Origin of the sequence: Mucilaginibacter sp. UR6-1, from assembly GCF_020880975.1 — a bacterium.
Classification (GTDB): Bacteria; Bacteroidota; Bacteroidia; order Sphingobacteriales; family Sphingobacteriaceae; genus Mucilaginibacter.
Genome location: NZ_JAJIWP010000002.1, coordinates 115343 through 230685 on the forward strand (window position 1 = coordinate 115343; position 115343 = coordinate 230685).

Here is a 115343-nt window from a genome sequence, read left to right on the forward strand (position 1 = left end):
TCCCTCCCCCGGGAGGGTTAGGGAGGGGTTTGAGTATGTTTACCATAATCAAGCGACAAATTTCTCCCCGTACATGGATCTAAATCACAATAAATTTAACCATCGCGTAATTGCGAACGATAGTAAAGGAATCTCTTTAGGACAGTCGCTCGAAGATTGCTTCGTTCCTCGCAAAGGCGTGGTTATTTAGATTCAGGAGGATTATATCCGCTGCCTTGCCTTGATCTCCAGGTACCTGTTAATGGTGTTTATGGTAAGGTTCTCCGGCGCGGTGAGGATGGATTGGATGCCATGCTTGGCCAGCTCTTTTACGATCAGCTTTTTGTCGTTGGCAAACTTTTCGGCGATGGTTTTTACATAGATGTGTTCTACATCTTCGGCGGGTTGTTCGCCCAGTTTGGTGAGTTCGGTATTCTCAAAAAATACCACTAACAGTAAATGGAATTTGGCTATCCGCTTTAAAAAAGGCAACTGCCGCTGCATGGCAAACACACTCTCATAATTAGTAAAAAATACTACCAAGCTGCGCTGTTTAAGCACACCACGAATGGTGCTGTACAAGGCTTCCATATTGGTTTCAAGGTAGCGGGTTTTCTCCTTGTACAGTACCTCTAAAATGCGGTTTAGCTGTACAGGCCGGCGGTCTGCGGCTATAACTGAGCCTATCTTTTCGGCCACGGTGATCAGGCCTGCTTTATCCTCCTTTTTCAATGCCACGTTTGATAGTGCCAGCGTAGCGTTGATGGCGTAATCGAGCAGGCTCAGGCCATTAAAGGGCATCTTCATGGCGCGCGATTTATCAATCACGCAATACACATGCTGCGATTTTTCGTCGGTAAAGGAATTTACCATAAAGTTGCCGTGGCGTGCGGTAGCTTTCCAGTTTATAGTGCGGTAATCATCGCCGGGTACATAGTTTTTCACCTGTTCAAATTCCAGGCTATGGCCCAGTCGGCGAATTTTTTTTATACCATATTCACTCAGGCGGTTTGATATGGCCATCAGTTCGTAACGGCGCATCTGTAAAAATGAGGGATAAACCGGCAGCGTTTCGGTTTGCTCAAAATTAAAGCGCCGGCTCACCAATGCTAATGGCGAACGGGCAAATACCCTGATAGCGCCAAAAGTGTATTCGCCGCGCTTGGTTGGGCGTAGGGCATACTTTATCTGCTTAGGGCTGCGTGGTGCCAATGTGGTAGCAAACCATACATCCCTCCGCTGAAACTGTGCCGGTATCTCATCAATAATACCTGCCTTTACTGTAAAAGGGTAAATGCTTTCAATGTAAATGCCCAGGTCGTTATCATCACTGTTGCTCAGGCGTTCGGGCGCGTGGCGGCGGGCAAAAATGCCTTTGCTTTTATCGTAGAGCAATGTAATATCCAGCAATATCAATAGCAGGAACAGGCTTAATACCACATCCGGAATGATACCCAGCCAGCTAAATAAAAACCTGAAAATATACAGCACGGCACAAACAGCCAACCCGGCAAACAAGCGGGGGGTAAGAAACAGGTTGGTATAAAACAGGCCGAAGAACTTTTTCACACTGATAAATTATCGGGGCACTTCAATTTTGTGGATAATCTGGCCTATCACGTCGTCAGTTGTCAAGCCTTCCATTTCCTTATCGGGCGTTAGCATAATACGGTGGCGCAGCACGTGGGGTACTACCCATATCACATCATCAGGCGTAACAAAATCGCGTCCGTTAATCGCGGCCAATGCCTTAGCTGCATTAATAATTGCCAGCGATGCCCTTGGCGATGCACCCAGGTACAGCGATTTGTTGTTGCGTGTTTCAAAAACTATGCGGGCCACAAACTCCAGTATCTTCGGTTCAACATGAAAGCCGCGTACCTGCTCACGCAGGGCAACTATCTCCTCTGCCGAAAGTACGGGCTGTATATCACTCAACTGATCGGCACGTTTATGCTGATGCTGCTGCGTAATGATGGCTATCTCCTCCTCAAGGCTTGGGTATTTAACTTCAATCTTAAATAAAAAGCGGTCGAGCTGTGCTTCAGGCAGGCGGTAAGTGCCTTCCTGCTCAATTGGGTTTTGGGTAGCTAAAACCAAAAACGGCTCGTCCATTTTATAGGCTGTGCCATCAATGGTAAGCTGGCGCTCTTCCATCACCTCAAACAAGGCCGATTGTGTTTTGGCCGGGGCGCGGTTTATCTCATCTATCAGGATGATGTTGCCGAAAATGGGGCCGTGCTTAAACTCAAACTCGGATGTTTTGGGATTGAACACCGGCGTGCCCAATATATCCGACGGCATCAAATCGGGGGTAAACTGTATGCGTGAATACGCCGCGTTGATGGCCTTGGCTACCAGCTTGGCAGTAAGCGTTTTGGCAACACCGGGTACACCCTCTATCAGTATATGCCCATCAGCCAGTATGCCGGCTATAATGAGGTCGATACTTTGTTGCTGACCTACAATTATTTTGCCCAGCGTATCCTTTATCTGCCCAACGGCGGTATTAAGCTTGTGCAGGTCGGTACGGTTTTCAAATATTTCTTCTTCCATTTTAATGTCCTGATAAGGTATAAAATTTTTCTATCAATCGGTTCAGTTCAATCAGTTCGGCATCGCTTACATCGGTTTGGTTAAAAATAAAACCAATAAAGTCGGTCATCATACGTATGTAGGCCGCGTCAACCCCCGAGCGTTTAGTGAGGGCCTCTACAAATTCGGGGTCGAGTTTGTTGGTTTTGATGTTGTACTTTTCGCGCAGCGATGTTAAAAAGTAAATTGATTTTTTGTGGGCGATGTCGAGATTATTGCGGCGCTCGTAATACACCTGCCCAACCGTGGTTACAAACTCAACCGTGGCATTGGCCGGTGGTAAAATAACAGGTATAGCACGCTGCCGGCGTTTTACGCCGTAGATCACATAAAAAAGCAAGCCAAAAAGGGCTATGTACCAGGCGGTACGCAAGGCGTCATTATTTAATATAAAACGCATAGGCGAATCGGTACCTGCCATGCCCTGGGTGTAAAACTCATCCCACAAAATAATTTGCGGTTTGCCCAGGTATGACAAGGTCGTTGCTGAATATTGCGCCCCCTGTGTTTTTAACAAGCTGTAATTGCTTAACAGCTTTGGATTGGCCAGCAAGTACAGGTTGCCCTTGCCTGCCTTGTATTTTATAAAGTTAGCCTCGCCTTTATTGTTTTGACCAAGCAATACTGCGCGGGTACTGTCAATATTTTTAAAATAGTTGCTAATGGTGCCCTTATCAATATGGTACTGGCGTTCGTTATCAAGTTCAGGGTTTACAAAACTGATATATTCTGATGGGTCGGCCATGCCGAAAATACTGGCCGCGGTAATATTAAGGCTGTCCTGAAAAACAGTGCCGAATGATTCGGCAGCAATAAATATGTCATTACCACGGCGAACATAAGCCATCATGGCATTATAATCCTCATTAGTAGGGGCAATACTGCCGGTAACTATTACGTAAGCCGACCGTTGATACTTAGTGCGGGTTAACACTTCGAAAGGTGTTTCGCGATGTGTGCTTACATGGCTGCCCGGAAATATATCGTGCAGGCGGTTGTAGGTAATATAGGTGCCAAACGGTTTTTTATGCCGATCGATATATGTTGCTGTCCAGTCGGTTGGTTTGGGTTGATTAAACTGCAATATGGTGTAGCCAATAAGCAGCAGGCCCGCAATAATCAGGTATATTTTAAGGCTCCTCATTACAACTGCTCCCTGAATTTATTGAACAAGCCGTTAATATCATTAAATGCCTGCTCATCAATAGTAAAATTACCGTACCACACGTATTCAAACCGGCGCGTTAATGAGCCAAATGCCTCGCGCTGTGGTTTTTGGGTAAGCTCGTAATAATAGGCTTTATTAGTTTTATCAATTTGCCATTGTATCAGGTTACGGTCGCTGAGTTGTTTAAGGCATTTAAGGTAAAGCAGGCGCACGGCCAGGCGGTAATTGCGGTTGCTGATGGCATCATCCAGTTCATCCTCAAAATCTATCTCGTGTATATTCTCGAGCGATTCGGTATACGGCAACGCGGTTTTTTTGGATCCCTTACGTAAAAACAAGCCCACATCAATGCCAACTGCTTTCAGGATAACATAAATGACGCCGCCAAGTATAAGCCCCAGTATCAGGTATTTTAAGATCACCAAAAATATAGGCGAACGGCCAACTTCTGCGGCCAGCATTTGCAGCAACCAGGCCACCAGTATTTGCCAGAATGATAGTTCTGTGTCGGCATTGGCTTCTGCATACTTAAAGTCATCACTTTGGCTATAGGTGCTGATAGCATCTTCGCTGAATTGCCTTACCTGTACGGCCGAACTATCCCGCGCTATAGCAGCAGGTTGTTTTTTGCCTTTTTCCGCATGGGCGAAAGCAGCAAAAAACAGCAGTAAGCAAGTAAGCCAGTAGGTAAATGCCTTTATCCGCATCTTTAATATTCTTCAGTTGGCAGGTGTGAGGTATCCGGCCCTTTTTCGCCCAGGGTGTTAATACGGTTCAGGATGCCGGTGCCTTCTTTTTGCTCTTCGTAGCTAAAATAGCACAGCGCTGTTGATACGGCCATTACAGAATACGACAAATAGAAAACATTAATTAATAATCCGAATATGAGCAACAGTGGAAACATCACGAAATCCCACTTTAAAAACATTTTTGTTACCATAAGTATGGTTACCGGCATACTTATAATAGCGCCTGCTATAGAAATAATGATACTTACCACTACCACTATACCAAAAGTTATCCACCAGTTGCCCTTAATAAGTTGAAAGCATTTGTTAAACGCGTGGCCAAATGAGCCATTTTCCATAATAATAATAGGTAGCAATAAGCTAAAAACCACACCCAGGTAAATACCCGGTAGCAAGCATAAAAAGCAGCCTGCGATAGTAAGCAAGGTTACCACAAAATATGAGCCTAATGAGCGGAAGAAATAGTATTTAAAATAACCCCACACCTCAAGCAAGGTAGGTTTTTCGTCATCGGTTTTATCTTTATATATAGCTATATAGCTGTAGGTTACAATAAATATGCTCATTATAAAGAAAAAAAAGCACAAGTAAAATAATCCAACACCTACCATTTGGTTAATACCCCTGTTTTGGTAGCCAAATACATTGTTAGGTACATTATTATTCATGCTATCAACCGCATTTTCTATTGCGTCGGCTTGCATGTTGGCATAGGCTACCGTATTAAGCAATATAAAAAAGCCACATATAACCAGCAGCGGCTTCATCAGCGGTTTAAAGTTCTCTTTAATAAAGGTAAAGGTGTCGCTAATGTTTTCACCAAAATCGCGTACACGGCGTAGTTCAAAATGAGGTTTCATCAATATGGGGTTGTAGCAAGTTAAGTTTACGGTTAAGCAGGGCAGGGTACAGTATCACGTACCATATAATAAAGGCAAGTGATGTTGCAAGTATTGCTATGCTGGCTATTGCGGGCATTTCGGTATGGCGGGTAACATAACCCTCTAAAAATGCCGCAGTTAAAAATATGGGTATAATGCCAATAGCTATCTTCATGCCATCGAGCGCGCCGCGTTTTAGCGATACCAGGCGATTATAGGTTTTAGGGAAAAGCAAGCTATTGCCCATTACCAGGCCCGATGCGCCTGAAATTACCAGTGCCGATATCTCCAGCGTGCCGTGTATCCATATTACCAGTACCGATTGCAAGCCTACTCCTTTGCTGAAAAAGTAATACTGGAACGAGCCCAGCATTACGCCGTTAAGCATCAGGTTATAAATAGTACCCACCGAAAAAAGTATACCCAGGGCAAACATGCGCAACTCAACATATATGTTATTGGCTGCTATTGCCGCGAACATTACGCCCGAACTGCCAAATTTGTATACACCAAAAGGGTCGCCTTTGGCAATGTTATCATTGGTCATGTTCACGTAGCTGTTGCCTAAAATAAGGCGCACAAAGGTATCATCGTACATGGCCGACAGCATTCCTATCAAACAAAAAACAATAAAAAAACCGAACGAATACAGCAATTGCCTGCGGTGTTTATAAAAAAGCAGGGGTAGTTCTGTTTTCCAATACGTTACAAAACGGTTGGTTTTCTCCTTTTTGTTACGATAAATTGATTGATGAAAGCCCGATGCCAGTCCGTTAAGGTATTGCGTTGTTTTTGAATTCGGGTAAAAAGTTTTGGCATAGGCCAGGTCGTCGGTGATGCTTATAAAGCTGTCAGCCAGGTGGTCAGGTTCTTTGCTCTTGTTAAGCTCGTACTGTTTCCAGCGTTCTGAATTTTGTTTTATGAACAGGGCCTCACGCATGTTATAAGCTTCAGGGATTTTGGTGTTTAAAATACCGATAAAAAATTAATCTGCAATAAAAACCGTAACAAACTATTATTTTTAGGCCATGCAAACCGTAACCATACATACGTCACAAAATATAGGTATTGATTATGAAATAGCCGGGGTTGGCGATAGGGTACTGGCCCGTATGATTGATTACGGGATATTTATAGCCTTGCTTATAGCCAGCTTACTTGTGGTGCCTAACTTAGGCGGCGGCGATAGCGTAATGTTATGGTACTTTGCAACAATGTACGCCCTGTTTGTATTTTACGACCTTATTTGCGAAGTGTTTTTTAACGGGCAAAGCCTGGGCAAGCGCATTATGAAAATAAGGGTGATCAGCCTTAATGGCAAACGCCCAACCTTTGGGCAATACCTTATACGCTGGTTATTCAGGATTGTTGATTTTGTGATAACCGGTGTAGTTGGTCTGATATGCGCCGCCGTTACCCAAAACGTACAGCGCGTTGGCGACCTGGTTGCCGGTACAACGTTAATACGTACCAAACCCCGTACTACTATTGATAACCTGGTTTATGCCCCTACTGTTGATACCTACGAGCCCGTTTTTAAAGAAGCCGCACTGCTAACCGACAGGGATATTGCGTTGGTAAACGATGTGATACAGGCTTATATGAAAGTGGGTAATGCCGCCTTGGTATATAACATGGCCGAAAAACTAAAAGGCCATTTAGGTATCAGCATACCTGAAACTATGAATGACATGCTTTTCTTACAAACAATAATTAAGGATTACTCACACATGGTATCTCATCAGGCTGATGCTTTGTAACCACCTGTATGCAGGTGCCATAATTTGATGATATAGCTTACCGTAACAATGGTAGCAGCTACAATAAAAACTGTTTTTTTTACCGTATCATTTCTATTGTCGAGCGGGAATTTATGGCTTGCGGCAAAGTATAAAAAAGCCAGAATCAAAGGTATAGATGGAGGATAGAGTTCAAAGCTGCTTTTAAAGTCGCCCTGTAGCAATGCGATAAATGAGCGCTGAAACCCACAGCCAGGGCAATCAAGATTGGTGAGATATTTAAAAGGGCAAGGGAGCAAATGGCCTTTCAGCCAGTTAAATAACTGTTCGCTGAAAGGCCTTGCAATAACATATAATGCCATTAGTATTTTGGCGGTGGGTTATAATTATTCGGATCAAAGTTTGGCGTAACCGGGCCTGCGCCTGCAGGGCCTAAGTATTGATAGTTTCCAAAGCCTAATATCGGGAAGAAAATAAAGCCTAATAGCAATAAGCCGATGGTAAAACCTTCGCTTTGGCCAAAGCTTTTGCTTAAAAGATTAATTGCCCATACCGCAAATACAATATTTACGCAAGGTATCAGAAATAAAACAAGCCACCATATAGGTTTACCTATAATTTCAAGTAATACAATAATATTATAGATGGGAATGATAGCCGCCCACCCGGGTTTACCGGCTTTTGTAAATATCTTCCACATCCCGATGATGTATATTACCCAAAGGATAATAGCCGGAATTGAAAAAAAAGCTGCCAGTAGAGATGCTTCACCTGCACCGATTGAGCTGTCGTAAGGTTCCATGGTGTGATTTTATAAAGATTTAAATTTGAATTATTTACCGCAAGTTAATTGTTTGATGCTCACAAATGAAAATTTTTTGTGCAATTATTTATCAATAACAAATTATTCGTAATTTTCTGCCCTTAAACTACTTGATTAAATACTCAAACCTTAGCACATGAAAAAACTTATACTAAGTTTAATTACGGGTGCGTTATGCCTAAACGCAAGCGCCCAAAAAGCTGTTACCCCTGCTGCAACTTATTTAAGAGCATTCGGCAAAATCGATGTAACTGATCTTGAACTCAAGAGCTGCGAATTTGAGCCCGATGCCAACGCCGAAGTACTTTTTGATAAAGCCGATGTATACTTTGATAATGATTTTAACATTATTACCGAGCGCCACAAACGCATCAAGATATTTAATGTTAACGGTAAAAAAAATGCCGATATCAGGATAGAATACTATGGCGGCAACCGCCTGGAGTATCTTACCGATCTGCAAGCCCAAACCATTAACCTGGAGAGTGGTAAGCCCGAGATCACCAAAATTGATAAAAAGCAGGTATTTACCGAAAAGGTTGATAAAATACGTACAGCACTTGTATTCTCATTCCCTAATGTTAAGCCGGGCTCGGTAGTTGAGTTTAAGTACAGGCTTACAGCAAACTCAATTATTGATTTCCCTGACTGGTATTTTCAGAGCAAGATACCTGTACGATACAGCCAGCTTACAACCAAGGTGCCCGAGTATTTTTACTATAAACCGCAATTGCGTTCAGCCCGAATGTTTACGGTAAACAACAGCACTACCGAGTCGGGTATGTTAGGCACCGGTTCACAATCATTAGGTTATACTATTAATGTTGATGTGCGCGGCATGGCCAATGTACACTCGTTAACCGATGAACCGATGATGCGCTCGGATATTGATAACCTGCAAAGCATCGTATTTACCCTTAATACAGTACGGCCTATAGGTGGTTTTGTTAAAACCGCTGCCGATACCTGGCCAAAAATAGGTGGTGTATTAGCTGATGATGAAGATTTTGGCAAGCAGTTAAAGCGCAAGCTGGTAGGCGAGGAAGCCATCATCAGCAAAGCAAAACAATTTGCTACCGATGATGAAAGAATATGCTATGTATTTAACGAGGTGAAAAAAGCGATGAAGTGGAACAATGTTGATCGTTGGTTTACCACTGATGGCACCGTTAAGGCATGGGAGAAAAAAACAGGTAATTCTGCTGAAGTGAACCTGATATTGTTTCACCTGTTAAAGCAAAGCGGCGTAAAGGCCTATCCAATGGTGGTAAGCACGCGCGATAACGGTCGTGTAAATCCGTTCAGCCCCAATTTGCACCAATTTAACAGGGCGGTAGTATATATACCTGTTGATACAACAAGGCACTACGTGCTTGATGCTACCAACAAATACAACCTGTACAACCATGTGCCCGATAACCTGCTTAACTCATCCGGGTTGTTTATTGATAAGGAGAGCGACATGTACGATGTGGTATTTTTGCAAAACCTTGAGCCGGTGCGCCAATCATACTATGTAAATGTAGAAATAAAGCCTGATGGTAAAATGGTGGGCACCAACCAGGTGAGCAGCTATGGTTACAACAAAATAAGCCGTACCGCCAAGTATAAAACCGATGGCGAAACCAAGTTTATCGAATACCTTAAAAATAAGGATAACAACCTCAGAATATCCTCAATAAAGTTTGAGAACATGGATGTTGATACGTTGCCGTTAGTGCAAAATATCGCGTTTGATCTTGACCTTACCGGGTCCGACGGTAATTTCATCTACTTTAACCCTAACGTGCTTACCATGATGGGTGCCAACCCTTTCATCAGCGAGAACCGTTATACCGATATTGATTTTGGCTACCGCGATAACACCACCTTTACCGGTATGTACAAAATACCTGCGGGTTACAAGGCCGAAACATTGCCTAAAAGTGTGAGCCTTACCTTGCCCGATAATGGCATGGTGTTCAAGCGCATAGTAAATGCCACTAATGAAATGATCTCAGTACGCTTTGTAATTGATCATGTTAAAACCACCTATTTTAAGGAAGACTATGCTGATTTCAGGGAATTCAGCAGGCAGATGTATGAGATGATGAATGAGCAGATCGTGTTAAAGAAATCGTAATAAGCCCATGTTTAAAAAGGTATTCATATTAAGCATGCTGCTTGCGGGCAGCATGCTTACCTTCGGCCAAAAACTATCACCGGAGTTGTATAAGGCCTCAACTATCCCCGATTCGTTAAAAACCGATGCCGATGCCGTAGTGCGTTATAAAACGGAAGAGTGTATTGTAAGCGCGCCAGGCAAAATGGTACATAAGGTCCATTCAGTTGTTACGGTATTGAACGAGAACGCGATAGATGAAACACGTATCATATTGCCGTATGACAAGACATCCTCTATAAATTCCTTTCAAATGATCGTTTACAACGCTGATGGCGGGGTAATCAAAAAGTATAAAAAAAGTGATATGTATGATCACTCGGCAATTGATAACATATCTATCATAACTGATGGGCGCATCAAGGCTATTTCGCACACGGTAGCCTCATACCCGGTTACTATCGAGATGATATTTGAGATGGAAGACAACGGTACCCTGAGCTATGGTAGCTGGTACTTGCAGGAGGCAGAGCGCGCTGTACAATACTCGTCATGCACGTTTATTGTTAATCCTGCGGCCGGTTTGCGTCACATAAGCCGCAATACCGGTATAGCCCCGCAAAAATCAGTTATTAATGGTAATAATGTTTATAGCTGGAGTGTATCAAACCTGAAGGCTTTTAAGGATGAGAAGGGCGTGCCCACATGGCGAGTTGCCCCACGGGTTGATTTTTCGCCGGTTAGCTTTCAGTATGACGATCGCCCCGGTGATATGAGTACCTGGGCAAACTTTGGTAAATGGATACAGGCCCTCAATAATGATGTAAATACCCTGCCGCCTGCACGTGCCGAGGCCTTCAAAAAGATGACAGCCAACCTTAAAACCGACAAGGAAAAGGCAAAGGTTTTATACGAATACCTGCAGCAAAACATGCGCTATGTAAGCATACAACTGGGTATCGGCGGCTTTAAGCCTTTTGCGGCAAGCTTTGTTGACGAAAAAAAATACGGCGATTGCAAGGCGCTTTCAAACTACATGTATGCCATGTTAAAGGCGGTTAATATACCGGCCCACTACGCCCTTATACGTGCGGGAGAGAACGGTGAACCGGCCGATCAGGCATTTAGCCAAAACAGGTTTAATCATGCTATTATTTGTATCCCTTTTAAAAATGATACTACCTGGCTTGAGTGTACCAGCAATACACAGCCCTTTGGTGTTTTAGGCGCGTTTACAGAAAACAGGAATGCGCTGCTGATAACCGAAACCGGCGGCAAGCTGGTAAATACACCAAAAAGCAAGGCTGCTGATAATGTATTTAACAGTAATGTAAGCATTAAGCTTAATGCTGATGGCAGCGCGGTTTCAAGCATTAAGTTGCAAAATACCGGCGAATACCGCGATATGCTGATCGGTATAGCGCAAATGTCGCTTGATGAGCAAAAGGAATATCTGATCCGCTTTTTAAAAATGAAACAGCCTGCGGTGTTTAATATTAAAGTGGTTGAGGATAAAGATGTAGCCAAAGGCCTTGAGCTTGAATTGGAGTACGATAAGTTTAGTGATGTAATAGCCGGTAACCGCCAGTTTTATAAACCTGCCGCCTTTGAACTGTGGACGGGTACCTGCCCGGTTGAAGAAAAGCGCAAAACAGATTTTTATTTCGATCATCCGCTGCAAAAAAACTGCGTAACCACTATCAGTTTGCCAGAGGGTTTCGAGGTGGAGAACATGCCGGCTAATCAAGCCCTGAAATTCGCTTATGGCGATTATACGCTTAATTATGTATACGATGCTGCCAAAAACCAGGTGGTAAGTACGGCAAAATTTAATTTAAATAACCACATTATCCCCGCGGTAAAGTATACCGAAATGCAGCAGTATATGGATGCAGTGGCCAAAGCGCAAAACAAAAAGCTGGTTATTAAGCGCAAGGCTTAACTTTGCGTTAATGATTTTCAGGCTTGATGAACGTTTGCTCTTTCCGGACCCGGCCCTGGCCGAGGAGGATGGTCTGCTGGCCGTTGGCGGCGATCTCTCTGCCGAACGGTTAATGCTGGCCTACCAAAGCGGCATATTCCCATGGTATAGTGATGATACACCCATACTGTGGTACTCGCCGCATGAGCGTTTTGTACTTAACCCGGCAACGGTGGCCGTATCAAAAAGCATGCGGCAGGTACTGCGGTCGGGCAAGTTCAGGGTAACTTTTAACACCGCTTTTGCTGATGTGATACAGGCCTGTTCGCTTATTGACCGCGAAGGGCAGGATGGTACCTGGATAACCGATGATATGACGGAAGCCTACATCCGTTTGCATGAATTGGGTAAAGCACACTCTGTTGAGGTTTGGCAGGGTGATGCCCTGGCTGGCGGTTTGTATGGCGTTGAGGTAGGTAAGGTTTTTTGCGGCGAAAGCATGTTCAGCAAAGCCAGCAATGCCTCAAAAACAGCGCTTATTACCCTCTGCCAAACAGGCAAGTACAGCCTTATTGACTGCCAGGTTTACACCGAACACCTGGAAAGCATGGGCGCGGGCATGATCAGCCGTGATGAATACATGGCGGCACTGCGGCAATAATCTCTTACCTTCGCATTTGTAAATGCAAAGCACCAACATACAAGAGCGTATAATTTTAGGCATCGACCCCGGCACCGCCGTAATGGGCTACGGGCTGGTAAAGCAAACCGGCTCAAAACTCGAGCTAATAAGCCTTGGTGTGGTAAAGATGGGTAACCTTGACGACCATATGCTCAAGCTGCAACGCATCTTCGAAAAAACAGTAGCCCTTATTGATAATTATCACCCCGATTGCCTGGCTATTGAAGCGCCTTTTTATGGCAAAAATATACAGGTAATGCTCAAACTGGGCAGGGCGCAGGGCATGGCCATGGCGGCTGCCTTATCACGCAATGTGGATATCACCGAATATGCTCCGCGTAAAATAAAACAATCCATAACCGGTAACGGTAATGCTACTAAGGAGCAGGTTGCCGGCATGATACAACGCTTGCTTAATTTTACAGAAACACCTGATTTTCTGGATGCTACAGATGGTTTGGCGGTGGCTGTATGTCATGCCTTTCAGCGTAATATTGGCGGTAGCGGCAAGTCGTCGTCAGGTTCAAAAAAATCATATTCAGGTTGGGATACCTTTGTTAAGGATAACACAGGCAGAGTATCAGGCATCGGTAAAAAAAAGCAGTAAGGTGTTTATAACTTACCCCCGATGTTAAAAACTATCGTTACCTCCGTAAATCGTTCGTAGCCTATCTTTGAAAGCACCAAATAGTTCTTTGTATACACTGTAAAGGTTGCCGGTTATTACAGCCGGAATTAAAAGGGAACCATGTTAAATTCATGGGCTGACGTTGCAACTGTGCCGTTTTAGTGAGCAGGTAGTTGTGGGTAGTGAGCGGTGAAAAGTGATTGGTGAGTGATGGTTAGTGGGGGCGCAAACAACTCATCATCAAAAACTCATCACCATTAACCACAAACGGCTTACCAATGACCAATAACTATTGACCACTGACCAGAACGAAGCCAGATACCTGCCTTACAGTATTGACAAAACTTTCACGCATAGGGTTTTGCCAAAAGAAGTAGCCTGCCTGCCCGCGCCCTTGCGCGCCCGCCTGTTGCGCCCTCGTCTTTTGTCAGTTCCTGCTGCAACACATAAAATATATTTAACTGACGAGGCGCTTATGAAACAGGAAAATGATGAAGTATTGCTGAGAGAGAACAAAGACCGCTTTGTGATCCTCCCCATTAATTACCCCCGCATTTGGGAAATGTACAAAAAGCATGAAGCCAGCTTTTGGACGGCCGAGGAGATTGACCTTAGCGACGACCTGAAACATTGGGAAACGCTTAACGCCGGCGAAAAGCATTTCATATCGCACATTTTAGCATTTTTTGCCGCCAGCGATGGTATTGTGAACGAAAACCTGGCCGTAAACTTTATGAGCGAGGTACAGGTACCCGAAGCTCGTTGCTTTTACGGTTTCCAGATCATGATGGAGAACATACACTCCGAAACGTATGCCTTGTTAATAGATACTTATGTAAAGGATCCGGTTGAAAAAGATCGTCTTTTCCATGCCATTGATACCGTACCATGTGTAGGCAAAAAAGCCGAATGGGCGCTTAAATGGATTGAGAACGGCACCTTTGCGCAACGCCTTGTAGCTTTTGCCGCGGTTGAGGGTATCTTCTTTTCGGGTAGCTTTTGTTCACTGTTCTGGCTTAAAAAACGTGGCCTGATGCCGGGTTTAACCTTCAGTAATGAGCTTATATCGCGCGATGAAGGTATGCACTGCGAGTTTGCCTGCTTGCTTTACAGTATGCTTAACAACAAACTGAGCAAAGAAGAAGCAACCAGCATTATTACCGATGCTGTTGAAATAGAAAAAGAGTTTGTAAGCGACGCTTTACCTGTTAACCTGATAGGCATGAACGCCAAGCTGATGAGCCAGTACATTGAGTTTGTGGCCGACAGGTGGTTGCAGGAGCTGGGTTATGATAAGCACTACAATGCTACCAATCCGTTTGATTTTATGGAGATGATAAGCCTGCAGGGTAAAACCAATTTTTTTGAAAAGCGCGTAGGCGACTACCAGAAAAGCGGCGTACTAAACAACGTACTCGAGAGCAAATCGTTCTCGCTGGATGAGGACTTTTAACAGCCCCACCCGGCCTCCCCGAAGGGGAGGAGTTATAATTTACTTCAATTAATAAAAATAATATTCACTTAAATATCTCCCCCTTTGGGGGAGTTGGAGGGGGTTAAATGTTTGTAATAAAAAGAGATGGCCGCAGAGAGTCGGTAAAATTTGATAAGATAACAGCACGTATCGAAAAACTGTGCTATGGGTTTCAACTGGTTGACCCTATTGATGTTGCCAAAAAGGTAATTGAGGGTTTGTATGATGGTGTTACCACGTCGGAGCTGGATAACCTGGCTGCTGAAACTGCCGCGTCATTAACCACCAAGCACCCTGATTATGCTTTGCTGGCATCGCGTATAGCGGTATCAAACCTGCATAAAAACACGGTAAAATCATTCAGCGAAACCATGCGTATGCTGTATGAGTACGTGGATAGCAAGAATGGCAAAAACGCTTCGCTGATTGCGGAGGACGTTTGGGAAGTGATCAAAGACAATGCTGAAGTGTTGGACAGCACTATTATTTACGACCGCGATTTCGGGTTTGATTACTTTGGCTTCAAAACGCTCGAAAAATCATACCTGTTAAAAATTGATGGTAAGATAGTTGAGCGCCCGCAGCACCTGTTTATGCGTGTATCGGTAGGTATCCACAAAAACGATATTGACAGTGTTATCAAAACCTATAACCTGATGAGCGAGCGTTGGTTTACCCACGCTACACCTACATTGTTCAACGCGGGTACACCAAAACCGCAAATGTCGTCATGCTTTTTGCTGACTATGAAGGATGACAGCATTGATGGCATTTACGATACGCTGAAACAAACCGCTAAAATTTCGCAAAGCGCCGGTGGTATCGGTTTGAGCATACACAACGTACGCGCTACAGGTTCATACATCAGCGGTACTAACGGTACCAGCAACGGTATTATCCCGATGCTGAGGGTATTTAATGATACTGCCCGTTATGTTGATCAGGGTGGTGGCAAGCGTAAAGGTGCTTTCGCTATTTACCTTGAGCCTTGGCATGCCGATGTGTTCGAATTCCTGGATCTGCGTAAAAATCACGGTAAGGAAGAAATGCGCGCCCGCGACTTGTTCTATGCCCTTTGGATATCTGACCTGTTCATGAAACGCGTTGAGGCAAATGAGGACTGGAGCCTGTTCTGTCCGCATGAAGCACCGGGTTTGGCGGATTGCTTTGGCGCCGAGTTTGAAGCTTTATACACAAAATACGAAAAAGAAGGCCGTGCCCGCAAAACCATCAAAGCACAGGAGCTTTGGTTCGCCGTGTTAGATTCGCAGGTTGAAACCGGTACACCATACCTGTTGTACAAGGATGCCGCCAACGCCAAATCAAACCAGCAAAACCTGGGTACTATAAAAAGCTCGAACCTGTGTACCGAAATTATGGAATACACCTCGGCTGATGAGGTAGCGGTTTGTAACCTGGCATCGCTGGCGTTACCACGTTACATCAACAACGGCGTGTTTGATCATGATAAATTATATGAGGTTACTTACCAGGTTACCATAAACCTGAACCGCATTATCGACCATAACTATTACCCGGTTGATGAGGCCCGTAACTCAAACCTGCGCCACCGCCCGATAGGTTTAGGTGTACAAGGTTTGGCCGATACCTTTATACAACTGCGTTTGCCGTTTGAAAGCGATGCCGCCAAACAACTGAACAAAGATATATTTGAAACCATCTACTTTGCTTCAATGACGGCTTCAAAGGATCTGGCTATCCAGGATGGTGCTTACGAAACCTTTAAAGGTTCACCGCTATCGCAAGGCAAGTTCCAGTTCGACCTTTGGGGAGTAACTCCGGAGAGCGGCCGTTGGGATTGGGAAAACCTGCGCCTTGATGTAATGAATCATGGTGTGCGTAACTCACTGCTGGTAGCGCCAATGCCTACCGCGTCAACCTCGCAAATTTTGGGTAATAACGAGTGCTTTGAGCCTTATACCTCAAACATCTACACCCGCCGTGTATTAAGTGGTGAATTCATCGTGGTAAACAAATACCTGCTGCGCGACCTGGTTAACCTTGGTTTGTGGAACACCGGCATGAAAGATAAGATCATCAGCGCGAACGGCTCTATCCAGGACATCCCTGAAATACCTGCCGATATTAAGGAACTGTACAAAACCGTATGGGAAATTAAGATGCGCAACATTATTGATATGGCTGCCGACAGGGGTGCTTATGTATGCCAGTCGCAATCGCTTAACCTGTTCATTAACTCGCCAAATGCTTCAAAACTTACTTCAATGCACTTTTACGCATGGAAGAAAGGCCTTAAAACAGGTATGTATTACCTGCGTACACAGGCGGCATCGCAGGCGGTTAAATTTACGGTTGAAAACCAAGGGGGTAAAAACATGGAGCCGGTTATTCCGGATCACGTTGCCCAGGTTGCCGATGAGATACCTGCAGGCCCAAGCTGCTCAATGGAAGAGGGCTGCGTAACCTGCTCGGCATAATCATGATCCTGTAGCTATTAAAGTGTCAGTTTAATAGTTTTACTAAAAAGCGTGGGGCGTTTTGGAATGCGTCCCCGCTTTTTTGTTTAAGGGCATTTTATTTTGCATGACGAGCATCACCCCTAACCGTGCCCGTCATCATGCCCCGCCGCGGCGGTATACAATACATTTGAGGCAACAATCAACTTAAATGTATTATGAAAAATTTACGATTACTATTTGCTGCAATTTTACTCATTACCACATCAACAACCTTTGCCCAGCAAAAAGGAGAGTGGAACATTCGCCTGCGAGGTGTGGGTGTTATCCCGCAGGAAAAAGCGACCATCGGCGTGATCGGCGGCGATGTTGACATCAGTAAAAGCTTTATCCCTGAGCTCGACTTTACTTATTATTTCGCCAATAACTTTTCAGCCGAGCTAATATTGGGTACAACCCGCCATAAAGTAAAAACCACATCATCAAACCTCACCGCTATTGGCGGCCCTGCATCTGCCGATGTTGACCTGGGCAAGGTATGGTTGTTGCCGCCAACGCTTACCTTGCAATACCATGTGCCTACAGGTAGTATAGTAAGGCCATATATTGGCGCGGGTGCCAACTACACCATATTTTATGGCGCCGATGTAGGCTCAACTGTTAAAGGCATCGACTATAAAAACAGCTTTGCCTTTGCCGCGCAAGTCGGTGTGGATATTGACCTGGATAAAAAATGGTTTTTAAATGTGGATGTAAAAAAGATATTTCTATCAACAGATGTTACCGTTGATGCCTCAAACCTTACCCCGGCCAATAACCCGGGCCTGGAGCCGGCGTTGCGCAATATACCTGCCGATGTAAAGATACGCCCATGGTTAATTGGCATAGGTATTGGCTATCGCCTGTAAATATTTGGTTTGTAAAATAAAAAGCGCTGTGCCGGTTAAACGGTGCGGCGCTTTTTGCGTCTGTACCTGTAATAAACTGAATATTTCACCTTTGTCCTTTATCATATAATGATAAACCTTTACCATTTTAAGTTATTTGCTGTTGTATTAATATTGACAGCCTTTTTTTACTGCCCGGCAGCTAAAGCGCAAACCCCAGTTATTGAGTATGAGCCTGACGAAAGTTATGTAGGGTTTAATGAAGGTAAAGGCTGGGCAATAGGCGGGCAGTTTGGGTACGATTTTCCGGCCGGGGCGTTGAGCCAGAATTACAGGGTTACCCCAACCTACGGCATCGGTGTGTATAAAAAAATTGATGATTTTACACTGAACTTTAACATTAACCATCATGCTTACCCGGCAAAAAGTAATGCCATGGGTATGGTTGATAACAGGTTTATTGTTTTAGGCTTTTATTTTGGCGGCGCTTATGATAAGCTGATTACGCCATTCTTTAAATTTTACGGCGGCCTTAACCTTGGCGGCTGGCTTAAACGCTACGAGGATATTTACAATTACGATGACGAATGCGGCTGCGAAATAAATAATGCCAACTTTTATTTTGCCCCCAAAGTAGGCTTTACCTACCTCACAAGCAGCCATATTGGTATAGGTGTTGAGGCCAAATACAATGTATATATAACAGGGTACGATTACCTTACCGATACCAGCGGCGGCAAACTATTCAACTCTGTAGCGGCCACATTAATACTTACCTATCATTTTTAACGTGCACGGGGCCTGGCAGATTTTAGTATTTATTATAGTGCTTTAACTTTTGGTTTATTTATAAATTAATTGGTATTTATTTGTTTGCGGCATTAGGTTATTTATATACTTTTAAGGCAGATAACCTTATCACTTAAAATGAATACCAAATTCTTCCCGCTCGCTTTAAACATTATCAGCGCTATTATTTTAATTTGTTTGTGTTGCGATACAGCCAGCGCCCAGCGGCGCTCAAACCGCGGATTAAACTATGACGGCGACCCTCCCGGCTTTGGCGGTGGTAGTGGTAACGGTGGTGATGAAGGAGGAGAGTGGGGCGTTGCTTTACAGGCCGGTTTTGATTCGCCGCGCGGCGAGTTGGGCGCAAGCTATAAAGGCGCGCCTTTGGTTGGCATCAGCATACTTAAATATTATAAAAGCTTCACTTTTGGCATCACTTTGAGCAGGCATAGCTACAAACCCGCTGTTGATGATATTGGCGTGGAGATAGATATGGGTGATATGGGCTCATATAACCAAATCATAAAACTAACCAGCAACCGTTTCACAGGCTTTTATGCCGGCGCTGCTTATAACATCGGGCTTGCACAAGGATTTAAATGTTATGGCGGTGTAAATTTTGGCGGCATGACCTCAACTTACGGCTTATCAGTTACCGGCACAGAGGGCAATTACTTAGAAAGTTATACCGATAAGTATGCTTATTTTGCACCAAAACTTGGTGTTGAGGCTGCAGTGGGCGGTGGTTTTAGCATTGGTGTTGAAGGAAAATATAATATCTTTATGGTAGGCAGCACAAACTCGCGTACCGGCGGCGATTTCCGGTCAGAAAAATCAGTAGCGGGGGTAGCCACACTTACCTATAGCTTTTAGGGGAGTGTTAAATTGAGGATAGGATATGCATTCAAAACACGAGATAATACGATGCGAACGCTGCAATGCGGCTTTTGAATGCAAGGCCAACTCCTATACCAAATGCCAGTGCAGTACGGTACAACTCACCCTTAACGAAACTCAATACATCAGCGAAAATTACGATGGTTGCCTGTGTGCCCAGTGCCTGCTCGTTATTCAGCAGGAGTACAGGGAGGTGGTTTTGAAGTCTGAAAGTTTTTTAGAAAAGTTGGAAAGACCGTAAGTCGGAAAGTCCGTAAGCAGAAGAAGCTTCTTCCGTACTTTCCGACCAAAATTCTACTTCCAGACTCCCCGTCTTTCGGACTTCCGGACTAATTTACTACCTTCACAGCCTCATATTCAACACTGAAATAATGAAACTATTAGAAGGAAAAGTTGCCCTGGTTACAGGCGCTTCAAAAGGTATAGGTCGTAAAATAGCCGAAAAATTTGCCGAGCATGGCGCTAAAGTGGCTTTCACTTATTTATCATCTGTAGAAAAAGGACAGGCACTTGAGCAGGAATTGCAGGCTTTTGGTACCCAGGTTAAAGGTTACCGCAGCGATGCCTCTAAATTTGATGAAGCCGAAAAGCTGATCAACGATATTGTTGCCGATTTTGGTACTATTGATGTTGTGGTTAACAACGCCGGTATCACCAAAGATGGTTTGCTTATGCGCATGACCGAAGAGCAATGGGACGAGGTGCTTAACGTAAACCTGAAATCAATATTCAACGTAACCAAAGCCGCTTCAAAAATAATGATGAAGAACCGTAAAGGCTCCTTTATTAACATGAGTTCGGTAGTGGGTGTGCAGGGTAATGCCGGTCAGGCCAACTATGCGGCTTCAAAAGCGGGTATTATAGGTTTCTCAAAATCAGTAGCTAAGGAGCTGGGTTCACGCGGTATACGTACCAACGTGGTAGCCCCGGGCTTTATCCGTACCGAAATGACCGACGTGCTCGACCCGAAAGTTGTTGAAGGCTGGACAGCAGGAATCCCGCTTAAACGTGCCGGCGAAACTGAGGATGTGGCCAATGCCTGCGTGTTCCTGGCATCAGATATGGCTGCTTACATTACCGGCCAGGTTATTCCGGTTGATGGCGGTATGTTGTAAACTGCTTTTTTGCATAAACAACCATAAAAAAACAGCATATTTGGTTATCAAGTATGCTGTTTTTGTTTTCAATAACCTGGGGTGATGTTTCGGGCTGGTGGCTGCCGGTATGTGTGCTGGCTGGCTTACTGTATGCCGGGGTATTGTACAGGCAACCGGTAAACATCCATAAAACTTACCGGTATATATTGTTTGCGCTTAGGGCGCTGGCGGTGGCATTTATCGCTTTCCTGCTGCTTTCGCCATTGGTACGGTCGGTGAGCTATAAGCCCGAGAAACCATTGGTATTGGTAATGCAGGATAATTCAAGCTCTGTAAAGCCATCGGGTAAAAATATCTCCGCGTCATTAGGGCAACTAAAGCAGCAGTTGGGTGAGGATTATGATGTGCAGCAGTTTCATTTCGATAGCCGCCTGCATGATAGCCTGGCATCCAACTTTAACGGGCGACAAACAGACATTGCCTCCGCCCTTAAACAACTGAACGACCGCTTTGTGAACCGCAACATCGGCGCGGTGGTGATGGCTTCGGATGGTATATACAACCGTGGTGCCGATCCGCGATATGAAGCACGTAATATTAAGGCAGGTTTTTATACCATTGCCCTGGGTGATACCACACACCGCCGCGATTTGCTCATCAGCAATATCAACTATAATAAAACCGCTTTTTTAGGGAACGATTTTGAGGTGGAGATATTTGCCACCGCCTACCAAAGTAACGGCGAAACCCTACGCCTTAATATTACCGATGATGGCAAGCAGGTATACAGTAAGCCTGTAACAATAAAGGGCAGTACCTTTAGGCAAATGGTGCCGGTTAAACTTAATGCCAATAATAAGGGACTGCATAAGTTTACGGTTAATATTACAGCGCTAAGTAACGAGGTAACCACGGTAAACAATAGCGAAACCTTTTATATAGATGTGTTGGATGCCCGCCAAAAAATATTGCTGGTATATGAAAATGTGCATCCGGATATTGCCGTCATGAAAAATGCTATTGAAGTTAACCGTAATTACGAGGTTAAAACAGTTTTGCTTACCGAACTGACTACGATAAAACCTGCCGATTATAATCTGCTGATATTATTTCAGTTGCCCGCATCGGCACCGGGCATACAACGTTTTGTTGCCAATGCCAACCTGCCGGTTTGGTACATTGTAGGTGCGCAGGCAGATGTAACAGCCTTTAATAACAGCCAAAAGCTGGTAAATATATCAGCAGGGCGCAGTGAAATGCAGGAGGTTTTCGCACAGTCTTATGATGGCTTTTCAGCATTTACATTAAGTGATTCAACACGGCAAAAGATTAGGAAGATGCCGCCGCTGCTGGCACCATTTGGTAATTACGGTGTAACGGCATCCACAGGTATTTTATTTAAGCAGCGAATAGGCAACGTAAGCACTACCTACCCATTGCTGGCATTTGCCGCGCAAGGTGGCAGGCGCATTGCCGTACTTACCGGCGAAGGCCTATGGCGCTGGAAACTGGCTGAGTATGCCGCTTTTGAAAATAACAATGCTATTAACGAGCTGATGAGCCAAAGCGTACAATACCTAACCGCCAATGCCGACAGGCAGCAGTTTAGGGTGTACCCGGCAAAAACTGTTTTTGATGAGGGCGAAGATATACTGATCAACGCCGAACTATATAACGATGCGCTGGAATTAGTGAATACCCCTGATGCCCGCATCAGCATTAAAGACCAAAAAGGACGTAATTTTAGCTTTTTGTTCAGCAGATCGGGGCAGGCTTATACGCTTAATGCGGGTGCATTGCCGGCTGGGGAGCATAGTTACTCGGCCTCGGTAAAGCTGGGAAGCAAAGCATACAGCGCATCGGGTAAATTCACCATAAAGCCAATAGATGCCGAGGCCCGCCAAACCGTAGCCAACCATCAACTACTGCGCGATATAGCCCAACAAAGCGGTGGCGCTATGCTGATGCCAATTGAATTGAGTAAACTGGTTGATCTTATTAAAAAGAACGAGAACGTAAAAACGGTGGTTTATGAAGATAAGCACTACAGCGAACTGGTGGATACAAAGTGGGTATTCGCCATCATACTATTATTAGTATCTGCCGAATGGTTTATCCGCAAACGCGAAGGAGAAATTTAGATAAGCGGTCATCTCTGATTCCCTCCCTCGGGAGGGCAGGGAGGGGTAAACCATCAGGCATCCACCCCAATGTACCCCCTCGCACACAATTCCTCATACAATATTTTAAACCAAAATGTATATTCTTCGGGATGCTCGTCAAGGTCGTGGGCTATCATTTCAGGGGCCATATAAATGTAATCAGCCGCCTCATCAATATTCAAATTCGGCTTACTTGAGTAGGTGCCAATAAATACATGGTCAAATTCATGTTCGTACAGGCCATCACCCAGATCGGCCTGATAGGTAAACGTAAAGGCCTCAGTAAGCAGACAGGTAATGCCCATTTCTTCCATTAAGCGCCTCTCGGCAGCTTGTAAATTACCCTCACCCGGCCTCGGGTGGCTGCAACAGGTGTTTGACCATAAGCCCGCAGAGTGATATTTACCATCAGCACGTTTTTGCAATAGCAGCTCGCCCTTGCCGTTAAACAGTATAACCGAAAACGCGCGGTGAAGTACGCCTTTATAATGCGCCTCCATTTTTTCCATAACACCTGTTTCGTTATCGTTACTGTCAACCAGAATTACATTTTCCATTTCATTTAACATATACGGGAGCTTACAGCGTGCGGATGGTGCGGCTATCAAAATACAAATAATTAACGCAAATGTAGTTCAAACATTTTGTTACGATACTGCTCAACAACTGCTCATGATATTATATAACCGCTAAAACAGGGTAAATCAGTTTAAAAAAACATATCATTTATGTGTGTGGATTGTTATTTAAGTTTCTGATTAATAATAAATTATGTTTATGTGCTGTTTAAATTTTGATTAAAAAACATACACACGGGCAAATACTTTGCAAAATTTGCTATCAACCAATATTTACTTATAAACCATTTCTGCTATGCGTAGTTATTTATTATTGATGTTGTTATTGTGTGCAGGTATATTTTCTGCAGATGCCCAGCAGATCACGTCTCCCGACAAAAATCTCGTGCTCAATTTTGAGCTGAAGGATAATGGCGTGCCTGCATACAGCCTTATTTATAAAAAGAAGGATGTTATTAAAACCAGTAAGTTAGGTATCGAAACTAAAGATGTACCCTCATTTCTGAACGGTTTTACCATTACCGATACTCAAAAAAGCACGTTCGACGAAACGTGGCAACCGGTTTGGGGCGAGCAGAAAAATATTCGCAATAACTATAACGAGTTGGTGGTAACGCTTACCCAGAAAGCAGAGAAGGATCGTTTTATCCGCATCCGTTTCCGTTTGTTTAATGATGGTTTGGGTTTCCGTTATGAGTTCCCGGCGCAAAAAAACCTGAATTACTTTATTATAAAAGAAGAGCATACGCAGTTCGCTTTAGCGGGTGATCATAAAGCATTTTGGCTGCCCGGCGATTTTGATACGCAGGAGTACAGCACCGTAACTTCAAACCTGTCTGAAGTTCGTGGTAAAATGAAAGCCGCCGTTACGCCAAATGTTTCGCAAACCACCTTCTCGCCAACAGGGCTGCAAACTCCGCTGATGATGAAAAGCAAGGACGGTTTGTACATCAACATACATGAGGCCGCGCTGGTTGATTACTCGTGCATGTCGTTAAACTTGGATGACAAGAACTTCGTGCTCGAATCATTTTTGACCCCTGATGCCATTGGCGATAAAGGTTATATGCAGGCGCCAACGCAAACGCCCTGGCGTACCGTTATTGTAAGCGATAAGGCAGGCGATATCCTGATGTCGAAACTTGTATACAATTTGAATGAGCCGACTAAATTTAAAGATGTATCATGGATAAAACCAATAAAATACGTAGGTGTATGGTGGGAAATGATCACCGGCAAAAGCACCTGGGCTTATACCGATCTGGAAAACGTACAACTTGGCGTTACCGATTACAGCAAAACCAAACCTAACGGAAAGCACGGTGCCAATACACAGCACGTTAAGGAATATATTGACTTTGCTGCCAAAAATGGTATCGACGCGGTATTGGTTGAAGGCTGGAACCAGGGCTGGGAAGACTGGTTTGGCAAAACCAAGGATTACGTGTTCGACTTTGTTACCCCATATCCTGATTTTGATGTAAAGGAGCTGCATCGTTATGCCGAATCAAAAGGCGTAAAGATCATTATGCACCACGAAACTTCAGGCTCTGTACGTAACTACGAACGCCATTTGGATACCGCCTACAAATTCATGGTTGAAAATGGTTACAACGCTGTTAAAAGCGGTTATGTTGGGCAGATCATTCCGCGTGGCGAGCACCATTACGGTCAATGGCTGGTTAACCATTACCTGTATGCCATTACTAAGGCTGCCGACTATAAAATTATGGTAAATGCTCACGAGGCTATCAGGCCTACAGGTTTGGCGCGTACTTACCCTAACCTGATCGGTAATGAGGCTGCGCGTGGTACCGAGTATGAATCATTCGGCGGTAACAACCCTGATCATACAACCATTTTACCGTTCACCAGGCTGATAGGTGGCCCGATGGATTATACACCGGGTATTTTTCAAACAAAAATCAACGCGTACAATCCCGATAATAACTCATTTGTACATACCACGCTTACCAAGCAATTGGCGCTGTATGTAACCATGTATAGTCCGCTGCAAATGGCGGCTGATTTGCCCGAAACATATAATAAATTTTATGATGCCTTCCAGTTTATTAAGGATGTGGCGGTTGATTGGGATGAATCATACGTGTTAGAAGCCGAGCCCGGCGACTATATCACCATTGCCCGTAAGGCCAAAGGTAAAAACGAGTGGTTTATAGGCAGCGTGACTGACGAGAACGCCCGTACCGCCGTAGTCAAATTCGACTATCTGCCTAAAGGAAAAACTTACGAAGCCACCATCTATGCCGATGGCAAGGATGCCAGCTATGATAAAAATCCGCAAAGCTATACCATCCGTAAAATAAAGGTAACCTCAAAAACGGTACTTAAACAGGCGGTGGCACCAGGCGGTGGTTTTGCCATCAGTTTAAAATAAAAATTGGTTCTATTAGGTTTATAAAGGTGTCCCCCGTGTGCGTAAGTACCGGGGGATTTTTTTTGAACAGGCCGCAGTAAGCGTTATCTCTTATGTAAAATATAAATATTCATACCTTTACCCGGTATTTCAACTTAATTATATAAGCCGCTTAATTATTTGTTGGTTATGATGCCTGTACTGCGTTGGGTAAAATTATGTGTATTAGTATTGCTGATGCCTGTTATTGGTTTAGCAGCCAATATACGTAGCATTGGGGTGCCTTACGTGCAAAACTATTCTAAAAGCATGTACCAGGCCGGTAACCAAAACTGGGCCGAAACCAAGGATGCCGACGGCGTAATGTATTTTGCCAACTCGGAAGGGTTGCTGGCTTACGACGGGCAAAACTGGCAATTACACCGTATGCCCAACGGCCTTATTGTACGTGCCGTAGCCGCCGATGGTAAGGGAAAGATATATACCGGTGCCTTTGGCGAGATAGGCTATTGGTCAAAAAACACATCGGGCGCGTTTAAGTATACTTCATTGGCGCACCTAATACCGGCAAAATACCGCCTTAACGAGGAGGTTTGGAAAATATATATAGGCGCTAAGGAGGTAATATTTCAGTCATTTGGGGTTATTTATATTTACAGGGATGGTAAGATCAATACTATCAAATCAAACCCCTACTTATTTCTGTTTAGAGCAGGCAGTCGCTTTATTATTGAACAGCTCAACGTTGGCCTTTTTGAGTTAAAGGGTAATAAGCTCGAGTTTATTAAAGGCAGCGAGATACTAAAAACAGGTGTACTTGCCATTTTGCCATACGGCGATGGACGATACCTCATCGGCACATCAAAAAACGGACTGTATTTGTATGATGGCCAAACCATTGTACCCTGGAAAACCCAGGCCGATGAATTTTTGCAACGTTACCAGCTTAATAATGGTGTTGCCATACCCGGTAATTATTTCGCATTTGGCAGTATATTGAATGGCATCATCATAATTGACCGTGCGGGCAATGTAGTGCAACACATCAATAAATCGAGTGGGTTGCAAAATAATACCGTACTTAGTTTGTACCTCGATAACGAGCAAAACCTGTGGGCAGGGCTGGATAATGGTATTGACCGTATCGAGATCATATCGCCCCTGTACTTTTATTTTGATAAGGGCGGCAGGTTTGGTACGGTATACTCCAGCATCATACACAATAATAAAATATACCTGGGTACTAACCAGGGGCTTTATTACAGCGATTGGGTAACTGATCAAAACCGGCTGTTCCAGTCGTTTGATTTTAAGCTGATACCGGGTAGCCAGGGCCAGGTGTGGGATCTGTCGTTGCTTGACGGGCAATTGCTTTGCGGCCACAATGATGGCACCTTTATAGTAACCGGCGCGCAGCTCAGGCAAATATCAACCGAAAATGGTGGCTGGATGGTTAAAAAACTGAATGCTAACCAGTTGATCCAAGGCACTTATACCGGGCTGGCCGTATACAAAAAACTCCCTGACGGTGCCTGGGCTTTTGATTATAAGATTGGCAATTTTGTAGTACCCTCACGCTATGTTGAGCCCGATGGTAAAGGACAAATATGGGTTAGTCACGCCTACAAAGGTATATATAAGGTTAAGTTAAGTGCCGATGGCCGCAGAGCTGCCTCCATAAAATATTACGACGACAAGAATGGCTTGCCCGGAAGCTACAACATCGGCGTTTTTAACCTGGATAACCGTGTGGTGTTTTCAAGCAATAATGGCTTTTACGTTTATGATGATATCAGCGATCATTTTTATAAATATGATCAACTGAATAAAAAGCTGGGCTCGTTCGCGTCTTCCAACAAGGTAATACCGGCCAGCGGCAGCAAGTACTGGTTTATTGACCGGGGCAGGGCAGCCCTTGGCGATCTGTCAGTAACCGGTAACCTTAACCTTGATTCAGCCCGTTTTAGCATACTTAATGGCCGTATGGTAAAGTATTACGAGAATATAAGCCGTATTAATAACAATATCTATCTTATCAGTATTGATGACGGCTTTGCCATATTTAATGATCAGGCAGGTAACATCACCAAGGATGCCACACTGCCAACAGTACTAATAAGGCGGGTAGAGAATTTTACTGATAGGGCACGTGCCATAACCAAATGGGATGATATAGAGATAGCTTACCGCCGAAACAACATTCGCATACGTTATGTGCTGCCTATCTATCATCAGGCTAAAATTGAGTACCAGTATAATTTAAAAGGCTATTCAAAAAACTGGTCGGAGTGGAGCGCGCTTACACAGCGTGAATTTACCGGCCTTTCGCAGGGTAATTATGAGTTTGAGGTACGCGCACGTGTAAATGGCCATGTAACGGGTATCAGTACGCTTAAATTTAGGGTACTGCCGCCCTGGTATCTCACTAAAATTGCCTGGTTAAGCTATGTGCTATTAATAATTGCAGGCTACTATGCCGTTAGATACTATTATCGCTTTAAATTGCAAAAGCATAACAGGCGTTTGCAAAAAAAGTTACAGCGCGAAAAAGAGGAGTTTTTAAAGCGTGAAGAGGAGGCTAACGAGCAGCGTTTATTCAAACTAAAAAATGAACAGTTACAGGCTGATCTCGATCGTAAAAGCCGTGAGCTGGCAAATTCAGCCATGAATATAGTTTATAAGAACGAGCTGTTGCAGCGCATACACGATGAGATAGCCGATCTTAAAGATTCTGCCGGTAAACATCTGCCGCCTGAGCAACTGCGCAAGATACAAAAGGTGGTTGACGAGGGTAAGAATGATGAGCGCGATTGGGTGTTATTTGAAAACAGCTTTAATGAAACCCACGAAAATTTCTTTAAAAAATTAAAATCCCAACATCCCGATCTGGTACCAAATGATTTGAAATTATGCGCATACCTGCGCATGAATATGAACAGTAAAGAGATGGCATCATTATTGAACATTTCATTACGCGGTATAGAGATAAGGCGTTACCGCCTGCGCAAAAAGCTGGGTTTAAACCATGATAAGAACCTTGTAGAGTTCCTGATGGAGCTTTAATTCACTACATCATTACCTCTCATAAACCGATTAAGCTAATATATGTATTAATGACACTGACAACTTTAGTGAGTAGGTGTCAATTTTATTTAAATGATTGAAAATGAATTATTTAAATAAAATAAAAAATGCGTTTGAGAAAGTATTTTGTGCTTGATGTAGTAATGTAGAGTGCAAAAAATTGAAACAATCTCGGGTTGTTATCAGTTTTGCTCTCGAAACAACACAATTATTTATACCTATTTCAATTGACCATTTATGAAGAGACTAATTACTATTTCATTGTGTGGAATACTATGTCTTTGCCTCACTCCGGCACTGGCTCAAAACATTACCGTTAAAGGTACTGTTAAGGATGCCGCTACCGGCGAAACGCTTATAGGCGTTAGCATAGCAGTACAAGGCACACAAACCGGTACGCAAACCGGCCCCGACGGTACATACAGTATCTCAGCTCCGGGCAATGCGCAATTAACCATAAGCTATATTGGATATGCTACACAAACCGTACCAGTTAATAACCAGGCTGCTATAAACGTTGCATTAAAAGCGCAATCAAACGAGTTACAGCAGGTTGTGGTTATTGGTTACGGCACGCAGCGCCGCAGGGATGTAACAGGCGCTGTAGCATCAGTAAAAGGTGAGGATCTTGCAAAGCAACCGGTACAAACCCCAACTCAGGCTTTGCAGGGTAAAGTATCAGGTGTGCAGGTAATCGGTTCGGGGCAACCCAACTCACAACCACAATTACGTATACGTGGTACAGGTTCGGTATTAGGCGGTGCTAATCCGTTGTATGTTGTTGATGGTGTGCTTACAGATGATATCCGTAACATTAATAATAATGATATATTGAGTTTGGATGTGTTGAAAGATGCCTCAGCTGCAATTTATGGTGTGCGTGGTGCCAATGGTGTGGTTATTATTACCACGCGTAAAGGTAAAAAAGGTGCACCTGTTGTAAGGTATGACGCTAATGCCGGTTTCCGCGAGGTATCAAACCTGGTTGAAATGGCAAACCGCGATCAGTATATTTCATACTTGCAGGATGCAAATCCTTCAAAATTACCCTCAGACCAGGCTCCGCTCACTACCCCGGGTACAACCAACTGGTATGACGCAGTATTACGTAAAGGTTTTCAAACCAATCACAACCTTTCGGTTTCGGGAGGATCAGACAATGCTACCTATTTTGTAAGCGGTAATTATTTAAAAGACAACGGTGTTGTTACCACCAATAATTTTGACCGCTTTACACTACGGTCTAATTTGGAGATTAAGCTTGCCGATAACCTGACCACAGGTACACAGCTTTCACTATCGCGCGCAAACGAACGTCCGGCCCCGCTTGGTGATGTGTATAGCAGTGTTTACAGGGCCGCACCAATTATTACACCTATTGATGAAAATGGTAAATATGGCAATACCTCGGCATGGGGTAACGTAGGTAACCCGTTGCTGAACATTAATAAGGTAAACAATCAAACAGTTAACAATCGTTTGCTTGGTAACGCTTACCTTGAATATAAGCCTGTTAAATCATTAACCTTACGTACTGCCTTTAATACCGATGCGTTTTGGAACAAGCAACGTAATTACAATTATAGATATTTAAATGATGCTAATACGTTTAATGTTGCAGGGGGTAATCAGCAAATAATCAACAGCTCGTTACTGGTACAAAATGATCAGTCATTACGTACAGTATGGGATAATACAGCAACCTTTCAAAAGGATTTTGGTAGCCACAGTCTTACCGTGTTGGCCGGCTTTACCCGCGAATATTTAAAAACAGATCTGTTTAGCGGTTCACGTATTGGCGTGCCTGAAAGTGAAGATCTTTGGTACCTTGATCAAGGGAATCCTGAGAGCCAGGCAACTTATATAAATAATGGAAGCAAGTTTACCCGCCAGTCGTTTTTAGGTCGGGTTAATTATAGCTACGCAGGTAAATACTTATTTAGTGCTTCATTCAGGGCTGATGGTAGCTCACGTTTTGTTGATAAATATGGCTACTTCCCGACAGTGGGTGCAGGCTGGATCATTTCACAAGAAAACTTCCTGAAAGATAATAGCCTTATAAGCAATTTAAAGCTTCGTGCAAGCTACGGCCAGTTAGGTAATGATAATATTGACCAGGGCCTTTACATTGTAACCGGTACCCCAAACATTCCATACTTCTTCAATAATACACTTGCACTTGGTACTATTATCCAGGATATTAAAGATCCAAATTTAAAATGGGAGCGGACCAACCAATTAGATATCGGTTTAGAGTATGGTTTATTTAATAATAAACTTACAGGTGAAATTGATTACTATGATAAAAAGGTAAAAGATGCACTTACCCCTGTATCAATTCCGGCTATTTTAGGTGACCCTGATGGTATCTATGTAACCAATGCGGCATCATACCGTAACCGTGGATGGGAGTTTTCGGCCAAATGGACTGATAAAGTAGGCGATTGGAGCTACAGTATAGGTGGTAATATCAATTACAATAAAAACGAAGTTATTGGATTGAACGGCGGCCAGGCGCTTAATGGCGGCGGTGTTGGTGGGCAGGGTGCAATTACACGTACTGATAATGGCCAGCCAATTGCCAGCTATTACGTTTTACAAGCTACCGGTATCTTCCAAAATCAAGCTCAGATTGATGCAGCACCAACGTATAATTTAAACGGCGAAACTAAACGCATAGGCGGCTTAATTTATGCTGATATAAGCGGACCTAATGGTGTACCTGATGGTGTGGTTGATACATATGACCGTGATTTTTCCGGATCGTATCAGCCTAAATTTTATGGTGGTTTTAATGCGTCTGTTAGTTATAAAGCGTGGGATTTAAGTGCTGATTTTTATGGCAATTGGGGTAATAAGATATATAACGGTAAAAAAGGTTTCCGTTACGATCCGAATGATAACATTGAAGCCGGTTATGCCAGCAAACGCTGGACGCCAACTAACGCTTCAAATACCGACCCGATTACTATAACGCAGAACACACCTGCTTCAACTTATTTTATTGAATCAGGGGCGTTTTTAAGGTTAAACAACCTTACCCTTGGTTACACTATTCCAACTGAGGTATTGAAAAAGATAAAGATGTCGCGCATACGTGTATACGCCTCATCACAAAATCTTTTTACTGCAAAACGCTTCAGCGGATTTACTCCCGAAATATTAACAACAGATATTCTGTCATCAGGTATTGAGCTTAACGGTTACCCGGTAACACGTACGTTCACGTTTGGTGTTAATGTTGAATTTTAATCTTGAAATGATAATGAAAACATCATATAAAAATTTAGCCTTTATTGCTTTTACAGCGGCGATGGTTGGTACGGTTTCAAGCTGTAAGGATTATTTGGACGTAGCCCCTCAGGCACAAATTACAGAAGAACAAATTATAAGTGATCCTAATGTTGCAACCAATTTGGTAACAGGTGTTTATAATATATTTTTTGCAGGCGATGCGTTTGGAAACGATGTGCGCGGATTTCAATATGCCGTTTTAGGCGACATTGCATCTGACGACGCTGATAAAGGTAGTTCGCCCAATGATTACGGCGATGCACTGCAGCTTGACAACCTTACCGCTAATGGTAATAACGGTGTAGTAAACAACATCTGGAGAGGTTATTATCAGGCTATTGCCCGTTCAAACCAGGCGCTTGACAAGTTACAAAATGCACAGTTTGATGAAGCGGCTAAAAATAAGCTTATAGGTGAAGTACGTTTTTTGCGCGGCATGTTTTACTTTAATTTAGTTCGTATTTTTGGCGGTGTACCGTTGGTGAATCGCGTACCGGCTGCAAGCGAGGCCAATTCACCGGAGTTCAGTACAAAAGCAACTGCCGAGCAGGTATATGAATTTATAATAAGCGATTTGACTTTTGCCGTAGCGAACTTACCCGATAAAAGCGGTACTGATGTAGGCCGAGCTACTAAAGGTGCTGCACAATCACTGTTAGCAAAAGTTTACCTGTATAACAAGAACTATCAGCAGGCTTATGATCTTAGCCAGGCAGTTATTACCAGTGGCGCTTATGGCTTGTATGCGGATTTTACAACCTTGTTCCGCGAAACAGGTAATAACAGTATCGAGTCAATTTTTGAAATACAAGCAGGTAAAAACACTGCTTGTAATGCTGCTATTGATAGGTTTACAATTACACAAGGCCCGCGTGCCGGTGGCAGATACGGTTGGTCTGACCTTGGTTATGGGTTTAACAATCCATCAGAAAGCCTGATCAATGAATTCGAGGCTAATGACGTTCGCAGAAATGCGACTGTTATATTTATCAGGCCCACTACAGGTAACACATCATCTGGTACAGTGTTGTATGATGGTTTCCGTATACCAAGCCAGGATTCGGTTCAGAATGAGCGCTATAACTATAAAGCGTTTTACAGCCGTTATTCTGAAAGTAACTGTGCTAATTTTGACCGTTTGCCGAAACACGTACAGGTTATACGTTATGCCGAAGTATTATTGATACATGCTGAAGCAGCATTTCAGTTAGGAAATGCGGGAGCCTCACTTACCGATATTAATTTGATACGTGAACGTGCTAAAGTAACACCTCTGACCGCGATAACACTAAATGCTATATGGCATGAACGCCGTATGGAAATGGCTATGGAGCAGGATCGCTTTTTTGACCTTGTACGCCAGGATGCCGTGCAGCCCGGCCGTGCCGCCGCCGCTTTTACAGCACATGGCAAAACATGGAATGCCCGTAACAAGGTATTCCCTATTCCACAAGCGCAAATTGATTTGAGCGGTGGCAACCTAAAACAAAACGAGGGTTATTAATTAACCCGTATCTGATAAATGAAACCATGCCGGTATTATTGCCGGCATGGTTCTCAAATTTCTCATCCGCTTTTACATCTGCCGTAAAAGCATACAACTCTGCATGATGAAGAAAATCCTGTTTCTTTTACTATTGTTAACACCTATTTTTGCATCAGCGCAAAATCAAAAAAAAGCGACTGTAAAATACACAGCCATTAAACCGGTTGGGGTAATAAAAAATTTGAGCGACAGCGCCCTGCTTGATGTGGTGCAGCGCCAAACCTTCCGCTATTTTTGGGATTTCGCGCACCCGGTTAGCGGCATGGCGCTCGAGCGTAGTAACGAGGCTTTTGATTATGGCGGCGAGGTAGTTACCACCGGCGGTACCGGCTTTGGCATTATGGCCATGATCGTAGCGGTTGACCGTAAGTGGATACCCCGCGAGCAGGCGGTTGACCGTATGCTGAACATGGTGAAATTCTTATCGAAGGCTGATGCTTACCACGGCGTTTTTCCGCATTGGCTGAACGGCGCAACCGGTAAAATTATACCATTTGGCCGTAAGGATGATGGCGGTGATTTGGTGGAAACATCATTTCTGTTCCAGGGCTTGCTTACCGCTAAACAATATTATAACGGTACCAGCCAAAAAGAGGAAGAACTGCGCAACCGTATAGGCTGGTTGTGGAGCGAAATTGAATGGGACTTTTACACGCACGAGCGTGATAACCTGTACTGGCATTGGTCGCCAAATAATGGCTGGGCCATGAATTTTCCGATACGTGGTTTTAACGAGTGCCTTATTACCTACGTGCTTGCCGCCAGTGCCGAGCGTTACCCGGTTGATGCTGCCCGCATTTATAACCGTGGTTGGGCGCAAAGCGATTTTTTTAAAAATGGTAAATCGTTCTATGGCATCAAACTGCCTTTGGGTTTTGATTATGGTGGTCCGCTGTTTTTTAGCCATTATTCATTTCTCGGGCTTAATCCAAAAGGGCTGAAAGATCAGTATGCCGACTATTGGGAGCAGAACGTAAATCATACCCGTATCAACTACGCTTACTGTGTTGATAACCCTAAAAAATTTAAAGGCTATGGTGAAAATTGCTGGGGACTGACCGCCAGTGATAACCATGAAGGCTACAATGCTCACTCACCGACTAATGATCTGGGTGTGATCACACCAACAGCGGCGCTATCGGCATTTCCTTACACACCAAAGGAATCAATGAAAGCACTGCGCCATTTTTACTATGACCTGGGTGATAAAATTTGGGGCGAATACGGTTTTGTGGATGCTTTTAATGAGAGCAAGAACTGGTACGCCAAATCATACCTGGCAATTGATCAGGGGCCTATTGTAGTGATGATCGAAAATCATCGCAGTGGCTTATTGTGGAATTTGTTTATGAGCGCCCCTGAAATACAGGGCGGACTTAAAAAGTTAGGTTTCGAAAGTCCGTCTATAAAAAGCAATTAATGAAAAGGGTAATAAATATATTGGGCATTGCCTGTGCGTTGTTACTATTTGCAGGTATCGCTACCGCGCAAAACAGCCAGCGTACATATTGTAACCCTATTAATATTGATTACGGGTATACGCCCATCCCCAACTTTTCAACCGCGGGCCGTCACCGTGCTACAGCCGATCCGGTTATTGTTACTTATAAGGGCGATTACTACCTGTTCAGCACCAACCAATGGGGCTACTGGTGGAGCAGCGACATGAGCAACTGGCATTTTGTGGCGCGCCATTTTTTGCGCCCGGAGCATAAAGTGTATGACGATCTTTGCGCGCCTGCCGTATGGGTGCAGGGCGATACCCTGCTGGTATTTGGTTCAACGTATTCGGATAACTTTCCGATATGGATGAGCACTAATCCTAAAGGTAACGAATGGAAAGAAGCCATCCATAAGTTTGAACCCGGCGGCTGGGACCCTGCATTCTTCAGAGATGATGACGGCAAATTGTACATGTACAATGGCAGCAGCAATGTTTACCCAATATACGGTGCCGAGGTTGACCCGACCACATTTCTTCTGAAAGGCTACCGTAAGGAGATGTACCTGCTGCAACCTTACAAATATGGCTGGCAGCGTTTTGGCGAAAACCTGGATAACATCTTCCTCGATCCCTTTATGGAGGGTGCCTGGATGACCAAGCACAACAAAAAATACTACCTGCAATACGGCGCTCCGGGTACCGAGTTCAGCGGCTATTCGGATGGTGTGATAGTAGGCGAGGGACCTTTAGGGCCATTTAAGCCGCAACCAATGCCGTTTAGCTATAAGCCGGGTGGGTTTGCGCGTGGTGCTGGGCATGGCGCAACTTATCAGGATAAGTGGAATAATTACTGGCATGTGTCAACCATGGTTATCGCCATAAAAAACAACTTTGAACGCCGTATTGGTATATGGCCTGCCGGGTTTGATAAAGATAATGTGATGTACTGCAATACCGCCTTTGGCGATTACCCTACTTATCTGCCTACCGGCGAAACCGATCACCTGAAAAGCCGCTTTACCGGCTGGATGCTGCTTAATTACAACAAACCCGTAACCGTATCATCAACCCTTGGTAATTACTCGGCTAATAACGCGGTTGATGAGGATATAAAAACCTACTGGAGTGCGGCGAGTGCTAAGGCAGGGGAGTGGCTAACTACCGATCTGGGCAATATAAGTACCGTAAACGCGGTGCAAATAAACTATGCCGATCAGGATGCTGAGGTGCTGGGCAAACCATCCGGGCCATTCTATCATCAGTATAAACTGCTTTACTCTGTTGATAACAAAAGCTGGAAAACCCTCATCGACAAAAGCAATAACAAAACCGATGTTCCGCATGATTATGTGGAACTGAGCAAGCCGGTAAAGGCGCGCTACATTAAGCTGGTAAACCAGCACATGCCTACAGGCAAATTTGCCATCAGCGGTTTGCGCGTGTTCGGTAACGGCGGTGGTGCTAAGCCGGATACGGTTAAAGAGTTTATTGTGCTGCGCACCGAAAAGGATAAGCGTGATGCCTGGATCAAATGGCGCCCGGTTGATAATGCCTATGCCTACAATATTTACACTGGTGTAGCGCCCGATAAGCTGTACAACTGTATTATGGTGCACAACGCCAGTCAGTACTTTTTTAAGGCGATGGATAAAGATCTGCCTTATTACTTCCGTATAGAGGCTATTAATGAGAATGGTGTTTCGCAGCCGACTGCGGTTATTAAATCAGAATAGAAAATAAGTTTAACTCAAGTATATATTACAGATTATGAAGTTATCAAAAATAGTCATTGCATCGTGCCTGGTATTAACAGGCTTCGGGGCATCGGCACAAAAGGCCGCCCGCGATGCTAAGATGGATGCCTACATCAATAAACTGATGGCTAAAATGACACTTGACGAGAAGATCGGTCAGTTGAATTTGCCATCAATAGGTTTTGATGTTACCGGGCCGATATTAAGCCAGGGTGTTGAAGGCAAAATAGAGAAAGGCATGGTAGGCGGTGTGTTTAACACCTATACGCCAAATGCCGTGCGCAAATTGCAGGAGCTGGCCATCAAAAAAACGCGCCTTAAAATTCCGTTGCTTTTTGGTTATGATGTGATACACGGGCACCGTACTATTTTCCCGATCCCACTGGGATTATCTGCATCATGGGATATGCCTTTGATACAAAAAACTGCCCGTGCCGCTGCCGATGAGGCTACTGCCGATGGTTTGAACTGGGTATTCTCGCCAATGGTTGATATAGCGCGCGACCCGCGCTGGGGCCGCGTGGCCGAAGGTGGGGGTGAAGATACCTGGCTGGGTTCGCAAATTGCAAGGGCGATGGTTAAAGGTTACCAGGGCGAAAAAAATGACCTGCGCCGTGAGGATGCTGTATTGGCCTGCGTAAAACACTTTGCGCTGTATGGCGCTGCCGAAGCTGGTCGTGATTATAACACAGTTGATATGAGCATGCGAAAAATGACCGAAACTTACCTTCCGGCTTACAAAGCCGCTGTTGACGCGGGTGTGGCCACGGTAATGAGTTCCTTTAATGAAATAAACGGTGTGCCTGCCGCAGCCAACCATTGGCTGCTTACCGACTTGCTGCGTAACCAATGGGGTTTTAAAGGCATGGTAGCCACCGACTATACCGCCATTATGGAACTTAAAAACCATGGTATGGGCGATGATGCACAGGTGGCCAAACTGGCGCTTGTTGCCGGTAATGATATGGATATGGTGAGCGATCTGTTTATTGGCGAACTGAAAAAACTGGTTCAGGCTAAAAAGCTGGATGTAAAATATATTGACCTGGCTTGCCGCCGTGTGCTCGAATCAAAATATAAGCTGGGTTTGTTTGATGATCCGTACCGTAACATCAGCGAAGATCGTGCTAAGAACAACATCATGAATGCCGAAAAGCTGGCTTTGGCTAAAGAAGCTGCCGAGAAAAGCATGGTATTGTTAAAAAATGATAACAATACCCTGCCATTGCAGGCCGGTAAAAAAATTGCGTTTGTTGGCCCAATGGTTAAAAACCAGCGCGACCTGATCGGTAACTGGAGCGGTGCCGGCGATTGGAAAAAAGCCACCAGCTTTTGGGATGCTTTGCAGGCACAATATCCGTCAAACAAGTTTACCTATGCCAAAGGTGCCAACATATTGGATGACCAGGCGCTGATAGACAAACTTAACCCGCATGATGCGCAGATTGTTCTGGATAGTAAATCACCCGCGGATATGATTAAAGAAGCTGTGGAAAAAGCCAAAGATGCCGATGTGGTGGTTGCCATGTTGGGCGAGGCTTTTGGTATGAGTGGTGAGGCTGCCAGCCGCAGCGATATTGGTTTGCCGGTAAATCAGCAAAACCTGCTTAAAGCCCTGCGCGAAACCGGTAAGCCGATTGTATTGGTGCTGATGAACGGTCGCCCGTTAACGCTACAGTGGGAGCATGACAATACCGCTGCGATATTGGAAACCTGGTTTCCTGGCACTAAAGCAGGTGATGCCATTGCCGATGTGCTTTTTGGTAAATATAACCCATCCGGCAAGCTTAGCATGACGTTTCCGCGCAGTGTAGGGCAGATACCTATTTACTACAACGCTAAAAATACCGGCCGCCCGGTGAGCGATCAAAAATATACCTCTAAGTACCTGGATATACCGAACACGCCGCTTTATCCATTTGGCCATGGTTTAAGCTACACTACATTTGGTTACAGTGATATTAAGCTAAGTAAAAATACTATACGTAATGGTGAGCGCCTGCAAGCCAGCATTACCCTAAGCAACACCGGTAAGTACGATGGTGAGGAAACCGTACAGCTATATATACGCGATATGGTAGGCTCTGTTACCCGCCCGGTTAAGGAATTAAAAGGCTTCCGGAAATTATTTCTGAAAGCAGGTGAAAGTAAAACGGTAACTTTTAACTTAAGTACCGACGACCTGAAGTTTTACGACATCAACATGAAATATACCACCGAGCCCGGCGACTTCAAACTATTCATCGGTACCAGTTCGGCAGATGTTAAAGAAGCTGACTTCAAACTGTTATAAGATCTTTCTTTTCTTCGGATTTTAGTGTGTTAATAAGTATATGCCCGGCAAAAGCCGGGCATTTTTTGTTATAGGATATTATTTTGTAATGATATTTACTTTAAAGGGTTGATTTTTAATAATATGGAAATTATTTTATAATATATACAAATTAATAATATTCTTATTAGTTTTAAACCAAACCTTTAATCGCAATGAACCCTCACATCAACTTACTTAATGGTGAAGCCAGGCTTTATCGTTCAAAAATCAATTTCTTTAGCTTTTATAAAATTAAAATCAAACACAAAGTATTGATGTATTTGATTTTAAGTATTTTTTTTATGGCCGGTGCTTCTGTAAACGCATTTGCCCAAACAGCACAAAAAAGGGTGCTTGGCACATTTTATTATTTAGGTAAAGTTTACAATTATGAATTTATTAAAAATGATATTAATCTATATTCGTTCAGCATAAGTTCAATAACAGAGGATACAAAAAAAGTGGTGTCAGAACAACCGGATGAAGCAATTAGCGACACAACCGGAGTTGCTGGTTTCGATACAAATATTGATTCATTAGGAGCCACTCCAACTGATACAACCGAGAATACCACAACCGATACAGCTAAGAAAGACAACTCGGTAAGTGTTTTTTCAGATTTTAACAAGGATGCCTTTGTTGCAGAATTTCAAAATGTGATGGAGAGCAGGTACAACGTAAAACGAAATAATAATTTGAGAGATAAAGGAGTAGAGTTGTTTTTTTCGATAAGTGCAAAGCTCGAGTTTATAGATGATGAACCAATTACAGCTAACGTTATCCTTAAAAAGGATTATGTAAAAAGTTTCCTGATAGCAAATTCATCGCCTTATTATTCCTCTATACTTAGCAAAATAATAGTAGATCATTACATCAGCAAGGTTGATGTTGAAACAGAGGATGGTGCTATAAAAAATATCATTGTTAACGTAGTTTACCCATGGGAAGTTAAAAAGAACGTGCGTTCGCCCAGAAGGGTTCTGGAGTTTAAAAACACCTTTCCAATAAGTATTTCCGGCAAGCATGACCCGGAGCGTTTTTCAAAAGTGAATTTATATTGCTTTGATTGCGGGGGAGTGCGGGGGCTTAATAGGTATATTAAATTATCTGATCTGTTGTTTTTGGATTTGGTACTCGCTAATGATAAGGAAGACTATAGCCCGGCAAACAGCACAATACATCTGGACCCTGGTAACCCGATCAGAGAACTAAAAAAGGAAAAACGATCAAAGATACTTGACATAGCCGCGTTTTCTGACTTTGTTGGGTTGGATCAGGAACAACCTAATGGTTTGATACAGATTGAGGCCAAACGTAAGATCAACATAAACACCAAATACAAGCCTTTAAAAAACCTGGGAATAGACCAGGATATCGCTTCGAAATATGACTTGACACGATATGATTTTAAGCAGATTAAAGATCAGAAAAAAGGGTCAGAAAATATGGTAGCTTACGAGGTAATACCCAAAAAAACTTCTCTAAACAGGGATGCAAACCAGCCGGATCAGCTTAAAGGGGCGGCGAAAAGTGAGAAAAGTAATAGTGCAGTGGATACTGTTTACATATACACTAATGAGTTTAAACCCGGGTATTATAATTTTTTTGCCTCGGTAGAGCCGCGACTATTATTCTCTAAGTTGGATGGTAATAACAAATTCATATTGCTTGATCAGGCACAAACTGATTCAAAAAGGCTTAACCCGTTAAAAAACTTCCAGTATCAGCTTGTGTCATTCGGCGCTACTCTGAATTTTTTGAAGTTTTATTATCCGCAGTCAAAATTAACATGGAACGCTATTGACGTAGGCACTTACTGGTATCATTCGCGTGTGCAGGAAATTAAGGACAGTACCACTAACAACTCAACGCCATTAAATAATGGTTATGTGTTTGTGTCGTCACTGGTAACTTTCAGACCCGACAGCCGCTGGGGAGTTAATTTGGGAGCCAGCTATATTTTGCAAAAAACTTTTAACAACGATTATAAATTTGACCATAACAAAGGGTTGTTACAGGCAAATTTTGATGCCTTTATTAAAACCAATGATGATTCAAAGTTATTTTTCAGGTACCGCTGGATATTTGATGGGCATAACTTCAACAATAATTTTACCCAGATACAGTTAGGGTATTCGCTTAATATTTTTACAGGTAGCAACGGTAAAAAGTAGAATCATTAGTCCGGCAATATGCCGGACTTTTTTTACTGAAGGCATAATCATGTAAATATTTAGCGGAATGATGTAAAGTCACCCTTAAATGATAGCTTAATTTTGTGGTATCTATCTTGTTATTTAGCTACCACATTATATGATGAATAAACTGTTCCCAATACTCACAATCTCGCTTTTTATAGTATTGCCGGCTTTTGCGCAGCACGATCACCATATACAAAAGGATGCTGCCAAACCCGATACAACTAAACATCAGCACAATATGCAGATGGGTGATATGGGCGGCATGAAACACGATACTATGGCCATGTCTGGGATGAACCATTCATACTCACTTAGCCTGCCCATGAATCGTAATGGCTCCGGTACATCATGGATGCCTGATAACACGCCTATGTACATGCTGATGAAACATACTAAAAAAGGCATGTTCATGTTTCATGGCAGTATGTTTTTACGCTATAATAATCAGCAGCTAAACGGCAAAACCCAACGCAGCGATACCCAGTTTGATGCGCCAAACTGGTTTATGGCGATGTATAACCGCCGGGTGGGTAAAAACGGTTTATTTAACGTTAGCGCCATGCTGAGTGCCGACCCGTGGACGGTTACCGAACGTGGTTACCCGCTATTGTTTCAAAGTGGCGAAAGCTACAAAGGCCAAACGCTGGTTGACCGCCAGCACCCGCATGATCTGTTTAGCGGATTGACCATTGGCTACACGCAGCGTTTAAGTAAAAAGGTAGATGTATTTGGCTACTTCGGTTACCCCGGCGAGCCGGCGCTTGGTGCTCCCGCATTTATGCACCGCATTGTTGCGCTGAATGATCCGGATGCGCCGCTGGGCCATCACTGGCAGGATGCTACACACATAACTTATGGTGTGGCTACGCTGGGGGTACGGATTGATAAATATAAATTGGAAGGATCCATATTTACCGGGCGCGAACCTGATGAGAACAGGTATGATTTTGATAAGATGCGTTTTGACAGCTACTCGTGGCGGGCATCATTCAACCCAAACAAAGCCTGGGCGTTCCAGGTGTCGCAGGCGTATATCAATAGCCCGGAGTTGCTGCATCCTGATGAAAACATATGGCGATATTCCGCTTCGGCGTTGTATGCTTCGCCCGTATCTAACGATGGAAAGTACTTTACCGGCGCGCTGGTTTGGGGTATGAACCACAGCGACCACGGCGATGAGCATTCGTTTTTAGCCGAGGGTACACGCCAGTTAAATAAGCAGGCGATATATGGGCGCTACGAATTTGTACAAAAATCGGCAGAAGAACTGGCACTTGAGGAACAATTCGGCGAAGCCGTATTCAACGTACATAAACTAACCCTGGGCACCAATCGTCGATTGTTTAAAACCGGCCCTATTGAATACATCGGCGGCATCCAGGCATCCATCAACTTTGCCCCTGAACGGTTGCACCCATTGTATGGCAACACGCCTATGAGCGGGCAGGTTTACCTGCAAATACGGCCCGGGCTGATGAAGCATTAAAGTGTGTTTAAAGCGTGTTGCAGTTTGCTGATCCATTCTGCAAAACGAGGACACTTATCAATTATCAAATTAATGCCTAATGCTTCAAGTATTAGTTCACCATCCGCAACTTTATCATAATTAAAAATGGATTCTAATCGTTTGGAAGGTGCAGTTTGCGGACTGTTATTAATATCTTCTGGATTATCGTATATGTCAATTATTTCCTGAAGTTGATTTAGTTTTCTTTCATCTTCTACAACAATCTCAAAACCATCCATTCCTGAATACATTAGAGCTTCCATTTCGTGTTTTTGGATATACGGTATAATATTTCGATTGTTAAAGAAGTCAGACAAGCCATCTTCTATAACTGCTATTCTATTCACATCATTAACATAACCCGGAAAATCATTGGGCAATCTGAAGAAATCTAAAAATGTAGTAATTATTACATTGCCTTGTGCCAAAACCCGTCCAACATCATTTTTTAAATATGCGAAACTGATGTTGCCGCCTTTTTTATTAAGCTGTCTGTTCGTGATGATTTTCTGAGCTGTCATAGGATTTTTATATCCCAAAGAATACAAGTAGGGTATAACGTGCTGACTAATAAATATTATCTCGGTATCACCTTCAACAAGAAAAACAAGTCTTTTCATTTCTACATGTTAGAAGGCATGCCGCCAATTATATTCTTTTCCCATACTTCACCTAAACTGTACTCTTGTAACCAACCGTCTAACTGGTTACTTTCTAATCGTTGGAAAACTGTTTCTTTCTCTTTTCTATCAGCAATTAATATGTCTTCTGGCTCAAAATAATCCACAAGGTATACAGATTGAGAAGAAACAATTATTTGTACATCTTCAGACGCTTTTCTTATTAACGAAGCTAATTTGCTTATAGCAATAGGGTGCAACCCTAATTCGGGTTCATCAATTATTATTGTTTTTGGAGGATTGGGTTGCATCAATAGAGTTGCTAAACAAATAAATCTTAACGTTCCATCTGATAGATGGTAAGCATTAAAATAAGTATCTGGGGCACCCACTTCCCGCCATTCCAATTGAATTTGATCTTCTTTAAGACGATTAGGAGCCAAAACAAAACGATCAAAGAAAGGAGCAATTGACTTAATTGTTCTTTCAATCCTATTAAAATGTTTAGGGTGTTTCTGCTTTAAATAATACAAAAAAGCAGCAATATTAGATCCATCTCTCTTTAATCGGATATTATCATCAATATTTGATCTTCCTTTCATTGGGGAGTTATCCCCAGTATCGTGAAAGTGATACACTTCAAATGCTCTCAATAACGGATTTACCCAATAAGCTTGATTGTGATTAATATTTCTAATATTAGACTCGGTTTTACCTGATTCATATTCTCTAACATACCAGTTTACTTGTGGTAAATATGCCGTGTTCAGTTTTTTTATAAATAAAGAATCCTGTGCAACACCAAAGGATACTATAAAACGATTTTTCGCATGCCCATTTTCACCAAAGTAAAAATCTAAATCAATTTGCTGAGTTTGTTTTTTCCCAAAATAAAGAAAGCTATCAGCTCCACCTTTTTGTAAAATATAATTTTGAAGATTTTGCTCGTATAGATTTCTTATAAGAGAAAAAATAGAAATAAAATTACTCTTACCAACACCATTACTACCAATTAATATATTGATTGGGCGTAACTCAATACTTTGCTCTTTTATTGATTTGTAACCTTTTATATCTACTTTAACAATCATTCCTCTTTGCTAATTGTTATACTAACAATTTGTACGAATATAGTTTATATATATAAATATAAAAGCGGCATGATAAAAACCATGCCGCTTCTCCAAAGCTTTCAGCTTTAGTCTTTATGCTTTCAGCTATTAATAACGGTAATACTCCGGTTTAAACGGACCTTCAACGGTTACACCAATGTATTCAGCCTGATCCTGGTCCAGTACTTCCAGCTCAACACCAATTTTGGCAAGGTGCAGGCGGGCTACTTTCTCGTCAAGGTGTTTTGGCAGGGTGTAAACTTTGTTTTCGTATTTATCGCCATTAGTCCAAAGCTCTAATTGGGCAAGGGTTTGGTTGGTGAATGAGTTACTCATTACAAAGCTTGGGTGGCCGGTAGCACAACCCAGGTTTACCAAACGGCCTTCGGCTAATACAATTACGTCTTTACCGTCAATAGTATATTTATCAACCTGTGGTTTAATTTCAATTTTGCTGCTGCCGTAAGCACCGTTTAACCAGGCCATATCGATCTCGTTATCAAAGTGACCGATGTTACAAACAATAGCTTTGTCTTTCAACGCGCGGAAGTGTTGCTCACGCACAATATCTTTATTACCGGTAGCGGTAACCACAATGTCAGCCTCGGCAATGGCAGTGCTTAATTTTTTAACCTCAAAGCCTTCCATGGCCGCTTGCAGGGCACATATCGGGTCAATCTCAGTTACAATAACACGTACACCGGCGTTGCGTAATGAATCGGCAGAGCCTTTACCTACGTCGCCATAACCACAAACAACGGCTACTTTACCGGCCATCATTACATCGGTTGCACGTCGAATGGCATCAACCAATGATTCGCGACAGCCGTACTTGTTATCAAATTTTGATTTGGTCACCGAGTCGTTCACGTTAATAGCAGGCATCGGCAGGGTGCCATTCTTCATACGCTCGTACAGGCGGTGTACGCCGGTAGTAGTTTCTTCAGAGAGGCCTTTGATAGCTGAAATCAGCTCAGGGTATTTATCCAATACCATGTTGGTTAAGTCGCCACCGTCATCCAATATCATGTTAAGCGGCTGGCGCTCTTCACCAAAAAATAAGGTTTGCTCAATACACCAGTCAAATTCCTCGGCGTTCATGCCTTTCCAGGCATAAACAGAGATACCTGCAGCAGCGATAGCCGCGGCGGCATGATCCTGGGTTGAAAATATATTACATGATGACCAGGTAACTTCAGCACCCAGTTCGATCAAGGTTTCAATTAATACAGCGGTCTGGATGGTCATGTGCAGGCAGCCTGCAATGCGCGCGCCGGCCAGTGGTTTTGACGGGCCATACTCGGCACGTAACGCCATTAAACCCGGCATTTCGGCTTCGGCTAATTCAATTTCCTTGCGGCCCCACTCAGCCAGCGAAATGTCTTTTACCTTGTATTTCAGGTAGGCGGTATCTACAGTCGACATATGTTTTTTCTTTTTCTGTTATAGAATGCAAAAGTACATAATAATGTTTTCTTAATGAAATGCGGGGCTTGAGGTTCAGCTTATTGGTAAACTTTTTGCATCAATAGAATGTAAAAAGTCAATATGTTAGAACACGCGCTGATTATCGCCATGATCGTATTATTTATACATGCCTGTAGCTGGCGCGGGATGATATTTGAAGGCATAAAAAAGATTGTTGAACCCAGGGGAATGCTCTATAAGCCACTATATGGCTGCCCTATTTGCATGACACCTTATTACGGTACTGTAATCTACCTGCTATTCTTTCGCCATTCAGTTGCCGATGGCTTGCTTACAGTTGCTACAGCCAGCGGATTGAACGTAGTGTCGGTATTGCTGATCGATATAAAGGACGGTATTTGCAAGCGCGACGAGTAGAACAACCGTCAAGCTAATGTTATTATTACAACCGTGTGAATTGTTTTTGTTTGGAATTGATATTTTTGTATTGATTTAATTTTAAGGATAGTATATGATGTACCCAGAATATTTAGTTGCCCCCATGCGTGCCGAACTTACCACCGCGGGCTTTGAAGAACTTAAAGATGCCGACGCGGTAAAGAACGCTATTGAAAGCGAAGGTACCGTATTGGTAGTTGTTAACTCGGTTTGTGGTTGTGCCGCTGCTAACGCGCGCCCTGCTGCCCGTGCTGCCGTTACTTATGAGAAACACCCGGATAAACTGGTAACCGTTTTTGCAGGTATGGAAAAAGAGGCTGTTGATACCGCCCGTAACTATATGCTGCCTTACCCGCCATCATCGCCCTCAATGGCTTTGTTTAAGGATGGTAAGCTGGTGCACATTATTGAGCGCCACCAAATTGAAGGCCGCCCGGCACAAATGATTGCCGATAACCTGGTATACGCTTTTGATCAGTACTGCTAATCGCTAAAAATATATAGGGAAGCCCGTAGCGAAAGCTGCGGGTTTTTTTATTGATTACAAGTGCTCTTTATTCAAAGCCTACGTTTAAACGCATTAAATATTTAACCAAACAGGGCACGAAGATATCTCATGAAAAAAACCTTTTTAGTATTACATATTGCCGTAATACTTGCTGGCTTTACCGGCGTGTTCGGTAAGCTGATAACACTTAATGAAGGATTGTTGGTTTGGTACCGTGAGTTGTTCTCGTTTGTATGGCTGTTTTTTATTTTAAAGCTTTTTAAGGTTAGCACGGCCATTACCACCCGGCAAAAATTATCAATTGCTGCGGTAGGTTTACTTATTACGGTGCATTGGTTGTTTTTTTACGGCAGCATAAAATATTCAAACATATCCATAGGTGTAGTTTGCTTTAGCCTGACCAGTTTTTTCACAGCGATTTTTAAACCGCTTATTGACCGTAAACGGTTTATACCCTCCGAGCTTTTATTGAGCCTGCTTACGCTTATCGGTATCGGCCTTATTTTTCACTTTGATGCTTCGTATCAATTAGGTATTGGTCTGGGTGTTATTTCATCCGCATTTTCGGCATTGTATACCATTTATAACGAACGCCTGGTTAAGCATTATGATAGTATGCTTATTAACTATTATCAAATGATGGGCGGAACGGTGGTTTTGGGGCTGGCCATGCCGCTTTATCTGCATTACTTTCCGGTGGCGAGTGTGATACCGGGTATAAAAAATGTTGTTTATTTACTGCTGCTGTCTTTATTCTGCACGGTTGGGCTATACATACTTTTCGCGGAATCATTAAAGCGCATATCAGCGTTCACCGTTAACCTGAGTTTTAACCTGGAGCCGATCTACTCGATCATACTGGCATTCCTGTTTTTTGATGAGGGTAAAGAAGTAAATACTTCGTTTTATGTAGGCCTTACTTTTGTTGCAGCCTCGGTTGTGCTTCAAACAATTATTTCAATAAAGCTTCGGCATAAAGTTATACCCGTATAATTGATGGGTTAAGGAACGCTCGTGTTTTACTTTAACGCCTATTAGTCATTAGTACGGCGGTACAGCAGCCAGTACCAGCCCAGGTTAAAGGCGATAACCGCGTGATTGAATACTGTAAGCAGTAAACCATAATGATCACGCATGATCTTAAAGCGCTCAATAAGGCTTTGCCGGTGCTTTTGTTTTGACATACCACCCACCAGGTATTTAGCCACATAGCGCTTTACGTTCACTATTTTTTTAGCTTGTTTGGCGGCATACAATATCCAGTCAATATCGGCACTTAACTGGTAGCGGTTGTCATAAGGTTTTGTAAGGCTACGCCGGATGTATATGGCCTGGTGACTAACGCTCATACCATATTTAAAACTGCGCCAGTTAAACTTAGCGGGTGCTTTGTGCCGGCGTTGACCAAGACTTTTACAGTCGTCATCAATCATTTCGGTTTCACCGTAATAAATATCAGCATCAGCAGCGGTGGCGAAAACAGCTTCAACAGTAGTAGAGTTATACAGTTCATCGCCGGAGTTCATGAACAGTACATAATCTCCCGTAGCTAAAGCCAAACCCTTGTTCATGGCATCATAAATTCCCTTATCCTTTTCGCTTATTAACTTAGTGATACAATCCTGATGTTTATAGATAATATCCAGCGTGCCATCGGTTGATGCGCCATCGATAACGATATATTCAATGTTAGTATACGTTTGGCCCAATACCGAAAGCATAGTGCGCTCAATATCACGTACGTTGTTGTACACAACGGTGATGATGCTGAGGGTAGGGTTAAAGGCTGCCATTACAGTATCGAATTATAAAGATCAATATATTGTTTAGCTACCTGTGCATTGGTAAAGTTATCCAAAACCTTTTGTCGGGCTGCGGCTGATGCGCCTGCTTTATCTGCTAAAAATAACAGGTGATGAATACCTGCCTCCAGATCGGCTGATGATTTATATTCAGCGAGGTACCCGTTCTGCTGATGGTCTATCAGGTCAGGTATGCCGCCCGTATTGAACGCAGCCACCGGGGTACCGCAAGCCAGCGATTCCATGATCATATTAGGCAGGTTATCTTCCAGAGATGGCGATACAAAAACATCGGCGGCATTGTATATCTCGGCCAGATCGCTTTCGGCGCTTATGATGCTCAGTTCTTTAACCTGAAAAGGCAGTGTAGCAGTGTCAAAATGCTTGTTCTTGCCGAATATTACCATCTGGATAGGTGCATCGCCGGTTTGTTGTTTAAGCACATGCAGGGCTTCAACCAGGTAAGTGATGCCTTTACGACGGTCGTTTATATTAGCAGCGCCAAACAGGATTATTTTAGCATCGGCATCAATACCCCATTTTTCACGCACAGCAATCTTATCCTTTGGCGAAAAGATTTCTACATCAATCGGGTTGGGGATGGCTACAGTGGGCTTGCTGCCCAGTAAACCGCTGCCGCGCGATACATTGCCCAGCCAGTTGCTGCAACTCACTATGGTCAGATTTTGGGCGCTCTGTAGCATATCAAACTTACGCTGCCATACTTTACGCGACAGATCATTCGCGCGCGGGCGGCGCAGCATCCAGCAGTTACCGCATTGGTTTACAAAATGATCGCATCCGTTGGAGTAATGGCAGCCGCCGGTAAAGGCCCACATATCATGCAGTGTCCATACCACGGGCTTGCCCAATTGCAATAGCTGCTGCAGGTTTTTAATGCTGAGGTAGCCGGAGTTGGTCCAGTGCAGGTGCAGTATATCAGCCTCCTGTATAGTCGGATTATCGGCTATGTTACTGCCTCTGTTGGCTGCCGAAAAGGCAAAACGTACGGTTTTATCCTTTTCCTCAAAGGCGATAAATGGTAACCGTTCAAGCAAAAAGTTGGCTTTGGCCGTGCGCTTGCCGGTTGTGGCGGTTACCCTTGGCTCGGTGGTGAGCTTTTGGTGCACGGCCATGTTTACATCAACACCATTTTGCACCAGTGCTTTAAGCAGGCGCATACAAGCGGCGGGAGCGCCGCCACCGGCATCGGCAGTATTGATCAGGGTAACTTTCATGTATTTAAAAACAGGCACAAGTATAGCTAATTGCGGCCATTTATGCTTAACCCGTACCGCTAAGCAGGCCATTGCCTGGTTAGTTAATGCAAAAAACAGCGTCATGTTTAACAAACCCGCCAATTATTTTACTTTTGAGGAATCGCTAAAACATTCATCAACGTAAAATGAACCCTTTTGCTTACTTGTTTCAGGATCGGAAAGCTAACCGCGGGAATATAAAAGGTCAACTCGTGCTTTTTATGTTCAGGCTGGTGCAGCTCATCAACCGCTCCATGGTGGCAAAGGTGGTGCTTTTTCCGTACCTCATTTTTTACCGTTTTTTTGTGGAGTGGAGCCTGGGTATCGAGCTGCCGCGCAAGCTAACCGCCGGTAAAGGGTTGATTATTTATCACGGGCAGGCACTGGTAGTTAACCAGGGTGTGGTGCTTGGCGAAAACTGTGTACTGCGCAACTCGGTAACCATAGGCCATAAAAAACTGGCGGACGGCACATTTAGCGGTTGCCCGCGCATTGGTAACAATGTTGATATTGGTGCAAACGTTTGTATCATTGGTGATGTTACCATTGGCGATAACGTAATAATAGGGGCAGGCGCGGTAGTGGTGAAAGATATACCGGCCAACAGCGTAGCTGTGGGTAACCCGGCACGTGTTATCGAACAAAAAACAACCATAACGGAAACAATTACAATAACAGGGGCTTAAAACATAAATGGATAATAACTTAACCGACCGATCGTTTTGGAAATCATTTTGGGAAGCAAAAAAAGGCCTCATTTTTCCTATCAAAGCTGATTACGTTTTCGGCGATATTTTGGGTAAGCTGATAGCCGAAAAGCAAATTAAAACAGCTATTGAGCTGGGCGGTTTCCCGGGTTATTATGCCACTTATCTTAAAAAATATCAAAAGCTGGATACTACCTTGTTTGATTACTATGTCCACCGCGATATTATAAAAAAGCTGCTTGAAGCCAACGGATTGAGCGAGAATGATATTACCATTATCGAGGCTGACCTGTTCAATTATACGCCCGAAAAGCAATATGACCTGGTATCATCCTTCGGGTTGATAGAGCATTTTAATGATACCAAGGCCATTGTTGAAACACACCTGCAATTCCTAAAACCGGGCGGTGTGCTGTTTATTACCCTGCCCAACTTTGTGGGTGTGAATGGTTGGGTGCAACGCAAATTCGACCGTGATAATTATGATAAGCATAACATCAACAGCATGAACCTGCAACTGTTGGCCGATAGCTGCAAGCAATTGGGGTTGAAAGAAGTGGAGTGCTACTACTCCGGCAAGTTCTCCATCTGGCTTGAAAACAAAGCTGAGCAAAGCGCCCTGGCAAAGGCTTTTGTAAAAGGCTTATGGTTTGCCGGCAAGGTATTTACCAAAATAGTACCTGTTGAAAGTAAAGCGCTTTCGCCTTATATTGTACTGAAAGCAATAAAGTAATTCTTTAACCCACGCCAGTATTCTGTAAATTCTAAAATTCAATAAATTCAGGTTCAGGACAGATATTTTATCTTCCACTGCTTAACCAAACGCATACCCCGCTGTAACAGGCTGCCTTTACGATTCTTTAAAAAGTTACGGATGGCCGTGTGAGCCTGTTTATCCTCAGCTATAATGGTCGGGAACTGCTTTACCGGTTTATCGGTGATCTGTACCTGGTACATGTTCTCGATGTTAGAATGAACGCCTGTACCGTCATGCCCAATGTTATGCACCAGCGAATGCGCCGGGTTTAATGACAGGCCACCCTTTAAAAATATCGACGCGTACCAGCGTATAGCCCAAGAGTTGTTTTTACCGGACTTGAACTCCCGCATCTGCTTCCAAAAGTTCATGGTGTTCTCAACCGAAAAGCGGTGTCTTTTTTCATGATCAAACCGGGCCATCAGCTTATCAATATCCGGCTCAAAGTTTTTCCATGCCCGTGCCCAGGTAGCCCAGCCCCAGCTTGTGGCAATGTGGTGAAAAAATGTTTGCGGTAGTCTATGATTGTTCAGTCCGTACATGTACGCGCCAATGTGCATTACCTGCTCTTCGTTAGTATAGCGGTTTAGCGCTTCGTTAAAATATTGCAGTGTGTATTTTGATGATAGCAGGTCATCCTCAAATACGATCACTTTGCCATAATCATTTACCAGCCGGGTAACACCATCAATAATAGAGGCTGCCAGCCCCAGGTTATGCTCACGTTCAATAACCTTAACCGCTTTAAAGCCGGATACTGTTTTTATGTATTGCCTTACCTGATCCACCTTTTCACGGTCGGCATCAGTTTTGGCGGCATCAGCAAAAATGTACAGGCGTGATTCTTCGGCCAGCAAATTTTTTTGCAAATAGTTAAGTGTACGGCGTGTATGATCAGGACGGTTATAAACAAATAAAGCAATGGGGGCAAGGTTTTGCATGCTCAGTAAAACAATGTCTTTTTTTTGAATTGAAATAACCGGAATGTAACCGGCAGGTTTTAAAAAAATAATAATGCTTATTTACGCACAAATTTAGCTATCAACTCATCTACTTTCTCATTAACATCTGCCGATATTTTAAATAAATACGTAAGCAAAGCATACACCATGGCCGTAGAGCAACTGCGTGCCGCAATATCAAGCCATACATTAGGCAGGCGCCAAAAATTAAAACCGATAAAATAGCTAATGGCCGCAATTACCAATACCAGCAGATGCTTGTAAGTAAAAGGCTGCATTTTAAAACGGATCTTGATGTACAGCCAGGTGGCGAAATTCATGCCCACAATGGTTATAAAATAAGCTATTGCCGAGCCGAGGCCTTCGTAAATTGGTATAAGCAAATAGTTAAGCGTAATGCAAATTACGCACATAATTACGGTGATAAGCGTTACCAGCCGGTATTTATGCGATGTGGTAATGATGTAGCTGTTCAAACCACCGGTAATATCAGCCAGAAAGCCGAGCCCTATCACAATAAACAGGGTAAAGTATTTTGGATCGGTAAAGTCCTTATTGCGGGCAAGGGCGTAAAGGTTATCCCGGTTAATAAATATGCCGATAAATAATAACATGCCTACCACCAGTTGAATGATAGATGTTTTGGCGTAGATATCGGCAATGTTGGCCATATTCTTGGTTCGCCATGAGTCGGCCACGATGGCGTAGGTGGTACGGCTAAGTGCCTGCGCGGGTATGCTCACTACCATGGCTATATTAAAATACCAGCTATAAACGCCAGTTACCGCATCACTGGCCATGGAGCTAAGCATCAGCGTATCTACCTTTTGCAGCAGGGTATAAACAGACCCCGATACCAGCGTAAACATACCAAAGTTGATCATCTCCTGCTTTTTATCGGCCATTAGGTTACTGGTAACATTCCCCAGTTTGAAACTGCCTGATACAAGCAGATTGATGAGCAGTATAAGCGATATAAGTCCGTTAACGATGATATATCCAAAGATAAAGCCCTCAAAGGTGAGCCATTTTTGCGCTATCATTAGCAGCATTACGGTAGTGGCAAGGCGAAGCACTACAAACTGCAGCACGTTTGAGAATATGGTACGGTAAACAGCCCGCCCCATCATCTCCAAAAAGTTAAAGGCGATGATGAACAGCGCCAGTGGTATCATGTAATAATAATACTTTACAAACAGGGGCGAGCTTTGCGCATAGGCACCAATAATGGCCGGCTTAAATATCAGGTATAATATGGTTGCCGCGCCAAAGCCTATAAGCGCTAAAAAAGCTACCCAATGTATAAACCCGTTATGCTTGCGGTCATCGGTACGGTAAAAGGGGAAATAGCGGGCTATTATGCTGGGCACCCCCATTGATGATACCAGCGAGTATAATACCGATACGCTGATAACCAAATTATAAAAACCAAAATTATCGTCACCCACTATAGGCGGAAACAGCATTACCGTGTTAATGTATGCTATTACCATGCCCGCGTATAGCACTATGGTATTTTTATAAGCTTGTTGCTTTACTATACCCATTAATTTATCTTTTTGCCCATCGCTTTATATAGAATTTTCGTAAGCGTTTTAATGCGGGCATTAATATCATAATTATTCCTGATGTGTTGTGCCCCGGCATTGCCAAGTGTTTGGGCAAGGTTGGCATCGGCGGTAATTTTTAACATATAATTACCCATACCCTCAATATCATGTTCGGGTACCAGATAGCCTGTTTCTCCATTTATTACAGCTTCTTTTATGCCCGCGTGCAAAGTGCTTACAATGGCCAGCCCCGATGAGCCCGCTTCTAATATAGATACAGGCGTACCTTCCTTATCGCCATCGGCAGCAGTAACCGAGTGTTGCACAAAACAGCGGCTTTGTTTTAACAATGCTTTTATTTCATCAGGTTTTAAAACCCCCTTTAATATTACCTGATCCTCCAGGCCGGAACTTTTTATAAAAGCGGCTGTTTCATCAAACAACGGGCCATTGCCCACCATATTTAATGTGGCATCCTTATATTGATCAGCTACTATTTTAAAGGCTTTTACGACAGATAAGGGTGACTTTTTCTCCACAAAGCGCCCTATCGAAATAAAGCTTTTTCCGTTGGATGATATATCCAGTTGCGGAAAGGCTTGCGTATCCACTCCGCAAGAGGCCAGGGTAATTTTATTAGCAGGCGCGCCTAACTGTTTAAGCGCCTCGACCATATCGCCTGATACGGCAATAAAGCCGCTGGCATATTTAAAAGCATCCTGGTACTGACGGTAATATTTTTTTACCGTGCCGGTATGGTGCACATCAGCGCCGTGGTAATGAATTACCAGCGGAATGCCTGCTATTTTACAAGCCGCGGTAACCATAGCGCCAACCATGCCATATTCGGCAAACACCACATCAATTTTATTTTTCTTGAAATAATTTGCCAGTGCCTTGTTGGCTACGCCAATGGATTGCTTTTTGAATACCCGCTTTTGTATCAGGTATAATAAAAGCTTCCATTTTGATGTGATGATGAACTTACCCTCATCATTATACACCGGAAAGGCCCCGCCCCACAGCACTTTTTTATTGCCGGGCAAACGCTTTATATGTTCTTCAATAAATGTTTCGGAGAAAGCGTTGTTGTTTGGTTTTATAATACATAGGTTAAACTCACCCATTGCTTATAGCGGCTTTGTGGCAATAACAACGTATAATGATGCATCCCTGTCGCGCTGGCTTTGCGAGTTTATTTTGTTGAATAAGCCTATCATGCCCTGCATTACCAAAGCAAAGGGAGGAATCAGGAATTTAGGCATCTTAACCGCTATGGCATCCTGCAATAATTGTATACCGCTTGCCGCCAGCCCCATAATGCCATGAAAAGAGGAAATAACAAAACCCTCTTTTTCTACTGTTTTACGCAGTCCGGCACTGGTCCATCGCCAGTAATCATTAGGCGTGGGATGGTAAAACCAGTAACCATGAGTAGTTAATATAAGTGTGCCGCCTGGTTTAAGTATACGCAAGGCTTCCTGTAAATAACCCGCAGGCGAATCAACATGCTCTAATACCTGGTTTGATAATACAATGTCAGCATAATTATCAGGCAGGGTAGTTTTGCTGTCAAAATCAATATGATGTTCAGCTTTGGGGTTCATTTCCAGGTCTACCCCCAGGTATTTACCCACTTTAGGTTCAATAACCGAACGGTAGGGCATATCGCCGCAGCCAAAATCAACCAATAGCTTGTTGGGGCTATTGGCTGTTAATTGGTTGATTACTTTTATTGTTGCATCCCGCAGATGTGTTAAATGCACATAGCGCGTATGAAATATAGTAGGATTTAATCTATCGTTCCCATTCATCCGGCTAATTTAACTTTTGTTATGCTATTCGGGAAAATAATAATCCTGTACGTGTTATTGTTTTGATACTTTGGCTGATTGGGCTTCGGTTAAAACAAACAGTTTCTTCATTTCAGTATTGCTGATGATGCGGTTGTATATCCTGATATCATCAAGCCTGCCCATAAAGTAATAAGGCTCGGTACCATCATAAGGGAAAATACTATCGCGGCCGATGAACAATGGCGCATCAGTTGAAGGGTTAGGTGTTGGAATGTCAGCCTGAATCGCGTCCAGCTTGCCGTTTATGTAAGTTGTATACGTTTGTTCTTGCAAATCGTACACAGAAGTGATCATGTACCAGATGCCTCTTTGCAAATATTTGTTACCAACCGCAAACGGATCGTCGCCGGCAGAAACGCCGTATGATGGCCTGCCTACCTTGCCCACGCTTGTATGTTGCGCCTCAGCACCCGAAAATGAAAGGTGCCAGCCGTTGCTTGAACCAGAGCCGCGCTTATGTAATATGGCCGAACCATGCGAGAGGTTGTATGCGTCAACGTATATCCAATAGTTAACGGTAAAGCTGGTGTTATAAAGGCGTAGGTCTTCAGCATCTTCCACCCGTACAAACGCGTTGTAGCCGTTAAATTCATAAGCCGATGCAGGTTTATCAAACCTGTTTTTTGCATCGGTTATGTTATAAACCAATCCGTTATGTTTATTTCCTGATAGATCTTGGGCATTACCATCAAACGGATAGAACGCGATCAGGCCGGTTTTTAAACTATCAAGGGTAAGATCAATCGTATCTGTAGGAATTTTGGTCGTATCAGCCGGGTCGCCTTCGGGTTCAAGGGATGTTGACTGGCAGGAGGTGAGGCTTGCTAAAAATAATGCAGAAGCCAGGAATGCAAAAAGGTTTTTCATTAATATATATGATAAAGTTTTGAGCTCAAATATATCGTTTTACTACAATAAAAGTAAATAGCTATATTCTTTTTGTTTAACTAATTAAGCAGATGATAAACTCATAAAATGATATTTCTTTTGAAGATAATATTTCTTTATATTTAATTAGCTAACCATTCTGTTTACCTTAACACTTAAAAAAAATGAAAAAATTGAGTTTGCTTTTATGTGTATCACTGCTTTCAGTGATCTCGTTTACTGCATTTGCTGAAGTTAAAATTCCGGTGTTGCAACCACCTGCAAGTGCAAATTTTGCTACTGTTGATATTGGAGGATTTACTTATGCCGGTGATAACTATGTGATGTACGGTGATAACGTAACTAACAAAATTGCTGCAGTATACTTAATTGATATTTATTTTAACCTGACACCGGTTTTCTCATTTACAAACGGATCATGGTATTACACTACATATCCTACAGTTTACGCAGGTCCTGTAAAGATCAGAAAGACCTCAACATCTGCGTTGTTTACTTTTGAGGGAACAACGCTGTATTATTAATCGTATTTTTTTAACTAAAAAAAGGAGGTCCGAATGGCCTCCTTTTTTATTGGTTTCAAATCAACTTAATGGGTTGCTGTATACAGTTGATTTATGTTACTAACACTTAAAGCAGAATTGTAAATGCTAAGCCCGTCAAGCGCTCCCTGAAAATTATAGGAAGTGCTTATAATCGGGTTATCACGGCCGATATATAGTAATGATGATATATTGGCATTTGTAGTAGCAATGCTGTTTACAGTATTTGTTAAAGCTCCGTCAACATATATTTTTAATTGCTGATTAGCCACCGTATAAACACTTGTTACCATATGCCATTGGTTAAGCGGAATAACTGTGTTGCCATAAGCGTTCACACTGCCTCCGCCTGGGCCGTATGAAAGTGTACCGGTAGTTGCAGGTGCGGCGCCCGAACCTACAATGCTCCACTGCCAGCCATTATTTGCGCCTGAAATTCTTTTGCTGAATATAACTGAGCCTAATGATGTATTGTAGGCGCTGAGTTTTACCCATGCATTTAAAGTAAAATCGGTACCGCTTAAACGCAGTGCAGTATTGTCAGGCACGGTCATGTAGCTGTTAATGCCATTAAAGCTATATGCGCCAATGCTGTTGCCAAACCTGTCTGTAGCGGCAGAGAGGTTATAAATAGTGCCGTTATTCCAATTGCCTGACATGTCATTTCCGCTGTTATCAAAAGGCCAGTATGCTATAAGTCCCGGGGCTGCATTATTTGATGTAGAGGTGTATAGTGTATTTACGGTACTCGCGCTTAGTGCAGAGTTGTATATACTGATATCATCAAGAGCTCCCTTAAAAAAGTAGCCGGTACCTATTGATGGGTTATCCCTGCCAATATACAGCAATGCAGTAATGGCTGAGTTTGGTGTTGCTATACTGTTCACTGTATTATCTAACACACCGTCAACATAAATCCTCAGTTGTTGAGCCGAAAAGCTGTATACGCTGGTTACCATATGCCATTGGTTTACCGGTACCACTGTAGTTCCGAAAGCATTGGTGCTTCCGCCGCCCGGGCCGTAGCTAACTGTACCCGGTATTGCCGGTGAAGCAGCACCTGAGCCAACTATACTCCATACCCAGCCATTGTTGGCTCCCGTTATTCTTTTGCTGAATATTTGTGATCCGGCTGATGTGTTATAACTATCCAGCTTAACCCAGGCATTTAGCGTAAAGTCAGTATTGTTTAAACGTAAGGCAGCCTTGTCGGGTACTGAAATGTAGCTTGTTGAGCCATCAAAGTAATAGGCACCGATTGGATTGCCAAATCTGTCTGCCGTTGATGACAGGTTGTTGATGGTGCCATGGTTAGCATTGCCCGAAAGGTCATTGCCTGTGCCATCAAATGACCAGTAGGCAATTAGGCCTGTTGCCGGAACAGCAATGTTAGCTGTTTTTAGCTCATTGTCAACAATAGCTTTAATATCCTCCGATTTTAAGAGGTCTGATTTTTTACAGGAAACAATGAATGAAGAAATTAGGGTACCCGCCAGGAAGAGCGTGCGGGCAACGCGCGTTTTTGTAGTCATGATAAATGGTTTATAGTTTATACAATAAATATAATAACATAAAAACCATATTATCAAGAAATATTTTCGTTAACAGAAAGTTAAGTTAAACAAAAATGGCCTCCCGAACAGGGAGGCCATTTTTGTTTAATCAGCAATAATGTAATTATTACGACTGGAACTTTTTGCCGTTAACCTTACGCTCATTTTCAGTTAAGTAAATTTTGCGTAAGCGGATGCTTTGCGGCGTAACCTCAATGTATTCATCAGCCTGGATATATTCCATTGACTCTTCGAGAGAGAATTTGATGGCCGGAGCAATACGCACGTTGGTATCACTACCTGATGCACGCATGTTGGTTAACTGCTTGCCTTTGGTAAGGTTAATAACCAAATCGTTATCGCGTATGTGTTCGCCTAATATTTGTCCTTCATAGATATCCACACCCGGATCGATAAAGAAACGGCCGCGGTCCTGCAATTTATCAATTGCGAATGCAGTGGTTTTGCCGCTATCCATTGATATCAATACACCATTTAAACGACCGGGGATAGTGCCTTTCCATGGCTCGTAAGCTTTAAAGCGGTGTGCCATGATAGCCTCACCCGCAGTAGCGGTTAATACGTTGTTACGTAAACCGATTATACCGCGCGACGGGATATCAAACTCAAGGTGTTGCAGGTCGCCTTTTGGCTCCATAATCAATAAGTCGCCTTTACGCTGGGTAACCAGTTCAATTACCTTACCGGCAACGTCACCAGGTACGTCAACTATCAGGGTTTCAATTGGCTCGCATTTAACACCGTCAATTTCTTTAACAATTACCTGCGGCTGGCCTACCTGTAACTCATAGCCTTCGCGGCGCATGGTTTCAATCAATACTGATAAGTGGAGGATACCACGACCATATACCAGGTATGAATCAGGCGAATCAGTTTCAACAACACGAAGTGCCAGGTTTTTTTCAGTTTCTTTAAATAAGCGATCGCGCAGGTGGCGTGAAGTAACAAATTTACCTTCTTTACCAAAGAAAGGAGAGTTGTTGATGGTGAACATCATGTTCATGGTAGGCTCATCAATTTTGATAACCTCCAGTTGCTCCGGTTTTTCAAAATCGGCAATGGTATCGCCAATATCAAAACCATCAATACCTACAACGGCGCAAATATCGCCTGCTTTAACTTCGGTAGCTTTTATTTTACCTAAGCCTTCAAAAGTGTAAAGCTCTTTAATACGTGATTTTTGGATAGTGCCATCGCGTTTTACCAATGATACCGGCATGTTCTCTTTAATAGTACCACGGGCAACACGGCCGATTGCGATACGGCCTACGAAAGATGAATAATCCAACGAGGTGATCTGCATTTGCAATGTACCTTCATTAATAGGTGCCGGCGGAATGTGCTCCAGGATGGTATCCATCAGCGGGAAGATGTTATCGGTTGGTGTTTTCCAATCCGTATTCATCCAGCCTTGTTTTGATGAGCCGTATATAACCGGGAATTCCAGTTGCTCTTCGGTAGCGTCAAGGTTAAAAAATAATTCAAATATCTGCTCGTAAACCTCTTCAGGGCGGCAGTTCTCTTTATCAACCTTGTTTACAACCACAATAGGTTTTAAGCCTAAAGCCAAAGCCTTTTGGGTTACAAAGCGTGTTTGAGGCATGGCGCCTTCAAACGCGTCGCAAAGCAGCAATACGCCATCGGCCATTTTTAACACACGCTCAACCTCACCGCCAAAATCGGCGTGACCAGGGGTGTCAATAATATTGATCTTAACGTCCTTGTATTTTACTGAAACGTTTTTTGCAACAATGGTAATACCACGTTCACGCTCAAGGTCGTTATTATCCAATATCAGTTCACCTGTTTCCTGTCCATCACGAAATATCTCGCAACTGTGCAGAATTTTGTCAACCAGTGTGGTTTTACCGTGGTCAACGTGTGCTATAATAGCTATGTTTCTTATTTTTTGCATGTAAATGCGGCTCTAAAATTTGGCGCAAAGGTACACTTAATTTATTGCATTTTAAAGCTTTTACAACATTATGAATTTATTAACAGCGTAATTATCAGCCAAAAATAAGCCAATATGGTTTTTAATTGCAGCAATAAGGTCTCCATAAGCCTTTATACAGGCAAACAAACAGATAATCAGCATACTGTCATTAGCGTGTAAATCATTTTATAGATTATATACGGCATATCGTTTCTTCGTTTCAATAATATAATTTGTAATTTTGTGCCATGAATATTCAGGTTGTTATTGTTGTTATATTATTTGTAGCTGCAGCAGCTTATCTGGGCCGCAATATGTATAAAACCCTGTTTGCAAAAAAGGGCTGCGGTACCAATTGCAAATGCGGTGTCGATTTTAGCAACGTACAGCCCGGTAAGCATAAATAGCCCTTTATTACCCTAATTTTTGCTATCAGCACTTCATGTTACAAAAGCAGGTTTTTCAGGCCGATACGCCTGGCAGATGGAAACGCTTTAAATGGTTTAGCCGCATATTTTTATTGGTGCTGGTATGCGGCATCATAGCCGCCGCCGTTACCGTTACCGATAAAACTTATCCCAGCCTCCCCAACTTAAACCCATCCCCCAAAAAGTTAACCGCGCAGCAACTGGAGCAGCTAAAACGCTCCACAAAATACCGCGATTTTAAGATCCAGAAAAAGCAGATCCAAAAGCTGCAGCAGGCGCGCAGGCAGCAGCAGATAAAGCACCCTAATAACAAGCGCCGCATAAACGCCGCCTTTTACCGTGCCTGGGAGCCGCAGGCCTACAACTCGCTGGCCGAGAGCCTGCCCAAGCTGGATATGGTGGTAAGCGAAGGGTTTTTTATTAAGCCTGGATCGGGCGTGGTGAACGTATCGATAGATACCGGGCTCATCAACCTGAATAAAAAATACAAAAAGCCGGTGGTGGTCAGCCTGTCAAATTACGTTAATTACGATAATTTGCATGGCGGGTACGATACCAAAACCCTTGAAAATATCATCAACGATAAACAACTCCGCGCCACTTTTATCAGTGATCTTATCGGCCAGCTTAAAAAATATAAATTCAGGGGATTGAATATTGATGTGTACGACATTAATATTAACAGCCGTAATTTTCGCAGGTTTCAAAAAGATTTGTATGAGGCGCTGCATGCGCAAGGCCTGCTGCTAACCCAAAATGTAATAGCCGAGGATGAGAACTACCGGCTTGAGGAGTTACAGCAGGTTAATGATTATTTGTTTGTGATGGCGATTGATCAGCACAACGAATCAAGCAACGCGGGTGATGTATCGCACCAGGAATGGGTGGAGGAGTTGATAGATGATGTATGCGCACGTGTACCCAGCGAAAAGGTGATACTGACGTTTCCGGGTGGCGGGTTTGACTGGCCCGAGAATAGCGTAGGCTCACCGGTAAGTTACCAGCAGGCTATAAGTGTGGCTAAAGAAAACAGCGCGCGTATCGTGTTCGATCCCGTTTCGGCAAATATGCATTACACTTACCTGGGTTTAGACAGCTTAAAGCATACTGTTTATTTTGCTGATGCCGCCGCCAACTTCAACATTATCCGTATGGCGGATGATTGGGGAACGGCCGGCGTTGCCCTGTGGCGTTTAAGTTATGAGGATCCGCGGCTGTGGGCTTTTATTTCTAAAAACCTGGCTATCGACTCGCTGCGAAAAACCGGCTTTGATACAAAAATGCTGGCCTCGGTAGGGTTAAATGATAAGATAGACTACATTGGTGATGGTGAGGTGCTCGACCTGATCACCACCCCGCACGCGGGCGAGATACGCCTGAAGATGGATACCTCCAATTATACCATCACCAGGCAGCAATATATAACCCTGCCTACCAAATATGTAATACGACGCTATGGCTATAAACCCGGCAAGGTGGTGCTTACCTTTGATGATGGCCCCGACGCGGATTATACGCCCCGTATATTGGATATATTGAAGCGGGAGAATGTGCCCGCTGCTTTTTTTGTGGTGGGCTCAATGGCCGAAAAGAACATACCGCTGCTTAAACGAATACATGATGAGGGTTATGAGATAGGCAACCATACTTACCTGCATCCGGATATATCAAAGGTAAGCCCCGAGCGGGTAAGGTTGGAATTGAACGCAACGCGCAAACTTATCGAGTCTGTAACCGGGCGCAGTACCATACTGTTCAGGCCGCCGTTTAATGCCGATGCCGAGCCGCAAACCATTGCCGAGGTAATACCCGTGGCTGAAAGCCGGAGGCAAAGCTATATCAACATCGGCGAATCCATCGACCCATGGGATTGGTATCCGGGTGTTACAGCCGACAGTATTTACGCGCGTACCATCCGCGATGCGCACAAGGGCTCCATGATATTGCTTCACGATGCCGGTGGCGATACCCGCGAGGCTACCGTGCAGGCACTGCCGCGCATTATTAAGGAGTTAAAGCGGCAGGGCTATAAGTTTACCACCATTGCCGATATTATTGATAAAAAGCGGGATGACCTGATGCCCCTTGTAAAGGACGATGTGAACAGCGGCATTACCGGCCCTTTATATGATGCCATGGTTACGGGGTACTTTTACGGTAACTGGTTTTTATTCTATGTGTTTTTATCGGCCATATTTTTGGCGATAGGGCGTATAGTGCTGATAGGTATTTTGGCGGTAAGGCAGTTTTTTGAGAACACTAACCGCCAGGCATCCATGAACGAGGCCGACCTGCCGTTTGTGAGCATTATTGTGCCGGCCTATAACGAGGAGGTTACCGCAATTAAAACCATCAACAGTTTACTTAAACTGGAGTACCCAAACTTTAACGTGATATTTGTTGATGACGGCTCAACCGACCATACCTACCAGGTGGTAAGCCGGGCTTTTGGCGGCAATGCGGCAGTGAAAATATTTACCAAGCCTAACGGTGGCAAAGCCTCGGCGCTTAATTATGCCATCAGCCATACTGATAGCGCTTATGTGGTATGTATTGATGCCGATACCCAGTTAAAAAGCGATGCCATTTACCATTTAATGGCTTGTTTTACCGATAATGAAATAGGGGCGGTGGCAGGTACCGTAAAAGTTGGTAATGAAACCAACATGATCACCCTTTGGCAATCCATCGAGTACATTACCGCGCAAAATATGGATCGCCGCGCGTTCGATCTGATCAACAGCATTACTGTGGTGCCTGGTGCCATAGGCGCGTTTCGAAAGCAGGCAATCAATGATGCGGGTGGCTTCACGTCAGACACGCTGGCCGAGGACTGCGACCTTACCATGCGCATACTTAAGCAAGGGTATGTTATACGCAATTGCGGCGATGCTATAGCCTATACCGAAGCGCCCGAAACGGTGAAGATGCTGCTTAAGCAACGCTTTCGCTGGAGCTTTGGGGTGATGCAAAGTTTTTGGAAGAACCGCGATGCGCTTTTTAATAAAAAGTACCGCTTTTTTGGCATGGTGGGTATGCCCAATATCCTGATATTCCAAATCATATTACCATTATTTGCGCCGCTTGCCGACCTGATGATGGTGTTGGCGCTTTTTGAGCCCAAGCCCGAACGCCTGCTTTTATACTACGGTGTGTTTTTGCTGGTTGATTTTGTGGTATCCATCATCGCTTTCCGTATGGAGCGTGAGGATTACCGCAAGCTTATTTATATCATCCCGCAGCGTTTTATGTGGCGGCAATTAATGTATTATGTGCTGTTTAAATCGGTACGTAAGGCATTAAAAGGCGAGCTTAGCGGCTGGGGCACCTTAAAACGCACCGGTAATGTTAAAGTATAATAATTAAATTTGAGATAGTTTTTAACTGATACAATGATGCCCGATAAACCGCAGATACAGCTAAGACAGCTAAGTGCTGATGATGTAGTAAAATATACAGAGCAGTTAGGCGGTTTATTGCATGCCTGTGTGCACAATGGTGCAAGTATTGGTTTTGTACTCCCGTTTTCGCAAACGGATGGCGAAGGTTACTGGGCGGCAAGGGTTTTGCCCGCGGTGCAAACAGGTAGTGTTATTATGTTTGCCGCCATCGCCGGTGACGAGTTGATCGGCACCGTACAACTGGATATTGATACCATGCCCAACCAGCCTCACCGCGCCGAAGTAAAAAAGCTGATGGTGCACCCCGGTTACCGCAGGCAGGGTATAGCGAAGGCGCTGATGATCGCCATTGAAAAGGTAGCCGAAGAACATACCCGTAATTTACTTACCCTTGATACCCGCACGGGCGATGGTGCGGAGCCCCTTTATATATCGTTGGGTTATCAAGCAGCCGGTATCATTCCGGGTTATTGCCTTGATCCGGCTGAGGACAGGCTGGATGCTACAACCATTATGTATAAAACACTATAAATAAACTGATGTTGGTGTGCTTCGCAAATCATAAATTTGCTGCAAACTACTACTACAGATGATCAGCATTGCATCAGAGAATAAAGGAAGCACCAAAACATATCAGCATATTTTTTTTGACCTCGACCATACGATATGGGATTTTGACCGCAATGCCGAGGAAACCCTGCAGGAACTTTACATCACCCATAAGTTAAAAGCCCTGGGCTTGCCCGTTGCCGATTTGTTTATTGAAACGTATACACGCAACAACCACCAGCTTTGGGCTGATTACCATACAGGCAAAATAACCAAACAGCAACTGCGCGAAACCCGCTTTAAAAAAACATTCATTGATCTGGGTGTTGATCCTGAAGTGATGCCTCCATCCTTTGAGGATGATTATGTGCAGCTTTGCCCCACCAAAACCAACCTGTTTCCGCACGCGCACGAAACGCTGCAATACCTGCAGTCTAAATACGACCTGCATCTTATAACCAATGGTTTTAAAGAAGCTACCGAACTAAAAACAACGGGAACCAACATAGCGGGTTACTTTCAAAATATCATTATATCCGAAATAATAGGCGTTAACAAACCCGATAAAGCCATATTTGAGCACGCTGTTACCCTGGCAGGTTGTACCAGGCACAGTTGCCTTATGGTAGGCGACAGCATTGAGGCCGACGTGCGCGGTGCCCTGGCTTACGGTATGGATGCCATATACTTTAACCCCAACCACGCCGAAAAACCTGCCGACGTACCACAGCAGATCAATAGTTTAAAGGAGTTGGTGGATTTATTGTAATATCCCTTACCTCTCCTGAATCCTTCCCGGAGGGGAGGGCTTAAAAATAAAAAATGTCATTTCGACGAAGGAGAAATCTGTCGCCTAAACCTCACCCCGGCCTTCTCCTAAAGGAGAGGGAGCTGAAAAATATTATATATAAAAGCGCAAAAGGTTAACCTATCTAAATCCCGGCATAAGTAGGCCGGAGTAGCACACGTGCAAGCAGATTTTTAACTGCCGTTCTAAATTAGGTGATAATCAGCTATTCACCGCCTGCCACAGCCTTACTGCTTCTACTGCTTCTTTAACATCGTGCACACGCAAAATAGAAGCGCCTTTTTGTAAAGCTATAGTATTCAAAACTGTAGTGCCGTTCAATGCCTCGGCGGCGGTATTGCCCAGCAAACCATAGATCATACGCTTGCGCGATACACCTGCAAGTATGGGCAATTCAAGCGGGGCGAAATCATGCATACGGTTAAGCAGGGCATAACTTTGTTCGGCCTTTTTGGCAAAGCCGAAGCCGGGGTCTAAAATTACATCGTTAACACCAAGCTGTTTCAGCTCATGGTATTTGTTCACAAAGTAATCGAATACCTCGCCAAACAGGTCATCATATTCGGTGAGCGTAGCCATGTTTTGCGGGTTGCCGCGCATGTGCATCAAAATATAAGGTACTTGTAAGCGGGCAACGGTGGCAAACATATTGGCATCCAACTGCCCGCCCGATATATCGTTGATGATATGCGCCCCCGCTTTCACGGCCTCCTCAGCCACCCGAGCTCGGAAGGTATCAACAGATAAAGCAGCCTGCGGCAGTGCGGCAGCTATGGCTTCAACAACCGGTATCAAGCGGTCGGTTTCTTCCTGTATGCTAATGTCAGCAGCGCCGGGGCGGGAGGAGTATGCGCCCAGATCCAAAAAAGTAGCGCCATTGGCAAGCATCTTTTCGGCTTGTTGTACGGCATCGGTAACGGCGGGTTTGCGGCTGTCCTCAAAAAATGAGTCGGGGGTAAGGTTAATAATGCCCATCACCTTCGGCGTACTCAGGTCAATAAGCCTTCCGCCTGTATTCAGGCTTTCCTTTTTATTAAAAAACGTATCTTTAGCCATTGAACAATTGAATTGTAAAGGTTGCAAAAAGTACCTAACATTACAACCTTGCAACTTTAAATAGTACAACGCTAAAAAATCAACTACCTTGGCTAACACCGCAGCAGAATACGACGCAGTTATCACCCTTTGCCGGGATCTTTTTATTAAAAAAACGCGAGATTATGGTACCGCATGGCGCATATTGCGTATCTCATCTATTACCGATCAGATTTTTATTAAAGCGCAGCGCATCCGTACGCTTGAGGAAAAAAAGGTATCAAAAGTGGGCGATGATATTACCGGCGAATACATCGGCATCGTAAATTATTGCGTTATTGCCATGATGCAATTGGATTGTACGCCTGATACCCCCCTTGAGCTACCTGCCGAACAGATAAGCGTTTTGTTTGACGAACACGTGAACGAAACCAAAAACCTGATGTTTGCCAAAAACCATGATTACGGCGAGGCCTGGCGCGATATGCGCATTAGCTCGTTAACCGATTTGATATTGATGAAACTGCTGCGCGTAAAACAGATAGAAGATAACCAGGGCGAAACGCTGGCATCCGAAGGGGTAAAGGCCAATTACCAGGATATGCTTAACTATGCTGTATTCGCGCTGATAAAACTGGGAGTAAAATGAAGAACGCGTTAGTTTGGATATGCCGTATCCTGGTTGGGCTGCTGTTCATCTTTTCAGGACTGATAAAGGCGAATGATCCGCTGGGTTTTTCATATAAGCTGGTAGAGTACTTCGAGGTATTCCACATCACTTTTTTGGATAGCCTGGCCGTAGGTATAGCCATTATACTTTGCGCGCTCGAAATGATCATGGGCTTTGCCCTGCTGATAGGCGCACGTGCCCGCACCACCGTTTGGGGGCTGCTGCTGCTTATCATATTCTTCGCGTTCCTTACCTTTTACTCGGCATTTTTTAAGGTAGTACAAACCTGTGGCTGCTTTGGCGATGCTATACCGCTTACCCCGTGGGAGTCGTTCGGTAAAGACCTGGTACTGCTGTTATTAACGCTGGTGCTGTTCTTCAATCCGGATAAAATAAAACCTTTGTTTGGCCGCAAGCCGGGCGATGTTGCTTTGGCAATTGCTACTGTGCTGGCATTGGGCGTTGGATTTTACACCTATAACTTTTTACCGGTGATTGATTTTTTGCCGTATAAAATAGGCGCTAACCTGCCCGATGAAATGAAAGTGCCGCCCGGTGCCAGGCCCGATGAATATGAACTTACTTATAACCTGAAGAATAAAGCTACAGGCGAAACCAAGACCATGACGGATAAGGAGTACATGAAAACCGGCATCTGGAAAGATAATAACTGGGAGGTACAGGGCAACCCCGAAAGCCGGCTGGTTAAAAAAGGTTTTACGCCAAAGATAGTTGACCTGAATATTACCGATATGCAGGGTAATGATTATACACAGGAGATCATCAGCAACCCATTCTATAACCTTATTATTGTGGCTTATGATCTGAACCATACCAATGACGAAGCCCTGCAAAAGCTGAATACCATCGCGCTTAATCTAACAGAAAATTATAATGTGCGCAGCGTGCTGCTTACCTCAAACTCAGCGCAGGATGTTTTGGCGCTCGAGAAAAGGTATAAACTATACACCGAGGTTTTCTTTGCCGATGGTGTGCCGTTAAAAAGCATGGTGCGTGCTAACCCCGGTGTGTTGTTGTTAAAGAATGGTAACGTTATTAACAAATGGCATTACCACACCATGCCAACGTACGATGAACTGGTGAAGGTCTACTTTCAGGAATAATTTAAAATGATCAACTACCTCCTCCGTAAAACAGGTTATGCCCTGGCTGTGATGCTGGGTATAGTGGTGGTGGTATTTTTTCTGTTTAATATATTACCTGTTGACCCTGCCCGCATGACGCAGGGCCAGCGTGCCGATGTGCAATCGCTGGAGGCGGTGCGCAAGGAGTTCGGGCTGGATAAGCCGGTGCCCATGCAGTTTGTTTATTATCTGAATGATCTGTCGCCGCTGGGCATACACGTAAACAGCCATATCGAGCAGCAGCGTTATGGTTACGTTAAACTGATACCCGTTTGGGGCAAAAAGGTGCTGGCGTTAAAATGGCCTTACTTGCGGCGTTCATACCAAACCCATAAGGATGTATCGGCCTTGCTGATGGATGTGTTGCCCAATACCCTGCTATTGGCGGCAGTGGCCATGCTGTTTGCAATTTTGCTTGGTGTTTTTTTAGGTGTACTGTGCGCGCTGCATCAAAACTCCTGGGTCGACAGAACGTTGGTGAGTTTATCAACCCTGGGTATTTCGGCGCCTTCGTTTTTCGCGGGTATTATTATTGCCTGGCTGTTCGGCTTTGTACTTAATAAATATACCGGCCTTAACATGTCGGGCAGTTTATACAGTTATGATCCTTTCCGGGGCGAGGTGATTACCCTTAAAAACCTGCTGCTGCCCGCGCTTACACTTGGTTTGCGCCCGTTGGCTATTATTGTGCAGTTAACCCGCAATGCCATGCTTGATGTACTGGGGCAGGATTATATCCGCACCGCCCGCGCCAAGGGCCTCGGCCATAACGCGGTGGTTTATCGCCACGCCTTAAAAAACGCGCTTAACCCGGTCATCACCGCCATTGCCAATTGGTTTGCCTCGCTGCTGGCCGGTTCGTTCTTTGTTGAATATGTATTTGGCTATAATGGCTTAGGCAAAGTAACGGTAGACGCGCTCGAAATGTCAGACTTTCCCGTTATCATGGGTTCCATATTATTTATCGCCTTTATTTTTGTGGTGATCAATATTTTGGTAGATATTCTATATGTTTGGATAGATCCGCGTGTAACCATCGCCTGATCGCTATTTTTGTTTTTTTATAGATGAGCCAGTCAATTCCTTCAACAGAAAATACATTTTATAACCCGAACCTGGTATTTTTTACAGGCTTTATGGGCTGCGGTAAAACTACCTGGGGGCGCAAGCTTGCCGCGCACCTTGGCTACGCGTTCATCGATCTCGACCACGCTCTTGAAGAAAAAGTAGGCATGCGCATTGCCGAATACTTTTCATCATTTGGTGAAGATGCCTTTCGTAAGCTGGAATCAGCCATGCTCAAAGAAACAGACTATCCTGAAAAGGTAATTGTATCTACCGGTGGCGGCCTGCCATGTTTTTTTGATAATATGGCCTGGATGAACGCACATGGCAAAACACTTTATGTTAAGCTATCGCCCAAAACACTGGCCGACAGGCTGGAGAACAGCAAAACCGTACGCCCGGTACTGCAAGGCAAAAAAGGCGATGAACTGGTTGAATTTATAACAGGCAAACTTGCCGAACGTGAAGGGTTTTACCTGCAGGCGCAGCATATTATTGAAGGTATATCGCTATCGGTTGAAGCGCTTGAGCTGGAATTGAATAAATAATACCCTTAAAATCCCGAAACTATACCTGATTTGCTTTGTTAACAGAATATTATGGATCACAATGTATATCTGTTAGCTACCGACCCTAACGACCCTTGCAGGGATATTATCCACTCGAGGGATACCGGTTTAAAGGTGCGCGTATTTTGCCTGAACAGCGATACATTCAGGCCGAATAAAAACGAAATTCAGTTGTATGGTTATGCGCATAGCAAGCTCTATGCTTTTGAAACCATCAACATCACCTCCGAGGATGCACTTGACGTAGTAAGTGCTATACAATGGTATGCCGAATATGTTGATTATCCGCAGATGGAGATATTACCAGAAGACCCCCGGCCGGGGCACGAAATAGCCATGTAATTACAACGCCGGCACAGCCCGGCGTTCTTTATTTTACAGGAGGTTAATTCTCCGTCTGGCCATCCATTTTAAATTTTCGCCATACAATTTCAACGTTTAGGCGTTATAAAAGTATGAAGAAGCTTTTACTGTTATGGTTAAGCCTGTATGCATATGCTGCGGGCGCACAGGTAAAAACCCCGGCACAGCTTTATCCTGAGCTTTTTAAAAGGGTACAAATGGAGCGCGTATACGCTGATGGCAAAACTTTTCCGGACGCTGTGCCGCTGGCAGATGCCGCGCAGATCAATAAGGATTATGAAGCACAAAAAAACCAACCGGCTTTTGATCTGGCAGCTTTTGTAAAAAGCCATTTTCAGGAGCCCGTTGCCAATACCGATGTTTTTAAAAGCGACCCTTCAAAAGGCATCAAAAAGCATATTGATACGCTATGGACAGTGCTGCAGCGCCATCCGGATACGGCAAAAGGTACCTCCTTGCTTGCTTTGCCTAACCCATATATTGTACCGGGCGGCAGGTTTAGGGAAGTGTACTACTGGGATTCGTATTTTACCATGCTGGGCTTACAACAGGCGGGTAAAATTAAGGTGATAGAGGATATGGTGGATAACTTTGCCTGGTTGATAGATAACTACGGACACATACCTAACGGCAACCGCAGCTATTATTTAACACGTTCGCAACCACCATTTTTTGCCATGATGGTAAAGCTACTGGCCGAAGCAAAGGGCAAGGATGTCTACATAAAATACCGCCCGCAATTGGTAAAAGAATATGCCTTTTGGATGGAAGGCGCTAATGGCCTTAAAGCCGGTGAAGCCCACAGGCATGTAGTAAAGCTGGCCGACGGAACGGTAATGAACCGATACTGGGACGATAGCGATCAGCCGCGCGAGGAATCATATCGTGAAGATGTGCTGGAAGCCGAAAAAAGCAGGCAGCCCAAAGCGCAGTTTTACCGTAATATTCGAGCCGCTGCCGAATCGGGCTGGGATTTTAGCAGCCGCTGGTTTGCCGATGGTAAAAACCTGCATAGCATACAAACGGTCAACCTTGTTCCGGTAGATCTAAATAGTTTACTGTATAACCTCGAGCAGGTAATAGCCCGCGGCTATCGCGAAGATGGCAATGCCGAGCAAGCTGAGGTTTACTCGGCCAAAGCGCAAAAACGCAGCCGGGCTATAACCAAATACTGCTGGGATGCAAAGCAGGGTTTTTACGTGGATTATAACTGGAAAACCAAAACACGATCAACCCAACTAACCATCGCCGCTGCGTTCCCGTTGTTTTTTAATTTAGCTGCCGATGCGCAGGCCAGGCAGCTATCAGCAAAAATTAAAAATCGTTTTTTACAAACCGGGGGTGTATCAACCACGTTAAAAAATACCGGCCAGCAGTGGGACAGGCCAAACGGTTGGGCACCGCTGCAATACATTACCATTATTGGGCTGCGTAACTATAAGCAAACCACCCTGGCCAAAACCATAGCCACGGGCTGGATAAAGCAAAACACCACAGCTTTTAAACAAACCGGCAAACTGCTCGAAAAATACAACATTGAGCTTAAAGGCAACGCCGCCAAAGCAGGCGGCGGCGAGTATCCGTTACAGGATGGTTTCGGGTGGACTAATGGCGTATTGTTAAAGCTGTTACGTATTTACCCGCAAACTTATCAGGGTACATTATAGTGTGTGTACATGGTAAAGCCTAAAAACGTCTTATCGGCATTTACTCCATAGGTTGGCTGCTTTAGTGTTGTTAAAAAGGTGGTATTATCATTAGCAAAATACCGGTAAGCAACAGCTACACCCGGGTAAACCTCTTTTGTTGGATCGCAAAAGTTACAGCCGTTAGCACCGCCTGAATAAACCTTGCTCATAAAAGCATAGCCTTTGCCTATACGGCCTCCGTATTCATATAGTTCTGTAGAGCCCGATTGTATCCTGTCAAGCTCGGCACCCAGCGTAATGCCTGTAAGTGAGTATTGAAAATGTACACAATCAGTTCGTGAACAAAATTCAGGTAATGTGCCATCGTTTAATATCATCAGCGGTAATATTTCTTTTAAACGATCATATCCATTATTATAACCGGCAATATCATTTAAAAAAACAGATGCAGCCATCTTAGCGTAAGCAGCACTTACATACCAGTTGTTTTTAAACCCCGATGCGAATGTTTTGTCGGCGTATTCATACATCATCTTTCTTAAAAAAGCCTCAAATTGTGTAATATCTTCAGGTGGCCATAAACTTGTATTATCATCATTAACGTTATACCAGCGTATAATTTCGGCAGCGGCGGCAAATGTTGGAACTACCCATGCGGCTTCAAGAAAGCGCTGCTGGCCAAAGGTGCCTTTTACAGTATCCAATTTATTAAAATTGTATGCCCATCCGTTTAAAACTTCTATGGCCTTAATAACAATGGTTGTATCATGGGTTTTTGCCCATTTTAATGCCAGCGCATAGGCAAGCTGTGCGTCCGTTCGCATTTTGGTTTCTGTAGGTGTACTGCCTGATGATCTTACATATACAGTTGTCGGATATGGAGAAAGCAAGCTGCCTATATTTTTATCAATAAAACCATCAACGGTATTGTTGAACATATTAGCACGCCACGATCCGCTTATGTTAGCATCATTGCTGATAAAGTTTAAGCTTGATGCTGTGTTTAAAATTCCGGGATGAGTAATTGATATAACACCCCGTGAATCACGTCCTGGATTCTCGCCGCTTTTTTTGCACGAGTAAAATAACAGTAAACAAAAAACAGGTAACAGATAAATAACGTATCGGCTAAAAGCTGGAGAGTGATCAGGGGACACCGTAAAAAGCTTAAATGTTAGTTAACGATTAAATATTATTTTAATGTTAAAAGGTTGTAATTATCTGTTAATCAGTTAAAATAATCGCAACAAATTAGCCATAAATATGTAAATATGCAACTGCAGGAGGATGATTTGCTTTTAAAGCTTACAACTCACATGTTTGATGATATTTGTCGATGGTTATTTACATTACCATATCATATTATTGTCAGTAGAAAATTAACCGGCAAACCTTTTTGTAATGATATAGTATGTATTATAGTAAAGGCTGGTTTTTTTGAATAATGAATTTAACATCCAGCTTACAATACAAGTTGTAACTTTATATTTATCTGAAAGTAACTACTATGAAAAACAACACAATTGAAGAGTTAAGTGTAAACACCATCCGTTTCCTGTCAACCGATATGGTTGAAAAAGCCAACTCCGGTCACCCCGGTTTACCATTGGGCGCCGCGCCTATGGCTTATGTGCTTTGGAGCAAGTTTTTAAGATTTAACCCGGCCGACCCAAAATGGCCAAACCGCGATCGCTTTGTGCTTTCTGCAGGTCATGGTTCGGCACTATTATATAGTTTGTTACATTTATACGGTTATGATTTGCCGTTGGACGAATTGAAAAAATTCAGGCAGTTAGGTTCAAAAACCCCCGGTCACCCTGAGTCGGTATTAACACCGGGCATCGAGGTAACTACAGGTCCGTTGGGGCAGGGTTTCGGTAATGGGGTAGGCCTCGGCATAGCCGAAGCGTTTACTGCCGCTACCTACAATAAACCCGATCATAAACTCACCGACCATTACACCTACGCCATTGTAAGCGATGGCGACCTGATGGAAGGTGTAGCATCTGAGGCGGCATCATTAGCCGGCCACCTGCAATTGGGTAAGCTGATCTATTTATACGATGATAATAAAATCTCGTTAGATGGATCGACCGAATTGGCCTTTACCGAAAATGTACCTGCCCGTTTTGATGCTTATGGCTGGCACACCATTACTGTTGAAGATGGTAATGACCTGAAAGCGATTGAAGAGGCTATTTTAGCCGCGCAGGCGGTAACTGACAAGCCATCGCTTATCTCAGTTAAAACCATAATAGGTTATGGCAGCCCGCAACAGGGTACCAACAAAGTACACGGTAACCCGCTGGGTGCCGAAAACCTGAAAAAAACCAAAGAGTTTTTTGGCTGGGACCCTGAACAAACCTTCGTAATTCCTGAAGAAGTTAAGACCCATTTGGCCGAAGCCGGTAAAAAGGGTGCCGAATTGCATAAACAATGGGAAGAGTTATTCGGTAAATATGGTGAGGCTTATCCGGAAGAGAAGAAACAATTAGAATTAGCCGTTAAAGGTGACTTACCTGAAGGCTGGGATAAAGAATTGCCTGAATTTAAAGCAGGCGAAGCGTTAGCTACCCGCCAGGCATCGGGCAAGGCGCTTGATGCTTTGCGCAGCAGCATTCCATGGTTAATAGGTGGTTCTGCCGACCTGGCCAGCTCAAATGAAACGCCGAAGGATGGCGGCCTTAGCTTTCAGCCGGGCAGGTATCAGGATACCAACATCTGGTTTGGCGTACGTGAGCACGGTATGGGTTCAGCCTTAAACGGATTGGCATCATACGGAGGTATCCGTACTTATGGCGCTACCTTTTTAACTTTTAGCGATTATATGCGTGGTTCAATCCGCCTTGCAGCACTTACCGAAGCACCGGTAACTTATATTTTTACCCACGATAGTGTTGCTTTAGGCGAAGATGGCCCTACCCACCAATCGGTTGAGCAGGTAACCTCGTTGCGTACCACACCAAATTTAACGGTTATCCGCCCGGCAGATGCCAACGAAACGGTAGCCGCATGGCGCATTGCCATAAACAGGCTGCACGGGCCGGTAGCACTGATCCTGTCAAGGCAAAAATTACCGGTGATCGATACTGCTAAATATGCCCCTGCCAGCAATGTTGAAAAGGGTGCCTACGTATTGGCCAGTTCCTCAGATACGCCGGAAGTTATCCTGATGGCTACCGGATCAGAAGTACAGTTGGTTATAGGCGCTTACGAAAAACTGGTTGCCGAGGGTGTGAATGCCCGTGTGGTAAGCATGCCATCATGGGAGTTATTTGATAAGCAGGATAAAGCTTATCGCGACAGCGTGTTGCCGCCATCAGTACATGCGCGTTTGGCTGTTGAGGCCGGTGTTACTTTAGGTTGGTACAAATATATTACCGCCGAAGGCGATGTGATCGGTTTAGACCGTTTTGGCGAATCGGGCCCGGGCGAGGAAGTACTGGCACACTTCGGCTTTACCATTGATAATGTATACAACAGGGCAAAAGCACTCCTTAATAAATAATATATTTAGCTATGAAAATTGGAATAGCGGCCGATCACGCCGGTTTTGATCAAAAGCAATCGCTGGTAAAACAACTGCAAAGCGAAGGTTATGAAATTGTTGACTATGGCGCTCACGAGTATGACGCTGTTGACGATTATCCGGATATTGTGGTGCCCCTGGCCAACGCCATTGTAAACGGCGAGGTTGAAAAAGGTATTGCCGTATGTGGCAGCGGCGTAGGCGTATCGGTAGCGGCCAATAAAATAAAGGGCATCCGCGCGGCATTAATTACCGAAAGCTATTCGGCACACCAGGGCGTTGAGCATGATGATATGAACCTGATGTGCATTGGCGGCCGTGTATTGGGCGCATCTCTTATAACTGAACTGGCGCACGCGTTTATTAACGCGAAGTATGATGGTGGCGAGCGTTTTCAGCGCCGTTTAGATAAAGTTCTCGCATTAGAAAAAAATTAAAGATTATGAAAAATCCACTGCAAAGAGTATCAGATTATGGCCAGAGCATCTGGCTTGACTATATCAGAAGAAAGTTTGTTCAATCAGGCGAGCTTAAAAAATTAATTGACGATGGCGAGCTGAAAGGCTTAACCTCAAACCCGGCTATATTTGAAGAAGCCATTGCCAAAAGTGATGACTACAACGAGTCCATCTCCGAATTGACAAAACAAGGTAAATCTCCGGAGGAAATATTTTTGTCAATAGCTGTTGAGGACGTTCGTGCCGCTGCCGACCTTTTCAAAGGTGTTTATGAAGAAAGCAATGGGCTGGATGGTTATGTAAGTTTAGAAGTATCACCAAGCCTTGCGCAAAATACCGAAGGTACCATTACCGAAGCGCGTTCATCATGGGAGTTACTGGATCGTAAAAACGTAATGATAAAAGTACCTGGTACCAAAGAGGGTTTACCGGTTATTGAACAATTGATAAGCGAAGGTATTAACGTAAATGTTACCCTGCTTTTCAGTTTGGACCGTTACCGTGAGGTAGCCGAGGCTTATGTGGCTGGTATTGAAAAGCGTTTGGCTAATGGTGAACCTGTTGATAAGGTAGCCTCGGTAGCCAGTTTCTTTTTAAGCCGTATCGATAGCATGGTTGATCCATTGCTGGAAGCCATTATTAAGGATAATCCTGATAAAGCTGCTCCGGCACGCAAGATATTAGGCAAAGTGGCCATTTCGAGCGCGCAGGCAGCGTATCAAATTTATAAAGACATATTTAAAAGCGACCGTTTTAAGGCGCTTGAAGCCAAAGGTGCCAAACCGCAGCGTTTATTATGGGCAAGTACCAGCGCTAAAAACCCGGCATTCAGCGATATTATCTACGTAGAATCATTAATAGGCCCCGAAACAGTGAACACTGTACCGGTTGATACGCTGAACGCTTACCGCGATCATGGTAACCCCGAATCTCGTTTGGATGGTACCTATGAGGAGGCACGTTATGTGCTTTATCAACTTGAAGATGTTGTAGAGATCAGCCTGCCGGAGGTTACCCAAAAATTAGAAGATGAAGGCATCCAGAAATTCATCAAGCCTTTTGATAGCCTGATGAAAACCATAGCCGATAAAAAAGGGGAGGTGGCCGTATGAGCCAACCCGCTGTAAAGGCGCTTTTTCTTGACCTCGGCGGTGTGTTCCTGACCAACGGTTGGGACCGCAATTCCAGACAAAAAGCCGCCGAGGTTTTTAACCTCGACTTTGCCGATATGAACGAGCGCCACCGCATTATTTTTGATGCCTATGAAGCCGGTAAAATGACCCTTACCGAATACGTTAACCTATTGGTTTTTCACCAGGAGCGTAGCTTTACCCTTGATGATTTTACCGACTTTATGTACAACGAGTCGGCCCCTTACCAGGATATGATCGATCTGGTTTGTCGTATTAAGAAAAAATATAACCTCAGAACGGTAGCTGTTAATAACGAAGGGCGAGAATTGAACGAATACCGCATACATAAGTTTGGTCTTACGGGATGGATCGATATTTTTGCTTCGTCGTGCTTTGTACATACCCGCAAACCGGATAAAGATATTTATCTTTCCGCGCTTGATCTGTCGCAGGTGAAACCTGAAGAGGTGGTATACATTGACGACCGGAAGGTATTTACGGAAGCAGCCGCGGCACTGGGTATAAAAGGCATTCATCACATAAATGTTGATACCACCAGGCAGGCACTTGCCGGATTTGGCTTAATTGGAACACTATAATCTGAAACACAATATAATAAAACACTAAAAAACTATGGCTCAATATGATTTTGGCATTGTTGGATTAGGCGTAATGGGCAGAAACTTACTGCTTAACGTAGCCGACCATGGCTTTGCCGCCGCAGGCTTGGACGTTGACGCTGAAAAAGCAAGCGCTTTTGAAAAAGCGGCTAAAGAAGGTCAGCAGGTAAAAGGTACCACCTCTGCCGAGGAATTTGCTGGTTCAATAAAAACGCCGAGAGCGATAATGCTGCTGGTGCCTGCCGGTAAACCGGTTGATGCCGCTATACAAACCCTGTTACCCTTCCTTGAAAAAGGCGATATCGTTATTGATGGTGGTAACAGCTATTTCCCTGATACCGACCGCCGCGTGGCTGAACTTGAAGAAAAAGGCATTCACTTTTTCGGCATGGGTATATCAGGTGGTGAAAAAGGTGCCCGTTTCGGCCCGAGCATGATGCCGGGTGGCGATAAAAACGCTTACGAGCGCCTGCGCCCTGTATTTGAAGCCATTGCCGCTAAAGTTGATGGCGAGCCATGCGTGGCCTACCTGGGTAACGGCTCTGCCGGTAACTATGTAAAAATGGCGCACAACGGTATTGAGTACGCGCTGATGCAACTGATCTCTGAAAGCTATGACCTGCTAAAACGCGGTCTGGGCTTTGCGGATGCCGAGCTGCAACCCATATTTGAGGAGTGGAACAATACGGAACTTAAATCATTCCTGATCGAGATCACATCAGATATCCTGAAGAAAAAAGATGAAGGCAGCGATGAGCTGCTGGTAAACTTTGTGTCTGACCGCGCCCGTTCAAAAGGTACCGGTAAATGGACATCGCAGGATGCCATGAACCTGCAGGTTCCGGTTCCGGTTATTGATGCCGCCGTAACCATGCGAGATTTATCGGCCTACAAAACCGAAAGAGTTAAAGCCGCTGAATTATTAAAAGTAACGCCAACCGAAATAGGTGCTGTTGATAAGCAAAAGTTTGTAGCCCAGCTTAAAAATGCCTACTACTTTGCCATGATAAATACTTATGCGCAAGGCCTGGCTCAATTGTTCGTAGCTTCAAAAGAGTATAACTACGATCTTAACCTTGAAGAGGTGGCCAAGATTTGGCGTGGTGGCTGTATCATCCGCGCGGTATGTTTAGAGGATTTCCGCAAGGCATTCCAAAAGCAACCGGGCCTGTCAAACATTCTGCTGGATGAAGAGATTGGCGCTACCCTGCTTGCAAAACAAGGTGACACCCGCGATATTATTAAGATAGCTATTGATAAAGGTATTCCGGTACCGGCGTTTATGGCCTCATTAAGCTATTTTGATGGTTATCGCAGTGCAACCCTGCCAACTAATTTGGTACAGGCGCAGCGCGATTATTTTGGCGCGCACCAGTACGAACGTACTGACCGCGAAGGTGTATTCCACACCGAGTGGAAATAGTACGATAACAAATTCATACCAAACAATCGCAAAAAATGAAAACGGTTAAAAATGACCATCCGGTAATTATGGTGATATTTGGCGGTACAGGTGACCTTGCCAAACGTAAGTTAATACCGGCATTATATAATTTATACCTCGAAAACTGGCTGCCCGAAAATTTTGCCATTATTGGCCTGGGCCGTACCGAACTTACAGACGACCAGTTCAGGGAGCGCCTGCACGAGGGTTTAGGTGAGTTTTCGCGCAGCGGAGCACCTGACCCGGAAAAGTGGGGAGTTTTTAAGGAATCTATCTCTTACTTTCAATCCAACATCAACGATGAAAAATCGTATGCTGATTTAAATAAGAAGATGGAAGGCCAAAGCAAAACCTGGGGCGTACGTGCCAACAGGTTGTTCTACCTTTCGGTAGCGCCGCAGTTTATTGAGGCGGTTACCGTTAATATTAAAAAAGCAGGTTTGGCGGCTGATATTGAGCGCGACCGCATGGTGATTGAAAAGCCTTTCGGCCACAACAAGGAAACCGCTATCGAGCTGAACAAGCTGCTTACCCGTACTTTCAACGAGGAGCAGATCTACCGTATTGACCATTACCTGGGTAAAGAAACGGTGCAGAACATCCTCGCTTTCCGTTTTGCCAATACTTTGTTTGAACCACTTTGGAACCGTAATTATATTGATTACGTGCAGATAACCGTGGCCGAACAGGTAGGTGTTGAGGATCGTGGTGGTTACTACGAAGGCTCAGGCGCTTTGCGCGATATGATACAGAACCACCTGCTGCAGATACTGTGTATGGTGGCTATGGAACCACCGGCATCATTTAAGGCTGAGGAAGTGCGTAACCGCAAGGTTGATGTGATGCGTGCCGTTCGCCGTATGAAACATGATGAGGTGAACAAATATGCCGTACGTGGCCAGTATGGCGAAGGTTGGCTGCAAGGTAAAAAAGTGCCGGGCTACCGCCAGGAACAAGGCGTTAACCCGCATTCAAATACCGAAACTTTTGCCGCTATCAAGTTCTTTATTGATAACTGGCGCTGGCAGGATGTGCCGTTTTACCTGCGCACCGGTAAACGTATGCAGGATAAAACCTCATCAATCACCATACAGTTTAAACCGGTGCCGCACTCAACATTCCACGAACGCCAGTCGGACAACCTGATGGCAAACCGTTTAACCATCAACATTCAGCCGCAGATGGATATACGCCTACGTTTTATGGCCAAAAAAACCGGCCTTGAAATGGAGCTGAACCCTGCCGATATGATATTTGATTACGATACCTGCTCAACACAAACACCGGAGGCTTACGAAACCCTGTTGCTTGATGCCATGCGGGGTGATGCTACGCTTTTTATGCGATCTGACCAGGTGGAGGAAGCATGGGACGTGATCACGCCGATTTTGGAGGTATGGGAGTCAAGAGAATCATTGGATTTTGCGAACTATGCCGCCGGATCATGGGGCCCTGAAACCTCAGAGGCGCTTATTGCCCGCGAAGGCCATATCTGGGCGTTGAACATACATGGTAACGACCGTAAAAAAGACTGCTAAACATGATAAGTATATTTAAAGATAACGTAGAGCTTTGCACCGCCCTTGCCGATCTGTTTATCAGTACCGGTACATCGGCAATTGCTAAAAACGGCAGGTTTACCGTGGCGCTTACAGGTGGTTCATCACCCGTAACGCTGCACAAAATACTGGCCCAGCCCGAATACCAGGATCAGCTTGACTGGAACAAGGTATTTGTATTTTGGGGCGATGAGCGCTGGGTACCGTTAACAGACGAGAAGAGCAACGCTAAAATGGCTTTTGAAACCCTGCTTAACCATGTGCCTATCCCTAAGCAAAACATCTTCCCGATGTGGAGCGATGATAAGGATGCCAAGGCCTATGCTGCCGATTATGAGCAGATACTAAGGGGCTTTTTTGGTGAAGATGAAGCCAATTTTGATCTGCTGATATTAGGTATGGGCGAGGACGGGCATACTGCATCATTATTCCCGCATACCGAGGTGCTGCACGAACGTACCAAGTGGGTGGATGCCTATTACCTGGAGCCACAGCAAATGTACCGCATAACCCTTACCGAGCCTTTTATTAATAAAGCGCAAAAGGTAGCGGTGTTGGTATTTGGTGCCAACAAGGCATCGGCACTGCATGAGGTTTTAGAGGGTGAGCGTAATTTTGAGCAATACCCATCACAACTGCTTGCCCCGGCAAGCGGCAAACTGATGTGGATGGTTGATGAAGGCGCGGCCTCAAAACTAACTGACGAAGCAAAAGCATCTAAATAAAAACGGTAATTTATACTAATGGCAGCAAATAATAACGAGATAGTAATAGGAATAGATGTTGGTGGCACAAATACCAAGTTTGGCTTAGTTAACGAGGATGGCGAAATTCTTGAAGAAGGCCGGATAAAAACTACCGATTACACTACCGTTGAATTGTTTGTTGATGCATTGTATGAAAACATTAGTCCGCTTATTAAAAAGCACGGTGATAAAACCGTAAAAGGTATTGGTATGGGCGCGCCTAACGGTAACTTTTACACCGGTTGTATTGACCATGCACCCAATTTGCCCTGGGGTAAAGATGAAGTGCCGCTGGCTAAGCTGATGACGGAAAAGTTTGATCTGCCTTGCATACTTACCAATGATGCCAATGCCGCTGCCGCGGGCGAAATGCAGTATGGCATAGCCAAGGGCATGCAGCACTTTATCGAGATTACGCTTGGTACCGGTGTTGGTAGCGGTATTGTAGTTAATGGTAGTTTGCTTTACGGCTGCAACGGTATAGCCGGTGAACTGGGGCATACCATCATAAGGCCGGGCGGGCGTAAGCACTGGTCAACAGGCTCACGTGGTTCGGTTGAAGCATATTGCTCGGCAACAGGCATTGTGATCACCGCTAAGGAGCAGTTGAACAAGAAAGCCTACCCGGATAGTAAATTACGCCAGGTAAAGGTTGATGATATTACCGCCAAGGTAATAAACGAATGCGCTTTACAGGGCGATAAACTTGCCCAAAAGGTATACCAAATTACCGGGCGCATACTGGGAGAGGCTTTGGCTAATTTTGTAATGTTTTCATCGCCGCAGGCCATAGTGCTGTTTGGCGGAGTTATAAAGGCGGGTGATTACTTGTTAAAGCCTGCTAAAAAGTATATGGAACTTAACCTGCTCCCTGCCTTCAGGGGGCGGGTTAAGTTACTTTTAAGTGATTTGAAAGAAGCTGATGCCGCTATTTTGGGTGCAAGCTCGCTGGTTCAAAAAAGTAAGGCTACCAGGGCTGTCCATCCGGTTTGATGACCGGCCCCAAGGCCCTCGCCGGTTTCGGGGTTAAAGTATTCAAAAAACGGGATGTACTGTTTAAACTGTTCATCAAAGTTAAACTTTAAACGGCCGCCATTTACCGGGCGCTCTCCGCGCTCATTGGTTAAAAACAAATTTTGCAGGCGCTTACTCAGTTCATCTGCTATTTGTGAAAGCGTAAGGTATTGACCTGATCGGGTAGGATACTCCACCTTAAAATCATCAGTATAATATTCATGAAAATGCCTTAACGAACATATTATAAGGTAATTTAACGGAAACCATACCGGCCCGCGCCAGTTGCTGTTACCGCCAAACATGTTCGAGTCACTTTCGCCCGGAATATATTTTACCGAATAATCAGCACCGTTAAGCATGTACTTGTAAGGCTGGGCATCATATTTTTTTGATAACGACCGTATGCCGTAATCCGACAAAAATTCTTCCGGGTCAAGCATCCGTTTTAGTAGCAGCTTCATGCGGTGCCCCCGCAGTAATGAAAATAAATGTTGATCGCCATTTACATCACGCCAGCGGCTCACCAGTTCTACCAGGTCCGGCCGTTGCTGTTTAAACCATTCCAGCCTGTTTATCAGTTCAGGCAATTGCTGCCATTGATTCTCCTTAAATACACTCACGGCAAACAGGGGTATCAAACCCACTATTGATCGTAATTTTAACCGCTCCCAACTGCAATTCGGCTTTTTGAGCAGGTCATAATAAAAACCGTCCTCATCATCCCACAATCCCTCAGTTTCCTCGCCCATGTTGGCGATAGAGCCCGCTATATACATAAAATGCTCAGCAAATTTAATAGCCATGCTCTCGTAAGCTTTGTTGTTGATGGCCAGTTCCATAGCCATACGCATCATGTTGAGGGCATACATGGCCATCCAACTGGTGCCGTCAGCCTGCTCTAAAAAGCCGCCGCCGGGCACGGGCTGGCTGCGGTTAAAAATGCCAATGTTATCCAGTCCTAAAAATCCGCCCTCAAAAATGTTATTCCCTTCGCTATCCTTACGGTTAACCCACCAGGTAAAGTTGAGCAGCAGTTTTTGAAAAACACTCTCCAAAAAAAGCTGATCGCCTTTGCCTGTCGCCGCTTTGTCCATCTCGTAAACCTGTAAGGTGGCAACCGCCTGAACGGGTGGGTTGGTATCATTAAAATCCCACTCGTAGGCTGGTATCTGCCCGTTTGGGTGCATGTGGTTCACGCCTATGAGTATCTGCAACTGCTTTTTGGCCAGGCCTGCATCAATAGGCGCAACGGCAATGCAATGGAAGGCGTGATCCCAGGCGGCAAACCATGGGTACTCCCAGGTATCGGGCATCAGTAAAATATCCTCGGCCACAAAATGCTTCCAGTTGGCGTTTCGGCCTTTACGCCTGCCGGCGGGTGGCACAGGTTTGCCGGCATCGCCATCAAGCCAGCGCTTTACATTAAATTTGTAGTATTGCTTGCTCCAAAGCAACCCGGCCCAGGCCTGGCGCTGTACCAGGCGCTCGTCCGGTGTTTTTGCATTGGTTTGCTTAGCTGCGTAAAACTCATCAGCTTCGGTTATGCGTACACTAATGGTTTCATCAAAATTTGTAAAAGGGGTATTGGTAGCCAGTCTGCTTAAACGTAACCGAACTATTGCTTTACCACCCGCCTCTAACTCAAAATGGTGCCAAACAGCGGCTTTGGTTCCGGTTTTTCCGGGGTTTACCGCGTCGGTTTTGCCATTTACAATATAGTCGTTAAAGCCATCCTTAACGTAAGGTGCTTCGTTATCAGTTTTATACAGGCGGCGTCGGTTGGTTTCGTTATTGGTAAACAGGGGATCGGCAGCTTCTTCAAAATACAGGTAATATGTGCCTGTTGCAGCCGATGTTAGCTCAAAAGCGTTTTTACCGCTTGGCTTTATGGCCGGTTTTTCATCCGCGCCCAGCCAGGTTTTACGAAACCATATTTGCGGCAGCACATCAACACTGCTTTTTTCACTACCGCGATTATAAATGGTGTATTGTATCAGTACATCGTCATGATCAGCCTTAACATATTCCGCGAATACATCAAAGTAGGCGTTGTTGTCAAATATACCGGTATCTATCAGCTCAAATTCAGGCTTATCCTTGCCTGCGGCAGCATTCTTTTGTATCAAAACATCGTAAGGGTAGGCCTGCTGCGGGTATTTGTACAGCATTTTCATGTAGGTATGTGCGGGTGTATTATCCAGGTAGTAATACAGTTCCTTTACATCCTCACCATGGTTGCCCTCGTGGTTGGTAAGCCCGAAAAGGCGCTCCTTCAATATCGGGTCGCGGCCGTTCCAAAGGGCAAGGCTCAGGCAAATGTGTTGTTTATCATCACATATACCGGCTATACCTTCTTCGCCCCAACGGTAAGCCTTGCTGCGTGCCATATCATGCGTAATGTAATTCCAGGCATCGCCATTGGCGCTGTAATCTTCGCGCACGGTACCCCATTGCCTTTCTGAGAGGTATGGTCCCCATTTAAGCCAGTCGGTTTTTCCTTCATAATGCTCTTTAAGGCGTTGTTCTTCTGTAGTTTCAGGCATAAAGTATTGGTATATAGATGTTAGCAGCATACACGGCGGTTAAATACCGCAATAGCTAATTACTGCAATAGCAACATAAACAAATATCATCAAGTTGTCAAATAAGTATGGTTTTTCATTTGAAATTTCTGTTTAATCTAAATGTTTAACATTTTTGTCTAACAATTTATGGCGACACGAGATACTGGTACTGAACAACTTATAAAAGACACCGCAAAACGTGTGTTTTTTGCAGAGGGGCGTTTGCATGCCACCACACAGGATATTGCTGATGCGGCAGGTGTAAACCGTACACTGGTAAATTACTATTTCCGATCAAAGGACAGCCTGATAAAACAGGTGTATGAGGACGGGATGAATGACCTGAGCGCAAGGCTTATGCAGGTTATGGAAACTGACAGGCCTTTTAAGGAAAAGATAGAGGATTTTATAGATGTTTTTATGGCCGACTCGATGGAGTATCCGTATCAGGAAACTTTTTTGATAACCGAGATGAATACCCGTGGAAATATATACCACAAGGATAACATGAGTGAAAAGGTGGAAATGTTTTCGAGGCAGATACAGGCCGAGATGGATGCGGGCAGGCTTGAAAAAATGAACCCTATACATTTTTCCATCAACATGTTTTCAATGCTGATTTACCCGCTGATTATGAAACCCATGTACAAGCAGTTTTATAACCTTGATGAAGACCAGTTTAACAAACTGATGCTTGAGCGAAAGGAAATGACCTGCAACATGCTCTTTAAAATGTAATACTAAAAAAATCAACCAAACTAATCAAATAACAAAGTCACTAAATATCATGCACATATATCAATTTTCAAACATTACCATGAGGGCTAAAGCGTTTATAGTTGCCGGTTTAGGTTCGGCAGTTCTGCTATTATCAGCATGTGGCGGCGGCCAGGAGCAGGGGCAGGCAGCAGCGGGTGCAGCTCAACCGCCGCAAAGTTTCCCGGTATTTACCATCACCCCGCAAAACACGGTGATCAATGCCACTTACCCCGCTACCCTTGAAGGGCAGCAAAATATTGAGATACGACCAAAGATAGATGGTTATATCGAGCAGATCTATATTGACGAGGGCAGCGTGGTTAAAAAAGGCCAGTTGCTTTTCCGTATCAATGCGCCGCAATACGCCCAGGAGGTAAATACTGCTGCCGCGGCTATCAGTAGTGCCGAGGCTGATGTTAACGCGGCTAAACTGCAGGTTAACAAAACCCGTCCGCTGGTAGAGAAGGGCATCATCAGTAAATTTGAACTGGAAACCGCCGAGTTGACCCTGCAATCACGCCAGGCAGCGCTTAAACAAGCTAAGGCAACCTTATCAAATGCTAAAACTAATGTAGGTTATACTACAGTAACCAGTCCGGTTAATGGTGTGGTTGGCGCTATCCCTTATAAATTGGGTAGTTTGGTAAGCAGTACTACTGCTGAGCCTTTAACTACAGTATCAAATATTGGTAAGGTATACGCTTACTTTTCATTAAACGAAAAGCAATTGCTTGATTTTGCAAGGCATAATAAAGGCAAAACGCTTGATGATAAATTAAAGCAACTGCCACCAGTAACATTAACATTGGCTGATGGTACCGAGTATCCGGAAAAAGGCAGGGTTGAAACCGCTAATGGATTGATCAACACCTCAACCGGTTCATCGCAGCTAAGAGCGACCTTCCCTAACCCGGTTGGGCTTATCCGCAGCGGTGGCAGCGCAACTATCAGTATACCGCAAACTATTACTAACGGAGTGCTGGTTCCGCAAAAATCAACCTTTGAGTTACAGGGCAAACGCTTTGTATATGTGGTTGATAAAGCCGGTAAAGTAAAAAGCACCGAGATAACAACCGTTGAAGCACCTGCCGGCCAGTACTTTGTAGTTACCGAAGGTGTTAAGGCCGGTGAAACTGTAGTGTTTGATGGTGTGGCCAGCCTGCAGGAGGGCATGACCATACAGCCGGATACCAAAGGTGGCGAAGCCGCTTACAAAGACGTAAAGTAATAACGAATTTTTAAGGGTACTGATGTGCCCTTGCAACCTCAGCACAACAAAATATGTTACGCAAATTTATTGAAAGGCCGGTACTCTCAACCGTTATATCGGTCATCATAGTTATACTGGGTATACTGGGGCTAACCACGCTGCCAATATCCCAATACCCCGACATTGCGCCGCCAACGGTGCAGGTTTCGGCATCATACACCGGCGCGAATGCCGAGGTGGTGATGAACAGTGTTATTGTACCGCTTGAAGAGCAGATTAACGGTGTGGAGAACATGACCTACATGACCTCCAAGGCCGCTAACGATGGTACGGCAACCATTACCGTTTACTTTAAACTGGGTACCGATCCGGATCTTGCCGCCGTTAACGTGCAGAACAGGGTATCAAAGGCAACCCCGTTATTACCTGCCGAGGTTACCAAGGCGGGTGTTACCACCAGCAAGCAGCAAAGCAGTATGGTGATGGTATTTGCGCTGCAAAGCTCCAACAAATCATTCGATCAGACATTTTTGCAGAATTACGCCGCTATTAACGTATTGCCGCAGGTAAAGCGTATAAATGGTGTGGGTGATGCTATCTCCTTCGGATCGCAGGATTACTCGATGCGGATATGGCTGAAGCCGGATGTAATGGCCACTTACGGCCTGATACCTGCCGATGTTAACGCCGCACTTGCCGAACAGAATATTGAAGCCGCGCCAGGTAAGGTGGGTGAAAACAGCAAGCAATCTTTCGAGTATGTACTTAAATATAAAGGCCGCTTAAAAAAGCCTGCCGAGTTTGAGAACATCGTTATCCGCTCAGCCGGTAACGGGCAGTTTTTGCGCCTTAAAGATATTGCCCGTGTTGAACTGGGCGCGTTAAGCTACAGTGTTACTACCGAAACCAATGGCGAGCCATCAATAGCGCTTGCCGTGTACCAGGCAGCCGGATCTAACGCGCACGAGATGATCGAGCAAATAGATGAAACACTTGCGCAAGCCTCAAAAACATTTCCGCAGGGTGTAACGGTAACACACATCTTTAGCGCGAACGACTTTTTGGATGTATCTATCGAAAAGGTTATCCATACGCTTATCGAGGCATTTATCCTCGTGTTTATCGTGGTATTTATCTTCTTGCAGGATTTTCGCTCAACGCTTATTCCGGCCATTGCCGTGCCGGTAGCTATTGTGGGTACTTTCTTCTTTTTGCAACTGTTCGGGTTTACCATCAACTTGTTAACCTTGTTCGCGCTGGTGTTAGCCATAGGTATTGTGGTGGATGATGCCATCGTAGTGGTTGAGGCTGTACACGCCAAGCTGGATAACGGTGCCAAATCAGCAAAAAAAGCTACCATCACCGCCATGAACGAGATCAGCGGGGCGGTAATATCCATCACCCTGGTAATGGCCGCGGTATTTATACCGGTAACTTTTATCACCGGTTCTTCAGGCGTGTTCTATAAGCAATTTGGTTTAACACTGGCTATCTCTATTATTATATCGGCTGTTAACGCGTTAACACTGAGCCCTGCCTTGTGTGCCCTGTTATTAAAACCGCATCCGGAAGGTGAGCATCATAAAACAGGTTTACTTAACCGTTTTTATGCCGCCTTTAACGCCGGGTTTGATGCCGTTACCGAAAAATATAAACGTTCGGTTGGTTTCCTGTCTGTTAAAAAATGGATAGCGGTTGTTGGTATAGCCGTGTTTGCGGTTTTATTCTGGTTCCTGTTAAAAACTACGCCAAGCGGTTTCGTGCCCGATGAGGATCAAAGCTTTATTATGGCCGATATCAGCTTGCCGCCGGCAGCATCGCTGGAGCGCAGTATCGAGGTATCAAACCAAGTGGGTAAAATGGTACAATCACTGCCCGAGGTTGAATCGGTTACGCGTGTTGCGGGTACCGGTTTGCTTAGCGGTGCCGGTGGTTCATACAGTATCTTATTCATTAAACTGAAGGATTGGTCAAAACGTGAAGGTGCCGAGCATACCGTAAAAGCCGTTACCGGTAAAATGTTCGGGATGACGGCCGGTATCAAATCAGCCAAGATCATCTTCTTCGCGCCACCATCATTACAGGGTTTTGGTAACAGCAGTGGTTTTGAGCTGCAGTTGCAGGATCGTACGGGCGGCAGCATAGCCGACTTTATGGCGGTGAACGGCAAATTCCTGGGTGCATTGAACCAACGCCCCGAAATTCAGTATGGCGCTACCTTCTTTAATACCAACTTTCCGCAATACGAGGTGGATGTAAACGTAGCTAAGTGTAAAGACGCTAATATTGGCGTTGATGCAGTACTGGGTACGCTACAAGGTTACTTTGGCGGTTTATATGCCTCAAACTTTAACGAGTTTGGTAAACAGTACCGTGTAATGATACAGGCTGATGCCGGTTTTCGTGCCAGCCCGGAGAGCATGACTAAGATATTTGTGCGTACCAATGATAATGTAATGGCACCGATATCAGAGTTTGTTACCCTGAAAAAGGTATATGGTCCGGAGTCTATCAGCCGTTTCAACCTGTTTACATCAATATCAATTACCGGTGCACCTAAGCCTGGTTTTAGTACGGGTGATGCCATTAAGGCCGTACAGGAAGTAGCCGCGCAAACCTTACCTACCGGTTACGGCTACGAATTTTCAGGCCTGAGCCGTGAGGAGATCTCAAGCGGCAGCCAAACAGTGTTCATTTTCGCGTTGTGCCTGGTGTTTGTATACTTCCTGCTAAGCGCGCAGTACGAGAGTTATATATTGCCTTTCGCGGTATTATTCTCCCTGCCCGTTGGTTTGGCGGGTGCGTTTTTATTCGCCAAGATATTCGGTGTACAAAATAACATTTACCTGCAGATTACGCTCATCATGCTCATTGGCTTGTTGGCCAAAAACGCCATCCTTATTGTGGAATTCGCGGTAATGCGCCGTCGTGCAGGTTTGAGTATAGTAGAGGCTGCCATTGATGGGGCTGTAGCACGTCTGCGTCCTATCCTGATGACCTCGTTCGCGTTCATCCTGGGTCTGGTTCCGCTGATGCTGGCATCTGGCGCGGGTGCTGAGGGTAACCGTTCTATCGGTACCGGCGCGGTAGGTGGCATGCTTATCGGTACGGTGTTCGGTGTATTCGTTATCCCGGCGCTGTTCGTGATCTTCCAAACCTTACAGGAACGCATAAGCGGCAAACCGGCACCTGAAGCTGATGACGACGATGATACCGAAGATGTTAAACAACCGGTATTGTAATAAATTGTATTAAAGATAATTATCACAAACAATGATCAAGAGATATAAATGGCCGGTACTTGCAGCGCTTTCAGCAACGATGATCATCTCATCGTGCGTTACCAAAAAGTACCAGCAGCCAAACCTTAACGTACAAACGGATAAGCTGTATCGGGATACTACGGTTACTGATACTGCCTCAATAGCCTCGGTACCTGTTGAGCAGTTATTTGCCGATACCGTTTTGCAGGGACTTTTAAAAGAGGGTATTCAAAATAACCTCGATCTTAAAACTGCCGTGCAGCGCATCAATTCGGCATATGCAACTGTACAGCAAACCAAGGCCGCGTTTTTCCCGAGCTTATCAGGCAACGCGCAGATAACCCGTACCAAGCAATCTGCCGCCGGATTGAATTTTCCGCCGGAAATTGCGAATTCGTTCATATTAACCACAACCACCCATCAATTAGGTTTAAGTACCAGTTGGGAGGCAGATATATGGGGTAAGCTAAGCAGTTCAAAACGTTCGGCATTGGCCAACTTTTTTGCTACCGATGCCGCCAAGCGTGCCGTGCAAACACAGTTGATAGCTGATATTGCCAACAACTACTACAGCTTGCTGGCGCTGGATAAGCAATTAGCTATTACCGAGCAAACGCTTAAAAACCGTATAAGCGATGTGGAAACCATGAAGGCTTTAAAGGAGAGCGCTATAGTAACAGGTGCAGCAGTTGTACAAAGCGAAGCCAACCGTTATGCCGCCGAGGTTACCATACCCGACCTTAAACGCAGCATCCGCGAAACAGAGAATGCTTTAAGCATATTGCTTGCCCGCACACCGGGTGCTATAAAGCGTTCATCGCTTGATGAGCAAAAGCCTTATACTGATATGCAGGTGGGTATTCCATCGCAATTGTTAAAAAACAGGCCCGATGTGCAGCAGGCAGAGTTTGCCTTTCGCAGCGCATTTGAGAACACAAATGTAGCCCGCACCTATTTTTACCCGGCCTTAACTATTACGGCGCAGGGTGGTGTATCATCATTAAAGATCAAAAACCTGTTTGATAACTCTATATTTTACAGCATTGTTGGCGGTTTAACCCAGCCGATATTTGCCAAAGGCGAAAACCGTGCAAGGCTACGCGCCGCCAAAGCCGAACAGGAGCAGGCTTATTATGCTTTTCAGCAATCGGTGTTAACTGCGGGTTCAGAGGTATCAAACGCTTTGTATTCCTACCAAACCGCGGTTGAAAAACAAACATCACGTACCAAGCAGTTAGAGGCACTGCAAAAATCAGTTGATTTTACAAAGGAGTTACTGCGTTACAGCTCGGCAACAAATTATACCGATGTGTTGACATCAGAACAAAGTTTACTATCAGCACAACTAAGCAGCGTAAGCGATAAATTACAGCAGTTGCAGGCTATAGTTAACCTGTACCGCTCGTTAGGTGGTGGCTGGAAATAAAAACATGGCATTGTCAAAATGACAACAATATTTAACATTCGTTTAAAATATTGCAAAGCCATGTTCGTCTGCAATACCGTATGGTAAATAACCATGCGGTATTGTAATTATCTTTGGGCACCTTTTTGCCGAGAGGTAACTTGAGTGGAAATAAAAATGAATATCACAACAAATATCAAAAAGAAATTAAGTTTGCTTGCAATAGCTATGTTGCTGACGGTGATGGCCTTTGCACAAAACGCCACCATTGTGCAGGGTACCATACGCGATGCAAAAACCAAGGAAACCCTGCCCTATGTTTCAGTAGCGGTGGTGGGTACATCCCAGGGTGCCAATACCGATATGAATGGTCATTACCGTATCACCATAAACGGTACTTATAACCAGTTGCAGGCATCATACGTAGGTTATAAAACGGTAGTAAAAAATATATTGCCCGGCCGCGAGCAAACTGTTGATATATTAATGGGCGATGATGCCAAACTGCTGAGCGAAGTAGTGGTAAAAGCGGGCAAAAAAAAGAAATATACCAACAAGAACAATCCGGCGGTTGAGCTTATACGTAAGGTAATTGCCAATAAGGACAAGAACCGCTCAGAAGCTTACGATTATACGCAGTACAAACAGTACGAAAAGATGTTCTTTTCGCTGAGTAACCTGTCCGACAAGTTTAAAAACCGTAAGATGTTCCGTAACTACCAGTTCCTTTTCCAGGAGCAGGATTCAACAGCCATAGGGGGTAAAAACCTGTTGCCTATGTATATGGAAGAAAAGCTGTCTGACAATTACTATCGTAAAGATCCGGAAAAGAAAAAGCAGATAGTTACCGCCCACAAGCAGGTTAAGTTTGATGAGAACTTTATTGATAATGAAGGCTTGCAGCAATACTTTAACCGCATGTATCAGGATATTGAGATTTATGATAACAACATCTCACTGCTGAGTAACCAGATACTTAGCCCGATAGCCGGTTCGGCACCTGCGTTCTACAAATTTTTTATTACCGATACGCTTAAAGATCAAAGCCCGCAACTGGTGGAGCTGAGCTTTACACCGCGTAATACTACCGACATGCTTTTTGAGGGCCGCTTATATGTTACCCTTGACGGTAACTACGCGGTTGAGAATGCTGTACTTACAGTAAACAAAAACATCAACCTCAACTTTGTGCGCCAGATGATGGCCACACTTACCTTTGAGAAAAACCCCGACGGCCGTTACCACCTGAGTGGCAGCGACCTGAAGATGGACTTTGGTTTGAACAAAAATAAAGGTGGGGGTATATTTGGCCAGCGTACCGTAACCATACAGGATTTCAGCATAAACCAGCCGCAGCCTAAAACAACTTATGATGGCCCGGCAGTAGTGGTAACCAAGGATTCGGAAGATAAGAGCGACTTGTTCTGGCAATCAAACCGCCTGGACACGCTTTCGGTACAACAGCGCGATATTTATAAGAATATTGATAGCCTGCAAACCATACCATCCTTTAAGCGTACCATGGATTTAATTACCCTTTTTATAGCGGGTTATAAAAACTTTGGACCATTTGAGGTAGGGCCGGTAAATACCTTTTACAGCTTTAACCCGGTTGAAGGTTTCAGGCTGCGCCTGGGTGGCCGTACCACTACAGCGTTAAGCGAGCGTTATTACTTTGAAACTTATGGCGCTTATGGCTTTAAGGACGAAAAGTTCAAGTACTTTTTAAGTGCTACCTATTCGCTCAACAACAAGTCTATCTACCGTTTTCCGCAAAACTATGTAAGGGCGAGCTTTCAGCACGATACCAAAATTCCGGGTCAGGAATTGCAGTTTGTGCAGGAGAGCAGTTTCCTGTTATCATTTAAACGCGGTAATAACGATATGTGGTTGTATAACGACATATTCAGGTTAGATTATGTGCACGAGTTCCGTAATCACTTTTCATACAACCTCGGCTTTAAAACATGGTCGCAAAGCCCTGCCGGTGCCCTGTATTTTCAAAATACGCTTGATGGGCAGGCCAACAACGTACGTAAGCTAAGCACTACAGAACTATCGCTGCAATTGCGTTATGCGCCTTATGAGAAGTTTTACCAGGGCAAACTATACCGTACGCCGATACCTGATAAGTATCCCATATTTACATTGCAGTACAACCAGGGCGTTAAAAACCTGTTAGGCGGCGATTATAGCTACCAAAGCATTACAGCCAATATCACCAAGCGTTTCTATTGGTCGCAGTTTGGTTATACTGATATATCAACCGAGGCGAATAATTTGTTTGGCCAGGCGCCATTTCCGTTGCTTGATATACACCGCGCCAACCAATCCTACGCGTTTCAGTTTCAATCATACAACCTGATGAACTTTTTGGAGTTTGTGAGCGACCATTACGCGGCCATTAATATTGACCATAGCTTTAATGGTTTTATATTTAACAAGGTGCCGCTGCTCAAAAAGCTAAAATGGCGTGAGGTGATCGACTTTAAGAGCCTGTGGGGTGGCATCCGTGATGAGAACAACCCGGCTTTAAATCCTCAACTGTACAACTTTCCGGTAAGTACCGAAACCGGTGCGCCTATTACTTACTCATTAAATAATGGGCCTTATATGGAGGGTAGCGTAGGTATATCAAACATATTCAAAGTATTGAGAATAGATTATGTTAAACGTTTCTCATACCTTGATCACCCGGGCATTGCCAAAAACGGGGTAAGGTTTTTTGTAAAGTTCGATTTTTAAAAATTCTTAACTCAATATATATCAAGAGGCTCGTATTTGTTACGGGCCTTTTTTTGTTCGCGGCTATTGCATAGTAAAAATATTCATCGTAATATTGCGATATATATGGGCATCACCAAAACAGAGATATTTACCGACGAGCAGAACAAGCTGGCTGTGCTGTTAAAGGCTATTGCCCATCCTGCGCGTATCGCCATATTGCAGCATATTATTAAGGCTAATGCTTGTATATGCGGCGACCTGGTAGAGGAGTTGGGCTTAGCGCAGGCAACCATATCACAACATCTGAAGGAGTTAAAAAATGCCGGATTGATACAGGGCAACATCGAGGGTGCCAGTATTTGCTATTGCATTGAACCAAATGCCTGGGCAATGCTGCAAAGCCAGCTTAGTAACTTTTTTGGTTCATACAAGGCACCTAAAACCTGCTGTTAAAAAATTTGAGTTTAATCATCGTAATATTGCAATAATACAATTGATATGGAACCACTAAAATGGCAAACTTTTAAAGAGTATCTTACCAATAATGCCGGGCTTAGGCTCCAGTTTCAATATGCCGAAGGGCAATGGGTTGATGCATCATACCACATAACCGAAATAAAGCAGGCTCCCGTAACATCAGTTGATTGTGGTGGGGTGATGAATGCCTGGACAGAAGTCGTTATGCAACTATGGGAGCCCGTAAGCGAAGGTAACCGCCGGGCCATGAAGGTAGATAAAGCGCTTTCCATCATCAGTGTGGTTGAAAAAGCCATGCCGCTGTATCCGGCGGCAGTGGTAAAAATTGAATTCGGCAACCAGCAGTTTGATACCCGGCAATTGATACCTAAAGGTTTTATTATTAACGATGGAAATTTGATAGTTGATTTGAGGCCCGATACCGTGCAGTGCAAGGCCATTGAGCGTGGCGGTAGCTGCGGCACGCCAGGGGAGGAGAGTAATAACAAGCAGACTAATTTGCAAAACCTGGTGGCTGCATCGTGCTGTACGCCCGGTTCAGGGTGTTGTTAGTTAATTAAAAACCATGATCACACAATCAGCTATTTCCCATAAGCAACAGGTGGTTAATTTACTACAGGCGCAGCACCTGCCATACGCCGATCTGCCTCAGGATCTGAATAACTTTTTTGTTGTAACCGGGGCCGAACAGTTAATTGGTGTAGCCGGTTTTGAGGTTTATGAAGGTTATGCGTTATTACGTTCTGTTGCTGTTTTGCCTGAATACCGGGGCAAAGGTATTGCCGCAACGTTGTTAAGCATAATAAACACGCGCGCTGTAAGCATTGGTGTAAAAGAGCTGTGGCTGTTTACTGAAAGTGCTGCCGGTTATTTTGAACGCCTGGGCTTTACCCAAACATCGCGCGGGCAGGTGCCTGCTCCGCTCAGGCTGTCAACGCAGTATAGTTCGGTTTGCCCGCAATCAGCCGCGGTAATGTTCAAATCCATCCAATAACACATATCACTTTATGAAGAATGTTTTAGTACTATGTACCGGCAATAGTTGCCGCAGCCAGATAGCGCATGGTTATCTCGCCTTGTTTGCGGCGGGTAAAGCCAATATATACAGCGCCGGCATTGAAACCCACGGTGTAAATCCTCAAGCCATAAAAATAATGGCCGAAGATGGTATTGATATATCAGCCCACACATCAAACCATGCAGATGAGTATCAGCACATAAAATTTGACTACGTGATAACTGTTTGCGATAATGCTAATGAGGCTTGTCCTTACTTTCCGGGCAATGTGCAACGGCTGCACCACAATTTTCCTGATCCGGCTAAGGCCACCGGTACCGGAGAGGAGATTTTGCAGCAGTTCAGAATAGTGCGTGATATGATCAAAACTTACGCGCTTGATTTTGCTGATAAGCACCTACAGGTTCAATATGGTAGTTAATAATCATCAGGCCGTTGTTAAAAGCAAGCGTTTAGCCGTGCTTGACAGGTATTTAACCCTCTGGATATTCGCGGCTATGGCCACAGGACTGTTATTGGGTTATTTAATGCCTGCATTATCGTTGGCAGTGGGGGCTTATGCTTCGGGTACTACCAATATACCGCTCGCGGTTGGCTTGATATTGATGATGTACCCGCCGCTGGCCAGAGTAAGGTATGAATACCTCGGGCAAATATTTAAAAATGTGAGGTTGCTCAGTCTGTCAATCTTCCTTAACTGGATAGTTGGCCCTGTACTAATGTTTGCACTGGCCGTATTGTTTTTGCATGACCGGCCGGATTATATGGTAGGCGTTATCATGATAGGCCTTGCCAGGTGCATAGCTATGGTAATAGTTTGGAATGATATGGCCGATGGCAGCCGTGAGTACGCCGCAGGCCTTGTAGCTCTTAACAGTGTTTTCCAGGTAGTGCTTTACAGCGTTTATGCTTACGTTTTTATAACCGTGTTGTTGCCGCTGTTTGGCTTTAAAGCCGAAAATATTAGTGTAAGCGCCGGTGAAGTAGCCTGGTCAACCTTTATATATTTAGGCATACCCTTTACTGCAGGTTTTGCCGGGAGGTACCTGCTTGTAAAAATGAAGGGAACGGAATGGTACGAGCGGCGGTACATACCAGCTATTTCCCCGGTAACACTTATCGCGTTACTGTTTACCATTATTATTATGTTCAGCATTAAGGCTAAAGTAATTATTAAATTACCTGTTGATGTATTGCGTATAGCCTTGCCGCTGGTAATTTATTTTGTGTTGATGTTTGTACTGAGCTTTTTTGCGGCTAAGCGTTTTAAAGCGGCCTACCCCCAAAATGCTGCAATTGCTTTTACCGCTACCGGGAATAACTTTGAGCTGGCCATAGCGGTTGCGGTAGGTGTATTTGGTATTAATTCAGGGCAGGCGCTGGCAGGCATTGTGGGGCCACTGGTTGAGGTACCCGCATTAATTTTATTGGTTAAGCTGATTAGCAGGTTACGAGTAAAGTATTATAAGGACTGATTGTAAATTAAATTTTGTATTTTTCGACACAATGTGTATTATTGTCTAATGATTAAAGCGGAAGCAATAGATAGCGTACGTGAGGATATAATTACCGCCGCTGATGAGGTATTTAAAAAGTATGGTTACCTGCGGGTGAGTATGCAGGATATATCAAAAGCCAGTGGTAAGGGCAGGAGTACGCTTTACTATTACTTTCGTAATAAGATGGAGGTATTCGATGCCGTATCGCACAGGCTGTTCAGCCAGTTGCTGCGCGAGTGCCAAAAGGTGATAAGCCCGGAGGCTACCTTTGTTGAAAATATTGAGCGTTATTATACGGTAAAGCTCCGTAACTTAAAAAAATTAGTATCAACCTACTCATTGGTAACTGATGATTTTAAGCAGGACCCATCGCTTCTGGCATCAAAAACACACCATCTGCAAACCCACGAAATTGCAATGCTTAACAACATTATACAATGGGGGCAGGCAAATAAGGAGTTAGCCCAGCTAAGCAGTGATGATAGTGTATTCCTTTCAGAAATATTTGTTACGGCCTTTAAAAGTTTTGAACAGGAAATAATATTTTATAACAGGCTGCAAAATTTTGAAGAAAAAATAAACTGGTTAGCCCAGATATTACATAAAGGATTAACTTAAAATTTTTTTATTGTTATTTCGACACAAATACGCCAAGTGTCTATATGATTAATCGAACTATAGCGTTATCTATATAATTACAACTCACTTCACTACACATCAAATCAACCAATCATGATAGCAAGAACCGCACAAAGGCAAACGTCAAAAAGCAAGGAGCAGATAGTTGACAGCGCGATCAGACTTATCAGCAAGTACGGCTTTGAACAGTTAACGCTCGACCAGGTGGGCGTGGCAGCCAATGCCAAGCGTTATGCCATTGTTGCCAAGTATGGCAACCTGGGTAACCTGATGCAGGTATGCCTGCAGGCCAGTCTGGATAGTTTAGCGTTGTTTATGTCGTTACGCGCTTACCGCAACGATTATCGTGAACATAAAACTGAGGATTTTTGGGCCTTGCTGGTAGCCTTTAACACCCATAATGCTGATAAGGCCAGTGTTATTTGCCGTTACCTGCGGTCGCCATCCATTTTCCAGGCGCAGGATTTCCGTACGGAGCTGGTAAAGCTTCTCAACCCGATCTATGATCATTTTGAGCAGGGCCTGCTGCAAAACAGTAACGTGCATATCAGGTTCATATCTTTTAAGTATCTGTACCAGTCGGCATGTACTTATGCTGATAACAAAGCGGCCTCTCAGTTAAGCCACACCGCATCAGTAAGTGTGTATTATAACAACAAGGTAGCACCTGAGTTAGAGCGTATATTAAGGCTGCCTATTAACTAAGCAGGCAGCCTTAATGCAGTAGTGAGAGAGGGGGAATTACTTTAATCCCTCAATTTCATGCAGGGTTTTGGGCAGATACTTGCCTAATAGCTGGTGCCCGGTATCGGTTATCAAAAAGTTATCCTCAATACGTATGCCGCCAAAATCGCGGTAGGTGTTAAGTACATCATAATTAATAAAACTGTTGTATTTGTTTTCGGCCTGCCAGCGGTCTATCAGTTCCGGTATAATATATATACCCGGCTCAACGGTCAGCACAAAGCCGGTTTGCAGCTCACGCCCCAAACGCAGAGATTTTAGTCCGAAAATGCTCGTTTCCTTTTTCAGTTCATCAGTGTAGCCAACAAATTGCTCGCCAAGGTCTTCCATGTCATGGGTATCCATACCCAGCATGTGCCCTAAGCCGCACTGAAAGAACATGGTATGCGCACCGGCAGCTACAGCCTCGGCAGGGTCGCCCCTCATAATGCCAACGCTAACCAAACCCTCAACCAGTTTTTGGCAGGCAGCAAAGTGAATATCAAGGTACCTTACACCTGGTTTAAGCATGCTGATGGCATGATCCATAGAATTTAATACCGTATTATAAAGTTCGGCCTGCCTTGAGGTGAATTTTTTACCTGCCGGAAAGGTGCGCGTAAGGTCGCCGCCGTAGTGCATGGCATTTTCGGCGCCAATGTCGCTCAGCACCATATCGCCTTCTTTTAGTTGGTGCCCATAATAATGCGTGTGCAGGGTTTGGCCCTGTGTAGTGATAATTGCTGGATAACCCAGCCTCGCGTTATTGGCGATAGCTACCTGGTGCGCGTGCGATACCAGCTCATAGCATTTTACGCCCGGCTGCGAATTTTTAATTACCGCCAGCTCCATATCAATGCTGATGTTTACCGCTTTTTCAAGTTCGGCAACTTCAAGGGGCGATTTAATAACACGCTGCCCAACTACTTTACGGATCAGTTTTTCGGACACGAGGCCTTTTACCCCGGCTATAGTTTTACCAAACCATGCGGACAGCTTGATCACATTCTCCGGCCGGTAAGGTGGTAATATATGTACCGTACGGCCTTTGCTTACAGCGGTTTGTATGTAATCGGCAATGGTATTGTACGGTTTGGTTTTGCTGATGCCCACCATAGCCGCCATCTCGCTAACTGTAGGCAGGGTGCCTGTCCACACAATATCATCAATGGTGAGTTCATTACCATAAATGATCTCTTCGCCGGTTTCGGTATCAATTGTGGCTGCCAGCGCGGGTACATCAAGCCCGAAATAATACAGAAAGCTGCTGTCCTGGCGGAAGAGGAACGTATTGTCCTTATAGTTCATGCTGCTTTCCTCGTTACCCATAAACAGCAAAATGCCATCGGTGCCAAAGCGCTGTTTTAGTATTTCACGGCGGTTGTTATAAACGTGTTTTTCAAATAGGTTGATCTCCATGTTGAAATATATTTAGTATGCACAAAGCAAAGCAAAATAATTTAAACAGGCTTACCGCTTTTTAGCATTTAACAGGAGTATGTCATAGCCAGGGGTAACATACTTTAAAAACTTTAACAACCAAAAGCTATTAAAAATCGTAATATAAAATAGGCTAAACCGTTGCAAACGGTAATTTCCTTGATATACAATTTACACGATATGCCCCTTAAAGAACTTGAACGATTGCAAACAGTACGAAGATTTTTGCAATTGCCAATGGATTATGAACATCAGCTACAGGAAATTACCCGCCTCGCTGCATATATATGCGGGCAGCCTACGGCGTTAATTACGTTTATTGATAAGGATATTCAGCACATTAAGGTAAAGCACAACTTTGAATTTAGTGAAACCCCCAGGTGCGATGCCTTTTGCGACCATGTTATAGGCAAAAAGGGTGCTATGATAGTTAAGGATGCCATGCTTGATGATAGGTTTGCCGCAAATCCGCTGGTGCAGGATGACCCGCACATCAGGTTTTATGCGGGTGTGCCGTTAACAACGCATGATGGCTATGATTTAGGAAGTTTATGTGTGATTGGTAAACGGCCCGCTGATCTGTCGCCCAGGCAAACCGAAATGCTGGAGGTATTATCAAGGCAGGTGATCAAGATACTGGAATTTGAGGCCAGTGTTACATTGCTGAAAGAAAAGCAAGCCGAGTTACTGCGTACCGAAATAGAGTTACACGCTTTTTTTGAAAGTTCGGTTGAGCAACATTTGCTGCTTAACCGGGATTTTGAGATACTGGCATTTAACAAAGCCTGGGATAATCATGTAAGATCGGCCTATGGGCGGAGCCTGGAGCGGGGTAAAAAAATGACGGATTATATACACCTCGATCATTTAGCGCAGTTTTACCGTGATTATAACACCGCCCTGCGCGGAACTGCCGTGTTTGATGAGCGTAAATTGAAAAGCGACGGCAATGATGCCTGGTTCTTAGTTAAATTTGAGCCCGCTTTTGATGCCGGCGGACAAATTATTGGCGTATCAGTAAATGTTGTTGATGTAACGCGCCGTATTAAAAATGAGGAAATGGTAAAGGCCCAAAAGCAATCGCTGCAAAATATAGCTTTCATTCAATCGCATGAGTTGCGGCGGCCGGTGGCATCAATACTGGGTTTAATGGATCTCATCAATGCCGATGGTAACCAGCCCCAAACAATAGAATGGCAATATCTGCAGGAATCAGTTAAGGAGCTTGACAGCATGATCCGGATGATAATTGATGAAACGGATTCGGATAAAAAGTAAAACTATGCCTTTTGCGCCCGTCGTTTTAACCATGCCCTTACCGGTTCATCGTACCATTTTAACGCGGCATAGGCCAGCATTACCGAGCCAAAAAAAGTAAGCAACGCATACGGTATGGCGTGGCCAAAGCTCATACTTTTATCGCGTGCTACCCAACCTGTATAAATGTAAATAAAAGGGTAGTGGGTGATGTATAGCGGGTATGACAGATCGCCTAAAAACTTACTGATGCGTTTGCCGGTTTCAGTATGTACCGTCCCGCTGGCACCCAGGTAAACAATCAACGGAAATAACAGGATGATGATGACCGACTCGTATACTCCGTTCATCCATAAACTTTGCTGATCACCGATACGGGGGATGGCCAGCGCGATGATCAGCAGCAGGCTGCACCATGCAAAAGCGTTTTTAATATGCGTTGGTTTGGTTATGCGCGATAGCAGCAGCCCGCCAAAGAATGGGAACATCATGCGGGTAAAGCCAATACGTGTATGCTCCAGGTTGGGTGTCCACCCGCCAATAACATCGCCGTTAGGGCCGGTTATCAGGTACTGTACCAACGCCACCGCTGAGGCAATCACCAAAATTGACAATGCCCATTTGGGTAATTTGCGTAAACCGAGGGCGTATAAAATGTTGGCGATGTACTCAAAGTATAACGACCAGCCCGGCCCGTCCAGCGGGTGCATTTCCTGCCAGCCGCGGATGTCCCATGATGCAGGTACAGGTATCAGCGTAAAGCCTACGAGCATTACCACCAGCAATTTCCAAACCGGTACGTTGTGTATTTCGGGCCACATGGGCGAATCGGAATAATAAAAGCAGATGGCACCCACCACCATGCCCACAATAACCATAGGTTGCAACCGCGCCAGCCTGCGCCTGAAGAAACCGCCAATGGTAAGCTTACCCCAACGGTCGTCATACGCGTAACCAATGACATAGCCCGAAAGCAGGAAAAAGAAATCGACCGCGAGGTAGCCGTGGTTGATCATCATATCAAACTTACTGGTAGCATGTGCCTCGCAAATATGAAAGATGACTACGATCAAGGCCGCCACACCGCGTAAGCCGTCAAGTATCTGGTAATGGGGTTTAGAATTTAATTGGTTAGATTGCATGTAGTCAAATTTAGAATAATAGATGGATAATGCTAATGCTTCGACAGGCTCAGCATAACAAGGCTGTTAACATAAAAGTGTAGGGCATGTCATCCTGAGCTTGTCGAAGGGTGCGAGCGGTGGATTGGAACGGCGCCTAATGCTTCGACAGGCTCAGCATGACAATTCTTACGCCAGCTTTCTGCGCAACCATTTCCGTACCGGCTCATCATATAACTTTAAGGCGGCATAGGCTAAAACAATTGCACCTATCAATATAGCTAAGGCATAAGGCCAGGCCTGCACAATGGTTACACCTTTGTTGTTGCTGATCCAGGCTACATAAAAATATACTATCGGGTAATGCACCAGGTAAAGCGGGTACGATATTTCGCCCAGAAATTTACAGATCCTGTTCTCGCGCCGGGTTTGCAGCACGCCGCTGGCCCCAAGGTAAACTATAAGCGGGAATATAATGATGATGCAAACAGACTCATAAAGGCCGTTCATCCACAAATGCCCGGCACCGCCAATACGTGGCATATACAGCACGACTGCTACTAAAAGGCTACACCACAAAAAAGCGTTTTTAATTTGGGTTGGCTTCGCTACGCGCGCTAAAAGTAAACCGGCAAAGAAAGGATAGATGGTACGGGTTAGCCCCACGCGTACCTGCTCCGTGTTCAGTGTCCAGCCGCCGCTAACATCGCCGTTGGTAATGGCCAGGTGAGCCAGTGCAATGGCAGCGATAACCACCAGTATACTTAATGCCGTGTTAGAGAATTTTCTGATCCATAAGGCATAGAGGATGTTGGCGATATACTCAAAAAATAACGACCAGCCCACACTGTTCAGCGGGTGCATTTCCTGCCAGCCGCGTATATCCATTGATAAGGGTATAGGCAAAATGGTATAGCCGATCAGCATCACCAGCAGCATCTTCCATAGCGGAACGGTATGGATAAGCGGCCACAGCGTGGAATCGGTATAATAAAAGCCGATAGCGCCGAGCGTCATGCCCAAAATTACCATGGGTTGCAGGCGTTCAATACGGCGTTTAAAAAAGTTGCCGGCGGTCATTTTAGGCCAGCGGTCGTCATACGCGTAGCCGATCACGAAACCGGATAGCAGAAAGAAAAAATCGACCGCCAGGTAACCGTGGTTAACAATAATATCAAAATGCCCGGTGCCCATGGGCTCCGCCAGGTGAAAGGTTACCACAATAATGGCCGCAACGCCGCGCAGTCCGTCTAAAATTGGGTAATGGGGTTTAGCATTTAATTGATTAGATGGCATGAATAACGGATCATTTTATCATTTTAACTTATCTCTATAAATCCAATTCATATGTGCACATAATCCATGTATATCTGGAAAGATAGTTCTATTGTTTGTACCAAATGCGGCAAGTTTTTTAAGGATTTCTATTTTCCCACTTGCAGGAATTATAAGCTTAATTATTTTTTTCTTTACCTCAACATTTTTTTCTAAACCAACAAAACTATTCGTTTTGTCTGAATATTTGTGAGCAGTGAACCATCCGGACTGAGCTACAATTCTATCATTGTTAAGCACAGGTCTTAATATTTTTGTTTTATTGCCTTTAAAAGGTGATAAGTCTTTATTGACATCTACTAACATTGATTCATCACCCTTTAAAATATAAATAAAAGCATTCTTTTCAAGCATGAATTCATTTTTGCAAGCAAACCATAAGGCTATCAAGGGATTGCTTGTCCAGTCTAATAGCCTTGTTTTTAAACCATAATGTTGAGCATAGACCAACAAATCCCAGTCGTTTATAATGTCTTTGTTTAATAATAAATGAGATCTTCTTCTAAATTCTAATAGCATTTCAACCTCTATCCTGGTCGTATTTAATTTGGGGTTACTTCTTGCAATACTTGGCAATAATGAATTATCATCACATTGCCCTCTAAATAAAGTTATTTGATTTCCTAATGAATTTAATGATTCTGTATATATCAGATACTCTTTGAATGACTCTATGGTTTCTATTTGCATGAGTTTTTTAAATTGGTTAATAGGAAGGGATTGATCATATTTTACGAAAATAATATATTGTTGTCATTTCTAAAACCTGCTTCCCATCACACAATCCCCTGACCATTATCACTATTTCCTAACGTACTTAGGCTGATATTTGTGGCAAGATTAATACTTGATCTTGCAAACGAATTTAAAACTCATCGTTATGAAAACCCTATTCGTCCCTACTGATTTTTCGGCCGCTGCCGAAAACGCTGCGCAGTACGCGCTTGCCATTGCTCAGGCTACCAGGGCCAATGTAAAGTTGTTCAACGTGTTTATGGTCGCGGCAGCAACGCCCATGGCGGCCCAGGTTGCCTGGCCTTTGTATAATTATGAGGCCGTGGTTGAAAGTACCAATGCCGAACTAAATAAGCTCGCCAATAAACTTACCAACCTTGATGACAGTCGCGCCGTTGAAGTACTTACCAGTTGCGAAAGCGCGGCGGGTAACGTAGCCGAAATGATTAACCAAAAGGCGGTTGACGAACGGGCCTGCATGGTGGTGATGGGTACATCCGGATCGGGCGATGTGCAGCACTTTTTTTTAGGCAGCACCAGTAATAATCTGATCAGTAAAATCGCGGTGCCGCTGTTGCTCGTGCCGCCAAAATATCAGTTTAAACCCATCAAACGTATAGCCATAGCCACTGATCTGAGTGACAGCGAAATAGAGGTGATCCAATCAGTAGCCAGTTTGGCAAAGTATTTTAATGCTGAGCTGGTGCTGTTTCACGTAACCGATGATAAGTACGAACCGGAGTACGCCAAAAAGATTGATGTTTATCTGCGCGAGGTTACCAACCGCATAAACTATAGTAATGTATTTTACCGGCATGTAAAAAGCACGGATGTTAACCATGGCGTGGAGTGGATAGTTGAGCATGGTCTGGTTGATATGCTGGCTATTATACACCAGGAACACAATTTTTTCGATAAGCTGTTTAGCCGCAGCCATACACACCACGCGGCCAAGCATATTGATATTCCGCTGCTGGTATACCCATGCGCAAGCAAGCGTTTTATCGCGCCTGCTTTTTAGTAATAAATTGGCATTAAAATATAGACAATGCAAGGCTTATAGCCGATGTTATTTGAAAATGTCGGCTATCTTTTTTGTCATGGCTTCCTCGTCGCCTGTTGAAAGTAATATTTTACCTTCCTTATCAACAAGTACATAGTGAGGCAGATAATTAACGCCGTATAATGTGCTTACATTTCCGGGCTTACTCGGTGCGCGTTCATCAACCACCTGCATCCATGGCATTAATTCCTTATCGAGCGCTTTCTTCCAGCTATTTTTATTTTGATCGTCAGATACACTTACTATGTTAAAACCTTTGTCGTGGTATTTGGTATACACGTTTTTCCAGTTAGGAATAGCCGCTCTGCATGGTACACACCAGCTTGCCCAAAAATCTATCATTACATAGGTACCCTTCGTTTCAGATAGACTGAACTTAGTATTATCCCTTTTCAACAATGTAAAGTTGGGTGCTGCTGTCCCCGTTTCTTTATTTACAAGATTAGCGGCAGTTACAGCAAGGTTTTTATAACATACAGATTGTTTTGCCTCACCGGTGAATTGAGCAACAGCTTCTTTAAATCCGGGCGGCGTGGTATGGTAAAATTGCTTAAATAATTCATAGTAATCATTGTAAATATGTACCGCAGCTATAGACGACGGATTTTTGTCGACATACTTTTTGATCCATGTTTTCTGCTTTTCAATCATGAGTAGTTTTAATGAATCCATTTGGGTCTGATTATCACCTCCTTTTTTGTAAATGGATTCCAATGATGAGAAGTAATGACTATAGTCGGTTTCTTTCTTAAACCGAAGATAAGTATCATTTATAGCTGAGCCTTTTTGATTAATTGACCATATCATTACCGAGTTATCAGATTGATGCATGGCTCCGATGGTGTCAATATTGAAGGTCATGTTTGCATTTTCTACAAACGCGCGAAACATCCAGTTTACCGGGGTAATAACAAAGCCATGCCTCTCAGAAATATTTACTTTGCCTTGCATCACAAATTTGCCGTTTTTAATAATAGCACTGTCGGCAAAACCACTTAGGTCTGCTGTGTACATCCGTATCATTCCGGAGTCTATTCCAATAGCCGTTCCGTTGATGGTGTACTGCTGCGCATGTGCTTCAATAGTTAAAAACAAAGTAAGCAGGCTGATAACAATATTGATTGTTTTTTTCATTTATAGGCAGTTCAGGTTCCTGTTGGTTAAATATAAAGCATTCCTGTTAATTATTAAAACGTGACGTAAGTCACTTTTAAGGCCTCTTTGTATCATTTAACCAACGGGGCGCTTATCACATTTTTGTATTAACTAAAGCGAGCCATTATGTTAGTTAATACCACTGCAAAATCAACATGTTACCACTGCGGACAGGATTGCGAAGAAACCACTTACCAATTTGATAAAAAGGAGTTTTGCTGCGTTGGCTGCCGGGGCGTATACCAGGTACTATCGCAAAGCGGCTTGTGTAATTACTATAACTATAACGAACATCCCGGTGCCAACCGCGCCCGTACCGACAAACGCTTTGAGTATCTTGACGAGCCGAAGATCATCAGTGACCTGGTTGATTTTACAGATGGCGGTATAACCATCGTTACTTTTTATATCCCTTATATCCATTGTAGCTCGTGCATCTGGTTGCTTGAACAGTTGCACCGCCTTAACCCTGCCATTTATTACAGCCGTATCGATTTCCTGAAAAAGCAGGTGAACATCCGTTTTGATAACGGGAAGATCAGCCTGCGCCAGGTGGTTGAACTACTGTTTGATATTGGTTACGAACCCCTCATCAACCTGCAGGATGTAGTGAAAAAGCAATCCACAGGTCAAAAAGATAACCTGGTACGCAAGATAGCCGTAGCCGGTTTTTGCTTTGGCAATGTGATGCTGCTCAGTTTCCCGGAGTACTTAGGCTTGGCCGGGCACGAGGAAAGTTTCAGGCGCTTTTTTGGCTGGTTAAACATTGTGTTCTCGATACCTGTAGCCTTTTACAGCGGTACCGAATATTTTACATCGGCTTACAATAACCTTAAAAACAAGGTTCTGAATATTGATTTCCCGTTAGCTCTGGGTATTGCCGTGCTGTTTATACGCACAGTGGTTGAGATCCTGACCCATAGCGGGCCCGGCTTTGCCGATACGCTTTGCGGCTTGGTATTCTTTCTGCTGGTGGGCAAATTTGTTCAACGTAAAACTTACTACCATATTTCTTTCGAGCGCGATTACAGGTCGTTCTTCCCGGTGGCGGTACAGGTGATAACGGATGAAGGCGAAAAGCCCCTGCCATTGAGCGATCTGAAAGTTGGGCAGCGTATCCGTATCCGTAATAACGAGATCATTCCCGCCGATGCTATATTATTAAAAGGCAACGCCATGGTTGATTTTAGCTTTGTAACGGGCGAATCGGCACCGGTAAATAAAACTTTGGGCGAGATCATCTACGCAGGTGGCAGGCAGATGGGGGAGGCTTTGGAGATGGAGATCGTAAAACCTGTATCACAAAGTTACCTTACCCAGTTATGGAACAATGAGGCTTTTACCCGCCGGCAGGATAACCGCATGCAAACCTTTAACGAGCGCGTGAGCAAGCATTTTACCATCGTGCTGCTGGTTATCGCTTTTGGTTCGCTGCTGTTTTGGCTGCCGTTTAACTGGCAGCGCGGCCTATCGGCATTTACCGCCGTGCTGATCGTGGCCTGCCCCTGCGCTTTGGCGCTGAGCACGCCGTTCACCATGGCGGCCGCGTTGAGCGTGTTCGACCGAAACTTTTTCTATCTCAAAAATACCGCCGTGGTTGAGCAGTTAGCCCGCATCAATACCCTTGTGTTTGATAAAACAGGCACCATCACCAGTAATAACAATAAATTACTTACCGATCATACCACCCTTTCGGCAACGCAAAAGCAACTGGTACAAAGCGTTTGCATCAACTCCGGGCATCCCCTCAGCAGGCAGATCTGCGCTTACCTGGGTGCAGGTACGGTTTTGCCGGTATCTGCCTATAATGAAATTCCGGGCAAAGGCATCCGTGCCGTAATTGGCGAACATTTGGTTGCTATTGGCAGCAGCGAGTTTGTGGTGAACGGCGGTTACGAACTGAGTAACACCACCATGGTGCATGTAGTTATTGACGAAGTTTACCAGGGTTATTACAGCTTTAACCACCAATACCGGGATGGTTTGCAGGAGGTGGTCGCGTTATCGCCAAAATATGAACTCTACCTTTTATCAGGCGATCAGGATCATGAGCGTAACGATTTGCTGCCCTACTTTAACCATCACAGCCACATGCTGTTCAAACAATCGCCACAGCAAAAGCTGGATTTTATAAAGCAACTGCAAAGTCAGGGCAAAAAGGTAAGTATGCTGGGCGATGGGTTGAATGATGCCGGGGCGTTAAAGCAAAGCGACCTCGGTATTGCCATAACTGATAATGTGAATAATTTTTCGCCGGGCAGTGATGCCATTCTGGATGGGCGGTCGTTAAAAAGTTTTCCACGGTTTTTAACGTTTGCAAAGGATACCGTGAAGGTGATCCATATCTCCTTCTTTATATCGCTCACCTATAACCTCATTGGTTTAAGCTTCGCGGTAACGGGCAAACTGTCGCCGCTTACGGCAGCCATACTGATGCCGCTGAGCACAGCCACTATTATATCATTCACCAGTATTGCCACCCACGTGGCAGCCAAAAAACGCAAGTTGCTATGAGCATAATTTATTTTTTAATAGGGTGCAGCATATTGCTGGCCCTGGGCTTTTTATGTGCCTTTTTTTGGGCGCAGCGCAAAGGCCAGCACGATGACCTTTACACCCCATCCGTGCGCATCCTGCTGGATGACGATACCTCCGGCGAAGCCAAAAAATGATGTACATCATGTTTATGGCTAACCGGCATCACGTGCCGGGCATAGCAGGCAATCTAATTTTACACCATTAATTATTTGAACTAACCGCAATATTATGCAACCCGAAAAATTTTACTACGATAACAAGATTGTACGAAATTTTGGAATTGCCACCATTGTTTGGGGAATTATAGGCATGACGGTAGGGCTACTGGTAGCCATGCAGTTGTTTAAACCCGGCATGAACATGGGCAACCAATACACTACCTTTGGCCGCATACGCCCGCTGCATACCAACGCGGTGATCTTCGCGTTTGTGGGCAACGCCATTTTTATGGGCGTTTACTACTCGCTGCAACGCCTGTTAAAGGCCCGCATGTTTAGCGATGCCCTGAGCAAGATCCACTTTTGGGGATGGCAGCTCATCATCGTATCGGCAGTAATTACTTTGCCGTTGGGCTTTACCACCTCGCACGAGTATGCCGAGTTGGAATGGCCTATTGATATTGCCATTACCCTGATATGGGTGGTATTTGGTATCAACATGTTTGGCACTATCATTAAACGCCGTGAGCGGCACCTGTATGTAGCCATCTGGTTTTATATTGCCACGTTTGTTACTATAGCGGTACTGCATATCGTTAACTCGTTCGAACTGCCTATATCAGGTTTAAAAAGCTACTACCTGTATGCCGGCGTGCAGGATGCGCTGGTGCAATGGTGGTACGGGCACAACGCGGTAGCCTTCTTTTTAACCACCCCATACCTGGGCATGATGTATTACTTTTTGCCCAAGATGGCCAACCGCCCGGTATATTCATACAAGCTGAGCATTCTGCACTTTTGGGCGCTGATATTTATTTACATATGGGCTGGTCCGCACCACCTGTTGTATACCACCTTGCCAAGCTGGGCGCAATCATTAGGCATCGTATTCTCTATTATGCTGATAGCGCCAAGCTGGGGCGGCATGATCAACGGGCTACTTACCCTGCGTGGCGCCTGGGATAAGGTGCGTGACGACGTGGTGCTTAAATTTATGGTGGTAGGCTTAACCGCCTACGGCATGGCCACTTTTGAGGGACCGATGCTTTCATTAAAGCAAGTGAATGCCATTGGCCACTTTACCGACTGGATAGTAGCCCACGTACACGTAGGCGCTTTGGGCTGGAACGGCTTTTTAACTTTTGCTATATTATACTGGCTGATACCGAGAATTTACCGCACACAACTATATTCACTCAAACTGGCCTCGTTTCATTTTTGGATAGGTACGCTGGGCATCTTATTCTATGCCGTGCCGATGTACTGGGCGGGCTTTACCCAGGGCTTGATGTTGAAAGAGTTTACCCCCGAGGGCATCCTGAAATACCCAACGTTTTTGGAAACCACGCTGCGCATCATCCCGATGCATGTTATGCGTGCTGTTGGCGGTGGTTTATACCTGGTAGGTGTGATTGTAATGGCTTATAACCTGGCGCGCACCATGGCTATAGGCAAGCTGGTAGCGCAGGAACCTGCCGAAGCCATGCCGTTGGAAAAGGTATTTGTAGCGCACGATGAAGGCGATAATTTTTGGCACCGCGTGCTGGAGCGTAAGCCGATACAACTGATGGTGCTTTCACTGCTGGTAATACTGATAGGCAGTATCATCGAACTAATCCCGACCATAACCATCTCCTCAAACGTGCCTACTATTGCCAGTGTAAAACCCTATACGCCGCTGGAGTTACAGGGGCGCGATATATACATCCGAGAGGGTTGTGTTAACTGCCACTCGCAAACGGTAAGGCCTTTTCGCTCAGAAACGGAGCGTTACGGCGAATACAGCAAGGCCGGTGAGTTTGTGTACGATCACCCTTTCCTGTGGGGTTCAAAACGTACCGGGCCCGATCTGCAACGCGAGGGGGGCAAGTACAGCAATGCCTGGCACTATAACCACATGCTCGACCCGAGGCTGATGTCGCCGGGCAGTATCATGCCAAATTACGATTGGCTGATCAACCAAAAGCTCGACACTACTACCACGGCATCTAAAATAAATGCCATGCGCACATTGGGTGTGCCTTACGCCGCCGGTTATGATAAGCTGGCCAATACCGAGCTGGACAAACAGGCCAAAGGTATTGCCGACAATCTGGCAAAAGACAAGATAAAGGTACAAAGCGACCGCGAGATAGTAGCGCTGATAGCCTATCTGCAACGCCTGGGTACCGATATTAAAGTAACTAAAACCGCTAATAACTAAGCGCCATGTTTAAACAATTTGTACAGGGTATTGATGGTAACCAGGTTTACCTCATCACCTCGTTAGCCATATTTCTGCTGTTTTTTATCGTGGTAACGGTAATGCTCATCCGCATAAAAAAACCACATGCCGACTATATGAGCGATATACCATTGAGCGACAATCAACCTAAACACCTAAATATACAAGAGCTATGAAAAAGCTATTGACCGCGTTTGTGCTGATAACAACTTTAGGCACTGCCCCTGTAATGGCAGCCAATGATACGTTGATGCCTGTTGATACCATGAACTACATTGGCTACGGCGCCATTATGCTGATGCTGGTATTGTTTGTAGTAACCATGCTGGTTTTGCTGCGTACGTTTAAGGTACTTACCCGCCTGTTAATGGGTGCCGAGGCTAAGAATGCGCCTGCGGAAGTTGAGGCGGAGGTAGTACCCGCTAAACCAAAGAACAGCCTGGTAAATAAGCTGCTCTCTTTACGTCCAATGGCCGAGGAGGAATCACTGCTTACCGAGCACGATTTTGACGGCATTAAGGAATTGAATAACCCCACACCGGCCTGGTTTATGGGGCTGTTTTATACAACAATTGTATTTGCGGTTGGGTACCTGCTTGTTTACCACGTGTTCGGCATAGGGCAGTTACAGGATCAGGAGTATCAAACCGAAATGACCATTGCCAATAAAGAGAAGGAAGCCTTTCTGGCGAAATCAGCCAACCGGGTTGATGAAAATACGGTCACCCTGTCAAAGGATGGCGCGGTATTACAATCAGGCGCTACGGTATTTAAAACCCATTGTGCCGCCTGCCACGGCGAGAAGGGGCAAGGTGTTGTTGGGCCTAACCTTACTGATGAGTACTGGCTGCACGGCGGTAAAATAAACGATGTGTTTAAAACCATTAAATACGGTGTACAGGCCAAGGGTATGCCCAACTGGGAAAAGCAACTTACCCCTAAACAAATTGCCGATGTAGCCAGCTATATCAAATCAATATACGGAACAAAACCTGCAGGTGCCAAAGAACCACAGGGCGATATTTATAAAGATGACGCTGCCGCTAAAACGGCATCTATTTAAAATAAACTACAGATATGCTTACCGCTGATATTACCGCGCAACCTAATACCACCACTGGCGGTGGCCGCCGATGGATGTACCCGGTTGTGCGTAAAGGTAAGCTGTACCGGTACCGCAGCCTGTTAAGTTATATTTACCTGGTGTTATTTTTTGCCGGACCATTCATCAGCATTAGCGGGCACCCGCTGTTGCTGCTTAATGTGCTGGAGCGCCGCTTTGTAATACTGGGGCAGGTATTTTGGCCGCAGGATTTCTTTTTATTTGTATTGGCTATGCTGGCCGGCCTGGTGTGCATCATACTGTTCACCATAGCGTTTGGCCGGTTGTTTTGTGGGTGGATCTGTCCGCAAACCATTTTTATGGAGATGGTTTTCCGTAAGATAGAGATATGGATAGAGGGCGATGCCAAAAAGCGCCGCAAGCTGGATGAAGGCCCGCTTAACAGCGAAAAGCTGGTTAAGAAATCATTAAAGCATGCCATCTTCATTGTGTCGTCGTTTTTGATAGCCAATACTTTTTTGGCATACATTATTGGTAAGGATGCATTAATAAAAATCATTACTGAGCCGGTTGCTATGCACTGGTCGGGCTTTGTAAGTATTTGTGTGTTTGCCGTGGTGTTTTATTTGGTGTACAGCCAAATACGGGAGATTGTGTGTACCGTGATCTGTCCGTACGGACGGCTACAAGGGGTATTGATTGATAAGAGCACGCTGGTGGTAGCCTACAATTTTTTACGTGGCGAGCCGCGGGGCAAGATCTCCAAAAAACAGGATCAAACCCAAAAAGGCGATTGTGTGGATTGCGGTTTGTGTGTGGATGTTTGCCCTACAGGCATTGATATACGCAAAGGTACCCAACCGGAATGCATCAACTGTACCGCCTGTATTGATGCCTGCAACCAGGTGATGGACAAGATCAACAAGCCGCTTAACCTCATCGGGTTTTACTCCGAAGAAAGCATAGCCCAAAAGGAGCAGCCAAAGTTTAACAGGCGTATGGTTGCTTACAGTGCGGTTATTGTGGTGCTGCTGGGTGTGCTTACCTCCTTTGTACTTAAACGCAGCGCGGTTGATGTTACCATACTACGGTCAGCAGGGATGCTGTACCAGGAGCAGCCGGGCGGTTACATCAGCAATATTTATAATGCCGAACTGATCAACAAAACCAACACTTCGCAACAGATCACGTTGGTTACTGATGATACCGATATCAAGGTAAAATACATTCAGGCCCCGGGTACCTTAAAGGCCGAAAGCGAGGGCAAGGCGGTTTTCTTTTTAATGATACCGGCCGACAAAATAAAAAACGCTAAAACTGATATTAAAATTAAAGTGATGCGGGGTAATGAAACACTCAGCACTATATCAACAGCATTTATAGGACCAATTTATGGAAGCGATTAAAAATTGGAATTGGGGCAAATGGCTGGTTACCGGTATGGTAACCTTTATGCTCTTTATCATCTGTATGGCGGTTTACATGTTAAGGCAGCCTGCTGATGATTATGATAACAGCTATTACGAAAAAGGCCTGGCCTATAACAACGAATACATCCGCCAAAAAAATGTGGAGCAGGATCATGCGCAGCCCATTATAAAGGTAGAGGGCAACGCCATGAACATACAGTTTACCGGCGAGGCAAACGGCAAACTAACATTCCTCCGCCCATCAGGGCAACGGTTTGATAAGGCTATGGATCTGGCTACTGGCGCGGGTGGTTTGTTCAGCATA

The 115343-nt window shown here is 44.4% G+C and carries 97 protein-coding genes and 1 riboswitch (1 of these 98 cut by a window edge); of the genes, 67 read left to right on the forward strand and 30 right to left on the reverse strand.

Going from position 1 to position 115343, the window contains the following annotated elements:
• Positions 1-201 precede the first annotated feature (201 nt).
• From LJ707_RS05775 to LJ707_RS05800, 6 genes are read right to left on the reverse strand one after another with little or no spacing between them, the layout of a single operon-like run.
• Positions 202-1548, reverse strand: a complete 1347-nt coding sequence (locus LJ707_RS05775; RefSeq protein ID WP_228949861.1) for a DUF58 domain-containing protein — start codon at positions 1546-1548, stop codon at positions 202-204.
• A gap of 9 nt (positions 1549-1557) precedes the next feature.
• Positions 1558-2535 (reverse strand): MoxR family ATPase, encoded by a 978-nt coding sequence (locus LJ707_RS05780; protein ID WP_228949862.1) that lies wholly within the window; start codon positions 2533-2535, stop codon positions 1558-1560.
• Position 2536: 1 nt separating this feature from the next.
• Positions 2537-3718 carry a DUF4350 domain-containing protein gene (locus LJ707_RS05785; protein WP_228949863.1) on the reverse strand — a complete coding sequence of 394 codons (1182 nt, stop codon included), beginning with the start codon at positions 3716-3718 and terminating at the stop codon, positions 2537-2539.
• Complete coding sequence (locus tag LJ707_RS05790; RefSeq protein ID WP_228949864.1) at positions 3718-4449, reverse strand: DUF4129 domain-containing protein; 732 nt, start codon at positions 4447-4449, stop codon at positions 3718-3720. Before LJ707_RS05790 ends, LJ707_RS05785 begins: the two co-directional genes overlap by 1 nt.
• Positions 4450-4451: 2 nt before the next feature.
• Positions 4452-5351, reverse strand: coding sequence for a glycerophosphoryl diester phosphodiesterase membrane domain-containing protein (locus tag LJ707_RS05795; RefSeq protein WP_228949865.1), 900 nt, complete (start codon positions 5349-5351; stop codon positions 4452-4454).
• Entirely contained in the window at positions 5335-6312 is a 978-nt protein-coding gene (locus LJ707_RS05800; protein WP_228949866.1) for a stage II sporulation protein M, read from the reverse strand. Before LJ707_RS05800 ends, LJ707_RS05795 begins: the two co-directional genes overlap by 17 nt.
• A gap of 88 nt (positions 6313-6400) precedes the next feature.
• On the opposite strand from LJ707_RS05800, the gene LJ707_RS05805 reads away from it, so the two are divergent.
• Complete coding sequence (locus LJ707_RS05805) at positions 6401-7132, forward strand: RDD family protein (RefSeq protein ID WP_228949867.1); 732 nt, start codon at positions 6401-6403, stop codon at positions 7130-7132.
• Here the strand turns inward: LJ707_RS05805 and LJ707_RS05810 are convergent.
• Positions 7114-7473: a DUF2752 domain-containing protein gene (locus LJ707_RS05810; protein WP_228949868.1), complete on the reverse strand. Its 360-nt coding sequence runs from the start codon at positions 7471-7473 to the stop codon at positions 7114-7116. The two genes, LJ707_RS05805 and LJ707_RS05810, sit on opposite strands and share 19 nt — an antisense overlap.
• Positions 7473-7913, reverse strand: coding sequence for a DUF5684 domain-containing protein (locus tag LJ707_RS05815; protein ID WP_228949869.1), 441 nt, complete (start codon positions 7911-7913; stop codon positions 7473-7475). The genes LJ707_RS05810 and LJ707_RS05815 overlap by 1 nt, the downstream gene beginning before the upstream one ends.
• Before the next feature lie 157 nt (positions 7914-8070).
• Between LJ707_RS05815 and LJ707_RS05820 the strand changes: the two genes are divergently transcribed.
• The 7 genes from LJ707_RS05820 to LJ707_RS05850 all read left to right on the forward strand — a co-directional run bounded on the left by LJ707_RS05820 (position 8071) and on the right by LJ707_RS05850 (position 18086).
• Entirely contained in the window at positions 8071-10056 is a 1986-nt protein-coding gene (locus LJ707_RS05820) for a DUF3857 domain-containing protein (RefSeq protein ID WP_228949870.1), read from the forward strand.
• Positions 10057-10063: 7 nt separating this feature from the next.
• Positions 10064-11977 carry a DUF3857 and transglutaminase domain-containing protein gene (locus LJ707_RS05825; RefSeq protein WP_228949871.1) on the forward strand — a complete coding sequence of 638 codons (1914 nt, stop codon included), beginning with the start codon at positions 10064-10066 and terminating at the stop codon, positions 11975-11977.
• A 10-nt stretch (positions 11978-11987) separates the two neighbouring features.
• Complete coding sequence (aat, locus tag LJ707_RS05830) at positions 11988-12617, forward strand: leucyl/phenylalanyl-tRNA--protein transferase (protein ID WP_228949872.1); 630 nt, start codon at positions 11988-11990, stop codon at positions 12615-12617.
• A 22-nt stretch (positions 12618-12639) separates the two neighbouring features.
• A complete protein-coding gene (gene ruvC, locus LJ707_RS05835; protein ID WP_228949873.1) occupies positions 12640-13245 on the forward strand; it encodes a crossover junction endodeoxyribonuclease RuvC in 606 nt (201 codons plus the stop codon).
• An 86-nt stretch (positions 13246-13331) separates the two neighbouring features.
• Positions 13332-13611, forward strand: a riboswitch (cobalamin riboswitch).
• Positions 13612-13741: 130 nt separating this feature from the next.
• Positions 13742-14719 carry a ribonucleoside-diphosphate reductase small subunit gene (locus LJ707_RS05840; protein ID WP_228949874.1) on the forward strand — a complete coding sequence of 326 codons (978 nt, stop codon included), beginning with the start codon at positions 13742-13744 and terminating at the stop codon, positions 14717-14719.
• A gap of 107 nt (positions 14720-14826) precedes the next feature.
• A complete protein-coding gene (locus tag LJ707_RS05845; RefSeq protein ID WP_228949875.1) occupies positions 14827-17199 on the forward strand; it encodes a ribonucleoside-diphosphate reductase subunit alpha in 2373 nt (790 codons plus the stop codon).
• A gap of 197 nt (positions 17200-17396) precedes the next feature.
• Positions 17397-18086 (forward strand): OmpW family protein, encoded by a 690-nt coding sequence (locus LJ707_RS05850; RefSeq protein WP_228949876.1) that lies wholly within the window; start codon positions 17397-17399, stop codon positions 18084-18086.
• On the opposite strand, the gene LJ707_RS05855 is transcribed toward LJ707_RS05850, so the two are convergent.
• On the reverse strand, positions 18054-18191 hold the full coding sequence (locus LJ707_RS05855; RefSeq protein WP_228949877.1) for a hypothetical protein: 138 nt from the start codon (positions 18189-18191) through the stop codon (positions 18054-18056). The two genes, LJ707_RS05850 and LJ707_RS05855, sit on opposite strands and share 33 nt — an antisense overlap.
• A gap of 48 nt (positions 18192-18239) precedes the next feature.
• Between LJ707_RS05855 and LJ707_RS05860 the strand changes: the two genes are divergently transcribed.
• The 5 genes from LJ707_RS05860 to LJ707_RS05880 all read left to right on the forward strand — a co-directional run bounded on the left by LJ707_RS05860 (position 18240) and on the right by LJ707_RS05880 (position 22989).
• Complete coding sequence (locus tag LJ707_RS05860) at positions 18240-18854, forward strand: hypothetical protein (protein ID WP_228949878.1); 615 nt, start codon at positions 18240-18242, stop codon at positions 18852-18854.
• 138 nt (positions 18855-18992) lie between these two features.
• The gene (locus tag LJ707_RS05865) at positions 18993-19727 is read left to right on the forward strand and encodes a hypothetical protein (protein ID WP_228949879.1); all 735 of its coding nucleotides are present in this window, start codon (positions 18993-18995) and stop codon (positions 19725-19727) included.
• Between the two features lie 25 nt (positions 19728-19752).
• Positions 19753-19992 (forward strand): cysteine-rich CWC family protein, encoded by a 240-nt coding sequence (locus LJ707_RS05870; protein ID WP_228949880.1) that lies wholly within the window; start codon positions 19753-19755, stop codon positions 19990-19992.
• Between the two features lie 130 nt (positions 19993-20122).
• Positions 20123-20866, forward strand: a complete 744-nt coding sequence (fabG, locus tag LJ707_RS05875; RefSeq protein ID WP_228949881.1) for a 3-oxoacyl-[acyl-carrier-protein] reductase — start codon at positions 20123-20125, stop codon at positions 20864-20866.
• A gap of 53 nt (positions 20867-20919) precedes the next feature.
• Positions 20920-22989 carry a hypothetical protein gene (locus LJ707_RS05880; protein ID WP_228949882.1) on the forward strand — a complete coding sequence of 690 codons (2070 nt, stop codon included), beginning with the start codon at positions 20920-20922 and terminating at the stop codon, positions 22987-22989.
• 53 nt (positions 22990-23042) lie between these two features.
• Here the strand turns inward: LJ707_RS05880 and idi are convergent, their stop codons facing one another.
• Positions 23043-23567: an isopentenyl-diphosphate Delta-isomerase gene (gene idi, locus LJ707_RS05885; protein WP_228949883.1), complete on the reverse strand. Its 525-nt coding sequence runs from the start codon at positions 23565-23567 to the stop codon at positions 23043-23045.
• Between the two features lie 316 nt (positions 23568-23883).
• Between idi and LJ707_RS05890 the strand changes: the two genes are divergently transcribed.
• The 9 genes from LJ707_RS05890 to LJ707_RS05930 all read left to right on the forward strand — a co-directional run bounded on the left by LJ707_RS05890 (position 23884) and on the right by LJ707_RS05930 (position 43088).
• Positions 23884-25986: a glycoside hydrolase family 97 protein gene (locus LJ707_RS05890; protein WP_228949884.1), complete on the forward strand. Its 2103-nt coding sequence runs from the start codon at positions 23884-23886 to the stop codon at positions 25984-25986.
• Between the two features lie 168 nt (positions 25987-26154).
• A complete protein-coding gene (locus LJ707_RS05895; protein ID WP_228949885.1) occupies positions 26155-29028 on the forward strand; it encodes a triple tyrosine motif-containing protein in 2874 nt (957 codons plus the stop codon).
• A 258-nt stretch (positions 29029-29286) separates the two neighbouring features.
• Positions 29287-32301, forward strand: coding sequence for a TonB-dependent receptor (locus tag LJ707_RS05900; protein WP_228949886.1), 3015 nt, complete (start codon positions 29287-29289; stop codon positions 32299-32301).
• Positions 32302-32314: 13 nt separating this feature from the next.
• The gene (locus tag LJ707_RS05905; protein ID WP_228949887.1) at positions 32315-33847 is read left to right on the forward strand and encodes a RagB/SusD family nutrient uptake outer membrane protein; all 1533 of its coding nucleotides are present in this window, start codon (positions 32315-32317) and stop codon (positions 33845-33847) included.
• 103 nt (positions 33848-33950) lie between these two features.
• Positions 33951-35309, forward strand: a complete 1359-nt coding sequence (locus LJ707_RS05910) for a glucoamylase family protein (protein ID WP_228949888.1) — start codon at positions 33951-33953, stop codon at positions 35307-35309.
• On the forward strand, positions 35309-37066 hold the full coding sequence (locus LJ707_RS05915) for a discoidin domain-containing protein (protein ID WP_228949889.1): 1758 nt from the start codon (positions 35309-35311) through the stop codon (positions 37064-37066). The genes LJ707_RS05910 and LJ707_RS05915 overlap by 1 nt, the downstream gene beginning before the upstream one ends.
• A 34-nt stretch (positions 37067-37100) precedes the next feature.
• Positions 37101-39380: a beta-glucosidase BglX gene (gene bglX, locus LJ707_RS05920; protein WP_228949890.1), complete on the forward strand. Its 2280-nt coding sequence runs from the start codon at positions 37101-37103 to the stop codon at positions 39378-39380.
• 323 nt (positions 39381-39703) lie between these two features.
• A complete protein-coding gene (locus tag LJ707_RS05925) occupies positions 39704-41575 on the forward strand; it encodes a hypothetical protein (RefSeq protein WP_228949891.1) in 1872 nt (623 codons plus the stop codon).
• A gap of 139 nt (positions 41576-41714) precedes the next feature.
• Positions 41715-43088, forward strand: a complete 1374-nt coding sequence (locus tag LJ707_RS05930; RefSeq protein ID WP_228949892.1) for a hypothetical protein — start codon at positions 41715-41717, stop codon at positions 43086-43088.
• Here the strand turns inward: LJ707_RS05930 and LJ707_RS05935 are convergent.
• The 3 genes from LJ707_RS05935 to ahcY all read right to left on the reverse strand — a co-directional run bounded on the left by LJ707_RS05935 (position 43085) and on the right by ahcY (position 46266).
• Positions 43085-43729: a DUF4276 family protein gene (locus LJ707_RS05935; protein ID WP_228949893.1), complete on the reverse strand. Its 645-nt coding sequence runs from the start codon at positions 43727-43729 to the stop codon at positions 43085-43087. The genes LJ707_RS05930 and LJ707_RS05935 overlap by 4 nt on opposite strands.
• A 2-nt stretch (positions 43730-43731) precedes the next feature.
• Positions 43732-44820 carry an AAA family ATPase gene (locus LJ707_RS05940; protein WP_228949894.1) on the reverse strand — a complete coding sequence of 363 codons (1089 nt, stop codon included), beginning with the start codon at positions 44818-44820 and terminating at the stop codon, positions 43732-43734.
• A 129-nt stretch (positions 44821-44949) separates the two neighbouring features.
• Positions 44950-46266 (reverse strand): adenosylhomocysteinase, encoded by a 1317-nt coding sequence (gene ahcY, locus LJ707_RS05945; RefSeq protein WP_228949895.1) that lies wholly within the window; start codon positions 46264-46266, stop codon positions 44950-44952.
• 123 nt (positions 46267-46389) lie between these two features.
• Here ahcY and LJ707_RS05950 point away from each other — a divergent pair, with 123 nt between their 5' ends.
• From LJ707_RS05950 to LJ707_RS05960, 3 genes are all read left to right on the forward strand, one after another.
• On the forward strand, positions 46390-46686 hold the full coding sequence (locus LJ707_RS05950; protein WP_228949896.1) for a hypothetical protein: 297 nt from the start codon (positions 46390-46392) through the stop codon (positions 46684-46686).
• 97 nt (positions 46687-46783) lie between these two features.
• Entirely contained in the window at positions 46784-47194 is a 411-nt protein-coding gene (locus LJ707_RS05955; protein ID WP_228950760.1) for a BrxA/BrxB family bacilliredoxin, read from the forward strand.
• Positions 47195-47323: 129 nt separating this feature from the next.
• Positions 47324-48208, forward strand: a complete 885-nt coding sequence (locus LJ707_RS05960; RefSeq protein ID WP_228949897.1) for a DMT family transporter — start codon at positions 47324-47326, stop codon at positions 48206-48208.
• 41 nt (positions 48209-48249) lie between these two features.
• On the opposite strand, the gene LJ707_RS05965 is transcribed toward LJ707_RS05960, so the two are convergent.
• Positions 48250-49008 (reverse strand): glycosyltransferase family 2 protein, encoded by a 759-nt coding sequence (locus LJ707_RS05965; protein WP_228949898.1) that lies wholly within the window; start codon positions 49006-49008, stop codon positions 48250-48252.
• The gene (locus LJ707_RS05970; protein WP_228949899.1) at positions 49008-50360 is read right to left on the reverse strand and encodes a glycosyltransferase; all 1353 of its coding nucleotides are present in this window, start codon (positions 50358-50360) and stop codon (positions 49008-49010) included. Before LJ707_RS05970 ends, LJ707_RS05965 begins: the two co-directional genes overlap by 1 nt.
• A 62-nt stretch (positions 50361-50422) precedes the next feature.
• Here LJ707_RS05970 and LJ707_RS20290 point away from each other — a divergent pair, with 62 nt between their 5' ends.
• Complete coding sequence (locus LJ707_RS20290) at positions 50423-50962, forward strand: serine acetyltransferase (protein WP_304610895.1); 540 nt, start codon at positions 50423-50425, stop codon at positions 50960-50962.
• 7 nt (positions 50963-50969) lie between these two features.
• On the forward strand, positions 50970-51716 hold the full coding sequence (locus tag LJ707_RS05980; RefSeq protein ID WP_228949900.1) for a bifunctional 2-polyprenyl-6-hydroxyphenol methylase/3-demethylubiquinol 3-O-methyltransferase UbiG: 747 nt from the start codon (positions 50970-50972) through the stop codon (positions 51714-51716).
• 53 nt (positions 51717-51769) lie between these two features.
• Here LJ707_RS05980 and LJ707_RS05985 read toward each other — a convergent pair whose 3' ends face one another.
• From LJ707_RS05985 to LJ707_RS06005, 5 genes are all read right to left on the reverse strand, one after another.
• On the reverse strand, positions 51770-52681 hold the full coding sequence (locus tag LJ707_RS05985) for a glycosyltransferase (protein WP_228949901.1): 912 nt from the start codon (positions 52679-52681) through the stop codon (positions 51770-51772).
• A gap of 77 nt (positions 52682-52758) precedes the next feature.
• Entirely contained in the window at positions 52759-54249 is a 1491-nt protein-coding gene (locus tag LJ707_RS05990) for a lipopolysaccharide biosynthesis protein (RefSeq protein ID WP_228949902.1), read from the reverse strand.
• Complete coding sequence (locus LJ707_RS05995) at positions 54249-55379, reverse strand: glycosyltransferase (protein ID WP_228949903.1); 1131 nt, start codon at positions 55377-55379, stop codon at positions 54249-54251. The genes LJ707_RS05990 and LJ707_RS05995 overlap by 1 nt, the downstream gene beginning before the upstream one ends.
• A 3-nt stretch (positions 55380-55382) precedes the next feature.
• Positions 55383-56066, reverse strand: a complete 684-nt coding sequence (locus LJ707_RS06000) for a class I SAM-dependent methyltransferase (RefSeq protein ID WP_228949904.1) — start codon at positions 56064-56066, stop codon at positions 55383-55385.
• A 54-nt stretch (positions 56067-56120) separates the two neighbouring features.
• Positions 56121-56975 (reverse strand): LamG domain-containing protein, encoded by an 855-nt coding sequence (locus tag LJ707_RS06005; protein WP_228949905.1) that lies wholly within the window; start codon positions 56973-56975, stop codon positions 56121-56123.
• 185 nt (positions 56976-57160) lie between these two features.
• On the opposite strand from LJ707_RS06005, the gene LJ707_RS06010 reads away from it, so the two are divergent.
• Complete coding sequence (locus LJ707_RS06010) at positions 57161-57520, forward strand: hypothetical protein (protein WP_228949906.1); 360 nt, start codon at positions 57161-57163, stop codon at positions 57518-57520.
• Between the two features lie 65 nt (positions 57521-57585).
• On the opposite strand, the gene LJ707_RS06015 is transcribed toward LJ707_RS06010, so the two are convergent.
• Positions 57586-59070 (reverse strand): LamG domain-containing protein, encoded by a 1485-nt coding sequence (locus LJ707_RS06015; RefSeq protein WP_228949907.1) that lies wholly within the window; start codon positions 59068-59070, stop codon positions 57586-57588.
• A 148-nt stretch (positions 59071-59218) separates the two neighbouring features.
• Positions 59219-61027 carry a translational GTPase TypA gene (typA, locus tag LJ707_RS06020; protein ID WP_228949908.1) on the reverse strand — a complete coding sequence of 603 codons (1809 nt, stop codon included), beginning with the start codon at positions 61025-61027 and terminating at the stop codon, positions 59219-59221.
• A 269-nt stretch (positions 61028-61296) separates the two neighbouring features.
• Here typA and LJ707_RS06025 point away from each other — a divergent pair, with 269 nt between their 5' ends.
• Genes LJ707_RS06025 through LJ707_RS06040 form a run of 4 tightly spaced genes read left to right on the forward strand, consistent with a single transcriptional unit; the run spans position 61297 to position 66195 of the window.
• Positions 61297-61455, forward strand: coding sequence for a FeoB-associated Cys-rich membrane protein (locus LJ707_RS06025; protein WP_228949909.1), 159 nt, complete (start codon positions 61297-61299; stop codon positions 61453-61455).
• A gap of 35 nt (positions 61456-61490) precedes the next feature.
• Positions 61491-64835, forward strand: a complete 3345-nt coding sequence (locus LJ707_RS06030; RefSeq protein WP_228949910.1) for a polysaccharide deacetylase family protein — start codon at positions 61491-61493, stop codon at positions 64833-64835.
• A 33-nt stretch (positions 64836-64868) separates the two neighbouring features.
• Entirely contained in the window at positions 64869-65408 is a 540-nt protein-coding gene (locus LJ707_RS06035) for a GNAT family N-acetyltransferase (protein WP_228949911.1), read from the forward strand.
• 58 nt (positions 65409-65466) lie between these two features.
• On the forward strand, positions 65467-66195 hold the full coding sequence (locus LJ707_RS06040; protein WP_228949912.1) for a YjjG family noncanonical pyrimidine nucleotidase: 729 nt from the start codon (positions 65467-65469) through the stop codon (positions 66193-66195).
• 240 nt (positions 66196-66435) lie between these two features.
• Here LJ707_RS06040 and folP read toward each other — a convergent pair whose 3' ends face one another.
• On the reverse strand, positions 66436-67290 hold the full coding sequence (folP, locus tag LJ707_RS06045) for a dihydropteroate synthase (RefSeq protein WP_228949913.1): 855 nt from the start codon (positions 67288-67290) through the stop codon (positions 66436-66438).
• Positions 67291-67378: 88 nt separating this feature from the next.
• Between folP and LJ707_RS06050 the strand changes: the two genes are divergently transcribed.
• The 6 genes from LJ707_RS06050 (at position 67379) to treF (ending at position 72748) form a co-directional block, all read left to right on the forward strand.
• A complete protein-coding gene (locus LJ707_RS06050) occupies positions 67379-67918 on the forward strand; it encodes a DUF1599 domain-containing protein (RefSeq protein WP_228949914.1) in 540 nt (179 codons plus the stop codon).
• Complete coding sequence (locus LJ707_RS06055; protein WP_228949915.1) at positions 67915-69063, forward strand: BT_3928 family protein; 1149 nt, start codon at positions 67915-67917, stop codon at positions 69061-69063. The genes LJ707_RS06050 and LJ707_RS06055 overlap by 4 nt, the downstream gene beginning before the upstream one ends.
• A gap of 6 nt (positions 69064-69069) precedes the next feature.
• A complete protein-coding gene (locus LJ707_RS06060) occupies positions 69070-70128 on the forward strand; it encodes an ABC transporter permease (RefSeq protein ID WP_228949916.1) in 1059 nt (352 codons plus the stop codon).
• Positions 70129-70151: 23 nt separating this feature from the next.
• Complete coding sequence (locus LJ707_RS06065) at positions 70152-70697, forward strand: shikimate kinase (RefSeq protein ID WP_228949917.1); 546 nt, start codon at positions 70152-70154, stop codon at positions 70695-70697.
• Between the two features lie 51 nt (positions 70698-70748).
• Positions 70749-71060, forward strand: coding sequence for a hypothetical protein (locus tag LJ707_RS06070; RefSeq protein WP_228949918.1), 312 nt, complete (start codon positions 70749-70751; stop codon positions 71058-71060).
• Positions 71061-71173: 113 nt separating this feature from the next.
• Positions 71174-72748, forward strand: coding sequence for an alpha,alpha-trehalase TreF (gene treF, locus LJ707_RS06075; RefSeq protein WP_228949919.1), 1575 nt, complete (start codon positions 71174-71176; stop codon positions 72746-72748).
• Here the strand turns inward: treF and LJ707_RS06080 are convergent.
• Positions 72733-73668, reverse strand: a complete 936-nt coding sequence (locus tag LJ707_RS06080) for an alginate lyase family protein (protein ID WP_228949920.1) — start codon at positions 73666-73668, stop codon at positions 72733-72735. The genes treF and LJ707_RS06080 overlap by 16 nt on opposite strands.
• Before the next feature lie 569 nt (positions 73669-74237).
• On the opposite strand from LJ707_RS06080, the gene tkt reads away from it, so the two are divergent.
• The 8 genes from tkt to LJ707_RS06120 are packed head-to-tail and all read left to right on the forward strand — an operon-like array spanning position 74238 to position 83212.
• Complete coding sequence (gene tkt, locus LJ707_RS06085) at positions 74238-76238, forward strand: transketolase (RefSeq protein WP_228949921.1); 2001 nt, start codon at positions 74238-74240, stop codon at positions 76236-76238.
• Positions 76239-76249: 11 nt separating this feature from the next.
• Entirely contained in the window at positions 76250-76696 is a 447-nt protein-coding gene (locus tag LJ707_RS06090; protein WP_228949922.1) for an RpiB/LacA/LacB family sugar-phosphate isomerase, read from the forward strand.
• 5 nt (positions 76697-76701) lie between these two features.
• A complete protein-coding gene (gene tal, locus LJ707_RS06095; RefSeq protein ID WP_228949923.1) occupies positions 76702-77829 on the forward strand; it encodes a transaldolase in 1128 nt (375 codons plus the stop codon).
• Positions 77826-78449: an HAD family phosphatase gene (locus LJ707_RS06100; RefSeq protein ID WP_228949924.1), complete on the forward strand. Its 624-nt coding sequence runs from the start codon at positions 77826-77828 to the stop codon at positions 78447-78449. Before tal ends, LJ707_RS06100 begins: the two co-directional genes overlap by 4 nt.
• 34 nt (positions 78450-78483) lie before the next feature.
• Positions 78484-79893 (forward strand): NADP-dependent phosphogluconate dehydrogenase, encoded by a 1410-nt coding sequence (gndA, locus tag LJ707_RS06105; RefSeq protein WP_228949925.1) that lies wholly within the window; start codon positions 78484-78486, stop codon positions 79891-79893.
• A 35-nt stretch (positions 79894-79928) separates the two neighbouring features.
• Positions 79929-81452 (forward strand): glucose-6-phosphate dehydrogenase, encoded by a 1524-nt coding sequence (gene zwf, locus LJ707_RS06110; protein ID WP_228949926.1) that lies wholly within the window; start codon positions 79929-79931, stop codon positions 81450-81452.
• Between the two features lie 2 nt (positions 81453-81454).
• Positions 81455-82198: a 6-phosphogluconolactonase gene (gene pgl / locus LJ707_RS06115; protein ID WP_228949927.1), complete on the forward strand. Its 744-nt coding sequence runs from the start codon at positions 81455-81457 to the stop codon at positions 82196-82198.
• Positions 82199-82216: 18 nt separating this feature from the next.
• Positions 82217-83212 carry an ROK family protein gene (locus tag LJ707_RS06120; RefSeq protein WP_228949928.1) on the forward strand — a complete coding sequence of 332 codons (996 nt, stop codon included), beginning with the start codon at positions 82217-82219 and terminating at the stop codon, positions 83210-83212.
• On the opposite strand, the gene LJ707_RS06125 is transcribed toward LJ707_RS06120, so the two are convergent.
• Positions 83173-85779 (reverse strand): glucosidase, encoded by a 2607-nt coding sequence (locus tag LJ707_RS06125; RefSeq protein ID WP_228949929.1) that lies wholly within the window; start codon positions 85777-85779, stop codon positions 83173-83175. The genes LJ707_RS06120 and LJ707_RS06125 overlap by 40 nt on opposite strands.
• Before the next feature lie 168 nt (positions 85780-85947).
• On the opposite strand from LJ707_RS06125, the gene LJ707_RS06130 reads away from it, so the two are divergent.
• The 12 genes from LJ707_RS06130 to LJ707_RS06185 all read left to right on the forward strand — a co-directional run bounded on the left by LJ707_RS06130 (position 85948) and on the right by LJ707_RS06185 (position 99502).
• Positions 85948-86538 (forward strand): TetR/AcrR family transcriptional regulator, encoded by a 591-nt coding sequence (locus tag LJ707_RS06130; protein WP_228949930.1) that lies wholly within the window; start codon positions 85948-85950, stop codon positions 86536-86538.
• A gap of 49 nt (positions 86539-86587) precedes the next feature.
• Positions 86588-87787, forward strand: a complete 1200-nt coding sequence (locus LJ707_RS06135) for an efflux RND transporter periplasmic adaptor subunit (RefSeq protein WP_228949931.1) — start codon at positions 86588-86590, stop codon at positions 87785-87787.
• Between the two features lie 53 nt (positions 87788-87840).
• On the forward strand, positions 87841-91011 hold the full coding sequence (locus tag LJ707_RS06140) for an efflux RND transporter permease subunit (protein ID WP_228949932.1): 3171 nt from the start codon (positions 87841-87843) through the stop codon (positions 91009-91011).
• Between the two features lie 31 nt (positions 91012-91042).
• On the forward strand, positions 91043-92458 hold the full coding sequence (locus LJ707_RS06145) for an efflux transporter outer membrane subunit (RefSeq protein ID WP_228949933.1): 1416 nt from the start codon (positions 91043-91045) through the stop codon (positions 92456-92458).
• A 156-nt stretch (positions 92459-92614) separates the two neighbouring features.
• Positions 92615-95182 (forward strand): DUF5686 family protein, encoded by a 2568-nt coding sequence (locus tag LJ707_RS06150; protein WP_370632379.1) that lies wholly within the window; start codon positions 92615-92617, stop codon positions 95180-95182.
• Positions 95183-95287: 105 nt separating this feature from the next.
• Complete coding sequence (locus tag LJ707_RS06155) at positions 95288-95617, forward strand: helix-turn-helix transcriptional regulator (protein WP_228949934.1); 330 nt, start codon at positions 95288-95290, stop codon at positions 95615-95617.
• A 45-nt stretch (positions 95618-95662) separates the two neighbouring features.
• Positions 95663-96193: a DUF6428 family protein gene (locus LJ707_RS06160; RefSeq protein ID WP_228949935.1), complete on the forward strand. Its 531-nt coding sequence runs from the start codon at positions 95663-95665 to the stop codon at positions 96191-96193.
• A 13-nt stretch (positions 96194-96206) separates the two neighbouring features.
• Complete coding sequence (gene arsN2, locus LJ707_RS06165; protein WP_228949936.1) at positions 96207-96635, forward strand: arsenic resistance N-acetyltransferase ArsN2; 429 nt, start codon at positions 96207-96209, stop codon at positions 96633-96635.
• A gap of 13 nt (positions 96636-96648) precedes the next feature.
• Positions 96649-97080, forward strand: a complete 432-nt coding sequence (locus tag LJ707_RS06170) for an arsenate reductase ArsC (RefSeq protein ID WP_228949937.1) — start codon at positions 96649-96651, stop codon at positions 97078-97080.
• On the forward strand, positions 97070-98134 hold the full coding sequence (gene arsB, locus LJ707_RS06175; protein ID WP_228949938.1) for an ACR3 family arsenite efflux transporter: 1065 nt from the start codon (positions 97070-97072) through the stop codon (positions 98132-98134). The genes LJ707_RS06170 and arsB overlap by 11 nt, the downstream gene beginning before the upstream one ends.
• Positions 98135-98182: 48 nt before the next feature.
• Positions 98183-98776, forward strand: a complete 594-nt coding sequence (locus LJ707_RS06180) for a TetR/AcrR family transcriptional regulator (RefSeq protein WP_228949939.1) — start codon at positions 98183-98185, stop codon at positions 98774-98776.
• Positions 98777-98890: 114 nt separating this feature from the next.
• Complete coding sequence (locus LJ707_RS06185; protein ID WP_228949940.1) at positions 98891-99502, forward strand: TetR/AcrR family transcriptional regulator; 612 nt, start codon at positions 98891-98893, stop codon at positions 99500-99502.
• 36 nt (positions 99503-99538) lie between these two features.
• Here LJ707_RS06185 and LJ707_RS06190 read toward each other — a convergent pair whose 3' ends face one another.
• On the reverse strand, positions 99539-100939 hold the full coding sequence (locus tag LJ707_RS06190; RefSeq protein ID WP_228949941.1) for an aminopeptidase P family protein: 1401 nt from the start codon (positions 100937-100939) through the stop codon (positions 99539-99541).
• 201 nt (positions 100940-101140) lie between these two features.
• Here LJ707_RS06190 and LJ707_RS06195 point away from each other — a divergent pair, with 201 nt between their 5' ends.
• Positions 101141-102238: a GAF domain-containing protein gene (locus LJ707_RS06195; RefSeq protein ID WP_228949942.1), complete on the forward strand. Its 1098-nt coding sequence runs from the start codon at positions 101141-101143 to the stop codon at positions 102236-102238.
• A 2-nt stretch (positions 102239-102240) separates the two neighbouring features.
• On the opposite strand, the gene LJ707_RS06200 is transcribed toward LJ707_RS06195, so the two are convergent.
• From LJ707_RS06200 to LJ707_RS06210, 3 genes are all read right to left on the reverse strand, one after another.
• Positions 102241-103359: an acyltransferase gene (locus tag LJ707_RS06200; RefSeq protein WP_228949943.1), complete on the reverse strand. Its 1119-nt coding sequence runs from the start codon at positions 103357-103359 to the stop codon at positions 102241-102243.
• 168 nt (positions 103360-103527) lie between these two features.
• Complete coding sequence (locus LJ707_RS06205) at positions 103528-104634, reverse strand: acyltransferase (RefSeq protein WP_228949944.1); 1107 nt, start codon at positions 104632-104634, stop codon at positions 103528-103530.
• Between the two features lie 18 nt (positions 104635-104652).
• Positions 104653-105363 carry an FRG domain-containing protein gene (locus tag LJ707_RS06210; protein ID WP_228949945.1) on the reverse strand — a complete coding sequence of 237 codons (711 nt, stop codon included), beginning with the start codon at positions 105361-105363 and terminating at the stop codon, positions 104653-104655.
• A 190-nt stretch (positions 105364-105553) separates the two neighbouring features.
• Here LJ707_RS06210 and LJ707_RS06215 point away from each other — a divergent pair, with 190 nt between their 5' ends.
• On the forward strand, positions 105554-106429 hold the full coding sequence (locus LJ707_RS06215; protein WP_228949946.1) for a universal stress protein: 876 nt from the start codon (positions 105554-105556) through the stop codon (positions 106427-106429).
• Between the two features lie 48 nt (positions 106430-106477).
• Here the strand turns inward: LJ707_RS06215 and LJ707_RS06220 are convergent, their stop codons facing one another.
• The gene (locus tag LJ707_RS06220) at positions 106478-107605 is read right to left on the reverse strand and encodes a TlpA disulfide reductase family protein (RefSeq protein ID WP_228949947.1); all 1128 of its coding nucleotides are present in this window, start codon (positions 107603-107605) and stop codon (positions 106478-106480) included.
• A 147-nt stretch (positions 107606-107752) separates the two neighbouring features.
• Here LJ707_RS06220 and LJ707_RS06225 point away from each other — a divergent pair, with 147 nt between their 5' ends.
• The 7 genes from LJ707_RS06225 to LJ707_RS06255 form a co-directional block, all read left to right on the forward strand.
• Positions 107753-110140 carry a heavy metal translocating P-type ATPase metal-binding domain-containing protein gene (locus tag LJ707_RS06225; RefSeq protein ID WP_228949948.1) on the forward strand — a complete coding sequence of 796 codons (2388 nt, stop codon included), beginning with the start codon at positions 107753-107755 and terminating at the stop codon, positions 110138-110140.
• Positions 110137-110298, forward strand: a complete 162-nt coding sequence (gene ccoS / locus LJ707_RS06230; RefSeq protein WP_228949949.1) for a cbb3-type cytochrome oxidase assembly protein CcoS — start codon at positions 110137-110139, stop codon at positions 110296-110298. The genes LJ707_RS06225 and ccoS overlap by 4 nt, the downstream gene beginning before the upstream one ends.
• Positions 110299-110392: 94 nt before the next feature.
• Positions 110393-112525, forward strand: coding sequence for a cytochrome-c oxidase, cbb3-type subunit I (gene ccoN / locus LJ707_RS06235; protein WP_228949950.1), 2133 nt, complete (start codon positions 110393-110395; stop codon positions 112523-112525).
• A 5-nt stretch (positions 112526-112530) separates the two neighbouring features.
• The gene (locus LJ707_RS06240) at positions 112531-112722 is read left to right on the forward strand and encodes a hypothetical protein (RefSeq protein ID WP_228949951.1); all 192 of its coding nucleotides are present in this window, start codon (positions 112531-112533) and stop codon (positions 112720-112722) included.
• Positions 112719-113609, forward strand: coding sequence for a cbb3-type cytochrome c oxidase N-terminal domain-containing protein (locus LJ707_RS06245; protein WP_228949952.1), 891 nt, complete (start codon positions 112719-112721; stop codon positions 113607-113609). Before LJ707_RS06240 ends, LJ707_RS06245 begins: the two co-directional genes overlap by 4 nt.
• Positions 113610-113623: 14 nt before the next feature.
• Positions 113624-115015, forward strand: a complete 1392-nt coding sequence (gene ccoG, locus LJ707_RS06250; protein WP_228949953.1) for a cytochrome c oxidase accessory protein CcoG — start codon at positions 113624-113626, stop codon at positions 115013-115015.
• Positions 115002-115343, forward strand: the 5' portion of a protein-coding gene (locus LJ707_RS06255) for a FixH family protein (RefSeq protein WP_228949954.1). Its footprint extends 99 nt past the window's final position; 342 of the gene's 441 nt are visible here — the first part of the coding sequence; its start codon is at positions 115002-115004; its stop codon lies off the right edge, out of view. The genes ccoG and LJ707_RS06255 overlap by 14 nt, the downstream gene beginning before the upstream one ends.

Bases quoted from the DNA above. Each gene is read 5' to 3' on its own strand.
- LJ707_RS05780 (WP_228949862.1), bottom strand. From the start codon at position 2,535: ATGGAAGAAGAAATATTTGAAAACCGTACCGACCTGCACAAGCTTAAT.
- LJ707_RS05785 (WP_228949863.1), bottom strand. From the start codon at position 3,718: ATGAGGAGCCTTAAAATATACCTGATTATTGCGGGCCTGCTGCTTATT.
- LJ707_RS05790 (WP_228949864.1), bottom strand. From the start codon at position 4,449: ATGCGGATAAAGGCATTTACCTACTGGCTTACTTGCTTACTGCTGTTT.
- LJ707_RS05795 (WP_228949865.1), bottom strand. From the start codon at position 5,351: ATGAAACCTCATTTTGAACTACGCCGTGTACGCGATTTTGGTGAAAAC.
- LJ707_RS05800 (WP_228949866.1), bottom strand. From the start codon at position 6,312: ATGCGTGAGGCCCTGTTCATAAAACAAAATTCAGAACGCTGGAAACAG.
- LJ707_RS05805 (WP_228949867.1), top strand. From the start codon at position 6,401: ATGCAAACCGTAACCATACATACGTCACAAAATATAGGTATTGATTAT.
- LJ707_RS05810 (WP_228949868.1), bottom strand. From the start codon at position 7,473: ATGGCATTATATGTTATTGCAAGGCCTTTCAGCGAACAGTTATTTAAC.
- LJ707_RS05815 (WP_228949869.1), bottom strand. From the start codon at position 7,913: ATGGAACCTTACGACAGCTCAATCGGTGCAGGTGAAGCATCTCTACTG.
- LJ707_RS05820 (WP_228949870.1), top strand. From the start codon at position 8,071: ATGAAAAAACTTATACTAAGTTTAATTACGGGTGCGTTATGCCTAAAC.
- LJ707_RS05825 (WP_228949871.1), top strand. From the start codon at position 10,064: ATGTTTAAAAAGGTATTCATATTAAGCATGCTGCTTGCGGGCAGCATG.
- aat (WP_228949872.1), top strand. From the start codon at position 11,988: ATGATTTTCAGGCTTGATGAACGTTTGCTCTTTCCGGACCCGGCCCTG.
- ruvC (WP_228949873.1), top strand. From the start codon at position 12,640: ATGCAAAGCACCAACATACAAGAGCGTATAATTTTAGGCATCGACCCC.
- LJ707_RS05840 (WP_228949874.1), top strand. From the start codon at position 13,742: ATGAAACAGGAAAATGATGAAGTATTGCTGAGAGAGAACAAAGACCGC.
- LJ707_RS05845 (WP_228949875.1), top strand. From the start codon at position 14,827: ATGTTTGTAATAAAAAGAGATGGCCGCAGAGAGTCGGTAAAATTTGAT.
- LJ707_RS05850 (WP_228949876.1), top strand. From the start codon at position 17,397: ATGAAAAATTTACGATTACTATTTGCTGCAATTTTACTCATTACCACA.
- LJ707_RS05855 (WP_228949877.1), bottom strand. From the start codon at position 18,191: ATGATAAAGGACAAAGGTGAAATATTCAGTTTATTACAGGTACAGACG.
- LJ707_RS05865 (WP_228949879.1), top strand. From the start codon at position 18,993: ATGAATACCAAATTCTTCCCGCTCGCTTTAAACATTATCAGCGCTATT.
- LJ707_RS05870 (WP_228949880.1), top strand. From the start codon at position 19,753: ATGCATTCAAAACACGAGATAATACGATGCGAACGCTGCAATGCGGCT.
- fabG (WP_228949881.1), top strand. From the start codon at position 20,123: ATGAAACTATTAGAAGGAAAAGTTGCCCTGGTTACAGGCGCTTCAAAA.
- LJ707_RS05880 (WP_228949882.1), top strand. From the start codon at position 20,920: ATGCTGTTTTTGTTTTCAATAACCTGGGGTGATGTTTCGGGCTGGTGG.
- idi (WP_228949883.1), bottom strand. From the start codon at position 23,567: ATGGAAAATGTAATTCTGGTTGACAGTAACGATAACGAAACAGGTGTT.
- LJ707_RS05890 (WP_228949884.1), top strand. From the start codon at position 23,884: ATGCGTAGTTATTTATTATTGATGTTGTTATTGTGTGCAGGTATATTT.
- LJ707_RS05895 (WP_228949885.1), top strand. From the start codon at position 26,155: ATGATGCCTGTACTGCGTTGGGTAAAATTATGTGTATTAGTATTGCTG.
- LJ707_RS05900 (WP_228949886.1), top strand. From the start codon at position 29,287: ATGAAGAGACTAATTACTATTTCATTGTGTGGAATACTATGTCTTTGC.
- LJ707_RS05905 (WP_228949887.1), top strand. From the start codon at position 32,315: ATGAAAACATCATATAAAAATTTAGCCTTTATTGCTTTTACAGCGGCG.
- LJ707_RS05910 (WP_228949888.1), top strand. From the start codon at position 33,951: ATGATGAAGAAAATCCTGTTTCTTTTACTATTGTTAACACCTATTTTT.
- LJ707_RS05915 (WP_228949889.1), top strand. From the start codon at position 35,309: ATGAAAAGGGTAATAAATATATTGGGCATTGCCTGTGCGTTGTTACTA.
- bglX (WP_228949890.1), top strand. From the start codon at position 37,101: ATGAAGTTATCAAAAATAGTCATTGCATCGTGCCTGGTATTAACAGGC.
- LJ707_RS05925 (WP_228949891.1), top strand. From the start codon at position 39,704: ATGGCCGGTGCTTCTGTAAACGCATTTGCCCAAACAGCACAAAAAAGG.
- LJ707_RS05930 (WP_228949892.1), top strand. From the start codon at position 41,715: ATGATGAATAAACTGTTCCCAATACTCACAATCTCGCTTTTTATAGTA.
- LJ707_RS05935 (WP_228949893.1), bottom strand. From the start codon at position 43,729: ATGAAAAGACTTGTTTTTCTTGTTGAAGGTGATACCGAGATAATATTT.
- LJ707_RS05940 (WP_228949894.1), bottom strand. From the start codon at position 44,820: ATGATTGTTAAAGTAGATATAAAAGGTTACAAATCAATAAAAGAGCAA.
- ahcY (WP_228949895.1), bottom strand. From the start codon at position 46,266: ATGTCGACTGTAGATACCGCCTACCTGAAATACAAGGTAAAAGACATT.
- LJ707_RS05950 (WP_228949896.1), top strand. From the start codon at position 46,390: ATGTTAGAACACGCGCTGATTATCGCCATGATCGTATTATTTATACAT.
- LJ707_RS05955 (WP_228950760.1), top strand. From the start codon at position 46,784: ATGTACCCAGAATATTTAGTTGCCCCCATGCGTGCCGAACTTACCACC.
- LJ707_RS05960 (WP_228949897.1), top strand. From the start codon at position 47,324: ATGAAAAAAACCTTTTTAGTATTACATATTGCCGTAATACTTGCTGGC.
- LJ707_RS05965 (WP_228949898.1), bottom strand. From the start codon at position 49,008: ATGGCAGCCTTTAACCCTACCCTCAGCATCATCACCGTTGTGTACAAC.
- LJ707_RS05970 (WP_228949899.1), bottom strand. From the start codon at position 50,360: ATGACGCTGTTTTTTGCATTAACTAACCAGGCAATGGCCTGCTTAGCG.
- LJ707_RS20290 (WP_304610895.1), top strand. From the start codon at position 50,423: ATGAACCCTTTTGCTTACTTGTTTCAGGATCGGAAAGCTAACCGCGGG.
- LJ707_RS05980 (WP_228949900.1), top strand. From the start codon at position 50,970: ATGGATAATAACTTAACCGACCGATCGTTTTGGAAATCATTTTGGGAA.
- LJ707_RS05985 (WP_228949901.1), bottom strand. From the start codon at position 52,681: ATGCAAAACCTTGCCCCCATTGCTTTATTTGTTTATAACCGTCCTGAT.
- LJ707_RS05990 (WP_228949902.1), bottom strand. From the start codon at position 54,249: ATGGGTATAGTAAAGCAACAAGCTTATAAAAATACCATAGTGCTATAC.
- LJ707_RS05995 (WP_228949903.1), bottom strand. From the start codon at position 55,379: ATGGGTGAGTTTAACCTATGTATTATAAAACCAAACAACAACGCTTTC.
- LJ707_RS06000 (WP_228949904.1), bottom strand. From the start codon at position 56,066: ATGAATGGGAACGATAGATTAAATCCTACTATATTTCATACGCGCTAT.
- LJ707_RS06005 (WP_228949905.1), bottom strand. From the start codon at position 56,975: ATGAAAAACCTTTTTGCATTCCTGGCTTCTGCATTATTTTTAGCAAGC.
- LJ707_RS06010 (WP_228949906.1), top strand. From the start codon at position 57,161: ATGAAAAAATTGAGTTTGCTTTTATGTGTATCACTGCTTTCAGTGATC.
- LJ707_RS06015 (WP_228949907.1), bottom strand. From the start codon at position 59,070: ATGACTACAAAAACGCGCGTTGCCCGCACGCTCTTCCTGGCGGGTACC.
- typA (WP_228949908.1), bottom strand. From the start codon at position 61,027: ATGCAAAAAATAAGAAACATAGCTATTATAGCACACGTTGACCACGGT.
- LJ707_RS06025 (WP_228949909.1), top strand. From the start codon at position 61,297: ATGAATATTCAGGTTGTTATTGTTGTTATATTATTTGTAGCTGCAGCA.
- LJ707_RS06030 (WP_228949910.1), top strand. From the start codon at position 61,491: ATGTTACAAAAGCAGGTTTTTCAGGCCGATACGCCTGGCAGATGGAAA.
- LJ707_RS06035 (WP_228949911.1), top strand. From the start codon at position 64,869: ATGATGCCCGATAAACCGCAGATACAGCTAAGACAGCTAAGTGCTGAT.
- LJ707_RS06040 (WP_228949912.1), top strand. From the start codon at position 65,467: ATGATCAGCATTGCATCAGAGAATAAAGGAAGCACCAAAACATATCAG.
- folP (WP_228949913.1), bottom strand. From the start codon at position 67,290: ATGGCTAAAGATACGTTTTTTAATAAAAAGGAAAGCCTGAATACAGGC.
- LJ707_RS06055 (WP_228949915.1), top strand. From the start codon at position 67,915: ATGAAGAACGCGTTAGTTTGGATATGCCGTATCCTGGTTGGGCTGCTG.
- LJ707_RS06060 (WP_228949916.1), top strand. From the start codon at position 69,070: ATGATCAACTACCTCCTCCGTAAAACAGGTTATGCCCTGGCTGTGATG.
- LJ707_RS06065 (WP_228949917.1), top strand. From the start codon at position 70,152: ATGAGCCAGTCAATTCCTTCAACAGAAAATACATTTTATAACCCGAAC.
- LJ707_RS06070 (WP_228949918.1), top strand. From the start codon at position 70,749: ATGGATCACAATGTATATCTGTTAGCTACCGACCCTAACGACCCTTGC.
- treF (WP_228949919.1), top strand. From the start codon at position 71,174: ATGAAGAAGCTTTTACTGTTATGGTTAAGCCTGTATGCATATGCTGCG.
- LJ707_RS06080 (WP_228949920.1), bottom strand. From the start codon at position 73,668: ATGTTCAACAATACCGTTGATGGTTTTATTGATAAAAATATAGGCAGC.
- tkt (WP_228949921.1), top strand. From the start codon at position 74,238: ATGAAAAACAACACAATTGAAGAGTTAAGTGTAAACACCATCCGTTTC.
- LJ707_RS06090 (WP_228949922.1), top strand. From the start codon at position 76,250: ATGAAAATTGGAATAGCGGCCGATCACGCCGGTTTTGATCAAAAGCAA.
- tal (WP_228949923.1), top strand. From the start codon at position 76,702: ATGAAAAATCCACTGCAAAGAGTATCAGATTATGGCCAGAGCATCTGG.
- LJ707_RS06100 (WP_228949924.1), top strand. From the start codon at position 77,826: ATGAGCCAACCCGCTGTAAAGGCGCTTTTTCTTGACCTCGGCGGTGTG.
- gndA (WP_228949925.1), top strand. From the start codon at position 78,484: ATGGCTCAATATGATTTTGGCATTGTTGGATTAGGCGTAATGGGCAGA.
- zwf (WP_228949926.1), top strand. From the start codon at position 79,929: ATGAAAACGGTTAAAAATGACCATCCGGTAATTATGGTGATATTTGGC.
- pgl (WP_228949927.1), top strand. From the start codon at position 81,455: ATGATAAGTATATTTAAAGATAACGTAGAGCTTTGCACCGCCCTTGCC.
- LJ707_RS06120 (WP_228949928.1), top strand. From the start codon at position 82,217: ATGGCAGCAAATAATAACGAGATAGTAATAGGAATAGATGTTGGTGGC.
- LJ707_RS06125 (WP_228949929.1), bottom strand. From the start codon at position 85,779: ATGCCTGAAACTACAGAAGAACAACGCCTTAAAGAGCATTATGAAGGA.
- LJ707_RS06130 (WP_228949930.1), top strand. From the start codon at position 85,948: ATGGCGACACGAGATACTGGTACTGAACAACTTATAAAAGACACCGCA.
- LJ707_RS06135 (WP_228949931.1), top strand. From the start codon at position 86,588: ATGCACATATATCAATTTTCAAACATTACCATGAGGGCTAAAGCGTTT.
- LJ707_RS06140 (WP_228949932.1), top strand. From the start codon at position 87,841: ATGTTACGCAAATTTATTGAAAGGCCGGTACTCTCAACCGTTATATCG.
- LJ707_RS06145 (WP_228949933.1), top strand. From the start codon at position 91,043: ATGATCAAGAGATATAAATGGCCGGTACTTGCAGCGCTTTCAGCAACG.
- LJ707_RS06150 (WP_370632379.1), top strand. From the start codon at position 92,615: ATGAATATCACAACAAATATCAAAAAGAAATTAAGTTTGCTTGCAATA.
- LJ707_RS06155 (WP_228949934.1), top strand. From the start codon at position 95,288: ATGGGCATCACCAAAACAGAGATATTTACCGACGAGCAGAACAAGCTG.
- LJ707_RS06160 (WP_228949935.1), top strand. From the start codon at position 95,663: ATGGAACCACTAAAATGGCAAACTTTTAAAGAGTATCTTACCAATAAT.
- arsN2 (WP_228949936.1), top strand. From the start codon at position 96,207: ATGATCACACAATCAGCTATTTCCCATAAGCAACAGGTGGTTAATTTA.
- LJ707_RS06170 (WP_228949937.1), top strand. From the start codon at position 96,649: ATGAAGAATGTTTTAGTACTATGTACCGGCAATAGTTGCCGCAGCCAG.
- arsB (WP_228949938.1), top strand. From the start codon at position 97,070: ATGGTAGTTAATAATCATCAGGCCGTTGTTAAAAGCAAGCGTTTAGCC.
- LJ707_RS06180 (WP_228949939.1), top strand. From the start codon at position 98,183: ATGATTAAAGCGGAAGCAATAGATAGCGTACGTGAGGATATAATTACC.
- LJ707_RS06185 (WP_228949940.1), top strand. From the start codon at position 98,891: ATGATAGCAAGAACCGCACAAAGGCAAACGTCAAAAAGCAAGGAGCAG.
- LJ707_RS06190 (WP_228949941.1), bottom strand. From the start codon at position 100,939: ATGGAGATCAACCTATTTGAAAAACACGTTTATAACAACCGCCGTGAA.
- LJ707_RS06195 (WP_228949942.1), top strand. From the start codon at position 101,141: ATGCCCCTTAAAGAACTTGAACGATTGCAAACAGTACGAAGATTTTTG.
- LJ707_RS06200 (WP_228949943.1), bottom strand. From the start codon at position 103,359: ATGCAATCTAACCAATTAAATTCTAAACCCCATTACCAGATACTTGAC.
- LJ707_RS06205 (WP_228949944.1), bottom strand. From the start codon at position 104,634: ATGCCATCTAATCAATTAAATGCTAAACCCCATTACCCAATTTTAGAC.
- LJ707_RS06210 (WP_228949945.1), bottom strand. From the start codon at position 105,363: ATGCAAATAGAAACCATAGAGTCATTCAAAGAGTATCTGATATATACA.
- LJ707_RS06215 (WP_228949946.1), top strand. From the start codon at position 105,554: ATGAAAACCCTATTCGTCCCTACTGATTTTTCGGCCGCTGCCGAAAAC.
- LJ707_RS06220 (WP_228949947.1), bottom strand. From the start codon at position 107,605: ATGAAAAAAACAATCAATATTGTTATCAGCCTGCTTACTTTGTTTTTA.
- LJ707_RS06225 (WP_228949948.1), top strand. From the start codon at position 107,753: ATGTTAGTTAATACCACTGCAAAATCAACATGTTACCACTGCGGACAG.
- ccoS (WP_228949949.1), top strand. From the start codon at position 110,137: ATGAGCATAATTTATTTTTTAATAGGGTGCAGCATATTGCTGGCCCTG.
- ccoN (WP_228949950.1), top strand. From the start codon at position 110,393: ATGCAACCCGAAAAATTTTACTACGATAACAAGATTGTACGAAATTTT.
- LJ707_RS06240 (WP_228949951.1), top strand. From the start codon at position 112,531: ATGTTTAAACAATTTGTACAGGGTATTGATGGTAACCAGGTTTACCTC.
- LJ707_RS06245 (WP_228949952.1), top strand. From the start codon at position 112,719: ATGAAAAAGCTATTGACCGCGTTTGTGCTGATAACAACTTTAGGCACT.
- ccoG (WP_228949953.1), top strand. From the start codon at position 113,624: ATGCTTACCGCTGATATTACCGCGCAACCTAATACCACCACTGGCGGT.